Source organism: Pseudomonas sp. Irchel 3H7 (assembly GCF_900187605.1).
In the GTDB taxonomy this organism is placed as follows: Bacteria; Pseudomonadota; Gammaproteobacteria; order Pseudomonadales; family Pseudomonadaceae; genus Aquipseudomonas.
Window position 1 is genome coordinate 681,182 of the sequence record NZ_FYEA01000001.1, and the last position, 85,689, is coordinate 766,870.

Annotated in this window: 65 protein-coding genes and 1 other RNA gene (1 of these 66 running past the window's edge); 31 read left to right on the forward strand and 35 right to left on the reverse strand. The window is 59.7% G+C overall.

What is annotated here, in order from left to right; translation table 11 throughout:
• Window positions 1-454, forward strand: the 3' portion of a protein-coding gene (locus CKW38_RS03195) for a sulfite exporter TauE/SafE family protein (protein ID WP_016984739.1). Its footprint begins 230 nt before the window's first position; 454 of the gene's 684 nt are visible here — the last part of the coding sequence; its start codon lies beyond the left edge, outside the window; it ends in the stop codon at window positions 452-454.
• A 171-nt stretch (window positions 455-625) separates the two neighbouring features.
• On the forward strand, window positions 626-2,008 hold the full coding sequence (gene hemN, locus CKW38_RS03200; protein WP_095111802.1) for an oxygen-independent coproporphyrinogen III oxidase: 1,383 nt from the start codon (window positions 626-628) through the stop codon (window positions 2,006-2,008).
• Here the strand turns inward: hemN and CKW38_RS03205 are convergent.
• A complete protein-coding gene (locus CKW38_RS03205) occupies window positions 2,005-2,487 on the reverse strand; it encodes a hypothetical protein (RefSeq protein ID WP_095111803.1) in 483 nt (160 codons plus the stop codon). The genes hemN and CKW38_RS03205 overlap by 4 nt on opposite strands.
• A 154-nt stretch (window positions 2,488-2,641) precedes the next feature.
• On the opposite strand from CKW38_RS03205, the gene fnr reads away from it, so the two are divergent.
• Entirely contained in the window at window positions 2,642-3,376 is a 735-nt protein-coding gene (gene fnr, locus CKW38_RS03210; RefSeq protein WP_007918332.1) for a fumarate/nitrate reduction transcriptional regulator Fnr, read from the forward strand.
• A gap of 78 nt (window positions 3,377-3,454) precedes the next feature.
• Window positions 3,455-4,003: an adenine phosphoribosyltransferase gene (locus tag CKW38_RS03215; RefSeq protein ID WP_024012326.1), complete on the forward strand. Its 549-nt coding sequence runs from the start codon at window positions 3,455-3,457 to the stop codon at window positions 4,001-4,003.
• A 90-nt stretch (window positions 4,004-4,093) separates the two neighbouring features.
• Here the strand turns inward: CKW38_RS03215 and CKW38_RS03220 are convergent, their stop codons facing one another.
• The 5 genes from CKW38_RS03220 to dnaX all read right to left on the reverse strand — a co-directional run bounded on the left by CKW38_RS03220 (window position 4,094) and on the right by dnaX (window position 9,860).
• The gene (locus tag CKW38_RS03220; RefSeq protein WP_007918334.1) at window positions 4,094-5,242 is read right to left on the reverse strand and encodes an acyl-CoA dehydrogenase family protein; all 1,149 of its coding nucleotides are present in this window, start codon (window positions 5,240-5,242) and stop codon (window positions 4,094-4,096) included.
• 154 nt (window positions 5,243-5,396) lie between these two features.
• Window positions 5,397-5,999 carry a recombination mediator RecR gene (gene recR / locus CKW38_RS03225; RefSeq protein WP_007918335.1) on the reverse strand — a complete coding sequence of 201 codons (603 nt, stop codon included), beginning with the start codon at window positions 5,997-5,999 and terminating at the stop codon, window positions 5,397-5,399.
• A 66-nt stretch (window positions 6,000-6,065) separates the two neighbouring features.
• The gene (locus CKW38_RS03230; protein ID WP_007918336.1) at window positions 6,066-7,100 is read right to left on the reverse strand and encodes an NADP-dependent oxidoreductase; all 1,035 of its coding nucleotides are present in this window, start codon (window positions 7,098-7,100) and stop codon (window positions 6,066-6,068) included.
• Window positions 7,101-7,376: 276 nt separating this feature from the next.
• Window positions 7,377-7,715 (reverse strand): YbaB/EbfC family nucleoid-associated protein, encoded by a 339-nt coding sequence (locus tag CKW38_RS03240; protein ID WP_095111805.1) that lies wholly within the window; start codon window positions 7,713-7,715, stop codon window positions 7,377-7,379.
• A 66-nt stretch (window positions 7,716-7,781) separates the two neighbouring features.
• Window positions 7,782-9,860 (reverse strand): DNA polymerase III subunit gamma/tau, encoded by a 2,079-nt coding sequence (gene dnaX / locus CKW38_RS03245; RefSeq protein WP_095111806.1) that lies wholly within the window; start codon window positions 9,858-9,860, stop codon window positions 7,782-7,784.
• 145 nt (window positions 9,861-10,005) lie between these two features.
• Between dnaX and CKW38_RS03250 the strand changes: the two genes are divergently transcribed.
• A complete protein-coding gene (locus tag CKW38_RS03250; RefSeq protein ID WP_095111807.1) occupies window positions 10,006-10,755 on the forward strand; it encodes an ABC transporter substrate-binding protein in 750 nt (249 codons plus the stop codon).
• Between the two features lie 211 nt (window positions 10,756-10,966).
• On the opposite strand, the gene ffs is transcribed toward CKW38_RS03250, so the two are convergent.
• The 6 genes from ffs to CKW38_RS03280 form a co-directional block, all read right to left on the reverse strand.
• An RNA gene (gene ffs / locus CKW38_RS03255) (signal recognition particle sRNA small type) lies at window positions 10,967-11,063 on the reverse strand.
• Between the two features lie 134 nt (window positions 11,064-11,197).
• The gene (locus tag CKW38_RS03260; protein ID WP_095111808.1) at window positions 11,198-12,361 is read right to left on the reverse strand and encodes a putative zinc-binding metallopeptidase; all 1,164 of its coding nucleotides are present in this window, start codon (window positions 12,359-12,361) and stop codon (window positions 11,198-11,200) included.
• A 151-nt stretch (window positions 12,362-12,512) separates the two neighbouring features.
• The gene (ligA, locus tag CKW38_RS03265; protein WP_095111809.1) at window positions 12,513-14,870 is read right to left on the reverse strand and encodes an NAD-dependent DNA ligase LigA; all 2,358 of its coding nucleotides are present in this window, start codon (window positions 14,868-14,870) and stop codon (window positions 12,513-12,515) included.
• A 158-nt stretch (window positions 14,871-15,028) separates the two neighbouring features.
• Entirely contained in the window at window positions 15,029-15,892 is an 864-nt protein-coding gene (gene zipA, locus CKW38_RS03270) for a cell division protein ZipA (protein ID WP_007916269.1), read from the reverse strand.
• Window positions 15,893-16,151: 259 nt separating this feature from the next.
• A complete protein-coding gene (smc, locus tag CKW38_RS03275) occupies window positions 16,152-19,640 on the reverse strand; it encodes a chromosome segregation protein SMC (RefSeq protein ID WP_095111810.1) in 3,489 nt (1,162 codons plus the stop codon).
• A 2-nt stretch (window positions 19,641-19,642) separates the two neighbouring features.
• Window positions 19,643-20,302, reverse strand: coding sequence for a GntR family transcriptional regulator (locus tag CKW38_RS03280; protein WP_007918384.1), 660 nt, complete (start codon window positions 20,300-20,302; stop codon window positions 19,643-19,645).
• 268 nt (window positions 20,303-20,570) lie between these two features.
• On the opposite strand from CKW38_RS03280, the gene xdhA reads away from it, so the two are divergent.
• From xdhA to guaD, 4 genes are all read left to right on the forward strand, one after another.
• Entirely contained in the window at window positions 20,571-22,025 is a 1,455-nt protein-coding gene (xdhA, locus tag CKW38_RS03285) for a xanthine dehydrogenase small subunit (RefSeq protein WP_095111811.1), read from the forward strand.
• Entirely contained in the window at window positions 22,018-24,417 is a 2,400-nt protein-coding gene (gene xdhB, locus CKW38_RS03290) for a xanthine dehydrogenase molybdopterin binding subunit (protein WP_007918382.1), read from the forward strand. The genes xdhA and xdhB overlap by 8 nt, the downstream gene beginning before the upstream one ends.
• Before the next feature lie 145 nt (window positions 24,418-24,562).
• Window positions 24,563-25,420, forward strand: coding sequence for a xanthine dehydrogenase accessory protein XdhC (gene xdhC, locus CKW38_RS03295; protein WP_095111812.1), 858 nt, complete (start codon window positions 24,563-24,565; stop codon window positions 25,418-25,420).
• Window positions 25,421-25,433: 13 nt separating this feature from the next.
• The gene (gene guaD, locus CKW38_RS03300; RefSeq protein WP_095111813.1) at window positions 25,434-26,738 is read left to right on the forward strand and encodes a guanine deaminase; all 1,305 of its coding nucleotides are present in this window, start codon (window positions 25,434-25,436) and stop codon (window positions 26,736-26,738) included.
• Between the two features lie 182 nt (window positions 26,739-26,920).
• Here the strand turns inward: guaD and CKW38_RS03305 are convergent, their stop codons facing one another.
• The gene (locus CKW38_RS03305) at window positions 26,921-27,685 is read right to left on the reverse strand and encodes a GntR family transcriptional regulator (protein WP_007918375.1); all 765 of its coding nucleotides are present in this window, start codon (window positions 27,683-27,685) and stop codon (window positions 26,921-26,923) included.
• A 354-nt stretch (window positions 27,686-28,039) separates the two neighbouring features.
• Here CKW38_RS03305 and CKW38_RS03310 point away from each other — a divergent pair, with 354 nt between their 5' ends.
• The gene (locus CKW38_RS03310) at window positions 28,040-29,230 is read left to right on the forward strand and encodes a benzoate/H(+) symporter BenE family transporter (RefSeq protein ID WP_095111814.1); all 1,191 of its coding nucleotides are present in this window, start codon (window positions 28,040-28,042) and stop codon (window positions 29,228-29,230) included.
• 256 nt (window positions 29,231-29,486) lie between these two features.
• Here the strand turns inward: CKW38_RS03310 and CKW38_RS03315 are convergent, their stop codons facing one another.
• Complete coding sequence (locus CKW38_RS03315) at window positions 29,487-29,831, reverse strand: YggL family protein (protein WP_007916365.1); 345 nt, start codon at window positions 29,829-29,831, stop codon at window positions 29,487-29,489.
• Between the two features lie 234 nt (window positions 29,832-30,065).
• Between CKW38_RS03315 and dacB the strand changes: the two genes are divergently transcribed.
• Window positions 30,066-31,526, forward strand: a complete 1,461-nt coding sequence (gene dacB, locus CKW38_RS03320; RefSeq protein WP_007916366.1) for a D-alanyl-D-alanine carboxypeptidase/D-alanyl-D-alanine-endopeptidase — start codon at window positions 30,066-30,068, stop codon at window positions 31,524-31,526.
• Window positions 31,527-31,663: 137 nt separating this feature from the next.
• On the opposite strand, the gene CKW38_RS03325 is transcribed toward dacB, so the two are convergent.
• Together CKW38_RS03325 and rlmKL are read right to left on the reverse strand one after the other, a co-directional pair.
• A complete protein-coding gene (locus CKW38_RS03325) occupies window positions 31,664-34,045 on the reverse strand; it encodes a diguanylate cyclase (RefSeq protein ID WP_007916368.1) in 2,382 nt (793 codons plus the stop codon).
• Window positions 34,046-34,190: 145 nt separating this feature from the next.
• Window positions 34,191-36,461, reverse strand: a complete 2,271-nt coding sequence (gene rlmKL / locus CKW38_RS03330; RefSeq protein ID WP_007916371.1) for a bifunctional 23S rRNA (guanine(2069)-N(7))-methyltransferase RlmK/23S rRNA (guanine(2445)-N(2))-methyltransferase RlmL — start codon at window positions 36,459-36,461, stop codon at window positions 34,191-34,193.
• 532 nt (window positions 36,462-36,993) lie between these two features.
• On the opposite strand from rlmKL, the gene rmf reads away from it, so the two are divergent.
• Complete coding sequence (rmf, locus tag CKW38_RS03335) at window positions 36,994-37,209, forward strand: ribosome modulation factor (RefSeq protein WP_003223300.1); 216 nt, start codon at window positions 36,994-36,996, stop codon at window positions 37,207-37,209.
• A gap of 256 nt (window positions 37,210-37,465) precedes the next feature.
• Here the strand turns inward: rmf and CKW38_RS03340 are convergent, their stop codons facing one another.
• Window positions 37,466-38,485: a quinone-dependent dihydroorotate dehydrogenase gene (locus CKW38_RS03340; protein ID WP_007916374.1), complete on the reverse strand. Its 1,020-nt coding sequence runs from the start codon at window positions 38,483-38,485 to the stop codon at window positions 37,466-37,468.
• 223 nt (window positions 38,486-38,708) lie between these two features.
• Here CKW38_RS03340 and CKW38_RS03345 point away from each other — a divergent pair, with 223 nt between their 5' ends.
• The 8 genes from CKW38_RS03345 to cobA all read left to right on the forward strand — a co-directional run bounded on the left by CKW38_RS03345 (window position 38,709) and on the right by cobA (window position 50,527).
• A complete protein-coding gene (locus tag CKW38_RS03345) occupies window positions 38,709-39,920 on the forward strand; it encodes a CmpA/NrtA family ABC transporter substrate-binding protein (protein ID WP_095111815.1) in 1,212 nt (403 codons plus the stop codon).
• Between the two features lie 15 nt (window positions 39,921-39,935).
• The gene (locus tag CKW38_RS03350; protein WP_007916390.1) at window positions 39,936-40,511 is read left to right on the forward strand and encodes an ANTAR domain-containing response regulator; all 576 of its coding nucleotides are present in this window, start codon (window positions 39,936-39,938) and stop codon (window positions 40,509-40,511) included.
• Window positions 40,512-40,961: 450 nt separating this feature from the next.
• Window positions 40,962-42,173, forward strand: coding sequence for a NarK/NasA family nitrate transporter (locus CKW38_RS03360; RefSeq protein WP_095111816.1), 1,212 nt, complete (start codon window positions 40,962-40,964; stop codon window positions 42,171-42,173).
• A gap of 7 nt (window positions 42,174-42,180) precedes the next feature.
• Window positions 42,181-43,851 (forward strand): bifunctional protein-serine/threonine kinase/phosphatase, encoded by a 1,671-nt coding sequence (locus tag CKW38_RS03365; RefSeq protein ID WP_095111817.1) that lies wholly within the window; start codon window positions 42,181-42,183, stop codon window positions 43,849-43,851.
• 413 nt (window positions 43,852-44,264) lie between these two features.
• Window positions 44,265-46,718 (forward strand): nitrite reductase large subunit NirB, encoded by a 2,454-nt coding sequence (gene nirB, locus CKW38_RS03370; protein WP_095111818.1) that lies wholly within the window; start codon window positions 44,265-44,267, stop codon window positions 46,716-46,718.
• A complete protein-coding gene (nirD, locus tag CKW38_RS03375) occupies window positions 46,715-47,032 on the forward strand; it encodes a nitrite reductase small subunit NirD (protein ID WP_095111819.1) in 318 nt (105 codons plus the stop codon). Before nirB ends, nirD begins: the two co-directional genes overlap by 4 nt.
• A complete protein-coding gene (locus CKW38_RS03380; RefSeq protein ID WP_095111820.1) occupies window positions 47,032-49,746 on the forward strand; it encodes a nitrate reductase in 2,715 nt (904 codons plus the stop codon). The genes nirD and CKW38_RS03380 overlap by 1 nt, the downstream gene beginning before the upstream one ends.
• Before the next feature lie 13 nt (window positions 49,747-49,759).
• Window positions 49,760-50,527, forward strand: coding sequence for a uroporphyrinogen-III C-methyltransferase (gene cobA / locus CKW38_RS03385; RefSeq protein WP_007916397.1), 768 nt, complete (start codon window positions 49,760-49,762; stop codon window positions 50,525-50,527).
• Between the two features lie 97 nt (window positions 50,528-50,624).
• Here the strand turns inward: cobA and CKW38_RS03390 are convergent, their stop codons facing one another.
• The 8 genes from CKW38_RS03390 to ppsA form a co-directional block, all read right to left on the reverse strand.
• Entirely contained in the window at window positions 50,625-51,659 is a 1,035-nt protein-coding gene (locus CKW38_RS03390; RefSeq protein WP_016985589.1) for an OmpA family protein, read from the reverse strand.
• A 107-nt stretch (window positions 51,660-51,766) separates the two neighbouring features.
• Entirely contained in the window at window positions 51,767-52,357 is a 591-nt protein-coding gene (gene sigX / locus CKW38_RS03395; protein WP_011333251.1) for an RNA polymerase sigma factor SigX, read from the reverse strand.
• Between the two features lie 90 nt (window positions 52,358-52,447).
• On the reverse strand, window positions 52,448-53,272 hold the full coding sequence (locus CKW38_RS03400) for a mechanosensitive ion channel domain-containing protein (RefSeq protein ID WP_007916401.1): 825 nt from the start codon (window positions 53,270-53,272) through the stop codon (window positions 52,448-52,450).
• A 2-nt stretch (window positions 53,273-53,274) separates the two neighbouring features.
• Complete coding sequence (locus CKW38_RS03405) at window positions 53,275-53,520, reverse strand: hypothetical protein (RefSeq protein WP_007916402.1); 246 nt, start codon at window positions 53,518-53,520, stop codon at window positions 53,275-53,277.
• Window positions 53,521-53,583: 63 nt separating this feature from the next.
• Window positions 53,584-54,579 carry a zinc transporter ZntB gene (locus CKW38_RS03410; protein WP_077571829.1) on the reverse strand — a complete coding sequence of 332 codons (996 nt, stop codon included), beginning with the start codon at window positions 54,577-54,579 and terminating at the stop codon, window positions 53,584-53,586.
• Window positions 54,580-54,601: 22 nt separating this feature from the next.
• Complete coding sequence (rraA, locus tag CKW38_RS03415; RefSeq protein ID WP_053118708.1) at window positions 54,602-55,093, reverse strand: ribonuclease E activity regulator RraA; 492 nt, start codon at window positions 55,091-55,093, stop codon at window positions 54,602-54,604.
• A 225-nt stretch (window positions 55,094-55,318) separates the two neighbouring features.
• The gene (locus tag CKW38_RS03420; protein WP_095111821.1) at window positions 55,319-56,308 is read right to left on the reverse strand and encodes an alpha/beta fold hydrolase; all 990 of its coding nucleotides are present in this window, start codon (window positions 56,306-56,308) and stop codon (window positions 55,319-55,321) included.
• A 96-nt stretch (window positions 56,309-56,404) separates the two neighbouring features.
• The gene (ppsA, locus tag CKW38_RS03425) at window positions 56,405-58,780 is read right to left on the reverse strand and encodes a phosphoenolpyruvate synthase (RefSeq protein WP_007916410.1); all 2,376 of its coding nucleotides are present in this window, start codon (window positions 58,778-58,780) and stop codon (window positions 56,405-56,407) included.
• Window positions 58,781-58,954: 174 nt separating this feature from the next.
• Between ppsA and CKW38_RS03430 the strand changes: the two genes are divergently transcribed.
• Complete coding sequence (locus CKW38_RS03430; RefSeq protein WP_007916411.1) at window positions 58,955-59,773, forward strand: pyruvate, water dikinase regulatory protein; 819 nt, start codon at window positions 58,955-58,957, stop codon at window positions 59,771-59,773.
• A gap of 123 nt (window positions 59,774-59,896) precedes the next feature.
• Here the strand turns inward: CKW38_RS03430 and CKW38_RS03435 are convergent, their stop codons facing one another.
• Window positions 59,897-61,306 carry a PLP-dependent aminotransferase family protein gene (locus CKW38_RS03435; protein ID WP_095111822.1) on the reverse strand — a complete coding sequence of 470 codons (1,410 nt, stop codon included), beginning with the start codon at window positions 61,304-61,306 and terminating at the stop codon, window positions 59,897-59,899.
• A gap of 114 nt (window positions 61,307-61,420) precedes the next feature.
• On the opposite strand from CKW38_RS03435, the gene CKW38_RS03440 reads away from it, so the two are divergent.
• Complete coding sequence (locus CKW38_RS03440; protein ID WP_176472277.1) at window positions 61,421-62,335, forward strand: DMT family transporter; 915 nt, start codon at window positions 61,421-61,423, stop codon at window positions 62,333-62,335.
• A gap of 89 nt (window positions 62,336-62,424) precedes the next feature.
• On the opposite strand, the gene prpD is transcribed toward CKW38_RS03440, so the two are convergent.
• The 6 genes from prpD to CKW38_RS03470 form a co-directional block, all read right to left on the reverse strand.
• Entirely contained in the window at window positions 62,425-63,909 is a 1,485-nt protein-coding gene (gene prpD / locus CKW38_RS03445) for a 2-methylcitrate dehydratase (protein WP_095111824.1), read from the reverse strand.
• Window positions 63,910-64,410: 501 nt separating this feature from the next.
• Entirely contained in the window at window positions 64,411-65,601 is a 1,191-nt protein-coding gene (gene prpF, locus CKW38_RS03450) for a 2-methylaconitate cis-trans isomerase PrpF (protein WP_095111825.1), read from the reverse strand.
• Between the two features lie 54 nt (window positions 65,602-65,655).
• The gene (gene acnD / locus CKW38_RS03455) at window positions 65,656-68,250 is read right to left on the reverse strand and encodes a Fe/S-dependent 2-methylisocitrate dehydratase AcnD (RefSeq protein ID WP_095111826.1); all 2,595 of its coding nucleotides are present in this window, start codon (window positions 68,248-68,250) and stop codon (window positions 65,656-65,658) included.
• Between the two features lie 202 nt (window positions 68,251-68,452).
• Window positions 68,453-69,580, reverse strand: coding sequence for a 2-methylcitrate synthase (gene prpC / locus CKW38_RS03460; RefSeq protein WP_095111827.1), 1,128 nt, complete (start codon window positions 69,578-69,580; stop codon window positions 68,453-68,455).
• A gap of 126 nt (window positions 69,581-69,706) precedes the next feature.
• Window positions 69,707-70,597, reverse strand: coding sequence for a methylisocitrate lyase (prpB, locus tag CKW38_RS03465; RefSeq protein WP_007916432.1), 891 nt, complete (start codon window positions 70,595-70,597; stop codon window positions 69,707-69,709).
• Window positions 70,594-71,316, reverse strand: a complete 723-nt coding sequence (locus tag CKW38_RS03470; protein WP_172828118.1) for a GntR family transcriptional regulator — start codon at window positions 71,314-71,316, stop codon at window positions 70,594-70,596. Before CKW38_RS03470 ends, prpB begins: the two co-directional genes overlap by 4 nt.
• A 357-nt stretch (window positions 71,317-71,673) precedes the next feature.
• On the opposite strand from CKW38_RS03470, the gene CKW38_RS03475 reads away from it, so the two are divergent.
• The 4 genes from CKW38_RS03475 to pabB all read left to right on the forward strand — a co-directional run bounded on the left by CKW38_RS03475 (window position 71,674) and on the right by pabB (window position 76,445).
• On the forward strand, window positions 71,674-72,210 hold the full coding sequence (locus CKW38_RS03475) for an ATP-dependent zinc protease (RefSeq protein ID WP_007916436.1): 537 nt from the start codon (window positions 71,674-71,676) through the stop codon (window positions 72,208-72,210).
• A gap of 5 nt (window positions 72,211-72,215) precedes the next feature.
• The gene (locus CKW38_RS03480; RefSeq protein WP_007916437.1) at window positions 72,216-73,751 is read left to right on the forward strand and encodes an inactive transglutaminase family protein; all 1,536 of its coding nucleotides are present in this window, start codon (window positions 72,216-72,218) and stop codon (window positions 73,749-73,751) included.
• A complete protein-coding gene (locus CKW38_RS03485; RefSeq protein WP_007916439.1) occupies window positions 73,751-74,737 on the forward strand; it encodes an alpha-L-glutamate ligase-like protein in 987 nt (328 codons plus the stop codon). The genes CKW38_RS03480 and CKW38_RS03485 overlap by 1 nt, the downstream gene beginning before the upstream one ends.
• A 364-nt stretch (window positions 74,738-75,101) precedes the next feature.
• Entirely contained in the window at window positions 75,102-76,445 is a 1,344-nt protein-coding gene (gene pabB, locus CKW38_RS03495) for an aminodeoxychorismate synthase component I (protein ID WP_095111829.1), read from the forward strand.
• A gap of 131 nt (window positions 76,446-76,576) precedes the next feature.
• Here the strand turns inward: pabB and thrH are convergent, their stop codons facing one another.
• Window positions 76,577-77,194 (reverse strand): bifunctional phosphoserine phosphatase/homoserine phosphotransferase ThrH, encoded by a 618-nt coding sequence (gene thrH, locus CKW38_RS03500; RefSeq protein WP_007916444.1) that lies wholly within the window; start codon window positions 77,192-77,194, stop codon window positions 76,577-76,579.
• A 165-nt stretch (window positions 77,195-77,359) separates the two neighbouring features.
• Here thrH and CKW38_RS03505 point away from each other — a divergent pair, with 165 nt between their 5' ends.
• The 3 genes from CKW38_RS03505 to CKW38_RS03515 all read left to right on the forward strand — a co-directional run bounded on the left by CKW38_RS03505 (window position 77,360) and on the right by CKW38_RS03515 (window position 80,995).
• Window positions 77,360-78,094, forward strand: a complete 735-nt coding sequence (locus tag CKW38_RS03505; protein WP_077571815.1) for a phosphoadenylyl-sulfate reductase — start codon at window positions 77,360-77,362, stop codon at window positions 78,092-78,094.
• Window positions 78,095-78,672: 578 nt separating this feature from the next.
• On the forward strand, window positions 78,673-80,211 hold the full coding sequence (locus CKW38_RS03510) for an NCS1 family nucleobase:cation symporter-1 (protein ID WP_095111830.1): 1,539 nt from the start codon (window positions 78,673-78,675) through the stop codon (window positions 80,209-80,211).
• Window positions 80,212-80,266: 55 nt separating this feature from the next.
• On the forward strand, window positions 80,267-80,995 hold the full coding sequence (locus CKW38_RS03515; RefSeq protein ID WP_007916448.1) for an aspartate/glutamate racemase family protein: 729 nt from the start codon (window positions 80,267-80,269) through the stop codon (window positions 80,993-80,995).
• A gap of 120 nt (window positions 80,996-81,115) precedes the next feature.
• Here CKW38_RS03515 and CKW38_RS03520 read toward each other — a convergent pair whose 3' ends face one another.
• On the reverse strand, window positions 81,116-82,042 hold the full coding sequence (locus CKW38_RS03520; RefSeq protein WP_042704851.1) for a LysR family transcriptional regulator: 927 nt from the start codon (window positions 82,040-82,042) through the stop codon (window positions 81,116-81,118).
• Between the two features lie 127 nt (window positions 82,043-82,169).
• On the opposite strand from CKW38_RS03520, the gene CKW38_RS03525 reads away from it, so the two are divergent.
• Complete coding sequence (locus CKW38_RS03525) at window positions 82,170-82,916, forward strand: 3-oxoacyl-ACP reductase family protein (RefSeq protein WP_095111831.1); 747 nt, start codon at window positions 82,170-82,172, stop codon at window positions 82,914-82,916.
• 72 nt (window positions 82,917-82,988) lie between these two features.
• Here the strand turns inward: CKW38_RS03525 and CKW38_RS03530 are convergent, their stop codons facing one another.
• On the reverse strand, window positions 82,989-83,684 hold the full coding sequence (locus CKW38_RS03530) for an HAD-IA family hydrolase (RefSeq protein ID WP_007916451.1): 696 nt from the start codon (window positions 83,682-83,684) through the stop codon (window positions 82,989-82,991).
• 246 nt (window positions 83,685-83,930) lie between these two features.
• On the opposite strand from CKW38_RS03530, the gene CKW38_RS03535 reads away from it, so the two are divergent.
• On the forward strand, window positions 83,931-85,689 hold a 1,759-nt coding region (locus tag CKW38_RS03535; protein ID WP_256588331.1), incomplete at its 3' end, for a DUF6531 domain-containing protein.

Here is an 85,689-nt window from a genome sequence, read left to right on the forward strand (position 1 = left end):
TCCGGCGGCGCTGTTCATGCGTGTGCTGGCCGGGTTGTTGTTGATTGCCATGGGTTTGTATCTGGCCGGCTGGTGGAGCGGGCTGACGCGCATTGAAAGTTTGGGGCGCGGTCTGTGGCGCTACATTCAGCCGGTCGCCAATCGCTTGCTGCCAGTGTCGAGTCTGCCTCGCGCGCTATTGCTTGGCGCGTTGTGGGGCTGGCTGCCGTGTGGGCTGGTTTACAGCACATTGCTGTGGTCGGCGAGTCAGGGCAATGCGCTGGACAGTGCGTTGCTGATGCTTGCGTTTGGCCTCGGCACCTGGCCGGTTTTGCTCGCCACGGGCCTTGCGGCAGAACGCGTCACGGCCATTTTGCGCAAACGCAGCGTGCGCATGGCCGGTGGATTGCTGGTGATTCTGTTTGGTATCTGGACATTGCCCGGCCCTCATCAGCATTGGCTCATGGGCCATTAAGATCAGAAGATCGCAGCCTTCGGCAGCTCCTACCTTTGGAATGCGTTTCCCTGTAGGAGCTGCCGAAGGCTGCGATCTTTTGATCTTATGCTGTTGATGCAAATCAAGAGCCCCATCGCCGCCCCCCGATAGACTCGCTCACACTGCCAGCCTATCCGGGGGAATGCCCGCATGCTCGACGCCATTCGTTGGGACTCTGATCTGATCCGCCGCTACGACCTGGCGGGGCCGCGCTACACCTCGTATCCGACCGCCGTGCAATTTCACAGTCAGGTCGGCACGTTCGACTTGTTCCATGCCCTGCGCGACAGCCGCAAGGCTCTGCGCCCCTTGTCGCTGTACGTGCATGTGCCGTTCTGCGCGAACATTTGCTACTACTGCGCGTGCAACAAGGTCATCACCAAGGATCGCGGCCGCGCGCTGCCCTACCTGCAGCGGCTGGAGCAGGAAATCCAGTTGATCGCCTGCCATCTCGACCCGGCCCAGAAAGTCGAGCAATTGCACTTTGGCGGCGGCACCCCGACCTTCCTCAGCCATGACGAACTGCGCCAGTTGATGGCGCACCTGCGCAAGCACTTCAATCTGCTGGACGACGACTCCGGCGACTACGGTATCGAGATCGATCCGCGCGAAGCCGACTGGTCGACCATGGGCCTGCTGCGCGAACTCGGCTTCAACCGAGTCAGCATCGGCCTGCAAGACCTCGATCCGGCGGTGCAGCGCGCGGTCAATCGCCTGCAAAGTCTGGAAGAAACCCGCGCAGTGATCGATGCGGCGCGCACCCTGCAATTTCGCTCGATCAATATCGACTTGATTTACGGCTTGCCCAAGCAGACCCCGGAAAACTTCGCCCGCACCGTTGAAGAGGTCATCAGCCTGCAACCGGACCGACTCTCGGTGTTCAACTATGCACACCTGCCGGAGCGCTTCATGCCGCAGCGGCGGATCAATGGCAATGAGTTGCCGGCGCCGGCGCAGAAGCTGGAAATGCTCGAGCGCACCATCGAACAACTGACCGCCGCCGGCTATCGCTACATCGGCATGGATCACTTCGCGCTGCCTGACGATGAACTGGCGATTGCTCAGGAAGAGCAGACTCTGCAACGCAACTTCCAGGGATACACCACCCACGGTCATTGCGATTTGATTGGTCTGGGGGTGTCGGCCATCAGCCAGATCGGCGACCTGTACTGCCAGAACAGCAGCGACCTCAACGAGTACCAGAACACCCTCGCCGCTGCGCAACTGGCAACCAGCAGGGGCTTGGTTTGCAACGCCGATGATCGTCTGCGGCGTGCGGTGATCCAGCAACTGATCTGCAATTTCAGTCTGGAATTCGCCGAGATCGAGCAGCAGTTCAACATCGATTTTCAGGGTTACTTCGGTGCACTGTGGCCGCAGCTGCAAGGCATGGCCAGCGATGGCCTGATTGAGCTGGATCGCGAGCGGATCGCCGTGTTGCCGGCGGGGCGCCTGCTGGTGCGCTCAGTGTGCATGGTGTTCGATGCGTATCTGGAACAGCAAAACCGCCAGCGGTTTTCGCGGGTGATCTAGTTTTTCGTCAGCAACGAACCGACTTTCATATTCTGATCCGCCGTCAGGCCCGACTGCCCCACCACTTTGGACAAGGCCAGGTTGGCGGTGATCAGACCCGTATTCAACGCGGCGATGGCGCCGCGCAGAGCGGCCACCTTGATGATCTTTTCTTCGTTGGAAAGGCGCTTGTCGGCCATGACCGCTTCGATGAGCGCCTTTTTCTCGGCAATCTGCTTTTGCAATTTGCGGATCATTTTCAGCAATTGCTGGATGTTCTCCGGCAAGCCGCTGTCTTCGATGTCGCTGTTTTCGCCACCAGTACTGGCAGCCTTTTCAATCGATGCACCGGACAGCGACACTTTGACGCCCTCGACCAAGGTCGGGGTTGCCTCTCCGGACGAACCCGGGTCGCGTGCATTGCCTGACGCCGCTTTAAACGTTTCCGGCACTGCCGCAACGTCGCTGTTACCGGGGCCCAGCGTGCCAATGACGGCCATCGATTCGTTCCTTGTATGCACTTTGATACCTGTTTATCGGCTGCTGGCCCTGTGGCTTTACGCCTGTAGGGCAAAGTCGCCCCAGACTGGCCTGAATGTCCTCCCGTGAGTTACCCTTACGGCTTATGTGTGTTTTCCCACAAGGATTTAAGAAATGTCCGAGCCAGTTAAACTGCGCGCTCACAACCAGGCCCATTGCAAGGATTGCAGCCTGGCCCCTCTCTGCCTGCCACTTTCTCTGAATCTGGAAGACATGGATGCGCTGGACGAAATCGTTAAACGCGGCCGCCCGCTGAAAAAGGGCGAGTTCCTGTTCCGCCAGGGCGACACGTTCGATTCCGTTTATGCAGTACGCTCCGGCGCCCTGAAGACCTTCAGCCTGAGCGACAGCGGCGAAGAACAGCTCACCGGTTTCCACCTGCCGAGCGAACTGGTCGGCCTGTCCGGCATGGACACCGAGAAGCATCCGGTCTCCGCCCAAGCGCTGGAAACCACCTCGGTCTGCGAAATCCCGTTTGAACGCCTTGACGAGTTGGCCCTGCAACTGCCGCAGCTGCGCCGCCAGTTGATGCGCGTGATGAGCCGGGAAATCCGCGATGACCAGCAAATGATGTTGCTGCTGTCGAAGAAAACCGCCGACGAGCGCATCGCCACGTTCCTGGTCAACCTGTCGGCTCGCTTCCGCGCTCGCGGTTTTTCCGCCAACCAGTTCCGCCTGAGCATGTCGCGCAATGAAATCGGTAACTACCTCGGTCTGGCGGTAGAAACCGTGTCCCGCGTCTTCACCCGTTTCCAGCAGAACGAACTGATCGCCGCCGAGGGCAAGGAGATTCATATCCTCGACCCGATCCAGCTCTGCGCGCTGGCCGGTGGCTCGATCGAAGGCTGATCTCGATCCGCGGTTGAGCGAAGCGTTTCAGCCGCGGGTATACTGCGCCGTTTGCAGCCCTGCCAGGACACCTCGACGATGGTCTTCGACTCCTTCGACATCAAATCGCTTATCCGCCCTGTGATCGACTTCCCGAAACCGGGCGTGATCTTTCGCGACATCACCCCGCTGTTCCAGTCGCCAACGGCCCTGCGCCTGGTGATGGACAGCTTCGCCCACCGCTACGTCGAAGCCGACTTCACCCACATCGGTGCGATGGATGCCCGCGGTTTTCTGATCGGTTCGGTATTGGCCTATCAGTTGAACAAGCCGCTGGTGCTGTTCCGCAAGCAAGGTAAATTGCCAGCTGATGTGTTGGCGGAAGGTTACGCAACCGAATACGGCGAAGCGTTCCTCGAAGTGCACGCCGACAGCCTGTGTGAAGGCGATTCGGTGGTGATGTTCGATGATTTGATTGCCACTGGCGGCACGCTGATTGCGGCGGCCAACCTGATTCGCCGCATGGGCGCGCGGGTGCATGAAGCGGCGGCGATTATTGATTTGCCGGAGTTGCAAGGTTCGCAGCGCCTGCAGGACATGGGTATCCCTACCTTCTGCCTGACGCAGTTTGCGTTGACCGATAAATAATCAAGATCAAAAGATCGCAGCCTTCGGCAGCTCCTACATTGGAATGTGCGTTTCCCTGTAGGAGCTGCCGAAGGCTGCGATCTTTTGCCTTTAAAGCCCCATCTGCTTGCTGATGATCTCGTTCATCACCTCTCGCGTGCCGCCGCCAATCGACAGAATGCGGTTATCCCGATACAACCGCTCCACCAGACTCTCGCGCATATAGCCCAGCCCACCGAGAATCTGCACCGCCTCCGTGGTAATCCGGTCCGAGGTGTCCGTGGCAAAGTTCTTCGCCATGGAAATTTCCTTGATCACGCTCTGCCCCGCCGCCATCTTCGCCGCTTGCCGGTAAGTGAACTCCCGCGACACCTCCAGCGCCGTGGCCATCTCCGCCAAGCGATGTTTGATCACCTGAAACTTGCCGATCGGCTTGCCAAACGCTTCGCGCTCGCGTGCCCATTGCAGGCTCTCTTCCAACGCTAACTGTGAAGTCATGTTGGCCATCAGCGCCAACGCCAGCCGTTCGCTCTGAAAGTTGCCCATGATGCAGGCGAAGCCCATGTTCTCGGCGCCGATCAGATTGCCCACAGGTACATGGCAGTCGTCGAAGAACAATTCGGCAGTGTCCGACGCCCACCAGCCCATTTTTTTCAACTGACGGCCGACGGTGAAGCCCGGCGTGCCCTTTTCGATCAACAACAGACTGATACCGCCAAACCCCGGCGCACCGGTACGCACCGCGACGGTGTAGAAATCAGCGCGTACGCCACTGGTGATAAAGGTTTTACTGCCGCTGACGCGATAGACATCGCCGTCGCGCACGGCGCGGGTTTGCAGGTTGGCGACGTCGGAGCCGCCGCCGGGTTCGGTGACCGCCAGGGCGCTGATCCTTTCGCCGCTGAGCACTTGCGGCACAACGCGCTCACGCACTTCGGGGCGCGCCCATTTGACGATCGGTGGCAGACCGATATCCAGCGATCCCAGCCCCGCTACCAGGCCGCCAGAGCCACAGCGCATCAATTCCTCACTGGCGGCAACCTTGGCGAACAGATCGCCTTCATGACTGCCTCCGAGAGCTTCGGGATAGCCGATGCCGAGAATGCCCGCCGCACCAGCCTTCAAGTACAGCTCGCGGGGGAAACTTTCGGCTTCTTCCCATTGATCGATGTCCGGCAGGATCTCGCGTTCGACGAAACGTCTGACGCTGTCGCGAACCAATTGGTGGCTGGGGTCGAAGTATTCCTGAAAGGCAGGCATGGGCGAGCTCCACGGAAGGGTCCGCCGAACTTAACCGAGCGCTTGCTTGGTTTACAAGGTACAGAAGATCAAAAGATCGCAGCCGTCGGCAGCTCCTACAGGGAAACGCGTTCCAAGGTAGGAGCTGCCAAAGGCTGCGATCTTTTGATTTTTATTAGAGGGAAATCGGTTTCCGCCCGGCAAACGAATGCGCCAGCGTGCCGCCATCGACCAGTTCCAGCTCCCCGCCCAACGGCACGCCGTGAGCGATCCGCGAAGCGATCAGGCCTTTGTTGCTCAGCAGCTGGGCGATGTAATGCGCCGTCGCCTCACCTTCCACGGTCGGGTTAGTTGCGAGGATGACTTCGGTAAACGTTCCCGCCTCTTCGATTCGCGTCATCAACTGCGGAATGCCGATCGCCTCAGGTCCCAGGCCATCAAGCGGCGACAAATGCCCCTTGAGCACAAAGTAGCGGCCACGGAAGCCGGTCTGCTCGACCGCATACACGTCCATCGGCCCTTCCACCACACACAACAGCGTGTCGTCACGGCGGGTGTCGGCACATTGCGGGCACAGATCGTCTTCGGTCAGCGTGCGGCACTGGCGGCAGTGGCCGACCCCTTCCATGGCCTGGCTGAGGGCCTGGGCCAGACGCAAGCCGCCGCTGCGGTCACGCTCGAGCATCTGCAACGCCATGCGCTGGGCGGTTTTCTGACCCACGCCCGGCAAAGTGCGCAAGGCGTCGATCAGTTGGCGAATCAAAGGGCTGAAGCTCATGGGTAAAAAGTCCGACAAAACAACGAGACGCGGTTTATACCCGCGCCTCCGGCCAGCGTCAAATACTCAGTCCTGGGCAACCTTCACCACCAGTTTGCCGAAGTTGCGCCCCTCCAGCAGGCCGATAAACGCCTCGGGTGCCTGCTCCAGACCTTCCACCACGTCTTCGCGGAATTTCACCTTGCCGTCGCGCACCCACGGCACCATATGGCTGATGAATTCCGGCTGACGATCACCGTAGTCGTCGAACACGATAAAGCCCTGAATGCGCACGCGCTTGGTCAGCAGCGTGCGTTGCAGCATCGGCAGACGATCCGGGCCTTGCGGCGCTTCGGAAGCGTTGTAACCGGCGATCAGGCCGCACAGCGGAATGCGCGCCTTGGGGTTGAGCAACGGCACCACGGCATCGAACACATGACCGCCGACGTTCTCGTAATAGATGTCGATGCCATCAGGACAGGCCTTGGCCAATTGCTCGGCAAAGTCGGTAGCCTTGTGATCGATGCAGGCATCGAAACCCAGCTCCTCGACCACGTATTTGCACTTCTCGGCTCCGCCGGCCACACCGACCGTGCGCAGGCCTTTGATCTTCGCCACTTGTCCGACCACCGAGCCGACCGCGCCGGATGCCGCAGCGACGACTAGCGTTTCGCCCTCTTTGGGTTGACCGATGTCCATCAAGCCCATGTACGCGGTCATCCCCGGCATACCCAGCACACCCAGCGCCATCGACGGGCTCGGCAGCCCGGCCGGGATCGGAATGATGTTACGGCCGTCGCTGATGCTGTGGCTCTGCCAACCGGTGGCGCCAACCACCAGATCGCCTTTATGGAATTTCGGATGACGCGAATCCTCGACACGGCTGACCGCGCCGCCGGTCATCACTTCGCCGATTTGTACCGGGGCAGCGTAGGACGGCGCGTCACTCATGCGTCCGCGCATGTAGGGGTCGAGGGACAGATAGAGGGTTTTCAGCAGCACCTCACCGTCCGCAAGATCGGGCAGCGCTTCGCGTTCGAGACGGAAGTTTTCCGGGGTCGGCGCACCGACCGGGCGTGAGGCGAGGACGAAGCGTTGGTTGAGAGTAAGAGGGTCGGACATGTCAGCGTCTCCTGTGAATGGTGAATTCAGCGGGTATAGGGAGCAGACCGTTGAGGCTTTTGCGCGTTCGATGTTTATTCAGATGGCCGGGATTGATCGTTCCCATGCTCCGCGTGGGAATGCCTCAACGGACGCTCCGCGTTCGGCTCTGTACTTGGGACGCGGAGCGTCCCGGGCTGCATTCCCACGCAGAGCGTGGGAACGATCAGTCAGAAACAAAAATGCCAGGCGCAAGGCCTGGCATTTTGTGTAGCTCATCTGCCGCCGATTGGCGAATCAGAATGGCAGTTTCATACCGGCTGGCAGGTTCATGCCGGCGGTCATGTTGCCCATTTTATCCTGGCTGTTTTTTTCGATCTTGCGCACAGCGTCGTTGACGGCGGAGGCAATGACCGCTTCCAGCATTTCTTTGTCATCTTCGCTCATGCCTTCGACCAGGCTTGGGTCGATGCTCACGCTTTTGACGTCGTGACGACCGGTCATCACCACGGTGACCATATCGCCGCCGGCCGTACCGGTGACTTCGGCGTTGGCCAGTTCTTCCTGCATCTTGGCCATTTTTTCCTGCATCTGCTGCGCCTGCTTCATCAGGCCGGCCATGCCACCTTTCATCATGGGAATCACCTCAAAGTACTTGGATCAAAACAGCGCCCGGCCAGCGCGGCCGAGCACCCTCAGTTATTAGCCTTGGGCGACCAAGGCGTCGACAGGTTCAATAGTATCGTGTCGCACCACCGCGCCGAACTGCTGAACCATCTGCTGGATGAACGGATCGCCGTGAATCGATTCCTCCGCTTCGCGCTGACGGTTGGCACGGCGACGGGACGCGGCCTGGGCCGGGGTTTCCTGCTCGGGCTTGATCAGCTCGATGGTCAGGCTCAGCGTGCGACCGTGGAACTGGTTCAACGCATCGTTCAGACGCCGCTGCTGCGTGGCGTTGAACAGTGCGCTGTGCGCCGGGTCAAGGTGCATCAGCCAATGATCGCCATCGACCGCGATCAGCGTGCAGTTGGCGGCAATGCTGCCGGTCATGCCGGAAATCGGCAGTTTCGGAAACAGCTCCAGCCATTGCAACGCCAGACCGGTGGCCGGCGCGGCAGCAGGCTCTGGCTCGGGTTCCGGGGCAGGCTCGGCGGCATGCTCACTGGCCAGTTCGTCGAGATAGCTGTACGCCGAATCGATGTCCGGCTCGATGTAATCCTCATCCAGCGGCGGCTCATCGTCCATGTCCATGCCCGGGGTAGCGGCATCGACGTCGGCGACTGACGGCTCGGGGATCGGCGCAGCGGCCCACTCAGGCGCCTCCGGGACGACGCTGTCCGGGGTCGGCAGCGGCATCGGCGGCAACTCGGGCTGCTCGGCGGCGGTTTCCAGCACCGGTTCGACGGCGGGTTGCTGCGCTGGTTCGGGCTCTGGCTCGGGTTCAACCGGGTCATTCCACGGCAGGTCGACGACAGCTTCGGCGACGACCGGCGCGGGTTCAGGTTCCGGCTCAGCAACGGCAGCAACCGGCGCAGGCTCGGGAGCCGGTGCAGGTGCTGCAGCAGGCGCTGGCACAACCGCCGCAGCGACTACCGGCGCAGGTTTAGGCGCGGCAGCCACTGAGTTTGCGGAATCAACTGTGGCCTGGCTGATCCCCACTGGCTTTAGCGGTTGCCTCGGGGCGTCCGCGGTGTCGGCGGGCCGGAAGGCGAGCATCCGCAGCAAGACCATTTCGAAACCGCCACGAGGATCCGGCGCCAGCGGTAAATCGCGACGACCGATCAGGCCCATCTGGTAATAGAACTGCACATCTTCTGCTGGCAAGGCCTGCGCCAATGCCAATACGCGATCGCGGTCACCGTGCCCGTTGTCGACGCCTTCCGGCAGCGCCTGAGCGATGGCCACACGGTGCAGCACGTTGAGAATTTCCGAGAGCACGCCGTTCCAGTCCGGGCCTTGCTCGGCCAGATGACGCACGGCTTCAAGCAACGCCTTGGCGTCGCCTTCGATCAACGAATGCAGGACGTCATAGACCTGACCGTGATCCAGCGTGCCGAGCATCGCCCGCACGTCGGTAGCGAGAACCTTGCCTTCACCGAAGGCGATGGCCTGATCGGTCAGGCTCATGGCGTCACGCATCGAACCGTCAGCGGCGCGACCGAGCAGCCACAATGCATCGTCCTCGAACGGCACGTTTTCGGCAGTGAGAACGTGGGTCAAATGCTCGACCACACGCTCCGGTGTCATGTTCTTCAGCGAGAACTGCAGGCAGCGCGACAAAATCGTTGCCGGAAGTTTCTGCGGGTCAGTGGTCGCGAGGATGAACTTGACGTACGGCGGCGGCTCTTCGAGGGTTTTCAGCAGCGCATTGAAGGAATGGCTGGAAAGCATGTGCACTTCGTCGATCAGGTAGACCTTGAAGCGCCCACGGCTCGGCGCGTACTGCACGTTGTCGAGCAGTTCACGGGTGTCTTCGACCTTGGTGCGGCTCGCGGCGTCGATCTCGATCAGGTCGACGAAACGACCCTCGTCGATTTCACGGCACACCGAGCACTCGCCGCACGGGCTGGAAGTGATACCTGTCTCACAGTTCAGGCATTTGGCAATGATCCGCGCAATCGTGGTTTTACCCACCCCGCGCGTACCGGTGAACAGGTACGCGTGGTGCAGCCGCTGGCTGTCCAAGGCATTGATCAGAGCCTTGAGCACATGGGTCTGGCCGACCATTTCGCGGAACGAGCGCGGACGCCATTTACGTGCAAGAACCTGATAACTCATCGAAAACCGTCGCAACGAAGGAAGCTGAAGCGGCTAATGCTAGCGGAGCAAGGGCAAAATTGCATCCGGTGTCCTCGTCTAATGTGGCTAAGCTGCATCAGCAGAGGCTTTTATCGGCTCGGGATCGGGAATTACCGGAGCGTTTATGCGTTGGGCCTTGGGGGCACTGCTGGGAATCAGCCTGAGCGTAACGGCAGCGGAAACCCCGTTGCGCTTCGCCATGCCCGACAGCTGGGCGATGCCGATGGTGCAATACGAACGCGGCCGCCCGACCCAGGGCATCCTTTACGACCTGATGCTCAGCCTGGCCACGCAGGTCGGCGTACCGGCCGAGTTTCACGTCCTGCCCCGCGCCCGCGTGCAGACCGCCATGGAGCATGGCGAGATCGACGTGCGCTGCTATGCCGCACAGTCGTGGCTGCCGAATCAGTCGGGGGATTACATCTGGAGCATCCCGCTGCTGTTTCAGCGTGATCTATTGATCAGCCGCAAGGATCAACCGGCCAGCGCCGATCCCGCCCGCCTGCCCCGCCAGTCCATCGGCACCGTGCTTGGTTATACCTACCCTACCCTGCAACCGCTGTTCGACGCTGACCAACTTCAGCGTGAAGATGCGCGCAACCAAGAGCAGGTGCTGGAGAAGCTGCTGGCCGGGCGTTATCGCTATGCGGTGAGTAATCAGTGGACGCTGGACTGGTTTAATCAGCGGTTGATGCCCGCGCAACAACTGCAAGGTGTCGCCGTGTTGCAGGAGCAGAAGGTCGGTTGCTATGTGAGGAATGACCCGAAGGTGCCGGTGCAACGGATATTGCGCACGTTGCTGCGGATGAAAATGTCGGGGGAGATTGATGAGATTATCCGGCTCTATACCGGCCACTCCGACAACACCCCATAACCTTGTGGGAGCTGGCTTGCCAGCGATTGCGGATTTTCAGTCAAATAGATGAACCTGACACACCGCTATCGCTGGCAAGCCAGCTCCCACAGGGTCATCTTCAACAGGGGGAATATGTGTCGATTTGGCAAATCGCAGGCACAAAAAAACCGCAGTGGGCGAAACCCATGCAGTTCTGGTTGAAGCGTTCGATTGTTCGTTAAGGTGGTAACCCCACCAGCCACACCCCGGCACACAATGTTCCCGCTGTGGCTGCTGCCTTCCGGCTCTGACCAGGTTCACGGGTAATCGTTGCGGGGGGACCGATGGGGTCACCATAACGACGCTTGCCTGTCGGCGAGCCGCGCCATTGTACCTATCTGAGACGAAGTTACAACCGTTGGTTGCAGATTAAAAATATGAACGGGTTCAAGGACATAAAGATCGCAGCCAGCGGCAGCGCCTACAGGGCCAGAACTTCATCCGCCCTGCCGCCCGCCTGCTGGATCACCAGATGAATGAAGTGCAGCTTGGCAATCGCTGGCGCCGGTAGCACGAACGGGTAGAAATCCGGTTGGCCCATGCTGCGTGACAGCTCATTGAGCATGCCGGCCAGTTCGATCCACGCGTTGACGAACGACAGAAACGCCTCGCCGCCGGGATGCTCCGGGTCGTACAGCGTGCTGGTGGGAAACGGCTGGTAATCAAAATCCATTTCCCGCGCGCTCATACCAAAACCCAGCGCGGTGTCCACGGCGTCCATCATGTGCAGGTAATGCGCCCAGGTTTCCGCCCAGTCTTCCCACGGATGCATCGTTGCGTAGGCGCTGACGTAGTGCTGCGGCCAGTCGAGTGGCGCGCCTTGCTGATAGTGACGATCGAGCGCCTCGGCGTAACTGGCGCGCTCGTCGCCGAACAGGTTGCGGAATGAGCCGAGCCACGGGCCGTTGGCGATCAGGCGATCCCAGTAGTAATGCCCGACCTCATGACGAAAATGCCCGAGCAGTGTGCGATAGGGTTCGTGCATCGCCGCCCTCACCTGCTCGCGGTGGGCGTCGTCGGCTTCTTTGATGTCGAGGGTGATCAGGCCGTTGGCGTGGCCGGTCATCGGCGCGTTGCCTTCAAGGTCGACGCCGATGAAATCGAAGGCCAGCCCTGTGTCTTCATCCACGGTTTTCGGGATGACCTGCAAGCCGAGGGTAATCAGTTGCGCGACGAGACGCCGTTTGGCGATTTCGACTTTGCGCCAGCGCTCAGGGTTGTCCGGGTCGGACAGGTCGGGGATGGTGCGGTTGAGGCTGCAAGCGATGCACAGGCTGTCGTGGTCGTTGGCTGGCAGCAGCCAGTTGCACGCGGCGGCTGTGTCGAGGTTGGCGCAGCGGCGGAACAATCCCGAGTCGGGATCGGCGTCGAGCGTCCAGGTGCCCTCGTAGGGCCCCGGTTGCAGCGAGGTCAGGCGGCTTTCTTCGGGTTGATAACCGAGCAAGGCATTACACGCCAGGCACTGGCTGTTGCGAAAGAACAGCGACTGGCCGCAGCGGCACGGCCAGACTTTGCTGTTGCGTGAGGATTCGCCCATGAACGGCGCGATGATGCGGGAACTGAGCTGCTCGAAAAAGCGGTGCATGGCGATCTCTCCCTGGGGCTTGCCAAGACTAGATCATTCCCGCGCGATGATCGTTCCAACGCTCTGCGTGGGAATGCATCCAGTGACGCTCTGCGTCACAGCGGACGCGGAGCGTCCGGGGCGGCATTCCCACGCGGGAGCGTGGGAACGATCAAACGTTCAGGCCGTGGGTTTTGAGGAAGGCGATAAAGCTTTCTTCGTCCATCACCTTCACGCCCAGCTCATTGGCCTTGGTCAGTTTGGAGCCGGCGCCGGGGCCTGCAACCACACAATGAGTCTTCGCCGACACGGAGCCGGCAACCTTGGCGCCAAGGCTTTCCAGGTGTTCCTTGGCGACATCACGGCTCATCAACTCAACCTTGCCGGTCAGCACCCAGGTCTCGCCGGACAGCGGCAAACCTTCGACGATTTTCTTCTCGCTCTGCCAGTGCATGCCGAAATCGCGCAGTTGCTTTTCGGATGCCTCAGCCAGTTGCCGGTTCTCAGGCAGTGCAAAAAACTCGCGCACCGAATTCGCCTGCTTCTCCGGCAAGGCCTGACGCATGTCCAGCCAGTCAGCATTCATCACCGCTTCCAGCGAGCCGAACTTGTCCGCCAGTTTCTGCGCGCCGCCGGGGCCGACCGAGGGAATGTGCAGCTTGTCGAGGAAGCCACCCAGTGTGGTGCTGGCGGCAAACTCGGCGCCCAGCTCACCCTGATCCTGAATTTGCAAACCATGCCACAGCAACTCGGTGATGACCTGCTGGTTATGCGCATCTTCAAAGAAGCTGTGAATCTCGTGCGCTACTTCCAGACCGACATCCGGCAGGTAGGTCAGCACTTGCGGCAGCGCCTGCTGCACACGCTCCAGCGAACCCAGCGAGCGCGCCAGCACCTTGGCCGTCTCCTCACCGACATCGGGAATGCCCAGCGCATAGATGAAACGCGCCAGCCCCGGTTTCTTGCTGTCTTCAATGGCCGCGAGCAACTTGTTGCTGGAGACTTCGGCAAAACCTTCCAGATCGACGATGTCATCGAACTTCAGCGCATACAGATCGGCCGGCGAACTGACCAGACCTTCATCGACCAACTGCTCAACGCTCTTGTCGCCCAGGCCTTCGATGTCCATCGCTCGGCGCGAGACGAAGTGAATAATCGCTTGCTTCAGTTGCGCGCCACAGGCCAGTCGACCCACGCAGCGATACACAGCGCCTTCACTGACGGTTTCCTTGCCCTTGCTGCGTTTGATCAGTTGCGTGCGCTCGACGTGCGAGCCGCACACCGGGCAGCTCTCTGGAATCTGTACCGCGCGCGCGTTTTCCGGACGGCGATCCATGACCACTTGCACTACTTGCGGAATCACATCACCGGCGCGGCGAATGATCACGGTGTCACCGATCATCAGGCCCAGACGCGCGACTTCATCCATGTTGTGCAGCGTGGCGTTGGCCACGGTGACGCCGGCAACCTTGACCGGTTTCAATCGTGCCACCGGCGTAACAGCGCCAGTACGGCCAACCTGAAACTCGACGTCGAGCAGTTCCGTGAGTTCTTCCATCGCCGGGAATTTATGCGCAATCGCCCAGCGCGGCTCGCGGGCGCGGAAGCCCAGTTCGCGCTGGTCGGCAATGCTGTTGACCTTGAACACCACGCCGTCGATTTCGTAAGCCAGCGAGTTACGGCGCTCGCCGATGTCGCGGTAGTAGTCCAGGCATTCGCCGATGCCCTTGGCCAGTTTCAGCTCGTGGCTGATCGGCATGCCCCACTGCTGCAACTGCTTGAGGTTGCCGATGTGCGTGTCGGAGATGTCGTGGGAAACCTGGCCGATGCCGTAGCAGCAGAATTCCAGCGGACGGTTGGCGGTGATCTTCGAATCGAGCTGACGCAAGCTGCCGGCGGCGGCGTTGCGCGGGTTGGCGAAGGTCTTACCGCCGACTTCCAGTTGCGAGGCGTTAAGACGCTCGAAACCAGCCTTGGACATGAACACTTCACCGCGCACTTCCAGGGTCGCCGGCCAGCCTTCGCCGTGCAATTTCAGCGGGATGTTGCGCACGGTGCGCACGTTGACGCTGATGTCTTCACCGGTGGTGCCGTCGCCGCGCGTGGCGCCGCGTACCAGCACACCATCCTGATAAAGCAGACTGACCGCCAGGCCATCGAGTTTCGGTTCGCAGCTGTACTCCACCGCCGCACTGCCGCCGAACAGATCGCCGGCCGGCAGATCCAGACCTTCGGTGACGCGGCGATCAAATTCGCGCATGTCGGTTTCTTCGAAGGCGTTACCGAGGCTGAGCATCGGCACTTCGTGACGCACCTGAGTGAACGCGGTCAGCGCCACGCTGCCGACGCGCTGAGTTGGCGAGTCGCTGGTGATCAGCTCCGGGTTGGCCGCTTCCAGCGCCTTGAGCTCGTGGAACAACCGGTCGTACTCGGCATCCGGAATACTCGGCTCGTCGAGGACGTGGTAACGGTAGTTGTGCTGATCGAGTTCAGCGCGCAGCTCGAGAATGCGGTTTTTGGCGGCGGTCATGGGTGTTCTCTCATAAAGCAAAAGAGCAGCCGAGGCTGCTCTAATTCATCTATCTCTGGCAGCAGAAGCAAAAGATCGCAGCCTTCGGCAGCTCCTACAGAAATCATTCCTGCAGGAGCTGTCGAGTGAAACGAGGCTGCGATCTTTTGATCTTGGCCTTAGCGCTTCTGGGTCAGGGCGCGGCGTTCGAACTCGACGATGCGCTGACGGTAGTGCTCGATGGTCTGCGCGGTCAGGACGCTGCGCTGATCATCTTTCAGTTCGCCGTTCAGTTCCTGCGACAGCTTGCGAGCTGCGGCCACCATCACGTCGAAGGCTTGCTTCGGATGACGCGGGCCTGGCAGGCCGAGGAAGAAGCTCACCGCCGGGGTGCTGAAATGGTCGATGTCGTCCAGATCGAAGATGCCCGGCTTGACCGCATTGGCCATGGAGAACAGCACTTCACCGTTGCCGGCCATGCTTTCGTGACGGTGGAAAATATCCATCTCGCCGAAACGCAGACCGCTTTCGAGGATGTTCTGCAACAGTGCCGGGCCTTTGAAACCGGCAGCGTCACGGCAGATCACGCTGATCACCAGCACTTCTTCAGCTTGCGGCTGGTCTTTGTCGACCACCGCCGGCGAAGGCTTGGTGTCTTCGGCGAAATCGTCGTCACGGCTGCTGAAGCTCGGGCCGCCGTCCAGATCCAGGTCGAGGTTCAGGTCACCCTGCGCCGGACCGTTGCTGCCACGCTTGCCACGTTTCGAACCGGATTCGCGAGGCTCGCGTGCTTCGCGGGCCGGCATGCTCACCGACGGCAGATCGTGTTCGTCCAGCTGTGGTTCTTTATGGTTGTCCAGAACACGGGCCGGGCCCAACAGCTCAGCGCTGGTGTCCTCGTCCGGCAGGTTGGACAGACTTCGGTCAAGACGGAATTTCAGTTTTCCCTTGCCGCCGCGCATACGGCGCCAGCCATCGAAAAGAATACCGGCTATCACAATGATGCCGATGACGATCAGCCACTCGCGCAGACCGATTTCCATGTAATCCCGTGCCTCTATAAAAAATGCTGAAAAATAAGGGGTTTACATTGTGCAAACCGCTTTAAAACGTGGCGCCAACTCTATGTTCTGACAGGCGTTTTGCCCACGTATACGAAAAATTGACATTAAACTAGCACGACCAAAGACAACTTTACACCGTCTGTCTCATTGGCTTGCGCGAATATGTCGATTGGCCAGCAAGTCGAACCCGGTAAAAAAGTCCTACAACACCAAATTACCTTTCCGACACCACGCTGACTCAGGCGTCCACCATCGCCATCGCCTCCTCGACATCCACGGCTACCAGTCGCGAACAACCCGGTTCATGCATCGTCACGCCCATCAACTGCTCGGCCATTTCCATGGCGATCTTGTTGTGGGTGATATAGATGAACTGCACGGTCTGCGACATCTCCTTAACCAAGCGTGCGTAGCGTCCAACGTTAGCGTCATCCAGCGGTGCGTCAACTTCATCGAGCATGCAGAACGGCGCCGGGTTCAACTTGAAGATGGCAAAAACCAGTGCCAGTGCGGTCAGGGCTTTTTCCCCGCCGGAGAGCAAATGGATGGTGCTGTTCTTCTTCCCTGGCGGCTGCGCCATGATCGTTACCCCTGTATCGAGTAGATCTTCGCCCGTCAGTTCCAAATACGCGCGCCCGCCACCGAAAACTTTTGGGAAAAGCGCCTGTAAACCACCATTGATCTGATCAAAGGTATCTTTGAAGCGGTTACGGGTTTCCTTGTCGATCTTGCGAATGACGTTTTCCAGGGTCTCCAGCGCTTCGACCAGATCGGCGTCCTGCGCATCCAGATAACGCTTACGCTCGGACTGTTGCGTGTATTCGTCGATGGCCGCGAGGTTGATCGCACCCAGGCGCTGAATCCGCGCATTGATGCGTTCGAGTTCTTCTTCGGCTTCGCGTTCACTGGCTTGCGCGGTTAATGTCGCGAGTACGCCGTTGAGATCGTAGCCGTCTTCGAGCAATTGATCCTGCAAGGCTTTGCGGCGCACGGTCAGGGCTTGCCATTCCATACGCTGCTGTTCGAGTTGGCCGCGAATCAGCTGCGATTGCTGCTCGGCCTGAGTCCGGCGTTTTTCCGCGTCGCGCAATTCGCGATCGGCATCTTCCAAAGCGATCTGCGCGGTCTTGAGTTCTTCATCGACGGTCATGCGCTTGTCGAGCAGTTCATCGAGTTTCAGACGCAGCTCTTCCAGCGGTGCCTCGCCCTCCTCCAGATTCAGACTCAACTGTCCGCGTTTTTCGGTGAGGCGCTCGGCCTGCATTTCCAGACGCTCCAGCGCCTGGCGCGTGGAGTCGTGCTGCGCGCGCAATGAGCCAAGACGCACGGCCAATTGATGGGCGTGATCCTTGTGCTGCCGCGCTTCCTGACGCACGCGATCAAGGCGTTCACGCAAACTGTCACGCTGGGCCAACAGCAATTCGCGTTGCTCGGTGTCCAGCGCCATGGCATCCAGCGCTTCCTGCAATTGCATGCGCGCTTCGCCGATCTGTTCGTGCTCGAGTTCGCGTTGCTCGCCGAGTTCGACCAGCTCTTCATCAAGACGGGTACGACGCAGCGTCAACTGTTCGGCCTTGGCTTTGCCGGCAGATAACTGCGCTTTCAGTTCACCTTGCTGACGCGCTTCGTCTTGCAGCAAACGACGCAAATGTTCGCGGCCGTTTTCCTGCTGACGCTGTTGCGCGCGCAGGGTCTGCAAACGGGTTTCCATGGCCTCGACCGTGGCTTCTTTCTCTTCGCGTTCGAGGTGCAGCGCTTCGATTTCCTGGCCACGGGCGAGCATGCCGCTTTCCGCTTCGCTGGCCCGGCGCACGCGCAAGAAATGCCGGCCGACCCAGTAACCGTCGCGGCTGATCAAACTCTCGCCAGCGCTCAACTGCCCGCGCAAGGCCAAAGCCTGTTCAAGGCTGTCGACCGGTTTGACCTGACCGAGCCACGGCGACAGATCGATCTGCGCGTCGACCTTGTCGAGCAAGCTGCCAGCGACGCGCACGCCATCGCTGGCCGGGCTGAGCAGGCGCAGATCGCCTTGGGTGAAACCGGATAAATCGAAACCGCTGAAATCGTCGACCAGCACCGCTTGCAGGTCAGCGCCGAGCACGGTTTCCACCGCCAATTCCCAACCGGCCTCAACCTTCAGGCCTTCGGCCAGGCGCGGGCGCTCGGCGAGGTTGTGTTCCTTCAGCCATTCGGCGGTGCCGGTGCCCGGGTCGAGCGCAGCTTGCTGCAAGGCTTCGAGGGACGCGAGGCGACCGTTAAGACGCTGCAAATCGCCCTGCGCCTGTTGTTGCGCGGTCAACGCCTGCTGCAATTCCTGACGCAGTTGTTCAAGCTTTTCGACCTGCGCTTCTTCGCTGGTCTGCAGGTCTTCGAGGGTCGCTTCCGACTCGGCGAGCTGCTCGTTGAGTTCCATGATCGCCGCGTCTTCCGGGTCAGCCGAAAGCAACGCGCGCTCTTCGCCGAGACGTTTTTGCCGGTCGGCGAGACGCTCCATGCTGGTTTCCAACTGCTGGATGCGCGACTGCTGCACTTCGGCCTGACGACGCGGTTCGGCAGCGGTCAGGTTGAAAGCGTCCCACTGCTCCTGCCAGCCGTGCATGACGGATTCGGAATCTTCCAGCGCGGCAGCAGCCTCTTCGGCGGCAGCGCTGGTGACTTCCTGTTCGGGAGTGAGCATGTCCAGCTCTTCGCCGAGGGTCAGCAGCAACGTACGGTCGTGGCCCAGGTGCGATTCGGTTTCCAGGCGTGCGCGTTCGGCTTCTTTCAAGTCGTCCTGCAACTGCCGCAGACGTTGCTGGCCGTGCTGAATACTCTGTTCGACCCGGGCGATGTCGCCGCCGACCGAATAGAAGCGCCCCTGCACCAGATTGAAGCGCTCGGACAGGTCATGGTGACCGTCACGCAGGCGTTCGATGGCCGCATCCGCATTACGCTGCTCAGCAACCAAGGCTTCGAAACTGATTTCCTGGGTACCGATGATTGACTCGCGCTGGCCGACCTGATCGTTGAGATCCTGCCAGCGCAAGGCCGACAGTTGCGCCTTGAGCTGACGCTCCTCGGCTTTGAATTCCTGATACTTCTTCGCCGCTTCGGCCTGACGGTGCAGGCGCTCGAGTTGACGCTCGAGCTCATCACGCAGGTCAGTCAGACGCGCGAGGTTTTCGTGGGTGCGGCGGATGCGGTTTTCGGTCTCGCGGCGGCGCTCTTTATATTTCGAGATGCCGGCCGCTTCTTCGATGAAGTTACGCAGGTCTTCAGGCTTGGACTCGATCAGCTTGGAGATCATCCCCTGCTCGATGATCGAATAGCTGCGCGGGCCAAGGCCGGTCCCGAGGAAGATATCGGTGATGTCGCGACGACGGCATTTGGTGCCGTTGAGGTAATAGGTGGTCTGGCTGTCGCGGGTGACTTTGCGGCGGATGGAAATCTCCGCGTAGGCCGCGTACTCGCCGAGCAAGGTGCCATCGGAGTTGTCGAAGACCAGTTCGATACTGGCCTGACTCACCGGTTTGCGGCTGGTCGAACCGTTGAAGATGACGTCGGTCATCGACTCGCCACGAAGGTTCTTCGCCGAACTCTCGCCCATCACCCAGCGTACGGCGTCGATGATGTTCGACTTGCCGCAACCGTTCGGCCCGACGACCGCCGCCATGTTACTGGGGAAGTTCACCGTGGTCGGGTCGACGAAGGATTTGAATCCCGCCAGTTTGATGCACTTGAGCCGCACGCTTAGGCAACCGTCAGGGCGGAAACCACCAGATCGCAGCTGCGCTGGGCATAAGCCGTCAGCACGATGCGGATCTGCGGTAAATCACGGGCAAGCACGGCGGCCAGCAGGCGTTCGAACAGTTCGAGGAACTCGCTCATTGAAGCCTTGCGCTGTTCGAGGGCGAGGAAGTAGGCGCGGCTCATCGCCGGTTGCAGGTTCTCGACGGTCTCTTGCAGGTACGGGTTGTTGGCGAACGGATAGGCGGCGCGCATCACGGCGAAGCTTTCATCGACGAAGCTGCGGATGTCCTGACGCTCGTAGCTGGCGGTCAGGCGCTGCTGGATCTGCACGAACGGCGCCATGTCCGACTGCACTTGCCAGCCATTGGCCACCGAATTGCCGAGCAGGATGTACAACTCGCTCATCAGCGTGCATAGGCTCTGCACCTTGTGCGGCGTCAGTTCGGTGACGTGCGCGCCACGACGCGGCAGGATCGCGATCAGGTGGCGGCGTTCGAGGATCAGCAAGGCTTCGCGGACCGAACCGCGGCTGACATTCAGCGCCAGCGTGACCTTCTGTTCCTGGATGCGCTCTCCCGGCTTCATTTCGCCACGAATGATGCGTTCGGCGAGGTGGTGAGCGATTTGCTCGGCGAGGCTGTCCGGCGCCTTGAACGTCATGGTTGTCCTTCAAACTCTATCGATCTGCACAAGCGGCGCAGTGTAGCGCAAATGCACGGTCATGGCGGAGTGCCCACTCAGCAGTTTTTGGCACGATTCCCGCAAAAAAGCAGGGGATCCAATGAGGGTCAATACTGAATAGACACGTAGTTGATCGACGAAACGCATTTTCCTGACCTTTAAGTCAGAAAACCATTGACCGAAAAGTCAGACCTGCTAAATTCGGTTCACGTCGGTTAACAACAATAATGAGTCTGCGAGGCCTTCCGTGATCCAGTTTTTACTTAACCAGGAACTCCGTAGCGAGCACGCCCTGGACCCGAATCTGACTGTGCTCAATTACCTGCGTGACCACGTGGGCAAGTCCGGCACCAAAGAAGGTTGCGCCAGCGGTGACTGCGGCGCCTGCACCGTGGTGGTCGGCGAGTTACAGACGGATGACGCTGGCCGCGAACACATTCGCTATCGCAGCCTCAACTCGTGCCTGACCTTTGTGTCGTCGTTGCACGGCAAACAACTGATCAGCGTCGAAGACCTCAAACACCAAGGCGAACTGCACAGCGTGCAGAAAGCCATGGTCGAGTGCCATGGCTCGCAGTGCGGTTTCTGCACCCCCGGCTTCGTCATGTCGCTGTTCGCCCTGCAAAAGAACAGCGATGCACCGGATCAGGCCAAGGCCCACGAAGCGCTGGCCGGCAACCTCTGCCGCTGCACTGGCTACCGGCCGATTCTGGCCGCTGCCGAACAATCCTGCTGCGGCAAGCAAGCGGATCAGTTCGATGCCCGCGAAGCGGAGACCATCGCCCGCCTGAAAGCCATCGCCCCGACCGATATCGGCGAACTCAACAGCGGCGACAAACGCTGCCTGGTGCCGCTGACCGTCGCTGATCTGGCCGACCTTTATGACGCGTACCCACAAGCGCGCCTGCTCGCCGGCGGCACCGATCTGGCACTGGAAGTCACTCAGTTCCACCGCACTTTGCCGGTGATGATCTATGTCGGCAACGTCGCCGAAATGAAGCGCATCGAAACCTTCGAAGACCGCATCGAAATCGGCGCCGCCACCGCCCTCTCCGACTGCTACGAAGCGTTGAACGCCGAGTACCCGGATTTCGGCGAACTGCTGCACCGCTTCGCCTCGCTGCAAATCCGCAACCAGGGCACCCTCGGCGGCAACATCGGCAACGCCTCGCCGATCGGTGACTCGCCACCGCTGCTGATCGCCCTCGGCGCGCAGGTGGTGCTGTGCAAAGGCGAAACCCGCCGCACCCTGAACCTCGAGGATTACTTCATCGACTACAAAGTCACCGCCCGTCAGGAAAGTGAATTCATCGAGAAGATCATCGTGCCGCGCGCCAGCGCCGAGCAATTGTTCCGTGCCTACAAAGTCTCCAAGCGTCTGGACGACGACATCTCCGCCGTCTGCGCCGCGTTCAACCTGCGCGTCGAAAACGGCGTAATCACCGATGCGCGCATGGCGTTCGGTGGTATGGCCGCGATCCCGAAACGCGCCGCCCACTGTGAAGCCGCACTGATCGGTGCGCCGTTCAACAACGCCGTGGTCGAGCGCGCCTGCGCTGCACTGGCGGAAGATTTCACCCCGCTCTCGGACTTCCGCGCCAGCAAGGAATATCGCCTGCTCAGCGCGCAGAACCTACTGCGCAAATACTTCATCGAACTGCAAACACCGCACATCGAGACTCGGGTGACCGCTTATGTCTAACCATCACGGCGTAGAGAAAACTCAAGCTGAACTGGCTGAATTGTTCGCCAAGGACCTGACCTCCGGTGTCGGCCGCAGCGTCAAGCACGACAGCGCCGCCAAGCACGTGTCTGGTGAGGCGCAGTACATCGATGACCGCCTGGAATTTCCGAACCAGTTGCACCTGTACGCACGCCTGTCGGACCGCGCCCACGCGAAAATCATCAGCATCGACACCTCGCCGTGCTACGCCTTCGAAGGCGTGCGCATCGCCATCACCCACGAAGACGTGCCGGGCCTGAAAGACATAGGCCCATTGTTGCCGGGCGACCCGCTGCTGGCCATCGATGACGTGCAATTCGTCGGTCAACCGGTGCTCGCCGTCGCCGCGAAAGATCTGGAAACCGCGCGCAAAGCCGCGATGGCGGCGATCATCGAATACGAAGATCTCGAGCCGGTGCTGGACGTGGTTGAAGCCCTGCGCAAACGCCATTTCGTGCTCGACAGCCACACCCACCAGCGCGGCGATTCGGTCTCGGCACTGGCGACCGCTGAACATCGCATTCAAGGCACGCTGCACATTGGCGGCCAGGAACACTTCTATCTGGAGACGCAAATCTCTTCAGTGATGCCGACCGAAGACGGCGGCATGATCGTCTACTGCTCGACGCAGAACCCGACCGAAGTGCAGAAACTGGTCGCCGAAGTGCTCGACGTGTCGATGAACAAAATCGTCGTCGACATGCGCCGCATGGGCGGTGGCTTCGGCGGCAAGGAAACTCAAGCCGCCAGCCCGGCGTGCCTGTGCGCGGTGGTTGCGCACCTCACCGGTCAGCCGACCAAGATGCGCCTGCCGCGCGTCGAAGACATGCTGATGACCGGCAAGCGTCACCCGTTCTACGTCGAATACGACGTCGGCTTCGACAGCACCGGGCGCCTGCACGGGATCAACATGGATCTGGCCGGCAACTGCGGCTGCTCGCCGGACTTGTCCGCGTCGATCGTTGACCGGGCGATGTTCCACTCGGACAACTCGTACTACCTCGGCGATGCGACCATCAATGGTCACCGCTGCAAGACCAACACCGCGTCGAACACCGCTTACCGTGGTTTCGGTGGTCCGCAAGGCATGGTCGCGATCGAAGAAGTGATGGACGCGATTGCCCGTCACCTGCAGCTCGACCCACTTGCCGTGCGCAAGGCCAACTACTACGGCAAGACCGAGCGCAACGTCACCCACTACTACCAGACCGTCGAGCACAACATGCTCGAAGAGATGACCGCCGAACTGGAAGAAAGCAGCCAGTACCACGAGCGCCGCGAAGCCATTCGTCGCTACAACGCCAACAGCCCGATCCTGAAAAAAGGCCTGGCGCTGACCCCGGTGAAATTCGGCATTTCCTTCACCGCGAGCTTCTTGAACCAGGCCGGCGCGCTGATCCACATCTACACCGATGGCAGCATCCACCTGAACCATGGCGGCACCGAAATGGGTCAGGGCCTGAACACCAAAGTCGCGCAGGTCGTGGCCGAAGTGTTCCAGGTCGAAATCGATCGTGTGCAGATCACCGCGACCAACACCGACAAGGTGCCGAACACTTCGCCGACGGCAGCGTCGAGCGGTGCCGACTTGAACGGTAAAGCGGCGCAGAACGCGGCGGAAATCATCAAGAAACGCCTGATCGAATTCGCTGCCCGTCACTTCAAAGTCACTGAAGAAGACGTTGAATTCCACAACGGCCATGTGCGTGTTCGCGACCATATCCTGACCTTTGAAGCGCTGATCCAGCAGGCGTATTTCAATCAGGTGTCGCTGTCGAGCACTGGCTTCTACAAGACTCCGAAAATCTACTACGACCGCAGCCAGGCGCGTGGGCGTCCGTTCTACTACTTCGCCTTCGGCGCGGCGTGCTGCGAAGTGATCGTCGACACCCTGACCGGCGAGTACAAGATGCTGCGCACCGACATTCTTCACGACGTCGGCGCCTCGCTGAACCCGTCCATCGACATCGGTCAGGTCGAGGGTGGTTTCATTCAGGGCATGGGCTGGCTGACCATGGAAGAACTGGTCTGGAACAACAAAGGCAAGCTGATGACCAACGGCCCGGCCAGCTACAAGATCCCGGCGGTGGCGGACATGCCTCTGGATCTGCGGGTGAAACTGGTGGAAAACCGCAAGAACCCGGAAGACACCGTGTTCCATTCCAAGGCTGTCGGTGAACCGCCGTTCATGCTCGGGATTGCTTCGTGGTGTGCGATCAAGGATGCGGTGGCAAGCCTCGGTGATTACAAGCATCAGCCGCAGATCGATGCGCCGGCGACGCCGGAGCGGGTGTTATGGGGGTGTGAGCAGATGCGTCAGCTCAAAGCGGTGAAAGCCGTTGAAGCTGAAACCGAGCTGGCTCCGCTCTAAAGACCGAGGGGCGGCCAATCGCTGGCAAGCCAGCTCCCACAGGTTTTTGTGGCGTTTAACCGATAGGCGTTACACCGCAAATCCTGTGGGAGCTGGCTTGCCAGCGATGAGGCCCGAACAGACAACGATGTTGTAGGGGTGAACTATGTACAACTGGATCGACGCCCTCGCCGACCTGCAGAACCAGGGCGAACCCTGTGTGCTGGTGACGATCATCGAAGAACTCGGCTCGACGCCACGTAACGCCGGTTCGAAAATGGTCATCAGCGCTAACCAGAGCTTCGACACCATTGGTGGCGGGCATCTGGAATACAAAGCCATGCAGATCGCCCGCGACATGCTCGCCAGCGGCAAGCAGGACACTCATCTGGAGCGCTTCAGCCTTGGCGCCAGCCTGGGCCAGTGCTGCGGCGGCGCCACCGTGTTGCTGTTCGAACCGATGGGCCAGGTGCAGGCGCAAATCGCCGTGTTCGGTGCCGGTCACGTTGGCCGCGCTTTGGTGCCCCTGCTCGCCAGCCTGCCCTGCCGGGTGCGCTGGATCGATTCGCGCGAGGCCGAATTCCCCGAACAGATCCCCCACGGCGTGCGTAAAATCGTTTCCGAAGAGCCTGTGGATGAAATCGATGAGCTGCCCGCCGGCAGTTATTGCATCGTCATGACCCACAACCATCAGCTCGACCTTGAACTCACTGCCGCGATCCTCAAGCGCAACGACTTCGCCTACTTCGGCCTGATCGGTTCGAAGACCAAACGCGCGAAGTTCGAACACCGTTTGCGTGATCGCGGTTTCGACAGCGGCGTCGTGCAACGCATGCGCTGCCCGATGGGCATCGGCGAAGTCAAAGGCAAACTGCCTGTGGAAATCGCCATCTCCATCGCCGGCGAAATCATCGCAACCTACAACGCCAACTTCGGCCAGCAGACTGCCAGCGCCGAACCGATTGCCAAACTGCTGCCGGTTTCGCGGCGCAGTCAGGCGACCAAACTCAAAGCCTCAAACTGATTAGAGAACCCTCATGCCTCTGACTCGCAAAGCCTACCGCGCCGCCATCCTGCACAGCATCGCCGACCCCGCCGAAGTCGGGATTGAAGCCTCCTACGAATATTTCGAGGATGGCCTGCTGGTGGTCGATGGCGGCAAGATCAGCGCCCTCGGCCACGCCAGCGAATTGTTACCGACCCTGCCGGCGGACATCGAGATCGAGCACTACCAAGACGCGCTGATCACCCCGGGCTTCATCGATACCCACATTCACTTTCCACAAACCGGCATGGTCGGTGCCTACGGCGAGCAATTGCTCGACTGGCTGAACACCTACACCTTCCCGTGCGAAAGCCAGTTCGGCGACAAGGCCCACGCCGATGAGGTCGCGGACATTTTCATCAAGGAACTGCTGCGCAACGGCACCACCACCGCGCTGGTCTTCGGCAGCGTGCACCCGCAGTCGGTAAACTCGTTCTTCGAAGCCGCCGAAAAGCTCGACCTGCGCATGATCGCCGGCAAGGTGATGATGGACCGCAACGCGCCGGACTACCTGACCGACACCGCCGAATCGAGCTACGTCGAAAGCAAGTCGCTGATCGAGCGCTGGCACGGCAAGGGTCGCCTGCACTATGCAGTTACTCCACGCTTCGCGCCGACCAGTACTCCGGAACAACTGACCCTCGCCGGGCAACTGCTGAGCGAATACCCGGATCTGTACATGCAGACCCACATCAGCGAAAACCTCAAGGAAATCGAGTGGGTCAAGGAGCTGTTCCCGGAGCGTAAAGGCTATCTCGACGTTTACGATCACTACCAATTGCTCGGCGAGCGCTCGGTGTTCGCTCACGGCGTGCACTTGTGCGACGACGAATGCGCGCGTCTGGCGGAAACCGGCTCGGCGATCTCGTTCTGCCCGACCTCGAACTTGTTCCTCGGCAGCGGCTTGTTCAACCTGCCGATGGCCGAGAAGCACAAACTCAACGTCGGTCTGGGCACTGACGTCGGCGGCGGCACCAGTTTTTCGCTGCTGCAAACGCTGAACGAAGCGTACAAAGTGATGCAACTGCAAGGTGCGCGACTGAGCCCGTTCAAGTCGCTGTATCTGGCGACGCTGGGTGGCGCACGCGCCCTGCGACTGGAAGACAAGATTGGCAACCTGCAACCGGGTTCTGATGCTGACTTCCTGGTGCTCGATTACAACGCTACGCCGCTGCTGAGCTATCGCTTGAAGCAGGCCAACAATATTGCCGAGACGTTGTTTGTTCTGATGACGCTGGGCGATGACCGCACGGTGCAGCAGACGTATGCGGCAGGTGCTTTGGTGCATCAGCGCTAAGCTTTTCCAAGGCATAAAAAATCCCCCGGTGGTGTGTACCCCGGGGGATTTTTTGTTGCCTGTCAGATTGCTATCGCTGGCAAGCCAGCTCCCACAGGTTTCTCGATGTATCGCAGATTTGGTGAACCCCACAATTCCCTGTGGGAGCTGGCTTGCCAGCGATTGGGGCGACTCGGTGTCATTTAGAGCTTGGCCGCAGGGCGCCCCGGCTTCTTGGTCTGCAACAAATGCGAGAACACCGCATGCAGATCATCCGACGCGCCTTCCTCGTCGAGGTTGAGCTTGCTGTCGATGTGATCCATGTGATGCATCATCAGATTCACCGCCAACTCACCGTCACGTTTCTCGATCGCGTCGATCAACTGGGTATGTTCATCGTACGAGCAATGCGAGCGGTTGCCGCTTTCATACTGGGCAATGATCAGCGACGTCTGCGAAACCAGGCTGCGCTGGAAACTGATCAGTGGGGCGTTCATCGCCGCTTCCGCCAGTTTCAGGTGGAATTCGCCCGACAGCCGAATACCGGCGCCGCGATCACCGCGCGAGAAGCTGTCGCGCTCGTCGTTGACCATCTGGCGCAACTCGGCAATCTGCTCGGCGGTGGCGTGTTGCACGGCCAACTCTGTGATCGCGCGCTCGACCAGACGGCGAGCGAGAAACACCTGACGCGCCTCTTCAACACTCGGGCTGGCGACGACGGCGCCACGGTTCGGCCGCAACAGCACCACGCCCTCATGGGCCAGACGCGACAGCGCGCGGCGAATGATGGTGCGGCTGACCCCGAAGATTTCCCCCAGCGCTTCTTCGCTCAATTTTGTGCCGGGCGCCAGACGCTGTTCGAGGATGGCCTCGAAGATATGCGCGTAGACAATATCGTCCTGGGTTCCGCTGCGGCCGGCTTTGCCTGCTCGCGGTTGTTTCTTGAGGGGTTGCAACTGTTCGTTCATGGGCACTCGAGTCGGGAGAACTGCGGCGAATAGACCGTGACTGTAATACGGCACAGTAGGTCGCTGGCAAGTATCGCGTAAAAAACAGCGCGATTGTACACAATGGATGGTGGCAACACGACTGTATGGCTGTTTGTGACCTCCGCTGTATTGCAACGATCCGTTACGTTTGAGTTTAGGCTTGATCGCAGAATCCGCTGCCAGAACACCACCTACCCTGTAGGAGCTGCCGAAGGCTGCGATCTTTTGACTTTGATTTTGAGAAGCAAGATCAACAGATCGCAGCCTTCGGCAGCTCCTACAAGGGTTTGCGTTATGGCGGACATCTTCATTGGTATAAGGAACACCGTTGTCATGAACGACGCCACGCACACTCAACTGCGCCCGCTGGCCGATACCTCGCCCTCAGCCATCGTCGCCGGGTTCATCGCGATGATGACCGGCTACACCAGCTCGCTGGTGCTGATGTTCCAGGCCGGGCAAGCGGCGGGCCTGACCAGCGGGCAGATTTCTTCGTGGATCTGGGCGATCTCGATCGGCATGGCGGTGTGTTCGATTGGCCTCTCGCTGCGTTATCGCACGCCCATCACCATCGCCTGGTCGACACCCGGCGCAGCGTTGCTGATCACCAGCCTCGGCGGCGTCAGTTATGGCGAGGCCATTGGCGCCTACATCACCTGCGCCGTGCTGGTGACGATCTGCGGCCTGACCGGCAGCTTCGAACGCCTGGTAAAAAAGATCCCCGCGTCACTGGCAGCGGCATTGCTGGCGGGGATTCTGTTCAAGATCGGCAGTGAAATCTTCGTCGCCGCGCAGCATCGCACCGGGCTGGTGCTGGGGATGTTCTTCACTTATTTGCTGGTCAAGCGTCTGTCGCCGCGTTATGCCGTGCTCGCCGCGCTGCTGATCGGCACCGCGCTGTCTGGCTTCATGGGGCTGCTGGATTTCAGCGGTTTTCATCTGGAAGTGGCGACGCCGGTGTGGACCACGCCGCACTTCTCGTTGGCAGCGACCATCAGCATTGGCATTCCGCTGTTCGTGGTCGCGATGACCTCGCAGAACATGCCCGGCATCGCCGTCCTGCGCGCCGACGGTTACAACGTTCCGGCCTCGCCGCTGATCACCACCACCGGCATCGCTTCACTATTACTGGCGCCGTTCGGCTCCCACGGCATCAACCTCGCGGCCATCAGCGCGGCGATTTGCACCGGGCCGCATGCCCATGAGGATCGCAACAAGCGCTACACCGCTGCGGTCTGGTGCGGGATTTTCTACGGGATTGCCGGGGTGTTCGGCGCCACGTTGGCGGCGTTGTTTGCCGCGCTGCCGAAGGAATTGGTGCTGTCGATTGCCGCGCTGGCGCTATTCGGCTCGATCATCAATGGTTTGAGCATTGCCATGGCCGAGGTGAAGGAACGGGAGGCGGCGTTGATTACCTTTATGGTCACGGCGTCGGGGCTGACGTTGTTTTCCATTGGTTCGGCGTTTTGGGGGATTGTCGCGGGGGTTTTGACGCTGGTGATTTTGAATTGGCGTAAAGCCTGAGGTCAAAAGCCCCTCACCCTAACCCTCTCCCAGGAGGAGAGGGGACTGATCAGGGTGTTTGGAAGACATACGCCGACGTGGGATACCGAGTTGAACTCAGGTTTTGAACAGCCCACAAGTCGGCTCCCTCTCCAGGGGGAGAGGGCTGGGCGGGCGGCGTTCCGATGAGGGGTAGCCTCACCGCAAATCCCAAACCGAACCCCCAAACACCAGACGAAAAAAAACGGCGACCCTCAGGTCGCCGTTTTTTTCAGTATCACTTAGCCGCGTTGATCGGCTTTTCCGGATACCAAACGTCCAGCAACGGGCTGACTTCATACTTGGTCAGCTCGGAGCGGGTTTTCAGCCAGGCTTCAACGGCAGCGCGCTGCTCTTCGTTGACCGAGCCACGCTTCTGCAGGCATACCAGACCGAAGTCGTCGCCGCCAACATAACCCAGACCGTTGGCTTCCATGGCTTCTTTGATGAATGCTTCGAGGAAAGCGTCAATGGCTTCTTCGGACAAGTCTTCTTTGAAGTCCAGGTTCAGTTCGAAACCCAGCTCTTGAAATTCATCAACGCACAGTTTTTTGCGCAGACGCTGGGAACGGTTAGTCGCCATTGGAACAATCCTCTTAAGTAAATACGGCGGGCACTTTACCAGTTTAAGCAATCGATTGCCCGCCTCTCTGGACACAGCGGCCGACCGTCTGTAAAAAAATCAACGAATCGCCACCCCGAGGACGGCACAATCGGTTACACCTTGGGGCATAATGCCGACACTTTCGTGACCACTGAGGACCTTTTCATCCATGTCCTCGTCTTTTTTCCCCTCGGCTGTAGGGTTTTATTTCATATGATCAAATCGTTGCGTCCACTGTTTCTCGCCGGCCTTCTTCTGCCACTGGCCCTGAATGTTTCTGCTGCCACCATCAACACCTCCCTCACCCCGAATGTCGAAAAAGCCCTCAAGGCGAGCAAATTGCAGCCCAGCGCCCTGTCGCTGGTGATGGTGCCGCTCGACGGCCCGGGCACGCCGACCGTGTTCAACGCCGACGTGTCGGTCAACCCGGCCTCGACCATGAAACTGGTGACTACCTACGCGGCGCTGGAAATGCTCGGCCCGAACCATCAGTGGAAGACCGAGTTCTACACCGACGGTGACCTCAACGGTGGCATTCTCAACGGCAACCTCTACCTCAAGGGTGGCGGCGATCCGAAACTGAACATGGAAAAACTCTGGCTGCTGATGCGCGACCTGCGCGCCAACGGCGTGACGCAGATCACCGGTGATCTGGTGCTCGACCGCAACTTCTTCGTGCAGCCAGTGCTGCCGGAATTCAACGATGACGGCAATGACGAGAACAAGCCGTTCCTGGTCAAACCCGACTCGTTGCTGGTCAACCTCAAAGCCCTGCGATTTGTTGCCCGCAACGATAACGGGCGGGTGCTTATCTCGGTTGAGCCGCCAATCGCCAGCGTGCGCATCGAAAACACCGTCAAGGCGTTGCCCTCCAAGCAATGCACCGGCGGCGTGCGCTACAACCCCGTGCCGCAAGCCGATGGCAGCGTGACCGTGACCGTGGCCGGCCAGTTGGGCGAAGGCTGCAGTTCGCAGACTTATCTGTCGCTGCTCGACCACGCGACTTACACCGCCGGCGCAGTGCGCGCGATCTGGAAAGAGCTGGGCGGCAGCATTCAAGGCAAGGATCGTCTGGCCTCGACACCGGGCAACGCCAAACTGCTGGCTCGTGCCTACTCGCCAGATCTGGCGGAGATCATCCGCGACATCAACAAATACAGTAACAACACCATGGCCCAGCAGCTGTTCCTCAGCCTTGGCCAACGCTTCCGCAACGACGCCGACGGTGACGACGCCAAGGCAGCGCAACGCGTAGTGCGTCAGTGGATGGCGAAGAAAGGCATCACTGCACCGCATCTGGTGATGGAAAACGGCTCCGGTTTGTCTCGCGCAGAACGGGTCAGCGCCCGCGAGATGGCGAGCATGCTGCAAGCGGCGTGGCACAGCCCGTATGCCGCCGAGTACATCAGCTCGCTGCCGATCGCCGGCACCGACGGCACCATGCGCAAGCGCCTGAAAACCACGGCGATGCGCGGTGAGGCGCACGTCAAGACCGGTACTTTGAACACCGTGCGGGCGATTGCCGGTTTCAGCCGTGATGTGAATGGCAATACCTGGGCGGTGGTGGCGATCCTCAACGACAAGGCGCCGTTTGGTGCATCGTCGGTGCTGGATCAGGTGCTGCTGGATCTGTACAAACAGCCGAAACTGGCGCAGACCGCTTCGGTCCTGTAACGCCGTTCAAGCAACAGCACAAAACCCTGTGGGAGCTGGCTTGCCAGCGATTGCGGAATGTCAGTCACTGAATATGCTGACTGAAATGACGCTATCGCTGGCAAGCCAGCTCCCACAGGGGTTGCGCTGTATTGAAGTCAGCTCATCTGCTCGACACGATCACGCCCGCGCTGCTTTGCCATATACACACCCGAATCCGCCCGCAGCAACAGCGCATCCGCGCCCTCCCCCGGTCGCCAACTGGCGATACCGAAACTCGCGGTGACCACGCCGACCACATCCACCGGCGCACTGCGCAAACCCTGCCACAGCTCAACCGCCAACATGTACGCGTGTTCGCCGTCGATGTCCGGGCACAGCACCATGAACTCTTCGCCGCCCAACCGACAGAACACATCGGTACGCCGCAGACGATGGCCGATGCGCTCGCACACCGCTTGCAGCACCCGGTCGCCCACAGCGTGACCGTACTGATCGTTGATACGTTTGAAATGGTCGATGTCGAGCATAATCACCGACAGTTCGCCCCCGCCGCGCTCGACCCGGGCCATTTCCGTGGTCAGGCGTTCCTGGAAATAGCGGCGGTTGTGGATACCAGTCAGCGAATCGGTCACCGACAGCGCGCGCAATTCTTCTTCCACACGTTTCAGGTCGGAAATATCCGAAATATAGCCATGCCACAGCACGCCGCCGCCCGGCAGTTCTTCCGGCGTCGCTTCGCCGCGCACCCAGCGCAAGCCGCGCTCGGGCAATTGCACGCGGTATTCTTCGCGCCACGGGCTGAGGCTGTCGGCCGAAGCGCGAATGGAAGAGCGCACACGGGTGACGTCCTGTGGATGAATGCGCGTGAAGATCGCCTCGGCGTTGAACAGCAGCACATCCGGCTCCAGTTCGTAGATCTCGCGGATGCCGTCGCTGGCGTAGATCACACTGAAGCGCCCATCGAATTCCATCTTGAACTGATAGATGCCGCCGGGCACATGCGCGCTGAGTTTCTTCAGCAACACGTCCCGCGCCGCCAGCACCTCGTGCACGCGCTTGCGCTCGGTGATGTCGATGCAGATCGCCAGATGTCCGACCCACAAACCCTGCTCATCGAGCACTGGGGTGGCCAGCATGTTCACCGGAATATGGCTGCCATCGCTGCGTACCAGCGTCCATTCGCGAGCCTCGTGGCCACCGACTTCGCCGCCCTCGACCAACATCGCGTGGCAGGTCGGGATGCTTTTACCGTAACGCGCACTTAGCTCGGCGGCGCGGGCTGTCAGTTCTCGGGGCAGATGCAGGTTTTCCAGGGTCATGTGCCCGACGACGTCGGCGCTGCTGTAGCCGAGCATTTGTTCGGCGCCGGGGTTGAAGGTGTTGATCACCCCGCGCAGGTCGGTGGCGATGATTGCCACCTGCGTCGCCGCATTCAACACGCCGCGCAACTGACCGTGGGTGCCGCGCAATTCCTGTTCGCTGGCGTGCAGCTCCTGGGTGCGCAGTTCGACCATGCGCAAGGCGCGCTGGCGCTGACTGACCAACACGTAGAGCAAGGCGCTGAGCAGCAGACTGAGCAAGCCACCGAGGACGATTACGCTGCCGACCGACGAATGATTTGCCTGTGCGAAGGCGTCGCTCGGCAAGATATCGACCTGATAGTCGTGATCGGCCATGCGCAGTAACCGCGTGGCCGACAGGTCGCTCGGCGCCGGCTCGTTGGTCGACTCGAACAATACTTCGTGCTGATCATTGGTCGACATGTCGAGAATGCGCACCGACAGATAGTCATGGAAAGCGTCCGGCAAACCGTCGGCCAGCAACTGACGCATGCTGATCACCGCCATGACGTAGCCAAAGGATTGCTGCTCGCCACTGTGACTCACGGGCGCCACCAGCAGCACGCCGCGCGCGTAGGACGGCTCAATGCTGACTAGGTGCATCGGTTGCGACACCGCCAGTCCGCCGAGCTTGTCGGCCCGTTGCAGGGTGTCACGACGCAAGGGTTGCGCGAGCAGGTCATAACCCAACGGTGAGCCGAGCCGGCTTTGCGTCTGGCTGTAGAGCACCGGCACGTATTCATCGCGCACGCCAGCCAGTTGCAGCTCGCCCTGGGCATTCAGTTCACGCAAGGTGAAGTTACTCAGGCCTTCATCACGCACCCGCTGCTCGAATGCGGCGCGCTCGGCTCCATTGACCTTGAGGGCAAACGAATAGGCCTGGGTACGCATCAATAAGGGTTGGGTGTAACCGTCGAATTCGGTGCGGGACACCGATTCAGAGTTGGCGAAGAAGCGGCGCAGGCCGTCGAGGCGTTGCTCCTGGTCCTGAAAGCGTTCTTCGATGCGGGTGTAACGTTCGTTGGTCAGCAGCTGAAAACGCTGGCGGGTTTGTTGCTGAAACTGATTGAGGGTGGCCCAGGCGAGCAGCCCCGTGAGAATCCCGCCGGCGAGCAATACCAACACCGCGACCAGCCAGGCCGAGACGTCTTCGCTGATAAAACCCAGAATCTTTGGGCGCACGGGGTGCAACGACATAAGGACAACTCACTACGCCAGCATTTACGGGAAAACCCCATTGACCGTGTGTGAGTTATAGCTATTAGCCACTAATTTAGCTAGCGCGGGCAGATCCACGGAGCCTTTAAAAATCAAGGCTCTGTGGATCCAATTGCGCAAAGCGTCAACGAGCCGTGATTTTCCAGGCGCGGTGGATCTTGGTGTTACGGGCGAAATCCGGATCGATGGTCTGCGCGCTGATTTCCTCGACCGCGTAACGCTCGGCGAGGTTTTCTTCCAACTGGAACTTGCGGAAGTTGTTGGAGAAATACAGCACACCGCCCGGCGCCAGACGCGCCATGGCCAGGTCAATCAACTGCACCTGATCACGCTGCACGTCGAAGATGCCTTCCATGCGCTTGGAGTTGGAGAAGGTTGGCGGATCGATGAAGATCAGGTCGTACTCGTCGCGGCTGCTCTCCAGCCACGCCATCACATCGCCCTGCTCCAGACGGTTCTTGTCGGAGAAACCGTTCAACGACAGGTTGCGACGCGCCCAGTCGAGGTAGGTTTTCGACAGGTCAACGCTGGTGGTACTGCGCGCGCCGCCCTTGGCCGCGTGCACGCTGGCGGTCGCGGTGTAGCAGAACAGATTGAGGAAGCGCTTGCCGGCGGCCTCTTTCTGAATACGCATGCGCATTGGCCGGTGGTCGAGGAACAGACCGGTGTCGAGGTAGTCGGTGAGGTTGACCAGCAACTTCACGCCGCCCTCGCTGACTTCATTGAACTTGCCTTGCGCAGCCTGACGCTCGTACTGCTTGGTGCCGCTCTGGCGTTCGCGGCGTTTGACCACCACGCGGCTCTTGTCGACGTTCAGCGCCTGCGGAATGGCCGCCAGGGCATCGAACATGCGCGCCGAGGCTTTTTCCGGGTCGATGGATTTTGGCGCGGCGTATTCCTGGACGTGCACCCAATCGTGGTACAGGTCGATCGCCATCGCGTACTCGGGCATGTCGGCATCGTAGACACGGTAGCAATCAATGCCTTCGCGCTTGACCCACTTGCCCATGGCCTTGAGGTTTTTTTGCAGACGGTTGGCAAACATCTGCCCGCCTTCGCTCAAGCGCGGCTGCTCGATCACTGGCGCCGGAGCCGGCGTCGGTTTGATCGGGTTGCCGTTCTTGTTGAACTTGCGTTCTTGCGGCTCGTCCGGGGTCTGATCGTAAGCGGCTTGCTCGCGCTCGGCCTGACGCTGTTCCGGAGTGCGACGCTCGCCAGTGACGAACTGATCCGGCAGCACTTTGATCAACAGCAGTTTGCACGGCAGCGCGCCGTTCCAGAACGAATACTGTTTGTGGCTGCGGATACCCATGCGCTTGCCCAGATCCGGCGCGCCGGTGAACACCGCCGCTTCCCAGTTCAGGCAAGCCTGACGCAGACGCTCGCCGAGGTTCTGGTAGAGGTACAACAGGCTGGCTTCGTCACCGAGACGCTCGCCGTACGGTGGGTTGCAGATCACCAGACCTTTCTGGTTCTGATCCGGACGCGGCTCGAAAGTCGCCACTTCGCCCTGGTAGATCTTGATCCACTCGCTCAGGCCGGCACGCTCAACGTTGTTGCGGCCCGGCTGAATCAGACGCGGATCGGCTTCGTAGCCACGAATCCACAACGGTGGCTTGGCCAGACCGGCAGCGGCACGCTCGACGGCCTCTTCATGGAGTTTTTTCCACAGTGCCGGCACGTGACCGAGCCACGCGGTAAAGCCCCACTGCTCACGACGCAGGTTCGGCGCCATGTCGGCGGCAATCATGCCGGCTTCGACGAGGAACGTACCGACACCGCACATCGGGTCAGCCAGCGCGCCGCCTTCGGCAGCAATGCGCGGCCAGCCGGAACGGATCAGAATCGCCGCCGCGAGGTTTTCCTTCAGCGGTGCAGCGCCCTGCTGCAGACGGTAACCGCGCTGATGCAGGCTGTGGCCGGACAGATCAAGGGAAAGAATCGCTTCGCCGCGATCCAGACGCAGGTGAATGCGCAGGTCCGGGTTGAGCTTGTCGATCGACGGACGGTCGCCCTGTGGGGTGCGCAGTTTGTCGACGATGGCGTCTTTGACTTTCAAGGCGCCGAAGTGGGTGTTGTCGATACCCGAGCCATGGCCACTGAATTCAACAGCCAGGGTGCCATCGCTGAGCATGTGATCCTGCCAGTCGATGTCGAGCACGCCGTGGTAGAGGTCTTCAGCGTCTTTCATCGGGAAACGCTTGAGCACCAGCAGCACGCGGTTGGCCAGACGCGACCAGAGGCACAGGCGATAAGCGGTTTCCATGGTCGCCATGCCACGCACGGCGGAAGTGTGCTCGCGCGCTTCTTCAAGGCCAAGCCCGACGGCTTCCTCGATGAGCAGGCCTTCAAGGCCTTTAGGGCAAGTGAGGAAGAGTTCGAAACGGTCGGACATGGTATTTCCAGAGCCTTTGGCTAGTGAATCGGCAACGCATTGCCGATCCGGTTTTCAATCAGGCGCTTTTCTAAAAGAGCGCCCGCGTGGCACGAAGGTGTGCCGTTCCATCCCCGCTGCTCGGGTTAAAAGAGCTTAGATGCCGGGACAGATAAAAAAGTTGATGAAACAAAAAGTCCTAAAGCGACCCTTCGTCGCTTTATACCCCAGCGCAAACGTGGGTCATTCTCACTAAAGAATTAACCCCATCATCCAGCGCGGGGCCGATCATACCGGGGTTTGCTGAAAAACCGTGCATCAAACCCGTCGTTACTTATGGCTGTAGCACTAATTTCGTTACGTCCTTATGACAAAACGATCATTCCCTCGGTGTGACTCATTGGTTAGAACTGAACACAGGTTGACGTCGCAACGGCGTCAACACCTTGGCTTGCCACGCCGGCAGCGAGCCGCACCATGGCAGGTTTTTTCTGCCAGACCTCAGTTGAGGTCAACGCGATACAAAACAGTCAACAAGTGAGGGAAACACCCTATGAGAAGACTTAAGCGTGATCCGTTGGAAAGAGCATTTTTGCGCGGATATCAATATGGCGTTGGTGGCAAATCCCGTGAGCTTTGCCCATTTACTCTACCGTCGGTACGTCAAGCCTGGATTAACGGCTGGCGAGAAGGACGCGGCGACAACTGGGACGGTATGACCGGCACTGCGGGAATCCACAGACTCAACGAACTTCACGCCGTCGGCTGACACAGGGCACTTATTCCGACACGACAATCTGAATTTGTAACGACTTACCATGCACGTCCTTCCCGGACGGCGGGCTGCGGCCCAGGGGCTCCTTCGAGGAGCCCTTTTTTATGCCTGTCACATTATCTGTGCCATACACAAAACCTGTAGGAGTGAGCCTGCTCGCGATAGCGGTCTGTCAGTCGCTGATGAAGTGACCGAAAGAAAGCTATCGCGAGCAGGCTCACTCCTACAAGGGAACAGTGGTGTCTATGGATCAGCGCAAGGCGGCGATCGCGTCTACCGATTCGCGAATCAGCGCCGGGCCCTTATAGATGAAGCCGGAGTAGATCTGCACCAGGCTCGCACCGGCGAGAATCTTCTCCGCCGCATGCTTGCCTTCGGTAATCCCGCCAGCCGCAATGATCGGCAACCGCCCCGCCAATTCACTGGCCAGCACCTTCACGGTATTCGTACTCTTCTCACGCACCGGCGCGCCAGACAACCCGCCCGCCTCGTCGCCATGCTCCATGCCCTCAACGCCAACACGGCTGAGGGTGGTGTTGGTCGCGATTACCGCGTCCATGCCGGTTTCGATTAACGCCTGGGCGACCTGCGCAGTTTCTTCATCGGTCATGTCCGGCGCGATCTTGATCGCCAGCGGCACATGCTTGCCGTGACGCAGGGCCAGTTCGGCACGGCGCGTGGCCAGATCCGCGAGCAACTGCTTGAGCGAATCGCCAAACTGCAGGCTGCGCAGGCCCGGGGTGTTCGGCGAACTGACGTTGACCGTGACGTAGCTGGCGTGGGCATAAACCTTGTCCAGGCAGATCAGGTAGTCGTCGACCGCGCGTTCAACCGGGGTATCGAAGTTCTTGCCGATATTGATGCCCAGCACGCCTTTGTATTTCGCTGCGGCCACACGCGCCAGCAGGTTATCGACACCGAGGTTGTTGAAACCCATGCGGTTGATGATCGCCTCGGCTTCCGGCAAGCGGAAAATCCGTGGTTTCGGGTTGCCCGGCTGCGGACGCGGGGTCACGGTGCCGATTTCAACAAAACCGAAACCCAGCTGTGCGAAACCGTCGATCGCCGCGCCATTCTTGTCCAGACCGGCCGCCAGACCTACCGGGTTCGGAAACTCGAGGCCCATGACCGTCACCGGTTTCTTCGCCGGCGCCTTGCACAGCAAGCCGTTGAGGCCCAAACGCCCACCCGCGCCGATCAGATCCAGCGACAGATCGTGGGAGGTTTCCGGGGAAAGTTTGAACAACAGCTGACGGGCCAGGGAATACATGGGCGGCAATGACTCGGGCGGCGAAAAGAGGCGGCGATTATAGCCGGGCATCGACCTGCCGCGCGAGGCGCACGCGCAAATCACTGGCAGTGGCATATGCCTTGCACCCTCCTTGACTATCAGCGCGCAGGCCAATGACGGCAGGCGGGCAAGGACAATGGCGTCGTCCCGGGTTTTGCCTGCGCAAAGTCCGCGGCGGCGCTTTTTTTCGAGGTGGCGGTGTATGAATGAACCTTCGGTAGGGCCACTGGCCTGGGTCAATGGCAGCGATGCTCCGGAAAAGACTGCAATCAACCTCGGTTTCATGGCGTTGAGCGACTGCGCATCGGTTGTCGTTGCTGCCACACAAGGCTTTGCCCAGCCTTACGGGCTGACCCTGAATCTCAAGCGCCAAAGCTCCTGGGCCAACCTGCGCGACAAACTCGTCAGCGGTGAACTGGATGCTGCCCACAGTCTGTACGGTCTGATCTACGCCGTGCATCTGGGCATTGGCGGTGGGGCGTCGAGCGACATGGCGGTGTTGATGGGGCTGAATCAGAACGGTCAAAGTCTCAACCTGTCCCACGGCCTGCAGAACATTGGTGTGACCAGTCCTGAAGCGCTGGACCGCCACGTGCACCAAAGCCGCGCAAAACTCACCTTCGCCCAGACCTTTCCCACCGGCACCCATGCGATGTGGCTGTATTACTGGCTGGCGAGTCAGGGCATTCATCCGTTACAGGATGTCGACAGCGTGGTGGTGCCGCCGCCGCAAATGGTCGCGCACCTGCAAGCCGGGCGCATCGATGGCTTTTGCGTCGGCGAGCCTTGGGCTGCTAGCGCGGTGCAGCAGAATCTGGGTTTTACCCTGGCCACCAGTCAGACCATCTGGCCCGATCACCCGGAAAAAGTCCTTGGTTGCACCCGTGAATTTGTCGAGCAGTATCCGAACACGGCACGGGCGCTGGTGATGGCGATCCTTGAAGCCAGTCGCTTTATCGAAGAAAGTCCGGAAAACCGCCGCAGCACCGCGCAGTTGCTCAGCGCGCCGGAATATCTGGACGCTCCGCTTTCGTGCATTGAGCCGCGTTTTCTCGGTGACTATTCCGATGGCCTTGGCAATCGCTGGCAGGATCCGCACGCGCTGCGTTTTCACGGCAACGGCGAGGTGAATCTGCCGTATCTGTCGGACGGTATGTGGTTCATGACCCAGTTCCGCCGCTGGGGCCTGCTGCGCGAAGATCCGGATTACCTCGCCGTCGCCCGCCAGGTTCAGCAACTGGACGTCTACCGCGACGCCGCCACCGCTGTCGGCGTGGCGGCGTGGGGCACCGACATGCGCAGCAGCCAGTTGCTCGACGGCAAAATCTGGGATGGTAGTGACCCGGCCGCTTACGCGCGCAGCTTCAAGCTGCACGCGTTGAACGACGACGCCCCTCTTCTCGCCCGCCGCTGACAGGAGACCGCGAACATGTTGCGCATTCTGCTGATCAATGACACGGCGAAAAAAGTCGGTCGCCTGAAAGCCGCGCTGACTGAAGCCGGTTTCGAGGTCATCGACGAGTCCGGCCTGACCATCGACCTGCCCGCGCGCGTCGAAACGGTGCGCCCGGACGTGATTCTGATCGATACCGAGTCACCGAGCCGCGATGTCATGGAGCAAGTCGTGCTGGTCAGCCGCGACCAGCCACGGCCAATTGTGATGTTTACCGATGAGCATGATCCGGGTGTGATGCGCCAGGCAATCAAGTCCGGGGTCAGCGCCTACATCGTTGAAGGCATTCATGCACAGCGTCTGCAGCCGATTCTCGATGTAGCAATGGCGCGCTTCGAGAGTGATCAGGCGTTGCGGGCGCAGTTGCAGGCGCGTGATCAGCAACTGGCTGAGCGTAAGCGCATCGAACTGGCCAAGGGGTTGCTGATGAAGATGAAGGATTGCAATGAGGAAGAGGCTTACACCCTGATGCGGCGCCAGGCGATGAGCCGGCAGCAAAAGCTGATTCAGGTGGCGGAGCAGATTATTGCGATGAGTGAGTTGCTTGGCTGAAAGTACTGAACGCTTGAAAAGCCCCTCACCCTAGCCCTCTCCCGGAGGGAGAGGGGACTGACCTAGGTGTCTGGCGTCAAACATCGACCTGAAAGACCGAGTCGATTATGGATTCACAGCAGAAAATCACAGGTCGGCGTACTTCTCGAGCATCCCCCAATCAGTCCCCTCTCCCTCTGGGCGGTCCGACGTTTCGGGAGGGCTAGGGTGAGGGGCTTTTGATTTTCCGGCTGTTGGCACAAATCTCGCTAAGTAAAACGCACAGGTAACCAACGGCGGTTGCCCCACCCACGACAAAGACGTCGCTCACCCGTTCGCCCCAACCGGCGCATCAGGTAGCGGCGTTTTTGCGTTTTGGCCCCACAGCCCGGGGTCGGTGGTGCGGCCGTGGCGGCGCCCCACCTGCTGTTGCATGACTCCTTTCGAGACTCTTTTCAGCTGAGGTGCGCGATGAATTCAAGCTTCTGGAAATCCGGCCACACCCCGACTCTGTTCGCGGCCTTCCTCTATTTCGACCTGAGCTTCATGGTCTGGTACCTGCTCGGCCCGCTGGCGGTGCAGATTGCCGCCGACCTGCACCTGACCACACAACAACGTGGCCTCGTCGTCGCCACGCCGATCCTCGCTGGCGCGGTGCTGCGCTTTGTGATGGGCATGCTCGCCGATCGGCTATCGCCGAAAACCGCTGGGCTGATCGGCCAGGTCATCGTGATCTGCGCACTGTTCGGTGCCTGGAAAATCGGCATTCATAGCTACGAGCAGGCGCTGATACTCGGCCTGTTCCTCGGCATGGCTGGCGCATCGTTTGCCGTCGCTCTGCCACTGGCGTCGCAGTGGTACCCGCCGCAGCATCAGGGCAAAGCCATGGGCATCGCCGGTGCGGGCAACTCGGGCACCGTGTTTGCCGCACTGCTCGCTCCGGTACTGGCGGCTGCGTTCGGCTGGAGCAATGTCTTCGGCTTCGCGTTGATTCCGTTGATCCTGACGTTGGTATTGTTCGCCTGGCTGGCAAAAAACGCCCCTGAGCGGCCGAAAGCCAAAGCCATGGCTGACTACTTCAAAGCCTTGGGCGACCGCGATAGCTGGTGGTTCATGTTTTTCTACAGCGTGACCTTCGGCGGCTTCATCGGTCTGGCCAGCGCCCTGCCCGGCTATTTCAACGATCAATACGGTCTGAGTCCGGTGACGGCCGGTTACTACACCGCCGCCTGCGTATTCGGCGGCAGTTTGATGCGACCGCTGGGTGGCGCACTGGCTGATCGCTTTGGCGGTATCCGCACACTGCTGGCGATGTACACCGTCGCCGCCGTCTGCATCGCCGCGGTCGGTTTCAACCTGCCGAGTTCCTACGCGGCGCTGGCACTTTTCGTCTGCACCATGCTCGGTTTAGGGGCAGGCAACGGTGCGGTGTTCCAACTGGTGCCGCAGCGTTTTCGCTTGGAGATCGGCGTCATGACCGGGCTGATCGGCATGGCCGGCGGCATCGGCGGTTTCGCCTTGGCCGCCGGCATGGGTGCGATCAAACAGAGCACCGGCAGTTATCAACTGGCCCTGTGGTTGTTCGCCAGCCTTGGCGTGTTGGCGTGGTTTGGCCTGCACGGCGTCAAGCGTCGCTGGAGAACCACCTGGGGTTCGGCGGCGGTGACGGCAGCGCGGGTCTGAAGCGTCGATGGCCCTGCAACTGAGTTTTGCCGAAGCCAGCGCCACCGGCCCGCGTGCGGAGAATCAGGACGCCTTGCGCTTGGTCACGCCCGCTCCGGCGCTGGCGGCGAGCAAGGGTTATCTGTTCGCTATCGCTGATGGCGTCAGCCAGTGTGCCGATGGCGGACTGGCTGCGCGTTCGACCTTGCAGGCGCTGGCGCTCGACTACTACGCCACACCGGAAACCTGGAGCGTGGCGCAGGCACTGGACCGACTGCTGCTCGCGCAAAATCGCTGGTTGCAGGCCAACGGTGGTGGGCAACCGTTGCTCACCACGGTCAGTGCTTTGGTCATGCGCGGTCGGCGTTTTACCCTCGCCCACGTCGGCGATTGCCGGGTGTATCGCTGGCACGACGATAGTTTGCAGCGGATCTCGGAGGATCATGTCTGGGAGCAGCCAGGCATGCAGCATGTGCTCAAGCGTGCATTGGGGCTGGATCAGCATCTGGTGCTGGATTTCCTCGACGGTGAACTGCGTGACGGTGAAAGCTTTGTGCTGCTCAGTGACGGAGTCTGGTCGACGCTGGGCGATACCGCGATTGCCGCGATTCTGCGTGATCAACCGGATCTGCACAGCGCCGCGCAGACGCTGGTCAATGCCGCGCATCTGGCGGGGAGTCAGGACAATGCCAGTGCATTGCTGGTGCGCGTCGATGCACTGGGTGAAGCGAATATCGGCGATGCATTGATTCATTTGCAGCAATGGCCCCTGCCGCCGCCGCTGAAACCTGGCCAATCCTTCGAAGGCTGGCAGGTTCAGGGGATTGTCGCTCAGAGTCAGCAATCGCTGCTGTATCGGGTTGTCGATGGACAAGGCCAGGCATGGCTGTTGAAAACCCTGCCGTCGCGCTCCAGCGATGATCCTCGCGCCGGGCAAGCGCTGCTGTCCGAGGAATGGTTCCTGAAACGCGTGGCCGGCCGGCACTTTCCTGAAGTCCATGCCTGCCAGCAGCGTCAGCATTTGTACTACGTGATGCGCGAATATTCCGGGACAACGCTGGCTCAGCTGTTTCAGCAGTCCGGCCCATTGCCGCTGGCGCAATGGCAGGATATCGCCGAGCGCCTGCTGCGCGCGGTGGGGCTTTTGCATCGGCGGCAGATTCTGCACCGGGACATCAAACCGGAAAACCTGCATTGGGGTGACGACGGCGAGTTACGCCTGCTGGATTTTGGCTTGGCGTATTGCCCGGGCTTGTCCGAAGACGCGCCGTCAACGCTGCCCGGAACCCCAAGTTACATCGCCCCGGAAGCGTTTCGCGGTGATCCGCCGAGTGCGCAGCAGGATTTGTATGCAGTCGGCGTGACCCTGTATTTCCTGCTTACCGGGCATTTTCCTTATGGCGAGATTGAAGCGTTTCAACGGCCGCGATTTGGTCTGCCGGTGATTGCCAGTCGCTATCGGCCTGATCTGCCGGAATGGTTGGCGCAGAGTCTGCAGCGTGGCGTGGCGGCGGATCTGCAACAACGGTTTGAAACGGCTGAAGAGTGGTTGTTGGTGCTGGAACAGGGCGAGCGGCAGAGTTTGAGTGTGCGGCCTCGACCGTTATTGGAGCGGGAGCCGCTGAAGGTCTGGCGGACGATGGCATTGCTGGCGTTGCTCGGGAATCTGGTGCTTCTGGTTTTGTTGTTTCATCACTGACACCGCGTCGCGGCCATCGCTAGCAAGCTCACTCCTACAATTCGAAACGCGTTCCACTGTAGGAGTGAGCCTGCTCGCGATGACGTCAGCCCAATCACCACAAATCCATCTACCTGAGCGCCCCACGAACGAGCAACCCGCCTCGATTCAGTGCAAAAAATCACCCTCAGAACCTGCCAAACCCCAATAAACCCGCCACTGTTCCCACTTGGCACAACCACTGCATTAGCCCACTCAGCACACACATAAAGCCCAACCTTCAACGACGAAGGCTGCGCTTCCCGAGAGAACGGGACCAGGACAAAGGCGTCCTCGCTAGGCAACTAGCGGGACGCCTTTTTTTGTTTGCGCAAAATTTGTCGAGCAAGGCCTGACTGCCCACAAGAGGCCAGCCGCAGCTCCCGGAGAACCTGATGAAAAAACTCAAACTGGTGATGATCGGCAATGGCATGGCCGGGGTCCGCACCCTCGAAGAATTGCTCAAGCTGAGCAACGAGCTGTACGACATCACCGTCTTCGGCGCCGAACCACACACCAACTACAATCGCATCCTGCTCTCGCCGGTGCTGGCCGGTGAGCAGACCTTCGAGGAGATCGTGCTCAACGACCTCGACTGGTACCTGGAAAACAACATCAAGTTGTTGCTCAACCGCAAAGTGGTGGAGATTGACCGGGTCAAACGCCGGGTGATCGCCGAGGACGGCACCGAAGCCGAATACGATCGCCTGCTGATCGCCACTGGCTCGACACCGTTCATCTTGCCGATCCCCGGCAACACCCTGCACGGCGTGATCGGCTATCGCGACATTGCCGACACCCAGGCGATGATCGACACCGCGAAAACCCACAAACACGCGGTGGTCATCGGCGGTGGCCTGCTCGGCCTCGAAGCCGCCAATGGCCTGATGTTGCGCGGCATGCACGTCACCGTGGTGCACATCGGCGAATGGTTGCTGGAACGCCAACTCGATAAAACCAGCGGTCAACTGCTGCAAAGCGCCCTTGAATCCCGTGGCTTGCATTTCCGTCTGTGCGAACAGACCCAGGCCTTGCATGACGCCGGCAATGGCCGGGTCGGCTCGGTGCAATTCAAGAACGGCGACATTATCCCCGCCGACCTGGTGGTGATGGCCGCCGGTATTCGCCCCAACACCGAACTCGCGGAAAAGGCCGGCATCCCGTGCAATCGCGGGATCCTGGTCAACGACACCCTGCAAACTTACGACCCACGCATCTACGCCATCGGCGAGTGCGCCAGCCACCGTGGCATTGCCTACGGTCTGGTCGCGCCACTGTTCGAGCAGGCCAAGGTTTGCGCCAACCACCTCGCACAACTGGGCTTCGCCCGTTATCAGGGTTCGGTGACCTCGACCAAACTCAAAGTCACCGGCATCGACCTGTTTTCCGCTGGCGACTTCATGGGCGGCGAAGGTACGGAAACCATCACCCTCTCCGACCCGATCGGCGGCGTGTACAAAAAACTGGTGATCAAGGATGACGTGCTGGTCGGCGCCTGTCTGTACGGCGATACGGCAGATGGCGGTTGGTATTTCCGCCAGATTCGTGAGAATCACGCCATCGGCGAGATCCGCGATCACCTGATGTTTGGCGAAAACGCTTTGGGTGACGTAGGACATCAGGGCCAGGACAAAGCCATGGTCATGGCCGACACCGCCGAAGTCTGCGGCTGCAACGGTGTGTGCAAAGGCACTATCGTCAAAGCCATTCAGGAACACGGCCTGTTCAGCGTCGATGAGGTGAAGAAACACACCAAAGCGGCCAGCTCCTGCGGCTCCTGCGCCGGACTGGTCGAGCAGATCCTGATCAACACCGTCGGCGGCGCAGCGGATGTCAAACCGAAAAGCGAAAAAGCCATCTGCGGTTGCAGCGACCTCAACCACGGACAGATCCGCCAAGCCATTCGCGAGCAGCATCTGCTGACCATCGCCGGCACCATGAGCTACCTCAACTGGCGCACGCCGAACGGTTGCGCAACGTGCCGCCCGGCCCTCAACTATTACCTGATTTCCACCTGGCCCGGCGAAGCCAAGGACGATCCGCAATCGCGCCTGATCAACGAACGTGCACACGCCAACATCCAGAAGGACGGCACTTACTCGGTGGTACCACGCATGTGGGGCGGCGTGACCAATCCTTCGGAACTGCGGCGGATTGCCGATGTGGCTGACAAGTATCAGGTGCCGATGGTCAAGGTCACCGGCGGCCAGCGTATCGATTTGCTCGGCATCAAGAAGCAGGATCTGCCTGGCGTCTGGAAGGATCTCGACATGCCCTCCGGCCACGCCTACGGCAAATCCATCCGCACGGTGAAAACCTGCGTCGGCAGTGAGTTCTGCCGCTTCGGCACGCAAAACTCGACACAACTGGGCATCGAGCTTGAGCACGACCTGTTCAACATGTGGTCACCGCACAAAGTGAAACTCGCTGTTTCCGGATGCCCACGCAACTGCTCGGAAGCGGGGATCAAAGACGTAGGAATCATCGGCGTCGACTCCGGTTGGGAGATGTACATCGGCGGTAACGGCGGGATCAAAACCGAAGTCGCCGAATTCTTCGTCAAGCTGAAAACCGCCGAAGAAGTGCGCGAATACAACGGTGCGTTCCTGCAGCTGTATCGCGAAGAAGCCTTCTACCTCGAACGCACCGTGCACTACCTGCAGCGGGTCGGCATGGAGCACATCAAGAAAGCCGTGCTGGAAGACCCCGAGCGCCGCAAAGCGCTGAACGAACGCCTGCAATTCTCCCTGTCGTTCGAGCAAGACCCTTGGAAAGAACGTCTAGCGCAGCCGCAACTGAAAAAAGAATTCGACGTAATTTCAGTGAAAAACCTGGAGGTGCCGGCATGAACTGGCTGGATATCTGTGCCCTCGACGAGATCAATACCCTCGGTTCGCGAATCATTGCCGGGCCGAAAGGTGACATTGCGATTTTTCGTACGAGCGACGACGAAGTTTTCGCCCTCGACGACCGCTGCCCACACAAGGGTGGGCCGTTGTCACAAGGTTTGATCTACGGAAAACGCGTGGCCTGTCCGCTGCACAATTGGCAGATCGACCTGCAATCCGGCGAGGCGCAGGCGCCGGACATCGGTTGCGCGCACCATCACCCGGCGCGGGTCGAGAATGGTCGGGTGCAGTTGGCTCTGCGGGACGCCATCTGATGAACCGCCAGACGACCGCCTCGACCTGCTGTTATTGCGGGGTCGGCTGCGGCGTGCTGATCGAGCATGACGGCGAGCGCATCCTCGGCGTCAGCGGCGATCCGGCGCACCCGGCCAACTTCGGCAAACTGTGCAGCAAAGGCTCGACCCTGCACCTGACCGGCGACCTCGCGGCCCGCGCGCTGTACCCGGAACTGCGTTTGGGCAAAGGCCTGGCGCGCAGCCGCACGGATTGGGACACTGCGCTGGAACATGCCGCCAACGTGTTCGCAGAAACCATCGCCGAACACGGCCCGGACAGCGTCGCGTTCTATATCTCCGGACAGTTGCTGACCGAGGACTACTACGCCTTCAACAAACTGGCGCGGGCGTTGGTTGGCACCAACAACATCGACAGCAATTCACGCCTGTGCATGTCTTCAGCCGTGGTCGGCTACAAGCGCAGCCTCGGCGCCGACGCCCCGCCGTGCAGCTATGAGGACCTGGAACTCAGCGATTGCGTAATGATCGTCGGCAGTAACATGGCCTACGCCCATCCAGTACTTTTCCGTCGGCTGGAGGAAGCAAAATCCCGCCGCCCGCAGATGAAAGTCATCGTCATTGATCCACGACGCACCGACACCTGCGACCTCGCCGATCTGCACCTGGCGATTCTGCCCGGTACCGATGTCGCTTTATTCCATGGGATTTTGCATCTGTTGTTGTGGGAGGACTGGATCGACCGCGATTTCGTCAAAACGCACACGGAAGGCCTTGCTGAACTGAAGAGTCTGGTGCGCGATTACACCCCGCAAATGGTTTCACAGTTATGCGGCATCAGCGTCGAGCAACTGCAGCAATGCGCCGAATGGGTTGGCACTTCGCCGAGTTTTCTGTCGTTGTGGTGCATGGGTTTGAACCAGTCCACGGCCGGTAGCGCAAAAAACAGCGCGTTGATCAATCTGCACTTGGCCACCGGGCAAATCGGTCGTCCGGGTGCAGGACCTTTCTCCCTCACCGGTCAGCCGAATGCCATGGGCGGGCGCGAAACCGGTAGTTTGTCGAATCTGTTGCCGGGCCATCGAGACGCGGCCAACCCTGAACACCGCGCTGAAGTGGCGGCTTATTGGGGCGTTGATCGGTTGCCGGAAAGCACTGGTCTCAGCGCCATCGAACTGTTCGAGCAAGTGCGCAGCGGCAAGATCAAGGCGTTGTGGATTGCCTGCACCAACCCTGCGCAATCGATGCCGGATCAGAGTGCGGTGCGCGCGGCGCTGGAAGCTTGCCCGTTTGTGGTTCTGCAAGAAGCCTTTCGCACGACTGAAACCGCAGCATTCGCCGATCTGCTGCTGCCCGCCGCCAGTTGGGGCGAGAAAGAAGGTTCGGTGACCAATTCCGAGCGACGCATTTCCCACGTGCGCAAAGCCATTCTCCCACCGGGTGAGGCGCGGCCGGATTGGGCGATTACGGTAGATTTCGCGCAGCGTCTGGAGAAACGTCTGCGCCCCTCTGCATCGAGCCTGTTTACTTTCACCCAACCTGCGCAACTGTTCGATGAATTCAAAGGGCTGACGCGTGGGCGGGATCTGGATATGTCCGGGATCAGTCACGCGCTGATCGACGAGATCGGACCGCAGCAATGGCCCTTCCCTGTCGGAGCGCGGCGAGGAACGCCACGACTGTACGAAGACGGGATTTTCCCAACCGCCAACGAGCGCGCGCAATTCATCGCCGACCCGTATCGTGCCGCCAAAGAACAACGCGATGCACGCTTTCCACTGACGTTGATCACTGGCCGCTTGCGTGATCAATGGCACGGTATGAGCCGCACCGGTACGGCGGCGCAACTGTTCGGGCATGTCAACGAAGCGGTGTTGAGCCTGCATCCAGATGAAATGCGCCGGCATCGTTTGCAGCCGGGCGATCTGGTCAATCTGAAAAGTCGTCGCGGCGCGGTAATTGTTGCGGTCGCCAGTGATGACAGCGTACGTCCGGGACAAGCGTTTCTACCAATGCACTGGGGCGATCGCTTCCTCAAGGGCGGCGTGAACAGCCTGACCCTGCCGGCCTTCGATCCTTTGTCGAAACAACCGGAACTCAAACACAGCGGCGTGCGCCTGGAACCGGTCAATCTGCCGTGGCAGCTTTTCGCACTGATCGAAGGTGATGTTCAACGGCACTTCGAGACGCTACGACCGCTCTGTGAGGCATTTTCCTACGTTAGCCTCAGCCTTGTCGGACGTGAACGATCGGCATTGCTGATACGCGCTGCCAGCAGCGAGGCACCGGATGCGCAATTGCTCAGTGAAATCGACCGATGCCTGTCGCTGATCGACGGCCCGGTTTTGGCCTATGACGATCCGCGCCGGGCCATTGGCAAGCGCGTGCGTATTGAAAACGGCCGAATCACCGCGATTCGCCTGGCCGGCGAAACCCTCGCCCGGCATTGGCTGCAAGGGTTGTGGCTGGAAGGCCGTGCCGACGAACAACTGCGGCGTTGGTTGCTGGCACCGATGAGTGCGCCGCCGGGCAGTGCCGGGGCGCAGATCGCTGCGGATAAGACCCTGTGCAACTGCAACAACGTCAGCCTCAACGCGGTCTGCGCCGGCATTCGCCAAGGGCTGGATCTGCAAGGCTTGAAAAGCAATTTGGGTTGCGGCACGCAATGCGGTTCGTGCGTCCCGGAAATAAAGCGTTTGCTGGCTGCCGAGTTGCAGCCGGTCGCCATCATCTGATGAGGAAAGCAGCATGAATGCAAAAGTCTGGCTGGTAGGCGCGGGCCCCGGCGATCCGGAACTGCTGACCCTCAAAGCGGTGCGCGCTCTGCGCGAGGCCGACGTGGTGCTGATCGATGATCTGGTCAACGAGGCGGTGCTGGAGCACTGCCCTGATGCGCGCATCATTGCCGTGGGTAAACGCGGTGGCTGCCGCTCGACACCGCAAGCGTTCATTCATCGACTGATGCTGCGCTATGCCCGCCACGGCAAGTGTGTGGTGCGGCTCAAGGGTGGCGATCCGTGCATTTTCGGTCGAGGGGGTGAAGAGGCGCATTGGCTGCGTGAGCGTGGCGTCGAGGTGGAGTTGGTCAATGGCATCACCGCCGGGCTGGCCGGGGCGACGCAGTGCGATATTCCGCTGACGTTGCGTGGGGTCGCACGCGGGGTAACGCTGGTGACTGCGCATACTCAGGATGACAGCCAGTTGAACTGGCAGGCACTGGCGCAGGGCGGCACAACGCTGGTGGTTTACATGGGGGTGGCCAAGCTAGGCGAGATTCGCGATCAGTTGCTGGCGGGCGGGATGGCAGCGGATACGCCGGTGGCGATGATCGAGAATGCGTCGTTGCCAGAGCAGCGCGAATGCCGGAGTGATCTGGCGAGCATGAGTGCTGATGCGTTCAGGTTTGGGCTGAAAAGCCCGGCGATTTTGGTAATTGGTGCGGTGGCAGCCATTGTTGAAGAGCAAAAGATCGCAGCCTGCGGCAGCTCCTACAGGACGTATGCAGATTTCATGTAGGAGCTGCCGAAGGCTGCGATCTTTTAAAACTGCAAAGCCAAATCGCAGACAAAGAAAAGCCCGGCCTAAGCCGGGCTTTTCTCAGAGCGGCAGCTAATTACTTAGCTTGAGCTTCAACCTGCGCTTCTACGCGACGGTTTACAGCGCGGCCAGCTTCAGTTTTGTTGTCAGCAACTGGGCGGGATTCGCCGTAGCCAACAGACTGAACGCGGGACGATTCAACACCGTACTGGTTGGTCAGAACTTGCTTAACGGCGTTTGCACGACGCTCGGACAGTTTCTGGTTGTAAGCGTCAGGACCGACGGAGTCAGTGTGACCTTCAACAGTAGTGGTGGTGGATGGGTACTGCTTCATGAAGTCAGCCAGGTTCTTGATGTCGCCGTAGCTGTTTGGCTTCACAACCGACTTGTCGAAGTCGAACTTAACGTCCAGCTCAACACGAACAACTTCAGCAACTGCTGGGCAGCCGTCAGCGTCAACAGTTACGTTGGCTGGGGTGTCCGGGCACTTGTCAACGTTGTCGCAAACGCCATCGTTGTCGCTGTCGGAGCAGACTTCAGCTGGTGCTGGAACTGGAGCAGCAGCAGGCTTGGAGCCGCCACCGAAGTTCACACCGATACCAACGCTAGGAGCCCACTCGGTGTCGCCCTGGTCGATGTTGTACTGAGCTTCAACGCCAGCACGGGCGTAGAAGTTCTCGGTGAAGTACAGCTTGGCACCAGCGCCCAGGTTGGCGAAGGTGGAGCGGTCACGACCGCCGGAACCGTTCTGACCGATGCTCTGATCGGAGAAACCAGCCGATACGTATGGACGCAGCATGTCGCCTGGGTTGTTGAAGTGGTACAGAGCGTCCAGAGCGGTGTTCGCGCCCTTGATGTTACGACCGTCGTCGGAACGTACGTTGTGCACTTCGTCGTAGCCCAGACGCAGTTCAACGTCGTCGGTCAGGAAGTAACCGATCGAACCGCCGAACAGGTTGCCGTTGTTCTTGAAGTTACGAGCGCTGTCGAATTGTTCTTTCTTTGCGAAGCCTTCGATTTCAACTGCGCCTTGGCCTTGTGCCAGAGCGCCGAACGAAGTGGCGGCAATCAGAGAACCAATGGCCAAGCCCAAGGTGTTTTTCAGTTTCATCCGTTAAATCCCCATCTGGTGATTGTGAAGCAGTCCCGCAAACCGGGGGACAACTCGGCGGCAAGTCTATCAGAACTTGCCTACACGTAAGAGATATTTGCGCTGAACTAAGTTTCAGCAATGCCTGCAAATTTCTCACGCAATTTATCTAGAGCACGTTTGTAACGCATTTTTGTCGCACTCAAACCCATGTGCATGATGTCTGCGATCTCCTGAAATTCCAGCTCTGCGACAAATCGAAGCACCAGAATTTCACGGTCAATCGGGTTCACATACACCAGCCAGCGATCAAGCCCGCCCTTCTCCTCGGGTTTCGGCGCCTTTTCTTCGGACGCTTCCTCGAGGGGGTCAAGACTCAATGCGTCCATCAAGCGACGCTTTCGCCGTTCCTTCCGATACTGCGTAATACATTCGTTGTACGTGATGCTGTAGAGCCACGTTTTGAACTTCGATTTCCCCTCGAAGTTCTTCAGGCCATACAGCACCTTCAACATGACTTCCTGACAGACATCGTCTGCGTCGCGATCGTTCCCAAGATATCTCGCACAAACGTTAAATAATGTTCGCTGGTAACGCCGCATCAGTTCTTCATAGGCGCGCGTTACGTGAAACAGCTCGGTATGCGAGCGCGCGACCAACTCCTCATCAGAGAGCTCGCGGGGGTCGTAGCGCGTGGATAGCGTTTGGGCTTTATTCAAAACAAGTCGTGCCGACAGTCAGGTCAATGTCCACCGCGACCAGCATCAGCTGGCATTTCGCGGCGGCATACATTAGCAGGGTTTGCCGGATTAGCGGCTACTCACATGCTGTTCCAGCAGGATCCGATTGGAAAGAGAGACTAGCTCACCCTCATCGGTCAGCAATGTGGTTTTAACCGTGCCGATCTCCTCGATCTGGCCTTCGACCTCGCCAACACGCACTTGTTGCCCAACCTGATACAACTCACGCACATAGATTCCCGCAAGAATCTGACCGGCAATTTCCCGGCTTCCCAAACCCATGGCCAGCGCAACGGCCAGACCAACGGTAATCAAAACGATGACAATCACATGGTTCAGCAGGTCGGTCTTGACCTCAAGCTGACTGATCGCGACCGAGATGCTGATGATGATCACCAGCCCCTGGGCAATTCGCCCAAGCCCCGAAGCGTAGTCCAGGCCTACGCCTTCTGCCGCCCCGCGCACCAGCCCGTTGGCCAGTTGCGCGAGCAAAACACCCACCAGCAACACCAGCGCCGCGCCGAATACTTTCGGCAAATAGAGCGCCAACATATCCAGCGTAGCCGAAACTCGCTCGAGGCCAAGGGATTCTGCTGCAGAAACCAGAAAAATCAGCAGAACGAACCAGTAAACGATTTTACCGATCAGCGTTGAAATCGGAACTTGCAGCCCCGCACGCGACATCAACTTGGTCAGCCCGGTACCACCCATCAGGCGATCAAGACCCAGTTTGGCGAGCAGCTTGGAGAGCAAGGTATCGAGCAGCTTGGCCACAACGAAACCCAACAGCAGCACGACCAGTGCGCCGAACAGGTTCGGGATGAAGTTGGCTACTTTGGTCCACAACGCAGTCATTGCAGTGACGAGGCTCTGAGTCCAGAGGTCGAGTTCCATATTCAATCAGCCTTATCAGCAGTGCGAGCGGTAGGTTTACGACGGGAAACCGGCGAGACATGGGCCGAGCCGTTATTCAGGGCGATCATCAGCGCGGGCAGCCAGCGGCCCAGCAGGCTGAACAAATCACCGGCGCCGACCTGGCGGTTGGCGGTTTTGAGTACGCGGCCCAGGCACGCATCGTCGTCGCGGCTGGACGGCGAAGCGTTGAGCATGTCGCGCAAAGACTGTTCAAACGGATCGTGCATACGCACCTCTCGTGATGTCTGTGAAAGACGCGGGCAGATTTGGTCGGGTCACATGCGCCATCGTCAGACCCAGCGCAAACGACGGAATAACCACCACTGACCGAAGGCCAGGGCGAGTACCGTCAAGCAGGCGATCAGGAAACCATATGGGCTGCTGGAGAACGGAATTCCGCCGACGTTGATGCCCAGCAGACCGGTGATGAAACTCATCGGCAAAAAGATGCAGGTGATGATCCCGAAGCGGTACATCGTGCGATTCATGCGCTCGCTCAACCGCCGGTCTTCGGCCTCCAGCACAAGCCCCACGCGCTCTCGGGTCAATTCGAGTTCTTCGAGATAGCGGGTCAGGCTGTTGTTCAATTCGTTCCAGTAATCGGCATCGTCATCGACAAACCACGGCAGTTTTATCCGCGTCAGTTGTCCGAAAATATCCCGCTGCGGCGCAAGAAAACGCTTCAACCCAGCGGCCCGGCGGCGGATGTGCAGAATGGCGCCATGCTCGGGGGTATACCGTTCGTCGGCATCCATTTTTTCTTCTTCCTCATCGGCGATTTCCGAGAGGCAAGTGACCAGATCCTGCACCTTGTTGGTGAGGAACTGCGCCAGATAGAGGATGAGTTCAGAGGCAGTTTTCGGACCTTTGCCGTCCGCCAATTGCACCAGTAATTCATCGGTGGCGCGCAATGGACGCAAACGCAGGGAAATCACCCGCTGAGCTGAAGCGAAAATGCGCACCGAGACCATGTCTTCCGGCTCGGCACCCGGGTTGAGATTGACCCCACGCAGAAACAGCAGCAGCTCGGAATCCGGCAACGGCAACAGGCGCGGTCGAGTGTTCTCTTCCAGCAGCAGATCGCAGGTGAATTCATTTAGACCGCTGGATTTGCGCAGCCAGGTCTGCGTTTGCGGATGGCTGCGATCCCAATGCAGCCACAGGCTTTCATGGGCCTGCAGCTGTAAATCGTCGAGCTCAGTCCGGGCTATCGAACGCGCACCGCCTTTTCCGTCCAGCACCAGGGCATGCACCAGCCCCCATTGCGCGTTTTCTTCCTCGAACATCCGCATCCCTTTGTCGAAAATCTTATTCAGGCATCTGCAGCGGGCTCGGCGAGATAATTACGCCGTTGTTGTCCGCATAAATGTAGTGGCCCGGGTGGAACGTCACACCGGCGAAAGTCACCGGGACGTTGAGGTCACCGAGGCCGCGCTTTTCGGTTTTCATCGGATGGCTGGCCAAAGCCTGCACGCCCAGATCGGTCTGCGCAATGACGTCGACGTCACGGATGCAGCCATAGATCACCAGCCCTTCCCAGCCGTTTTTAGCGGCTTTCTCGGCGATCATGTCACCCAGCAGCGCGCGACGCAGTGAACCGCCGCCATCGACCACCAGCACTTTGCCGTTGCCCTTGAGCTCAGCCTGTTCCTTGACCAGCGAGTTGTCTTCGAAGCATTTGATGGTCACGATTTCGCCGCCGAACGAATCACGGCCGCCGAAATTGCTGAACATCGGTTCCAGCACCTGCACCAGCTCCGGATAGGCGTCGCACAGGTCAGGCGTAAGGTAATGGTTCATCGAAAAACTCCTGTAAAAAGCAAGACGATCAAGGATGCCGCGTTCTGAAGAGACGAGTTCCGGTGGTCGCTGTTTACCTTAGCTCATTGAATGTTCGCTGAATGAACCTGAACAAACGCTGAAACTTAATCGCTAAACTGCCACCGAATATGACCAGAACCGCACAATTCGTCATATCTTAGCCGCAAGCCGACCTTTACGAAATGCCCTTTACCCAGCCCCGTCTCAGACCGCAGCAGCCAGATCAGGCTTCTCGCCCAGTAACGGCGTGTGCTGATCGTTCAACCAGCGCGCTACCAACGGCCACACTTCATTCTGCGCCGCTTTGCTCACCAACATTTCAACATGACCGAAATTATCGGTGAAACCCTGTTCGCGCCCCAGATTGACGAATTGCTTGTGCTCGGAGCCGATCTGTTCGAACAGTTTGCGACAGGCCCAGGCCGGATCCTGATGATCCCCCGCCGCCGTCACTGCCAGCACCGGCACCTTGACGTCCGCCAGACCCGCCCACCAATCCTTGTCCTTGTCGCCAAAACGGCCGAACAAGCCGTACCAGCGCATGCTTTCCAGCGCCAGGCCGATCGGCTCATCTTCCGGGCCACGCTTGAGGCGCGAACCCGACAGTTGCGCGAAGCGCTTGAGAATAAAGCGCCCACTCCACTCCACTGGCGGGATTTTCAGCGGCCAGTAGGTGCGGCTGACCTGAGTACCGAAAAACGCCGCAGAAGCTACGGCAGGCTCGCCAAGGTATTCGCCACCGAGCGCCGCGGCCAAGGTGATGCCGCCCAGCGAATGGCCGATCCAGTGCGGAATCTGCCCGCTCTGCTCTCGCACGAATGCGGCAATCGCCGGCAGATCGTAGCGGGCATAGTCGGCGACACGGTTGCGTCGGTATTCCTCATTGCGCTGCGACAGGCCGTGACCGCGCATCTCCGGAATCCAAACGTCGAACCCCAGTCGCGTCAGATATGCGCCCAGGCCCAGGCCTTTGGGTGAAAACCAGAAGCGTCGATTGGAAAAACTGCCGTGCAGCAAAATAACCGGCACACCGCGAGGCGCCGTGTCATCGGCCATGCCCAAGCGGGTCACAGCGATTTCCACGGACCAGTCGGGGCTGTTGCCGGGTTTCAGTCGATACACGTCTTCGCTCAGATCGCCGCGCCGTTCGGCGCTGATCAGGGCGACAGGAAATAAGTTGCTGCTGCTTTGCATAATGCTCTTGCACAAAAAAGGGCGGCATCTACAGGAGCCCGCCCTACTTGAATCTCAAGGCCCGCCCCCTGTGGGAGCGGGCCGTTCACATACTCTTTAAGCCGGTGTCTGACCTTCGGCGAGGAAGAACCAGGTTTCCAGCACCGTATCCGGGTTCAGCGACACGCTTTCGATGCCCTGCTCCATCAGCCACTTGGCCAGATCCGGGTGGTCCGAAGGACCCTGACCGCAGATACCGATGTACTTGCCGGCCTTGTTGCACGCTGCAATCGCGTTGGCCAGAAGCTTCTTGACCGCCGGATTACGCTCGTCAAACAGGTGCGCGATGATACCGGAATCGCGGTCCAGACCCAGGGTCAACTGCGTCAAGTCGTTGGAGCCGATCGAGAAACCGTCGAAGAATTCGAGGAATTCTTCAGCAAGGATCGCGTTGGATGGCAGTTCGCACATCATGATCACGCGCAGACCGTTTTCGCCGCGCTTCAAGCCGTTTTCGGCGAGCAGATCGACGACCTGACTCGCTTCGCCCAAGGTACGGACGAACGGCACCATGATTTCGACGTTGGTCAGGCCCATCTCGTTGCGCACACGTTTCAGCGCACGGCATTCGAGTTCGAAGCAGTCACGGAACGATTCGCTGATGTAACGCGAAGCGCCACGGAAGCCCAGCATCGGGTTTTCTTCTTCCGGCTCGTACAGCTTGCCGCCGATCAGGTTGGCGTATTCGTTGGACTTGAAGTCCGACAGGCGCACGATGACTTTCTTCGGCGTGAACGCCGCCGCCAGGGTGCTGATGCCTTCCACCAGTTTGTCGACGTAAAAGTCGACCGGGTCGTTGTAACCGGCGATACGCTTGTCGACGCTGTCTTTGATTTCCTGCGGCAGACCGTCGTAGTTCAACAGCGCTTTCGGGTGGACGCCGATCATGCGGTTGATGATGAACTCAAGACGAGCCAGGCCGACACCGGCGTTCGGCAGTTGCGCGAAGTCGAAGGCACGATCCGGGTTGCCGACGTTCATCATGATCTTGAACGGCAGCTCCGGCATGGCGTCGACGGAGTTCTTCTTGATGTCGAAGCCCAGTTCGCCTTCGAAGATGTAGCCGGTGTCGCCTTCGGCGCAGGACACGGTCACGCCCTGGCCATCCTTCAGCAATTGGGTGGCGTTGCCGCAACCAACCACAGCAGGAATACCCAGCTCGCGAGCGATGATCGCTGCGTGGCAAGTACGCCCGCCACGATTGGTGACGATGGCGCTGGCGCGCTTCATCACCGGTTCCCAGTCCGGGTCGGTCATATCGGAAACCAGCACGTCGCCCGGCTGGACTTTGTCCATCTCGGAGACGTCCTTGATGATGCGCACTTTACCGGCGCCGATACGCTGGCCAATCGCACGACCTTCCACCAGCACGGTGCCGGTTTCTTTCAGCAGGTAACGTTCCATGACGTTGGCCTGGGTGCGGCTTTTCACGGTTTCCGGACGCGCCTGCACGATGTACAACTTGCCGTCGTCACCGTCCTTGGCCCACTCGATGTCCATCGGGCAGCCGTAGTGCTTCTCGATGATCATCGCTTGCTTGGCCAGTTCGCTGACTTCAGCGTCGGACAGGCAGAAACGCGCGCGGTCAGCCTTGTCGACGTCGATGGTCTTGACCGAACGACCGGCCTTGGCCTCGTCGCCGTAGATCATCTTGATGGCTTTGCTGCCCAGGTTGCGACGCAGGATCGCCGGGCGACCGGCCTCCAGCGTGCCCTTGTGCACGTAGAACTCGTCCGGGTTGACCGCGCCTTGTACGACGGTTTCGCCCAGGCCGTAGGCGCCGGTGATAAACACCACGTCACGGAAACCGGATTCGGTATCGAGGGTGAACATCACGCCGGCAGTGCCGGTTTCCGAACGCACCATGCGCTGCACGCCAGCCGACAGGGCGACCAGTTTGTGGTCGAAGCCCTGGTGCACGCGGTAGGAAATCGCACGGTCGTTGAACAGCGAAGCGAACACTTCTTTGGCGGCGCGGATAACGTTTTCCACACCACGGATGTTCAGGAAGGTTTCCTGCTGACCGGCGAACGAGGCGTCCGGCAAGTCTTCGGCGGTGGCGGAAGAACGCACGGCCACGGCCACGTCAGGGTTGCCGGCCGACAGCGCGGCAAACGCGGTGCGGATTTCGGCATTCAGTTTTTCAGGGAATTCGGCTTCCATGATCCATTGACGGATCTGCGCGCCGGTCTTGGCCAGGGCGTTGACGTCATCAACGTCGAGCGCGTCGAGGGCCTGGTGGATCTGGTCGTTGAGGCCGCTCAGTTCGAGGAAATCACGATAAGCCTGAGCCGTCGTGGCGAAGCCGCCGGGGACCGAAACACCGGCGCCTGCCAGGTTACTGATCATCTCGCCCAGGGATGCGTTCTTGCCCCCCACATGCTCAACATCGTGTTTGCCGAGCTTATCGAGGGAAACTACGTACTCTACCAAGGTGATCTCTCCACTAACTGTGTTGGAAAAGCTCAGAAACCGGCGGCCCGGGGGAGCCTTGGCCGGTTGTATGGCCTGGACCTGGAAAATAAGTGAGAATGCGGGCCAATGGCGGCCGACAAATCGCGCCTATCATATCCAAGATTCGTTACTAGCTTAAGGCCCAAGGTGCAAATGAAACGATCTGCTTTCTTCATCTCCGATGGCACCGGCATCACTGCCGAAACCCTGGGTCAAAGCCTTCTGGCGCAGTTCGAAAACATTACCTTCAGCAAATTCACGCGACCGTACATCGACAGCGTGGATAAAGCGCGGGCCATGGTACAACAAATCAACAAAGCCGCCGAAACCGACGGCTTCCGCCCGATCATCTTCGACACCATCGTCAATCAGGACATCCGTGAGATTCTCGCAACCTCCAATGGTTTCATGATCGATATTTTCTCGACCTTCCTCGCCCCGCTTGAGCAGGAACTGACCGAGCATTCTTCCTACACCGTCGGCAAGTCCCACTCGATCGGGCACAACTCCAATTACATGGAGCGCATCGAGGCGGTGAACTTCGCCCTCGACAATGACGACGGTGCGCGCACGCACTATTACGACAAAGCCGATTTGATACTAGTGGGCGTGTCGCGATGCGGCAAAACGCCGACGTGTCTGTACATGGCCATGCAGTTCGGCATCCGCGCGGCCAACTATCCGCTGACCGAAGACGACATGGAGCGCCTGACCCTGCCAACGGCCCTGCGCGCCCATCAGCACAAGCTGTTCGGCCTGACCATCGACCCGGACCGCCTCACCGCTATCCGCAATGAGCGCAAGCCCAACAGTCGTTATTCGAGCTACGCCCAGTGCGAATTCGAAGTGCGCGAGGTGGAGAATTTGTTCCGTCGCGAGAACATCCCGAACATCAACTCCACGCATTTTTCGGTGGAAGAGATTTCGGCGAAGATTCTGGTGGAGAAAGGTGTGGAGCGGCGCTTCAAGTAGATTGCTGGTGTCTGTGCGACCGCTATCGCGAGCAGGCTCACTCCTACAGTTGATCTTCAGCGGGCACAGATCATGTGGACGACAGAGATTCATTGTAGGAGTGAGCCTGCTCGCGATGAACGATTACACGATCTCTGTCAGTGCCCGGCTTAAAGCTTCAAAACCTGCAAGCAACAACCGATCATCCCCCACCGCATTACACACACTCACCCGAATAAATTGCGGCACCGCTGCATGCCCCACCGCAAACGCCTCAGCGGTGGCCACCAGATAGTTGTTCTCCTTCAACTCCGCCGCAATCTGCGACGCCCGCCACAGCTCAGGCACTTGCACCCAGAAATGCGGACTGTAAGGGTGAGTCTTGTAGTCCAAGCCTTGCAGAACAGGTGCCACCAAAGCCTTGCGCCGAGCGATCTCGCTGATCTGTTCGTCCAGCAAACGCTCGGCCATACCGCTTTCAATCCACAGACTGGCCACTTCCATCGATAACGGATTGGCCATCCAGCACGTCGCGCGAATGGCGGCGCTCAAACGCCCGATCAAAGCTTGCGGCGCGTGCAGATAACCGACGCGCAAACCGGCAGAAACAGCCTTGCTCAGGCTGCCAATCAACACCGAGCGTTCAGGCGCGAAATAACTCAGCGGCAACGGGCGCTGGCGATCCAGAACCGCATGGGCTTCGTCTTCGATAATCAGCAAATTATGCTGGCGGCAGATGTCGGCAATCGCCTCGCGCCGTGGGATCGACATGACCGCAGCCGTAGGATTCTGGATCGTCGGCGTGCAATACAGCGCCGAAACACGATGTTGACGGCAGATGTCCTCCAGTGCTGACGGCAACAGTCCTTCGTCATCCATCGCTGCGCCGACAAGTTTTATCCCAAGCTGGCGTGCGACGCCGATCAATCCGGGGTAGGACAAATGCTCGGTGATCACTGTGTCGCCGGCCTTGAGCAGCCCCATCAACGCGCACAACAGACCATGCTGGCCGCCGTTGACGCACAACACCTGATCGGCGTGCGGGACATACGCTTCATGCTGCAACCAGACCGCCCCGGCCAATCGGTGCCGTGCCAGCCCTGCTTCGGCGGTGTAACCGGTCAACTGCTGTAACACCCGCGGATCACTGGCCAGCTCTTGCAGGCTCTGGCTCATGAACGCCGCTTCCTGCGCGGGAATCGGCTGATTGCGGCTCATGTCGAAACAGATTGGTGGCTCATCGCTGACATTGCGAAAGCCTTTGTCCTGCGGCCGCTCCATCCCCCGCTGACAGACATAAGTGCCATCTCCGACGCGGGCGAGGACCAATCCCACACGTTCCAATTCACCGTAGGCACGGCTGATCGTACCGATGGTCACGCCCAGGCTGTCGGCCAGCAATCGGTGCGGCGGCAACTTGCATCCCGCATCGATCACACCTTCGTCGATAGCCTGTGCGACCGCATCGGCCAAGCGTTTGTACTTCACGCCGACGCCATTGGCGAGGCCGTCGCGGAGGATTGACACCATGGCAATACTTACTTTGACAGTCATTCTCGCCCCGAATAGCGTGCTGAAAACAGGTTCAATCAGAAATAGACCGATTCCACGATCAGGTCAATTCCACCGTTCGGAGCACGCCGCATGTCGACCGCCGTCAGCACACCGATGAACATCAGCAAACCCTGGCTCGCCGGATTGCTCACCAGCACGCTGTTTCTGATCGTCTGCCTGAGTTGGGGTACGACGTGGCTGGGGATCAAGATTGCGGTGGAAAGCGTGCCGCCGCTGACCGCTGCCGGCCTGCGTTTTCTGATCGCCTTTCCGCTGTTCCTGAGCTTTGCGCTGTTGCGCAAGGAACCGCTGTTGTTTCCTCGACCAAGCCGCTGGTTTTTTGTGTTCGTCACGCTGTCGTATTTCAGTCTGCCCTACTACCTGCTCAACTATGGCGAGATGCACGTGTCGTCCGGCCTGACAGCGCTGCTGTTCAGTTGCATGCCGGTGTTTATCCTGCTGTTTTCCGCGCTGTTTCTGCGCGAGAAAATCTACCCGTCGCAAATGCTCGGTATCGCGATCGGTTTCGGCAGTCTGTTCATGATTATTCGCAGCCAGGGTCTGCATCTGGATCAGGCCGAATGGCTTGGCGTGTTGGCGATTCTGTGTGCGGCGGTGATGCATGCGCTGTGTTACGTGGTGACGAAAAAACATGGCAGCGCGATCAGCGTGATTACCTACAACACGCTGCCGATCGGCATTGCCGGAGCGATGTTATTTATTGTCGGATTGAGCGTCGAAACGCCGGTGTTTGCGCAAGTGACAACACGCTCGTGGGCCGCCCTGTTCTATCTCGGGCTGGTGGCCTCGGTCGGCGGATTCATCGTTTACTTTCTGCTGCTTAAACGCCTAAGCCCAATCATCCTGTCGTTCGTGTTTATCATTTTCCCGGTGTTCGCCGTGATCATCGGCGCCTGGTACGAGGGACAAACCCTGTCCCGGGAGCTGATGATCTATTCGGCGATTTTGTTGAGCGGCTTTGCGATCACCAAATTGCCCATCGAAAAATGGCGTACGCGGTCCGTGTAGGAGCTGCCGAAGGCTGCGATCTTTTGATCTTGTTTTTTACAATAAAAGTCAAAAGATCGCAGCCTGCGGCAGCTCCTACAGGTTGTTCGTCAGATCACAAATAGGTCGACGAAACGGTTTACCGGGGTGGACTCCAGCTGCGTCTGATCCTTGCACAACGCGAAGATTTCGCCGCTGCGCTGGCCTGTGAAACGCGTGGCCAGGTTGGCTTTGAACTTGTCTTCCAGCAACGGAATGCCCTCGACACGGCGGCGGCGATGACCGATCGGGTATTCCACCACGACATTGTCGGTGCTGCTGCCGTCCTTGAAAAACACCTGCACGGCGTTGGCGATCGAGCGTTTGTCGGCCTCCAGATATTCGCGAGTGAAACGCGGATCTTCGACGATAACCATTTTCTCGCGCAGCACATCGATGATCGGGTGCGCCTTGTGGAAATCATCTTCGTACTGCTCGGCGACCAGATTGCCGAACGCCAGCGGCACGGCGGTCATGTACTGGATGCAGTGGTCGCGGTCGGCGGCATTGGCCAGCGGCCCGACTTTGGAAATGATGCGAATCGCCGATTCGTGAGTGGTGATGACGATCCGGTCGATTTCATGCAGACGATTGCGCACTTGCGGGTGCAGTGTCACCGCTGCTTCACAGGCGGTCTGCGCGTGGAACTCGGCGGGGAAACTGATCTTGAACAGCACGTTTTCCATCACGTAACTGCCGAACGGCCGCGAGAAACTGAAGGCGCGTTTGTTCTCGGGTTTCAACGCCAGATCACTGTTGGTGTGGCTGAACAGCACGTCATAAAAACCCCACTGTTTCGCAGTCAGCACTCCGGGAATGCCCATCTCGCCGCGCAGGGCAATATCGGCCAGACGCACGCCACGACTCGACGCATCCCCTGCTGCCCAGGATTTTCGCGAACCGGCGTTTGGGGCGTGCCGGTAAGTGCGCAGCGCCTGACCATCGGCAAACGCGTGAGACAACGCCGACAACAGTTGCTCACGATTGGCGCCCATCAGTTTGGCGGTGACAGCGGTTGAAGCAACTTTCACCAGAATGACGTGATCGAGTCCTACGCGGTTGAAGGAGTTTTCCAGAGCGATCACGCCTTGAATCTCGTGGGCCATGATCATCGCTTCCAGCACATCGCGAATGGTCAGCGGCGCTTCAGCGTTGGCCAGACGCTTCTGTGAGAGGTGATCAGCCACCGCAAGAATCCCGCCGAGATTGTCGGATGGATGACCCCACTCGGCGGCGAGCCAGGTGTCGTTGTAATCGAGCCAACGGACGATGCAGCCGATGTCCCACGCGGCTTTGACCGGGTCGAGGCGGTAGCTGGTTCCGGGGACCCGCGCACCGTAAGGAACCACCGTCCCTTCGACGATCGGGCCAAGGTGTTTGGTGCATTCGGGGAAGCGCAGCGCCAGCAGACCGCAGCCCAGTGTGTCCATCAGGCAGTTGCGGGCGGTGTCGAGGGCTTCGGCAGAGGTGACTTTGAAGGTAAGGACATAATCGGCGATGTCCTGCAGGACACGGTCGTAGTCGGGGCGGTTGTTCAGGTCGACGTTGGCGCTCATTGCGGTTCTCCTGTGCGGGAATGATGAGTGGTGCGGTCTTCCTCAGGGCTTGGCGGGTTTGGTTGATTGCAGGTCTGGGGTGCCTGCTTGTTTGGTGTTTCTTCAGTGGGTGGGGCCCCTCACCCTAGCCCTCTCCCGAGGGAGAGGGAACTGATTGGGGGATGCTGTAGAGGTTCACCGACGTGAGCGATCTCCATTGAATCCATAATCGATCGGGTCAATGCATAATTTCAAAAACCTCGATCAGCCCCCGGATCCATAATCGCCGCAATCTTTCAGGTCGATGCACAACCCCAGACACCTCGGTCGGCCCCCTGAATCCATAATCGACTCGATCTTTCAGGTCGATGTACAACCCCAGACACCTCGGTCGGCCCCCTGAATCCATAATCGACTCGATCTTTCAGGTCGATGTACAACCCCAGACACCTCGGTCGGCCCCCTCTCCCTTTGGGAGAGGGATGGGCGGGCGGCGTTCCGATGAGGGTAAAAGATCTCGAATCAGAAAGAGTCACCGGGAATGCGCACGTAACCCTCCATCAGGACACGCGCGCTACGGCTCATGATGGCTTTTTTGACGATCCACTCGCCGTTTTCCAGGCTGGCTTCAGCGCCAACGCGCAACGTTCCGGACGGATGCCCGAAGCGCACGGCATTACGTTCAACGCCACCCGCTGCAAGGTTGACCAAGGTGCCGGAAATCGCTGCCGCCGTCCCGATCGCCACCGCCGCCGTGCCCATCATCGCGTGGTGCAACTTGCCCATCGACAACGCCCGCACCAGCAAATCGACATCCCCAGCGCCAACCGCTTTACCACTCGACGCCACGTAATCCGCAGGCTTGGCAACGAACGCGACTTTCGGTGTGTGTTGCCGTTTCGCCGCTTCATCCAGATTCGATATCAGACCCATGCGCAACGCGCCATAAGCCCGAATCGTCTCGAACATCTGCAACGCTTGCGGATCGCTGTTGATCGCGCTCTGCAGTTCGGTGCCGGTGTAACCGATGTCTGCGGCGTTGACGAAGATCGTCGGGATACCCGCGTTGATCATGGTCGCCTTGAACGTGCCAACACCCGGCACTTGCAGCTCATCGATGAGATTGCCGGTGGGGAACATCGAACCGCCGCCGCCCTCTTCTTCTGCCGCCGGGTCCATGAATTCGACTTGCACTTCGGCGGCCGGAAAGGTCACGCCGTCGAGCTCGAAATCACCGGTTTCCTGCACTTCGCCGTTGGTGATCGGCACGTGGGCAATAATCGTTTTGCCGATGTTGGCCTGCCACACGCGCACCACCGCAACACCGTTGTGCGGAATGCGGCTGGCATCGACCAGACCGTTGCTGATGGCGAACGAACCGACCGCTGCCGAGAGGTTGCCGCAGTTACCGCTCCAATCCACAAAGGGCTTGTCGATGGAGACCTGACCGAACAGGTAATCGACGTCGTGATCAGCCTTGATGCTTTTCGACAGAATCACGGTTTTGCTGGTGCTTGAAGTCGCGCCGCCCATGCCGTCGATTTGTTTGTCGTAGGGGTCGGGACTGCCGATCACGCGCAGCAATAAAGCGTCGCGAGCCGGGCCTGGAATCTGCGCCGCTTCGGGCAGATCCTTGAGGCTGAAGAACACGCCTTTGCTGGTGCCGCCGCGCATGTAGGTGGCGGGGATTTTAATCTGTGGTGCGTGAGCCATATTGCTCCTTACCGAAAGCATGGGACTTAAAATCCCATGCCCACATCAGTTGATTTAAACGGCAACCGCCGACTCTTCAAGGAAGTCCTGAGCGAAGCGTTGCAACACGCCGCCAGCCTCGTAGATCGACACTTCTTCAGCGGTATCCAGACGGCAGGTCACCGGCACGTCAACGCGCTCGCCGTTCTTGCGATGGATCACCAGCGTCAGATCCGCACGCGGTTTGCGCTCGCCGATTACGTCATAGGTTTCGCTGCCATCGATGGCCAGCGTGTGACGGTCGGTGCCCGGCTTGAACTCCAGCGGCAACACGCCCATGCCCACCAGGTTGGTGCGGTGAATGCGCTCGAAACCTTCTGCGGCAATCGCCTCGACACCGGCCAGTCGCACACCTTTCGCCGCCCAGTCGCGGGACGAACCCTGGCCGTAATCGGCGCCGGCGATGATGATCAGCGGCTGCTTGCGCTCCATGTAGGTTTCGATGGCTTCCCACATGCGCATCACTTTGCCTTCCGGCTCGACACGCGCCAGCGAACCCTGTTTGACCTTGCCGTTTTCCACGACCATTTCGTTGAACAGTTTCGGGTTGGCAAAGGTCGCGCGCTGCGCAGTCAAGTGGTCGCCACGGTGGGTTGCATAAGAGTTGAAGTCCTCTTCCGGCAGGCCCATTTTTGCCAGGTATTCGCCGGCGGCGCTGTCGAGCATGATCGCGTTGGATGGCGACAGGTGATCGGTGGTGATGTTGTCCGGCAGCACCGCCAGCGGGCGCATGCCCTTCAGCGGACGGGCGCCGGCCAGTGCGCCTTCCCAGTACGGTGGACGACGGATGTAGGTGCTCATCTCGCGCCAGTCGTACAGCGGCGTGACTTTCGGGCCTGTGTCTTCGTGGACGGCGAACATCGGAATGTAGACCTGACGGAACTGCTCAGGCTTGACCGAAGACTTCACCACCGAGTCGATTTCTTCATCGCTCGGCCAGATGTCTTTGAGGCGGATTTCCTTGCCGTCCACAACACCGAGCACGTCTTTTTCGATATCGAAACGGATGGTCCCGGCAATGGCGTAAGCGACCACCAGCGGCGGTGACGCGAGAAACGCTTGCTTGGCGTACGGGTGGATGCGGCCGTCGAAGTTGCGGTTGCCCGAGAGCACAGCGGTCGCATACAGATCGCGGTCGATAATCTCTTGCTGGATCAGCGGATCGAGCGCGCCGGACATGCCGTTGCAGGTGGTGCAGGCGAAGGCGACGACGCCGAAACCGAGCTGCTCCAGTTCAGTGGTCAGCCCTGCTTCGTCGAGGTACAGGGCGACGGTTTTCGAACCCGGCGCCAGCGAGGATTTCACCCACGGTTTGCGGGTCAGGCCGAGCTTGTTGGCGTTGCGTGCGAGCAGGCCGGCGGCAATGACGTTGCGCGGGTTGCTGGTGTTGGTGCAACTGGTGATGGCGGCGATGATCACCGCGCCGTCGGGCATTTGCCCCGGCACGTCATCCCACTGCCCGGAGATGCCTTTAGCGGCCAGATCCGCCACCGCGACGCGGGCGTGCGGGTTGCTCGGCCCGGCCATGTTGCGCACCACCGACGACAGATCGAAAGTCAGACCGCGCTCGTATTGCGCGCCTTTCAAACTGTCGGCCCACAGGCCGGTGAGCTTGGCGTATTGCTCGACCAACTGCACTTGCTGGTCTTCACGACCGGTGAGTTTCAGGTAATCGATGGTTTGCTGGTCGATGTAGAACATCGCCGCCGTGGCGCCGTATTCCGGGGCCATGTTGGAAATGGTCGCGCGGTCGCCGAGGGTCAGCGCCGCCGCGCCTTCGCCAAAGAATTCCAGCCATGCGCCGACGACTTTCTGCTTGCGCAGGTATTCGGTCAGCGCCAGCACCATGTCGGTGGCGGTGATGCCCGGTTGCAGCTTGCCGGTCAGTTCGACGCCGACGCTTTCGGGCAAACGCATCCACGACGCGCGACCGAGCATCACGCTCTCGGCTTCGAGGCCGCCGACGCCGATGGCGATCACGCCCAGCGCATCGACGTGCGGGGTGTGGCTGTCGGTGCCGACGCAGGTGTCGGGGAACGCAACGCCTTCACGCACCTGAATCACCGGCGACATTTTCTCCAGGTTGATCTGGTGCATGATGCCGTTGCCCGGCGGGATCACATCGACGTTTTTGAAGGCCTTTTTGGTCCAGTTGATGAAGTGGAAACGGTCTTCGTTGCGCCGGTCTTCGATGGCGCGGTTTTTCTCGAACGCCTGTTTGTCGAAACCGCCCGCTTCTACTGCCAACGAGTGGTCGACGATCAATTGCGTCGGCACTACCGGGTTGACCTGCGCCGGGTCGCCGCCCTGCAAGGCGATGGCGTCGCGCAGGCCGGCAAGGTCGACCAGCGCGGTCTGGCCGAGAATGTCGTGGCAGACCACACGCGCCGGGAACCACGGGAAGTCGAGGTCGCGTTTGCGTTCGATCAGTTGTTTGAGGGAATCGGTGAGCGTGGCCGGGTCGCAGCGACGCACAAGGTTTTCCGCCAGCACGCGGGAGGTGTACGGCAGGGTGTCGTAACTGCCGGGCTGAATCGCCTCGACAGCCGCGCGGGCGTCGAAATAATCCAGTGGGCTGCCGGGCAGGGTTTTGCGGAATGCTGTGTTCATCGGGTCAGGACTCGGGTCACGGTAGTTGCAAAGGGTGAGCTGACGCCAGACTCAAGATTCACACCGTCCCTTGTAGGAGTGAGCCTGCTCGCGATAGCGGTGGATCAGTCGACATCGATGGTGAATGTCAGTCCGTCATCGCGAGCAGGCTCACTCCTACAGGGATTTGCGGTGGTTTCAAGGATCGGGTCAGCCCACCATTTCAGCGACGTTCGATTGGCACGAACTTGCGCTGTTCGACGCCGACGTACTCGGCGCTTGGACGGATGATGCGGTTGTTGGCGCGTTGTTCGAACACATGCGCGGCCCAGCCGGTCAGGCGCGAGCAGACGAAGATCGGCGTGAACAGCTTGGTCGGGATGCCCATGAAGTGGTACGCCGAGGCATGGTAGAAATCGGCGTTGGGGAAGAGTTTTTTCTGCTCCCACATGGTCTTGTCGATGGCTTCGGAAACCGGAAACAACACCTTGTCACCGACCTCGTCCGCGAGTTTTTTCGACCAGCCCTTGATCACCTCGTTGCGCGGGTCGCTGTCCTTATAGATCGCGTGGCCGAAGCCCATGATCTTGTCCTTGCGCTCGAGCATGCCGAGGGTGCCTTTGATCGCCTCTTCCGGCGACGAGAAGCGCTCGATCATTTCCATCGCCGCTTCGTTGGCGCCGCCATGCAGCGGGCCGCGCAGCGAACCGATCGCCGCCGTTACGCAGGAATACAGGTCGGACAGGGTCGAGGCGCATACGCGGGCGGTGAAGGTCGAGGCGTTGAATTCGTGCTCGGCGTAAAGGATCAGCGAAACGTTCATCACTTTGACGTGCAGTTCGCTTGGCTTCTTGTCGTGCAGCAAATGCAGGAAGTGGCCGCCGATGGTTGGCTCGTCGCTGACGCAATTGATGCGTTTGCCGTCGTGACTGAAGCGATACCAGTAGCACATGATCGCCGGGAACGCGGCGAGCAAGCGGTCAGTCTTGTCACGCTGCTCGGAGAAGTCTTTCTCCGGTTCGATGTTGCCGAGGAACGAGCAACCGGTGCGCATCACGTCCATCGGGTGGGCGTCGGCGGGGATGCGTTCGAGCACTTCTTTCAGCGCTTGCGGCAGGTCGCGCAGCTTGCTCAGCTTGCCTTGGTATTCTTCGAGTTGCGCCTGGGTTGGCAGCTCGCCGTACAGCAGCAGGTACGCGACTTCTTCAAATTGTGCATCGGCTGCCAGTTCACGCACGTCGTAGCCGCGATAGGTCAGCCCGGCACCGGCCTGGCCCACGGTGGACAGTGCGGTTTGCCCGGCAACCTGGCCACGGAGCCCGGCGCCACTGAGTACTTTTGCTTCGGCCATTGTTTTCTCCAATCTTGAATTTGTTAGGGAGTGTGGCGAAAAGATTGCAGCCTCGTTGCACTCGTCAGCTCCTACAGGGGAATGCGGTTCATGTAGGAGCTGCCGCAAGCTGCGATCTTTTGATCTTTATTTCTTCGCGGCAAACAACGCGTCGAGCTTCTGCTCGAACGTGTGGTAATCGATGCGATCGTAAAGCTCCATGCGAGTCTGCATGGTGTCGATGACATTCTGCTGCGTGCCGTCGCGACGGATCGCGGTGTAGACGTTTTCCGCCGCCTTGTTCATCGCGCGGAACGCCGACAGTGGATACAGCACCAGCGACACGTCGGCGCCGGCCAGTTGCTCGGTGGTGTACAGCGGTGTCGAACCGAACTCGGTGATGTTGGCCAGGATCGGCGCTTTCACGCGGTTGGCGAACAGCTTGTACATCTCCAGTTCAGTGATGGCTTCCGGGAAGATCATGTCGGCGCCGGCCTCGATGCACGCCGCTGCGCGATCGAGAGCCGACTCCAGACCTTCCACCGCCAGCGCATCGGTACGCGCCATGATTACAAAGCTGTCATCGGTACGGGCATCGACGGCGGCTTTGATGCGATCGACCATTTCCTGCTGACTGACGATTTCTTTGTTCGGACGGTGGCCACAGCGCTTGGCGCCGACCTGATCCTCGATGTGAATCGCCGCCGCGCCAAACTTGATCATCGACTTGACCGTGCGCGCGACGTTGAACGCCGACGAACCAAAACCGGTGTCGACGTCGACCAGCAGCGGCAGATCGCAAACGTCAGTGATCCGCCGAACATCGGTCAGCACGTCATCCAGACCGGTGATGCCCAGATCCGGAACGCCGAGGGAACCTGCGGCCACCCCGCCACCGGACAGGTAGATCGCCTTGAAACCGGCGCGCTTGGCCAGCAGCGCGTGGTTGGCGTTGATCGCGCCGACCACTTGCAATGGGTGCTCGCTGGCGACCGCATCGCGGAAACGCTGGCCTGGAGTGCTGTGCTTGGAACTCATGACTCACCTCGTTCAGTGGCTGTCTTATTGTGGGCGCCGTCCTGGTAGTGACGGGCGATGTTGCGTTTCGAGGCGCCGATGTGACGGCGCATCAACAATTCCGCGAGCTCGCCGTCACGGTCGGCGATGGCATCGAGAATCCGGTGGTGTTCGGCAAAGGCCTGGCGCGGGCGGTTCGGCGTGGTGGAAAACTGGATGCGGTACATGCGCACCAGTTGATACAGCTCGCCGCAGAGCATCTGCGTCAGCGTGCGGTTGCCGCTGCCCTGGATGATCCGGTAGTGGAAGTCGAAATCGCCTTCCTGCTGGTAATAGCCAACGCCGGCCTGAAACGCGGCGTCGCGCTCATGGGTTTCCAGCACTCGGCGCAGTTCGTCGATTTCTTCGACGCTCATGCGTTCGGCCGCCAGACGGCAGGCCATACCTTCGAGGGATTCGCGGATTTCGTAGAGTTCGAGCAGTTCGGCGTGGCTGAGCGACACCACCCGCGCGCCGACGTGCGGTACGCGCACCAGCAGGCGCTGACCTTCCAGGCGATGAATCGCCTCACGCAATGGCCCACGGCTGATGCCGTAAGTGCGCGCCAGCTCCGGCTCGGAGATCTTGCTGCCCGGGGCGATCTCGCCTTTGACGATGGCCGCCTGAATGCGTCGGAAGACGTTTTCCGAAAGAGTCTCGGAATCGTCGCCGCTGATGACCGGGGGATCGAGTTGATCCAGCATGATTGTCGACACCTTTAAATCCAATGCGGCAAAAACTAGCCAATTCGCCCGCATCAGTCAAAGGATAAATAGACATTGTCGACAATCGTCTAATAACCTTAAAAGATCGCAGCCTTCGGCAGCTCCTACAGGGCGCACGCAAATCCAATGTAGGAGCTGCCGAAGGCTGCGATCTTTTGATCTTTTATAGACCGGTGCAGGCGCTGGCGCCATAAACCCACCGTGCTAGAATGCCGCCCGCATTTGCTGGCCATTTGTACGGCTTGTCATAAAAAGCTGATAGGCACACGAAGGGCCTTGCGCAAGTTTTGCCAAGGACCTGAACCGAAAACGGAACGCTGCGCACCAGGATTTATGAGACTCAAGCCTTTTCCCACATTCTTTGCCCTGTTTTGCCTGCCCGGCCTCGCCGCCGCGGGGGAAAAAACCGTGTACGGCCTCAACGAATACGCTTCGCTTGACGGCATCAATCTGGAAGTCGCGGCCAAACTCGACACCGGGGCGAAAACCGCCTCGCTGAGTGCCCGCGACATCAAACGCTTCAAACGCAACGGTGAGTCCTGGGTACGCTTCTACCTGGCCATCGACGCCGCGCATTCGCACCCGATCGAACGGCCGCTGGCGCGGGTCAGCAAGATCAAGCGCCGCGCCGGCGACTACGACCCGGAAGAAGGCAAGAAGTACACCGCCCGTCCGGTGATCGAGCTGGATATCTGCATGGGATCAGCGCTGCGCAGCATCGAAGTGAACCTGACCGACCGAAGTGCGTTCCAATACCCGCTTTTGATTGGCTCCGAGGCGCTGAAACGCTTCGACGCGCTGGTCGACCCCAGTCTTAAATACGCTGCCGGCAAACCCGCCTGCACCATCGCCGCTCATACCGCCGAGTAATTTCCATGCGTTCTCTAACCTTCCACCTGAAAATCCTGATCACCATTCTGGTGCTCCTGGGCGTTTCGGTTACGGCCTATCAGATTTTCGTGCTCGGCATCCCGGTGACCGAAGATGCGACCGACGACTTGTGGAACATCGACGCCAAGGTCGAATTCGTCGCCAGCACCAAGGATCCGGTGAAGATCCAGATGTTCGTGCCGCCGTTGAGCCGCGATTACGTCAGCCTCAACGAGAGTTTTATCTCCAATAACTACGGCGTCGCCGTGAACCGCGTCGACGGCAACCGCAAGGTCACCTGGTCGGCGCGCCGGGCCAAAGGGAATCAGACGCTTTATTACCGTCTGGTGCTGACCAAGCGTTACACCGCGGAAAAATCCAAGATCAAAGGCCCGACCTTCCGCGACAGCATGGTCATCGAAGGCCCGGAGAAAATCGCCGCCGAAGCCCTGCTCGCGCCGATCCGCCAGCATTCCGCCGACGTTGAAACGTTTATTGGCGAGGCGATCAAACGCGTCAACAACGTTAACGACGACAACGTGAAACTGCTGCTGGCCGGCGATCCGTCGACGCCGCACAAAGCCAAAATCGTTGAACTGCTGTTGTCCATCGCCCACGTGCCGGTGGAAAAAGTCCACACCATCCGCCTCGTCGCCGACCAGCCGCAAACGCCTGAACTGTGGCTGCGCAGCTTCAACGGCAACGACTGGCTGTACTTCAATCCGGAAACCGGCGAACAAGGCCTGCCGACCGACCGTCTGCTGTGGTGGACCGGCGATGAGAACCTGATCACCGTCGACGGCGGCAAGAAGGCCAACGTGACCTTCAGCCTGAATAACAGCGAGATGAACGCGATTCGTCTGGCCAAGCTGACCGACGAAAACACCGACGCCAACTTCCTCGAATACTCGCTGTACGGCCTGCCGCTGCAGACCCAGCAGACGTTCATGATCATGGTGATGATCCCGATCGGCGTGCTGGTGATCCTGATCCTGCGCAACCTGATCGGCCTGCAGACCCTCGGCACGTTCACCCCGGTACTGATCGCCCTCGCCTTCCGCGAAACGCAGCTGGGCTTCGGCATTCTGCTGTTTACCGTGATCACCGCGCTGGGTCTGTCGCTACGTTCGTACCTGGAACACCTGAAGCTGCAAATGCTGCCGCGACTCTCGGTGGTGCTGACCTTTGTCGTGGTGTTGATCGCGGCGATCAGCCTGTTCAGCCATAAGCTCGGGCTGGAGCGCGGCTTGTCTGTTGCGCTGTTCCCGATGGTGATTCTGACCATGACCATCGAACGCCTGTCGATCACTTGGGAAGAGCGCGGTGCCAGCCATGCGATGAAAGTCGCGATTGGTACGCTGTTTGCCGCCTCGCTGGCGCACCTGATCATGACCGTGCCTGAGCTGGTCTATTTCGTGTTCACCTTCCCGGCGATCCTGCTGATTCTGGTTGGCTTCATGCTGGCGATGGGTCGTTATCGCGGCTACCGCCTGACTGAACTGGTGCGTTTCAAGGCTTTCCTGAAGAAGGCTGACGCCTGATGTTCGGTTTCTGGAAGACCTGGAAGGCCCTCGAGGCGCGGGGCATCATGGGCATCAATCGGCGTAACGCCGACTACGTGCTCAAGTACAACAAGCGCAGCCTGTACCCGATCGTCGATGACAAGATCATCACCAAGGAGCGCGCCATCGCGGCCGGCATTCACGTGCCAGAGCTGTATGGCGTGATTTCCACCGAAAAGGAAATCGACAAGCTCGGCGAGATCATCGGCGGGCGCAGCGACTTCGTGATCAAACCGGCCCAAGGCGCTGGCGGTGACGGCATCATTGTCATCGCCGACCGTTTCGAAGGTCGCTATCGCACGGTATCGGGCAAAATCCTCGCCCACGAAGAGCTTGAGCATCACATCTCGAGCATCCTCACTGGCCTGTATTCGCTGGGCGGCCATCGTGACCGGGCGCTGATCGAATACCGCGTGACTCCGGATCAGATCTTCAAAAGCATCAGCTACGAAGGTGTGCCGGACATCCGCATCATCGTGCTGATGGGTTATCCGGTGATGGCGATGCTGCGCCTGCCGACCCGGCAGTCGGGCGGCAAGGCCAACCTGCACCAGGGCGCGATTGGCGTGGGTGTCGATCTGGCGACCGGTTTGACCCTGCGCGGCACCTGGCTGAACAACATCATCACCAAACACCCCGACACCACCAACGCGGTGGACGGCGTGCAACTGCCCTACTGGGACGGTTTCATGAAACTCGCCGCGGGCTGTTATGAGCTGTGCGGGTTGGGCTATATCGGCGTGGACATGGTGCTCGATCAGGAGAAAGGTCCGCTGATTCTGGAGCTCAATGCGCGGCCGGGGCTGAATATCCAGATCGCCAATGACTGTGGGCTGACATTGCGCACGCACGCGGTTGAAGCGCGTCTGGAAGAGCTGAAGGCGCGTGGGGTGACGGAGACGGTTGAAGAGCGGGTGGCGTTTACCCAGGAAATGTTTGGGCATATTCCTGCTGTCGAGGGCTAAAAGCTGAAGAGCCCCTCACCCTAACCCTCTCCCAGAGGGAGAGGGGACTGACCGATGTGGATGTTCGAGGTACGCCGACCTGAACGTCTTGAGTCAAACTCAGGCCTTGAAAAGCATGCAGATCGGCTCCCTTTCCCCCAAAATATCAAGCCGAACCCTGGCCTTGAAAAGCATGCAGATCGGCTCCATCCCCCAAGATATCGAGCCGAACCCAAGTTTTGAAAAGCCCCCGATCTGCTCCCTTTCCCCCTCGCCCCCCTTGGGGGAGAGGGCTGGGGTGAGGGGGTAGGCTTTTGATTTTGATCTGACAGCCGAGAGAGGACTACAATCCCCACCCCGCCTCAACGGCCGATCTGCCCCGCCCATGTTGACCTGCTCCGTACACCCGCTGCCCTACCGCGCCAATCCCGCCGACTATTTCGCGGCCATCCGCAACGCGCCTGGCGCCGTGCTGCTCGACAGCGGCCGACCGAGTGCCGACCGTGGCCGTTATGACCTGCTCAGCGCCTGGCCGCTGGAACAACTGGCGGTAATGCCGGACGAAAGCGGCGATCACTTCCTGCAGCGTCTGCGCGACAATCTGAATCGCCTCGGCGAAGCTGATTTGCCAACGGGTTTCGACCTGCCCTTCGCCGGCGGTTTGATCGGCTATCTGAGCTACGACTTCGGCCGCCATCTGGAAAACCTGCCGAGCCAGGCCCGCGATGATCTGCAATTACCGGATGCACGTTTTGGCCTGTACGCCTGGGCACTGATCAGCGATCACCAGACGGCCAGCAGCCAACTGGTGTTTCATCCATCCGTGATCGATAGCGAGAAACAGCGGCTGATCGCGCTGTTCAGTCAGCCGCTTGTCGAGTTGATGGCGCCGTTCAAACTGAACCAGCCAATGACCGCCGATCTCTCGGCTGACAACTACCGCCAGGCCTTCGAACGCATTCAGCATTACATCCAGGCCGGCGACTGCTATCAGGTCAACTTCGCTCAACGCTTCCGCGCTTCATGCCAGGGCGACCCGTGGCTGGCTTATTGCGCATTGCGCGAGGCCTGCCCAACGCCGTTTTCCGGTTTCCAAAGCCTGCCCGATGGCGGCGCCGTGTTGAGCCTGTCGCCGGAGCGCTTCGTCAAAGTCAGCCAGCGCCAGGTGGAAACCCGCCCGATCAAAGGCACCCGCCCGCGTGGCCTGACACCCGCCGAAGATGCCGCCAACGCCGCTGAACTGCTGGCCAGCCCCAAGGATCGTGCGGAAAACCTGATGATCGTCGACCTGCTGCGCAACGACCTCGGCCGCACTTGCCGCATCGGTTCGGTGCGGGTGCCGGAGTTGTTCAGCCTGGAAAGCTATCCGAACGTGCATCACCTGGTCAGTAGCGTCACCGGTGAACTGGCCGATGATCGCGACGCACTGGATTTGATTGCCGGCAGTTTCCCCGGCGGCTCGATCACCGGCGCGCCGAAGATTCGTGCAATGCAGATCATCGATGAACTGGAGCCGACCCGGCGCGGGTTGTATTGCGGCTCGTTGCTGTACCTTGACGTGCGCGGCGAGATGGACAGCTCCATCGCGATTCGCAGTCTGTTGGTCAAGGATGGGCAGGTGTGTTGCTGGGGCGGTGGCGGGATTGTCGCTGACTCGGATTGGCAGGCTGAGTATCAGGAGTCGATCACCAAAGTCAGAATCCTCCTCGAAACCCTGCAAAACCTCTGAGTAATGATCGTTCCCACGCTCCGCGTGGGAATGCAGCCCGGGACGCTCCGCGTCCCATCCAAAGCCGAACGCGGAGCGTCCGTTGAGGCATTCCCACGCAGAGCGTGGGAATGATCGTCAGGTGGTTGGGTTTACAGGCTGAGGTCGCGGTTTGAGGCCTTAAGGAATTCCTGCTTCAACTCGGCAAAGGTGTGCACCGCGGGGAACTGCGGGAACTCGCGAATCACATTCTCCGGCGCGTGGAACAGAATCCCCGCATCCGCCTCGCCCAGCATCGTCGTGTCGTTATACGAATCCCCCGCTGCAATCACCCGGTAATACAGGCTTTTGAACGCCAGCACCGACTGGCGCTTGGGATCTTTCTGACGCAACTGATAGCTGGTCACCCGCCCGGTTTCGTCAGTGATCAGACGATGGCAAAGCAAGGTCGGGAAGCCCAACTGGCGCATCAGCGGCTGTGAAAACTCGTAAAACGTATCCGACAGAATCACCACCTGAAAGCGCTCGCGCAGCCAGTTGACGAACTCCACCGCGCCGTCCAGCGGCTTCAGTGTGGCGATCACTTCCTGAATGTCCGACAGCTTCAAACCGTGCTCATCGAGGATGCGCAAACGTTGCTTCATCAGCACGTCGTAATCGGGAATGTCCCGGGTGGTGGCCTTGAGGGATTCGATTCCGGTTTTTTCGGCGAAGGCGATCCAGATTTCCGGCACCAACACCCCTTCAAGATCCAGGCAAGCAATTTCCACAAGACACTCCCGTTTGTATTGATTATTTGAGTCGAGCGAGGGCGAACTCTAGCGACTCACAGGCAGACGCGCAACGCACGGCAGGCCCCCGAGCCGTGCAGCTTTTTGTTACCATCAGCCCCATATAGAGCGCCCAGCGCCACCGACCTGTAGGAAGCCGCCCTGATGAGTGCAACGTTCGACGTCGTGGAACTCGCCACGACCTATGCCAACAAATCCGCGCAAGACATTCTCAAACTCGCGTTTGCCGAGTTCGGCGATGACTTGTGGATATCTTTCAGCGGCGCCGAAGATGTGGTGCTGGTGGACATGGCCTGGAAGCTCAACAAGAACGTCAAGGTGTTCAGCCTCGACACCGGCCGCCTGCACCCGGAGACCTACCGCTTCATCGATCAGGTGCGCGAGCACTACAAGATCGACATCGAACTGGTGTCGCCGGACTACACGAAACTCGAACCGTTCGTGAAGGAAAAAGGCCTGTTCAGTTTCTACAAGGACGGCCACGGCGAATGCTGCGGCATCCGCAAGATCGAGCCACTGCGCCGCAAACTATCTAGCGTCAAAGCCTGGGCAACCGGCCAGCGCCGCGACCAGAGCCCGGGTACCCGTAGCGCTGTGGCGGTGATGGAAATCGATACTGCGTTCTCCACACCCGAGCGAACCCTGTACAAGTTCAACCCGTTGGCGCAGATGACCAGCGAAGAGATCTGGGGTTACATCCGCATGCTCGAGCTGCCGTACAACAGCCTGCATGAGCGCGGCTTTATCAGCATCGGCTGCGAACCGTGCACCCGCCCTGTCCTGCCGAACCAGCACGAGCGCGAGGGGCGCTGGTGGTGGGAAGAAGCGACGCAGAAAGAGTGTGGGTTGCATGCCGGGAATATCATCAGCAAAGCGTAACTCCCTGCCGCGCTGATTTCCCCCTGTAGGAGTGAGCCTGCTCGCGATAGCGGTGTCTCAGTCGATGAATTTTTTGGCTGATACACCGCTATCGCGAGCAGGCTCACTCCTACATGGATTTGTAGCGACTCCAGAAATGTGTACACACGAATGTCACCATCGGTGCCATTTATGTGTGCACTTTTTACTTTCAGCGCCCTGAAAAGTTACATCCCTGCCAAAAGCACCTCGCCTCCGCCCGCCATCAAAATCCCCCGCCAAAAAAAAATACCTGTTCGAACGGTCAATTTTTAACCAGCCAATTTCAAAGACTTAGCACTCATCGATAACTTTTCGAAATGAACACGGCCGCCTATAGATCCGCAACTGGCACAAATCTGGCTTTGGTGCATACATGTTTTGTATACAAAACTGCAAAACATAAAACCACTTTCGATCCGCAAGCCTGAAGCGCCCTATCCCGTACAGGCTGCAGATGCCCCGTAACCAGTGATGCTTTCACTGCTGCGACGAAGATTTGTCGAGCCTGACGGCTTATGCACAGTCATCGCAGCCTTGAACATCAGGAGCCTGCCGGAATGCGTACAAGTCTCTCCAACAACATCGCGCTGAATCTGCCCGCCTCTGTCCCCGCTCAACCGTTACCTCATGACGGTCTGAGCGAGCCGTTACAACTCAGTCTGCGCCTGCACAACAATGATCTCGCGCCGACCAAGGCCGAAGGTCGGCGCTGGGGCAAATACAGCATCTTCGCCCTGTGGACGAATGACGTGCACAACATCGCCAACTACTCGTTCGCCATCGGCCTCTACGCCCTGGGTCTGGGTGGCTGGCAGATTCTGCTGTCGCTGGGGATCGGCGCGGCGCTGGTGTACTTCTTCATGAACCTGTCCGGTTACATGGGGCAGAAAACCGGCGTGCCGTTTCCGGTGATCAGCCGGATCAGTTTCGGCATCCACGGCGCGCAAATTCCTGCACTGATCCGGGCAGTAATCGCCATTGCCTGGTTCGGGATTCAGACGTATCTGGCGTCAGTGGTTTTCCGCGTACTGCTGACTGCCGTGCATCCGGGCTTCGCCGAGTACGACCACGACTCGATTCTTGGCCTGTCGACGCTGGGTTGGGTGTGCTTCGTGGCGATCTGGTTCGTGCAACTGGCGATTCTGGCCTATGGCATGGAGATGGTTCGCCGTTATGAAGCGTTTGCCGGGCCGGTGATTCTGTTGACCGTGGCCGCCCTCGCCGCGTGGATGTACTTCCAGGCGGACGCGACCATCGCTTGGTCGATCCGCGAACCGCTGACCGGTGGCGAGATGTGGCGCAACATTTTTGCTGGCGGCGCGTTGTGGCTGGCGATCTACGGCACGCTGATTCTGAATTTCTGCGACTTCGCCCGCTCTTCGCCGTGCCGCAAGACCATCAAGGTAGGAAACTTCTGGGGTTTGCCGGTGAATATTCTGGTGTTCGCTGCGATTACCGTCCTGCTGTGCGGTGCGCAATTTCAGATCAATGGCCGGATCATCGAGAGCCCGACCGAGATCATTGCCTCGATTCCCAACACCTTCTTTCTGGTACTCGGTTGCCTGGCGTTCCTGATCGTCACCGTGGCGGTGAACATCATGGCCAACTTCGTCGCCCCGGCCTTCGTGCTCAGCAACCTGGCGCCGAAGTACCTGACCTTCCGCCGCGCCGGGCTGATCAGCGCCACCATCGCCGTGTTGATCCTGCCGTGGAATCTCTACAACAGCCCGTTGGTGATCGTGTACTTCCTGTCTGGCCTCGGCGCCCTGCTCGGCCCGTTGTACGGCGTGATCATGGTCGACTACTGGTTGATCCGCAAAGGCCGGATCAACGTGCCGCAGCTCTACAGCGAAGATCCCAACGGCGCCTATTACTACAGCCGAGGCGTCAATTTCCGCGCGGTGGCGGCGTTTATTCCTGCGGCGTTGATTGCCATCGTCCTGGCGCTGGTCCCGGGTTTCCACAGTGTCTCGCCGTTCTCCTGGCTGATCGGCGCCGGGATCGCCGGAATGCTCTATCTGATCATCGCCAAACGCCAACCGCACTACGCCGACATCAGCGGCGAATCGATCGCTGTCGACAACGTCTGCCATTAACTCCCTCGCGGCCCGGACTTCGGGCCGCAGAACTGCCCGCTATAAGGATTTCCCCATGCGTATTCTCGTGGTCAACGTCAACACCACCGAATCCATCACCGAAGCCATCGCCCGCTCGGCGCAGGCTGTTGCGTCACCCGGTACCGAAATCGTCGGTTTGACACCGTACTTCGGTGCCGACTCGATTGAAGGCAACTTCGAAAGCTATCTGGCGGCCATCGCGGTAATGGATCGGGTGATGTCTTACGATCAGCCGTTCGATGCGGTGATTCAGGCCGGTTACGGCGAGCACGGCCGCGAAGGCCTGCAGGAATTGCTCAATGTGCCGGTGGTGGATATCACTGATGCGGCGGCGAGTACGGCGATGTTTCTCGGCCATGCCTATTCGGTGGTGACCACGCTGGATCGCACCGTGCCGTTAATTGAGGATCGGCTGAAATTGTCCGGTCTGTGGGATCGGTGTGCTTCAGTTCGGGCCAGTGGTCTGGCCGTTCTAGAGCTGGAGCACGAACCACAACGCGCCCTGGAAGCGATCGTGCATCAGGCTGAACTGGCGGTGACGCAGGACAAAGCCGAGGTGATTTGCCTGGGTTGCGGTGGCATGGCCGGGCTGGATGAACAGATTCGTCGACGCACTGGCGTGCCGGTGGTGGACGGGGTGACAGCAGCGGTGACGATTGCGGAATCGCTGGTGCGCTTGCGCTTGTCGACGTCGAAAGTGCGGACTTATGCAACGCCACGGCCGAAGAACATCATTGGCTGGCCAGGGCGGTTTGCCCGCTGAGGTCATCAGCGAAAACCGAGTCGACCCATTCGCGAGCAGGCTCGCTCCCACAGGGGAAATGCACTCCAAATGTGGGAGCGAGCCTGCTCGCGAAGGCCACACCTCGGTCTGATACCTTGCTCAGATAGCACTGAACCGCCGCGCCAACCCCTGCTCCGCAAACTGCTCAATCACATAATCGACAAACGCCCGAGTCTTGCCCGGCAACAACTTATGCTCGGCGTAGTAAATCGAAATGTTGCCATCATCGACAAACCATTCCGGCAGCACTCGCTGCAACGTCCCCGCCTCCAGATACCCGACCGCAAACGGCATGCTCACCAGCGCGATGCCCAAGCCTTGTGCTGCTGTCCTGCAAGCGGCCTCGGAATCACTCATGGTCATCCGCGCCTTGAGCATCAACGGCTGACAGTTCTGTGGATTGCGTCCGGTCAATTGCCAGGAACGCACGCGTCCGGTCTGCGGCGAGCGGATCAGAATGCCGTCGTGATGATTAAGGTCATCCGGCTCGATGATCGGCGGATGGGCCTGTAAATAGTCGGTAGACGCGACCAATATCCGGTGCGCCGGGCTCAGCTTGCGCGCGATCACGCCTTGCGGCAGTTCGAAACCGCCACCGATGGCCGCATCAAAGCCCTGGGCGATCAGATCGACCTGTCGATTATCGAAATGCCAGTCCGGATTGATCGCGGGGTAGCGCTGCAGAAACTCACCCAGCATCGGCACGATATGCAGACAGCCAAACGCGGCGCCCATGCTGACTTTCAGCGTTCCCGCCGGCAGCCCTTCGACGCTGGAGAGATTGGCCACGGCATTTTGAATGGTGGTCAGGCTACCGCTGACTTGATCCAGAAACAGTTGTCCGGCCTCGGTCAGTGTCAGGCTGCGTGTACTACGCTGGAACAGCCGCACGCCGAGCCGAACCTCGAGTTTGGCCACGCTCTTGCCGACGGCTGCCGGGGTCAGACTCAAGCGTCGTGCGGCCTCGGCAAAGCTGCCGACTTCGGCACTGCGCACGAAGCATTCAATGCTGCTGAAGGTTTCCATGATCGCCACTATAAACTTCTGGTTTACACAGACTATAGCAATCATGGTCTACACAGTTGTCGATACTACGCCGATACTCGCCACCAACACCAAGGCACTCCCGCCTTGAACACTCTGGAGATCGAACATGACCACTCAACACCTCGGCGGCAAAGTCGCTCTGATTCAAGGCGGTTCCCGTGGTATCGGCGCAGCCATCGTCAAACGTCTGGCCGCTGAAGGCGCTGCAGTAGCCTTCACTTACGTCAGCTCCGCGGCGAAAGCCGAAGAGTTGCAGAACAGCATCACCAGCAACGGCGGCAAAGCCCTGGCGATCAAGGCCGACAGCGCCGATGCCGCCGCCATCCGCCACGCCGTCAGCGCCACGGTCGAAGCCTTTGGCCGCCTCGACATTCTGGTCAACAACGCTGGCGTGCTGGCTGTTGCACCGCTGGAAGACTTCAAACTCGAAGATTTCGACCAGACCGTGGCAATCAACATTCGCAGCGTTTTCATCGCTTCCCAGGAAGCCGCCAAACACATGGGCGAAGGCGCACGCATCATCAACATCGGCAGCACCAACGCCGACCGCATGCCCTTCGCCGGCGGCGGTGTGTATGCGATGAGCAAATCGGCGCTGGTCGGTTTGACCAAAGGTCTGGCCCGCGACCTCGGCCCTCGTGGCATCACCGTCAACAACGTGCAACCCGGCCCGGTCGATACCGACATGAACCCGGCGGACGGTGATTTCGCCGAAAGCCTGATCCCGCTGATGGCGGTCGGTCGTTACGGCAAAGCCGAAGAAATCGCCAGTTTCGTTGCCTATCTGGCAGGCCCGGAAGCCGGTTACATCACCGGTGCCAGCCTGACCATCGACGGTGGTTTCGGCGCCTGATTTATCTGAGTCGACTGAACGAAAAACGCCGCCCCTCTGTTTAAACAGGGGCGGCGTTTTTTTGTCAGATGTTTACGCCCATTCCAGCGCCGGCAAGCCACAGGCACTTGGCGTGAACGCTTTCAGGCTACGAAGAATCCCGTCAGCGTGTGCGTATTTTTCATCGGCCATGGCGGCATCGGGGATGGCGATCGCGGTCATGCCGGCGGCTTTCGCGGCGGTCACACCGAACGGTGAATCCTCGAACACCAGGCAATCCTCAGGTGCCACGCCCAAGCGTCGGGCAGCGGTCAGAAAGATATCCGGCGCCGGTTTGGCCGCGCCAACTTCCGGATCGTCTGCCGTGACAATGAAATCGAACAGCGCGAACCAGTCGCGGTGCAGCGTGGTTTTCTGGCCGAACGACTGACGCGAGGAACTGGTCCCCACGGCAATCGGGATGTTGTGCGCCTTGAGATGGCGGATCAACTCTTCGGCACCCGGCATCGCTTGTGCGGTGGGAAAACGCTCGCGCATCAGCGGCTCGCGAATCACCAGAAATTCTTCGGCGGTGATCGGCAGATCCAGTGCCTGCACCACGTAATTGGCCAGATCGTTGGCCCCGCGACCAATGATGTTCTGCTTGATGCTCCAGTCGAAAGTGCGCCCGTAACGCTGGGCAATCAGCGAGGTGACTTCGGTGTAAATGCCCTCGGTGTCCAGCAGCAAACCGTCCATATCGAAAATCACGGCCTTGATCGGGCCGAACGCCTTCAGCGGTGCATTCATCATCGGATCCGTTAACAAAGACATCCCGGGCGGCACGGTTGGTGCCGCTACGCGGATCTGATTAAAGGGTTCAGCAGCATAACGAGCGCGACGGACATTGAGCAACGGGCAATGTTTGTTGGGCGATGAACTACTCGCAGATATTTAGCGAAACATCCTACAGATAACGCCTACTCGCCCGACTTCTTTCCTGATTGATCCCCCGCAAAGTCCCCGCACCTTTTTGATGTGCGCGAGAGACTGCGAATGCTTCCAACCGATCGGCTTCTGGTCCTGAACAACAGCATCGGCCTGCTCGTTGTTGCTGCTTTGAATCCCGATGAGCCGGACTTCGAACACCTGATCCGCGAGTTTCGCCTGTGTCTGAACCACTACGACGCTTGGGCCGAGCGGTTCTGGAGCGGGACCGCGCTGGATGTCGAGCAGGTGTTTACTGTCGGCAACGACGTGCGCCTCAGCGCGCCGATCAAGTCGCGCCAGCCGCTCAGTTCATCGGTGGTCATGTGCCCGGCCAGCGGGGCGCTGACGCTGGTGCACATGTTCGACGCCGCGCGGTTTGTGCCGATTGGCGATACCCCGGTGACCCTAGAGCCGGTGCTTGCCGATGTCGGCGGCGTGCTGACTTTCGGCGAAGCGCTGCATTACACCATCGGCCCCAGCGGCATTCTGCAGGTGACCGACTGCGATCGGGGCCAGCGTTATCGCATCACCTTCTTTCCCGATGTTTCCACCGACCATGTGCGTGCTCTGTATGCCTCTTATGAAAGTATCGTTGCAGGCCTGGAAGGCTGGCTGCGCGCTGAGTGGGCAGAGTTTCAACCACAGTGGACGGAGTTTTCCAGCGCCGGATTTCTTGAGCGTTACGGTCAGCTGCAACAGGCCGACTGGCGTGGATTCGAGAAAGCACTGAATGGTGTTTGGGATGACATCCGCCAGGTATTCGCCCTGCTCGCCGATTTGCAGGCCAACAGTGAAAAATTGCTGGAATACCTCAGCGAGGCCGAGCTTGAGGCGTTGTTGAATGCCTCCAGCGACGCCATTGCCAACGGTCTGCTGGTCCTCAGTGACGAACCGCTGCTGTTCATTCATCTGGCCACGTTTACCAGTTGGCTGAAGATGCTCCCGCCGCAGTATCTGGCTGAAGTGGTGGCCGAGGTGCGGGCCGAACTGCTGGTCAGTTTTCTGCTGATGGGGTTGTCGGGTGGCGTCGGCGTGCCACTGCGTTTGAGCAGCAAAGTGCTGGCGAAGATCAAGTCGCCCCGGGCTCGAGAGTGGTTGGCGGCATCCGCGTTGCGGTTGGCGGAACTGACTTCTGCGCCGGAGCTGAACAGACACGCGGGCGCGTTGAAGCCACTGATGTTTCACGCGCGTGACGTTGAGTTGAAACCGACACCGTCGATACCGCTGAACATTCGTCAGGCCGATTCGCTGGTGTTGACGGTGCCGAATCCGGCGCCTGTGGTGCGGGACAAGCCTGGCGCTTCGAGCCGAATGGAACGGCATGAGCCTCACGACGACTCGCCGGATCAGGCGAAAAACCCCAACGGCGACAGTGCTGATTGCGTGCCGCGCACCTGCACCAACGGCTGCCCGGTGTCGATGGTCACTGGCGAAGAACTGCTGACCCTGACTGATGCGGTGCTCGATGGCGTGTTGCCGTTTGAGTTCACGCGGTTGTATCGCAGCAGTGCCGCCGAAATCGATGTCGGGTTGGGGTTTGGCTGGGGTCATTCGCTGGCGCATCGGCTGGAGTTTGCCGGCGACTTTGTGGTCTGGGTCGACCATGAAAACCGGCGCACTCGATTTCCGTTGCCGAGCGTTGAAAGACCGGCGATTCACAACAGCCTGTCGCGGGCGGCGATCTTTCTGGGGGATGAGCCGGAGGAGCTGATCCTCGCGCTGGCCGGGGAAACAGCGCGCTTTTATCACTTTCGTGCAGGACGGCTGACGGCGATCAGCGATGGCTATGGCAACCGTCTGACGGTGCAGCGCGATCGCTCTGACC

Bases quoted from the DNA above. Each gene is read 5' to 3' on its own strand.
- dacB (WP_007916366.1), top strand. From the start codon at position 30,066: ATGATCAAATCGTTGCGTCCACTGTTTCTCGCCGGCCTTCTTCTGCCA.
- CKW38_RS03360 (WP_095111816.1), top strand. From the start codon at position 40,962: ATGAATTCAAGCTTCTGGAAATCCGGCCACACCCCGACTCTGTTCGCG.
- CKW38_RS03350 (WP_007916390.1), top strand. From the start codon at position 39,936: ATGTTGCGCATTCTGCTGATCAATGACACGGCGAAAAAAGTCGGTCGC.
- CKW38_RS03230 (WP_007918336.1), bottom strand. From the start codon at position 7,100: ATGTCCGACCCTCTTACTCTCAACCAACGCTTCGTCCTCGCCTCACGC.
- acnD (WP_095111826.1), bottom strand. From the start codon at position 68,250: ATGAACACAGCATTCCGCAAAACCCTGCCCGGCAGCCCACTGGATTAT.
- CKW38_RS03250 (WP_095111807.1), top strand. From the start codon at position 10,006: ATGCGTTGGGCCTTGGGGGCACTGCTGGGAATCAGCCTGAGCGTAACG.
- CKW38_RS03410 (WP_077571829.1), bottom strand. From the start codon at position 54,579: ATGTTCGAGGAAGAAAACGCGCAATGGGGGCTGGTGCATGCCCTGGTG.
- rlmKL (WP_007916371.1), bottom strand. From the start codon at position 36,461: ATGTCCGACCGTTTCGAACTCTTCCTCACTTGCCCTAAAGGCCTTGAA.
- CKW38_RS03430 (WP_007916411.1), top strand. From the start codon at position 58,955: ATGAAACGATCTGCTTTCTTCATCTCCGATGGCACCGGCATCACTGCC.
- CKW38_RS03480 (WP_007916437.1), top strand. From the start codon at position 72,216: ATGCGTTCTCTAACCTTCCACCTGAAAATCCTGATCACCATTCTGGTG.
- dnaX (WP_095111806.1), bottom strand. From the start codon at position 9,860: ATGAGTTATCAGGTTCTTGCACGTAAATGGCGTCCGCGCTCGTTCCGC.
- CKW38_RS03220 (WP_007918334.1), bottom strand. From the start codon at position 5,242: ATGCCTGCCTTTCAGGAATACTTCGACCCCAGCCACCAATTGGTTCGC.
- CKW38_RS03305 (WP_007918375.1), bottom strand. From the start codon at position 27,685: ATGAACGAACAGTTGCAACCCCTCAAGAAACAACCGCGAGCAGGCAAA.
- CKW38_RS03530 (WP_007916451.1), bottom strand. From the start codon at position 83,684: ATGAATGCACCGCTGAAGGCGTTCGGCCCGATCAAGGCCGTGATTTTC.
- CKW38_RS03340 (WP_007916374.1), bottom strand. From the start codon at position 38,485: ATGTATTCCCTGGCCCGTCAGCTGTTGTTCAAACTTTCCCCGGAAACC.
- pabB (WP_095111829.1), top strand. From the start codon at position 75,102: ATGTTGACCTGCTCCGTACACCCGCTGCCCTACCGCGCCAATCCCGCC.
- CKW38_RS03525 (WP_095111831.1), top strand. From the start codon at position 82,170: ATGACCACTCAACACCTCGGCGGCAAAGTCGCTCTGATTCAAGGCGGT.
- CKW38_RS03325 (WP_007916368.1), bottom strand. From the start codon at position 34,045: ATGTCGTTGCACCCCGTGCGCCCAAAGATTCTGGGTTTTATCAGCGAA.
- CKW38_RS03310 (WP_095111814.1), top strand. From the start codon at position 28,040: ATGAACGACGCCACGCACACTCAACTGCGCCCGCTGGCCGATACCTCG.
- prpD (WP_095111824.1), bottom strand. From the start codon at position 63,909: ATGAGCGCCAACGTCGACCTGAACAACCGCCCCGACTACGACCGTGTC.
- CKW38_RS03390 (WP_016985589.1), bottom strand. From the start codon at position 51,659: ATGAAACTGAAAAACACCTTGGGCTTGGCCATTGGTTCTCTGATTGCC.
- CKW38_RS03380 (WP_095111820.1), top strand. From the start codon at position 47,032: ATGAACCGCCAGACGACCGCCTCGACCTGCTGTTATTGCGGGGTCGGC.
- CKW38_RS03365 (WP_095111817.1), top strand. From the start codon at position 42,181: ATGGCCCTGCAACTGAGTTTTGCCGAAGCCAGCGCCACCGGCCCGCGT.
- CKW38_RS03280 (WP_007918384.1), bottom strand. From the start codon at position 20,302: ATGACGTTCAAGGCGCCGGACAGCCTCGCCGAGCAAATCGCTCACCAC.
- CKW38_RS03405 (WP_007916402.1), bottom strand. From the start codon at position 53,520: ATGCACGATCCGTTTGAACAGTCTTTGCGCGACATGCTCAACGCTTCG.
- CKW38_RS03240 (WP_095111805.1), bottom strand. From the start codon at position 7,715: ATGATGAAAGGTGGCATGGCCGGCCTGATGAAGCAGGCGCAGCAGATG.
- nirB (WP_095111818.1), top strand. From the start codon at position 44,265: ATGAAAAAACTCAAACTGGTGATGATCGGCAATGGCATGGCCGGGGTC.
- recR (WP_007918335.1), bottom strand. From the start codon at position 5,999: ATGAGCTTCAGCCCTTTGATTCGCCAACTGATCGACGCCTTGCGCACT.
- hemN (WP_095111802.1), top strand. From the start codon at position 626: ATGCTCGACGCCATTCGTTGGGACTCTGATCTGATCCGCCGCTACGAC.
- prpF (WP_095111825.1), bottom strand. From the start codon at position 65,601: ATGGCTCACGCACCACAGATTAAAATCCCCGCCACCTACATGCGCGGC.
- CKW38_RS03515 (WP_007916448.1), top strand. From the start codon at position 80,267: ATGCGTATTCTCGTGGTCAACGTCAACACCACCGAATCCATCACCGAA.
- prpB (WP_007916432.1), bottom strand. From the start codon at position 70,597: ATGAGTTCCAAGCACAGCACTCCAGGCCAGCGTTTCCGCGATGCGGTC.
- CKW38_RS03505 (WP_077571815.1), top strand. From the start codon at position 77,360: ATGAGTGCAACGTTCGACGTCGTGGAACTCGCCACGACCTATGCCAAC.
- CKW38_RS03510 (WP_095111830.1), top strand. From the start codon at position 78,673: ATGCGTACAAGTCTCTCCAACAACATCGCGCTGAATCTGCCCGCCTCT.
- CKW38_RS03520 (WP_042704851.1), bottom strand. From the start codon at position 82,042: ATGGAAACCTTCAGCAGCATTGAATGCTTCGTGCGCAGTGCCGAAGTC.
- CKW38_RS03205 (WP_095111803.1), bottom strand. From the start codon at position 2,487: ATGGCCGTCATTGGCACGCTGGGCCCCGGTAACAGCGACGTTGCGGCA.
- CKW38_RS03435 (WP_095111822.1), bottom strand. From the start codon at position 61,306: ATGACTGTCAAAGTAAGTATTGCCATGGTGTCAATCCTCCGCGACGGC.
- CKW38_RS03485 (WP_007916439.1), top strand. From the start codon at position 73,751: ATGTTCGGTTTCTGGAAGACCTGGAAGGCCCTCGAGGCGCGGGGCATC.
- fnr (WP_007918332.1), top strand. From the start codon at position 2,642: ATGTCCGAGCCAGTTAAACTGCGCGCTCACAACCAGGCCCATTGCAAG.
- rmf (WP_003223300.1), top strand. From the start codon at position 36,994: ATGAGAAGACTTAAGCGTGATCCGTTGGAAAGAGCATTTTTGCGCGGA.
- CKW38_RS03345 (WP_095111815.1), top strand. From the start codon at position 38,709: ATGAATGAACCTTCGGTAGGGCCACTGGCCTGGGTCAATGGCAGCGAT.
- prpC (WP_095111827.1), bottom strand. From the start codon at position 69,580: ATGGCCGAAGCAAAAGTACTCAGTGGCGCCGGGCTCCGTGGCCAGGTT.
- xdhC (WP_095111812.1), top strand. From the start codon at position 24,563: ATGTACAACTGGATCGACGCCCTCGCCGACCTGCAGAACCAGGGCGAA.
- CKW38_RS03260 (WP_095111808.1), bottom strand. From the start codon at position 12,361: ATGCACCGCTTTTTCGAGCAGCTCAGTTCCCGCATCATCGCGCCGTTC.
- CKW38_RS03400 (WP_007916401.1), bottom strand. From the start codon at position 53,272: ATGGAACTCGACCTCTGGACTCAGAGCCTCGTCACTGCAATGACTGCG.
- guaD (WP_095111813.1), top strand. From the start codon at position 25,434: ATGCCTCTGACTCGCAAAGCCTACCGCGCCGCCATCCTGCACAGCATC.
- rraA (WP_053118708.1), bottom strand. From the start codon at position 55,093: ATGAACCATTACCTTACGCCTGACCTGTGCGACGCCTATCCGGAGCTG.
- ligA (WP_095111809.1), bottom strand. From the start codon at position 14,870: ATGACCGCCGCCAAAAACCGCATTCTCGAGCTGCGCGCTGAACTCGAT.
- CKW38_RS03215 (WP_024012326.1), top strand. From the start codon at position 3,455: ATGGTCTTCGACTCCTTCGACATCAAATCGCTTATCCGCCCTGTGATC.
- CKW38_RS03475 (WP_007916436.1), top strand. From the start codon at position 71,674: ATGAGACTCAAGCCTTTTCCCACATTCTTTGCCCTGTTTTGCCTGCCC.
- zipA (WP_007916269.1), bottom strand. From the start codon at position 15,892: ATGGAAATCGGTCTGCGCGAGTGGCTGATCGTCATCGGCATCATTGTG.
- CKW38_RS03440 (WP_176472277.1), top strand. From the start codon at position 61,421: ATGAACATCAGCAAACCCTGGCTCGCCGGATTGCTCACCAGCACGCTG.
- nirD (WP_095111819.1), top strand. From the start codon at position 46,715: ATGAACTGGCTGGATATCTGTGCCCTCGACGAGATCAATACCCTCGGT.
- cobA (WP_007916397.1), top strand. From the start codon at position 49,760: ATGAATGCAAAAGTCTGGCTGGTAGGCGCGGGCCCCGGCGATCCGGAA.
- CKW38_RS03315 (WP_007916365.1), bottom strand. From the start codon at position 29,831: ATGGCGACTAACCGTTCCCAGCGTCTGCGCAAAAAACTGTGCGTTGAT.
- xdhB (WP_007918382.1), top strand. From the start codon at position 22,018: ATGTCTAACCATCACGGCGTAGAGAAAACTCAAGCTGAACTGGCTGAA.
- CKW38_RS03420 (WP_095111821.1), bottom strand. From the start codon at position 56,308: ATGCAAAGCAGCAGCAACTTATTTCCTGTCGCCCTGATCAGCGCCGAA.